The 115,343-nt window shown below is 58.9% G+C and carries 101 protein-coding genes and 1 pseudogene (1 of these 102 running past the window's edge); 45 read left to right on the top strand and 57 right to left on the bottom strand.

All coding sequences use genetic code 11. From position 1 onward, the window contains the following. From ACWORE_RS00510 to ACWORE_RS00490, 5 genes are all read left to right on the top strand, one after another. Nucleotides 1–969, top strand: the 3' portion of a protein-coding gene (locus tag ACWORE_RS00510) for an ABC transporter ATP-binding protein (protein ID WP_296136449.1). Its footprint begins 885 nt before the window's first position; 969 of the gene's 1,854 nt are visible here — the last part of the coding sequence; the start codon falls outside the window, past its left edge; the stop codon is at nucleotides 967–969. After that, nucleotides 966–2,750 carry an ABC transporter ATP-binding protein gene (locus ACWORE_RS00505; protein WP_296136451.1) on the top strand — a complete coding sequence of 595 codons (1,785 nt, stop codon included), beginning with the start codon at nucleotides 966–968 and terminating at the stop codon, nucleotides 2,748–2,750. The genes ACWORE_RS00510 and ACWORE_RS00505 overlap by 4 nt, the downstream gene beginning before the upstream one ends. Continuing rightward, entirely contained in the window at nucleotides 2,747–3,394 is a 648-nt protein-coding gene (locus ACWORE_RS00500) for a TetR/AcrR family transcriptional regulator (protein ID WP_221923077.1), read from the top strand. Before ACWORE_RS00505 ends, ACWORE_RS00500 begins: the two co-directional genes overlap by 4 nt. Nucleotides 3,395–3,487: 93 nt before the next feature. Further along, complete coding sequence (locus ACWORE_RS00495) at nucleotides 3,488–3,955, top strand: DUF3151 domain-containing protein (RefSeq protein ID WP_296136454.1); 468 nt, start codon at nucleotides 3,488–3,490, stop codon at nucleotides 3,953–3,955. Nucleotides 3,956–3,991: 36 nt separating this feature from the next. Beyond that, on the top strand, nucleotides 3,992–4,606 hold the full coding sequence (locus tag ACWORE_RS00490; protein ID WP_455302007.1) for a hypothetical protein: 615 nt from the start codon (nucleotides 3,992–3,994) through the stop codon (nucleotides 4,604–4,606). 109 nt (nucleotides 4,607–4,715) lie between these two features. On the opposite strand, the gene ACWORE_RS00485 is transcribed toward ACWORE_RS00490, so the two are convergent. Continuing rightward, entirely contained in the window at nucleotides 4,716–5,780 is a 1,065-nt protein-coding gene (locus tag ACWORE_RS00485; RefSeq protein ID WP_455302005.1) for a Cj0069 family protein, read from the bottom strand. Between the two features lie 355 nt (nucleotides 5,781–6,135). On the opposite strand from ACWORE_RS00485, the gene ACWORE_RS00480 reads away from it, so the two are divergent. From ACWORE_RS00480 to ACWORE_RS00460, 5 genes are all read left to right on the top strand, one after another. Then, nucleotides 6,136–7,011, top strand: coding sequence for a sulfurtransferase (locus ACWORE_RS00480; RefSeq protein ID WP_296136460.1), 876 nt, complete (start codon nucleotides 6,136–6,138; stop codon nucleotides 7,009–7,011). Nucleotides 7,012–7,399: 388 nt separating this feature from the next. After that, the gene (locus ACWORE_RS00475) at nucleotides 7,400–9,193 is read left to right on the top strand and encodes an ATP-binding protein (RefSeq protein ID WP_455302003.1); all 1,794 of its coding nucleotides are present in this window, start codon (nucleotides 7,400–7,402) and stop codon (nucleotides 9,191–9,193) included. A 77-nt stretch (nucleotides 9,194–9,270) separates the two neighbouring features. Continuing rightward, on the top strand, nucleotides 9,271–10,743 hold the full coding sequence (locus ACWORE_RS00470) for a nucleobase:cation symporter-2 family protein (RefSeq protein ID WP_455302001.1): 1,473 nt from the start codon (nucleotides 9,271–9,273) through the stop codon (nucleotides 10,741–10,743). A gap of 108 nt (nucleotides 10,744–10,851) precedes the next feature. Then, nucleotides 10,852–11,493: a DUF1707 domain-containing protein gene (locus tag ACWORE_RS00465; RefSeq protein ID WP_296136468.1), complete on the top strand. Its 642-nt coding sequence runs from the start codon at nucleotides 10,852–10,854 to the stop codon at nucleotides 11,491–11,493. Between the two features lie 106 nt (nucleotides 11,494–11,599). Then, nucleotides 11,600–12,124 (top strand): hypothetical protein, encoded by a 525-nt coding sequence (locus ACWORE_RS00460; RefSeq protein ID WP_406604960.1) that lies wholly within the window; start codon nucleotides 11,600–11,602, stop codon nucleotides 12,122–12,124. A 93-nt stretch (nucleotides 12,125–12,217) separates the two neighbouring features. Here the strand turns inward: ACWORE_RS00460 and ACWORE_RS00455 are convergent, their stop codons facing one another. Then, on the bottom strand, nucleotides 12,218–13,624 hold the full coding sequence (locus ACWORE_RS00455; protein WP_406604961.1) for an NAD(P)H-quinone dehydrogenase: 1,407 nt from the start codon (nucleotides 13,622–13,624) through the stop codon (nucleotides 12,218–12,220). Nucleotides 13,625–13,865: 241 nt separating this feature from the next. Continuing rightward, the gene (upp, locus tag ACWORE_RS00450; protein ID WP_455301999.1) at nucleotides 13,866–14,504 is read right to left on the bottom strand and encodes a uracil phosphoribosyltransferase; all 639 of its coding nucleotides are present in this window, start codon (nucleotides 14,502–14,504) and stop codon (nucleotides 13,866–13,868) included. A 141-nt stretch (nucleotides 14,505–14,645) separates the two neighbouring features. On the opposite strand from upp, the gene ACWORE_RS00445 reads away from it, so the two are divergent. From ACWORE_RS00445 to ACWORE_RS00435, 3 genes are all read left to right on the top strand, one after another. Then, the gene (locus ACWORE_RS00445) at nucleotides 14,646–15,002 is read left to right on the top strand and encodes a hypothetical protein (RefSeq protein ID WP_406604963.1); all 357 of its coding nucleotides are present in this window, start codon (nucleotides 14,646–14,648) and stop codon (nucleotides 15,000–15,002) included. Nucleotides 15,003–15,005: 3 nt separating this feature from the next. Further along, nucleotides 15,006–16,196 (top strand): C40 family peptidase, encoded by a 1,191-nt coding sequence (locus ACWORE_RS00440; protein ID WP_455301998.1) that lies wholly within the window; start codon nucleotides 15,006–15,008, stop codon nucleotides 16,194–16,196. 63 nt (nucleotides 16,197–16,259) lie between these two features. Beyond that, complete coding sequence (locus ACWORE_RS00435) at nucleotides 16,260–17,690, top strand: hypothetical protein (protein ID WP_455301996.1); 1,431 nt, start codon at nucleotides 16,260–16,262, stop codon at nucleotides 17,688–17,690. Nucleotides 17,691–17,716: 26 nt separating this feature from the next. Here the strand turns inward: ACWORE_RS00435 and ACWORE_RS00430 are convergent, their stop codons facing one another. The 5 genes from ACWORE_RS00430 to ACWORE_RS00410 all read right to left on the bottom strand — a co-directional run bounded on the left by ACWORE_RS00430 (nucleotide 17,717) and on the right by ACWORE_RS00410 (nucleotide 22,763). Beyond that, on the bottom strand, nucleotides 17,717–18,553 hold the full coding sequence (locus tag ACWORE_RS00430) for an ATP-binding cassette domain-containing protein (RefSeq protein WP_296136481.1): 837 nt from the start codon (nucleotides 18,551–18,553) through the stop codon (nucleotides 17,717–17,719). Further along, a complete protein-coding gene (locus ACWORE_RS00425) occupies nucleotides 18,550–19,614 on the bottom strand; it encodes an ABC transporter permease (RefSeq protein WP_455301994.1) in 1,065 nt (354 codons plus the stop codon). Before ACWORE_RS00425 ends, ACWORE_RS00430 begins: the two co-directional genes overlap by 4 nt. Further along, nucleotides 19,611–20,564 carry a substrate-binding domain-containing protein gene (locus ACWORE_RS00420; protein WP_296136698.1) on the bottom strand — a complete coding sequence of 318 codons (954 nt, stop codon included), beginning with the start codon at nucleotides 20,562–20,564 and terminating at the stop codon, nucleotides 19,611–19,613. Before ACWORE_RS00420 ends, ACWORE_RS00425 begins: the two co-directional genes overlap by 4 nt. A 309-nt stretch (nucleotides 20,565–20,873) precedes the next feature. After that, the gene (locus ACWORE_RS00415; protein WP_406604968.1) at nucleotides 20,874–22,292 is read right to left on the bottom strand and encodes an adenosine deaminase; all 1,419 of its coding nucleotides are present in this window, start codon (nucleotides 22,290–22,292) and stop codon (nucleotides 20,874–20,876) included. A 147-nt stretch (nucleotides 22,293–22,439) separates the two neighbouring features. After that, the gene (locus ACWORE_RS00410) at nucleotides 22,440–22,763 is read right to left on the bottom strand and encodes a hypothetical protein (RefSeq protein ID WP_406604969.1); all 324 of its coding nucleotides are present in this window, start codon (nucleotides 22,761–22,763) and stop codon (nucleotides 22,440–22,442) included. A 59-nt stretch (nucleotides 22,764–22,822) separates the two neighbouring features. Between ACWORE_RS00410 and ACWORE_RS00405 the strand changes: the two genes are divergently transcribed. Together ACWORE_RS00405 and ACWORE_RS00400 are read left to right on the top strand one after the other, a co-directional pair. After that, on the top strand, nucleotides 22,823–23,815 hold the full coding sequence (locus ACWORE_RS00405; RefSeq protein WP_455302564.1) for a D-alanyl-D-alanine carboxypeptidase family protein: 993 nt from the start codon (nucleotides 22,823–22,825) through the stop codon (nucleotides 23,813–23,815). Between the two features lie 127 nt (nucleotides 23,816–23,942). Continuing rightward, entirely contained in the window at nucleotides 23,943–24,869 is a 927-nt protein-coding gene (locus ACWORE_RS00400) for a hypothetical protein (RefSeq protein WP_406604971.1), read from the top strand. 204 nt (nucleotides 24,870–25,073) lie between these two features. Here ACWORE_RS00400 and ACWORE_RS00395 read toward each other — a convergent pair whose 3' ends face one another. The 4 genes from ACWORE_RS00395 to ACWORE_RS00380 form a co-directional block, all read right to left on the bottom strand. Beyond that, nucleotides 25,074–26,192 carry a YhjD/YihY/BrkB family envelope integrity protein gene (locus ACWORE_RS00395; RefSeq protein ID WP_455301991.1) on the bottom strand — a complete coding sequence of 373 codons (1,119 nt, stop codon included), beginning with the start codon at nucleotides 26,190–26,192 and terminating at the stop codon, nucleotides 25,074–25,076. Nucleotides 26,193–26,283: 91 nt separating this feature from the next. Next, nucleotides 26,284–27,330 (bottom strand): tryptophan--tRNA ligase, encoded by a 1,047-nt coding sequence (gene trpS, locus ACWORE_RS00390; protein WP_455301989.1) that lies wholly within the window; start codon nucleotides 27,328–27,330, stop codon nucleotides 26,284–26,286. 84 nt (nucleotides 27,331–27,414) lie between these two features. After that, nucleotides 27,415–28,500 carry an exodeoxyribonuclease III gene (locus tag ACWORE_RS00385; protein ID WP_455302562.1) on the bottom strand — a complete coding sequence of 362 codons (1,086 nt, stop codon included), beginning with the start codon at nucleotides 28,498–28,500 and terminating at the stop codon, nucleotides 27,415–27,417. A gap of 132 nt (nucleotides 28,501–28,632) precedes the next feature. Beyond that, complete coding sequence (locus ACWORE_RS00380; RefSeq protein ID WP_455301987.1) at nucleotides 28,633–30,402, bottom strand: MFS transporter; 1,770 nt, start codon at nucleotides 30,400–30,402, stop codon at nucleotides 28,633–28,635. Between the two features lie 221 nt (nucleotides 30,403–30,623). Between ACWORE_RS00380 and ACWORE_RS00375 the strand changes: the two are divergent. Beyond that, nucleotides 30,624–31,925: pseudogene (locus ACWORE_RS00375) on the top strand (low temperature requirement protein A). Nucleotides 31,926–32,118: 193 nt separating this feature from the next. Continuing rightward, complete coding sequence (locus ACWORE_RS00370; RefSeq protein ID WP_406604974.1) at nucleotides 32,119–32,805, top strand: DNA-3-methyladenine glycosylase; 687 nt, start codon at nucleotides 32,119–32,121, stop codon at nucleotides 32,803–32,805. On the opposite strand, the gene ACWORE_RS00365 is transcribed toward ACWORE_RS00370, so the two are convergent. Continuing rightward, on the bottom strand, nucleotides 32,749–33,558 hold the full coding sequence (locus ACWORE_RS00365) for a hypothetical protein (protein WP_455301985.1): 810 nt from the start codon (nucleotides 33,556–33,558) through the stop codon (nucleotides 32,749–32,751). The genes ACWORE_RS00370 and ACWORE_RS00365 overlap by 57 nt on opposite strands. Further along, the gene (locus tag ACWORE_RS00360) at nucleotides 33,555–33,875 is read right to left on the bottom strand and encodes a hypothetical protein (protein WP_406604976.1); all 321 of its coding nucleotides are present in this window, start codon (nucleotides 33,873–33,875) and stop codon (nucleotides 33,555–33,557) included. Before ACWORE_RS00360 ends, ACWORE_RS00365 begins: the two co-directional genes overlap by 4 nt. A 297-nt stretch (nucleotides 33,876–34,172) precedes the next feature. Between ACWORE_RS00360 and ACWORE_RS00355 the strand changes: the two genes are divergently transcribed. Both ACWORE_RS00355 and ACWORE_RS00350 read left to right on the top strand, forming a co-directional pair. Beyond that, nucleotides 34,173–34,739, top strand: a complete 567-nt coding sequence (locus tag ACWORE_RS00355) for a TetR/AcrR family transcriptional regulator (protein WP_406604977.1) — start codon at nucleotides 34,173–34,175, stop codon at nucleotides 34,737–34,739. A gap of 386 nt (nucleotides 34,740–35,125) precedes the next feature. Further along, complete coding sequence (locus tag ACWORE_RS00350) at nucleotides 35,126–37,342, top strand: NADP-dependent isocitrate dehydrogenase (RefSeq protein WP_455301982.1); 2,217 nt, start codon at nucleotides 35,126–35,128, stop codon at nucleotides 37,340–37,342. A 180-nt stretch (nucleotides 37,343–37,522) separates the two neighbouring features. Here ACWORE_RS00350 and aspA read toward each other — a convergent pair whose 3' ends face one another. Then, on the bottom strand, nucleotides 37,523–39,013 hold the full coding sequence (gene aspA, locus ACWORE_RS00345) for an aspartate ammonia-lyase (protein ID WP_406606116.1): 1,491 nt from the start codon (nucleotides 39,011–39,013) through the stop codon (nucleotides 37,523–37,525). Nucleotides 39,014–39,747: 734 nt separating this feature from the next. Then, a complete protein-coding gene (locus tag ACWORE_RS00340; RefSeq protein WP_406604979.1) occupies nucleotides 39,748–40,059 on the bottom strand; it encodes a hypothetical protein in 312 nt (103 codons plus the stop codon). A gap of 529 nt (nucleotides 40,060–40,588) precedes the next feature. On the opposite strand from ACWORE_RS00340, the gene ACWORE_RS00335 reads away from it, so the two are divergent. After that, nucleotides 40,589–41,905, top strand: a complete 1,317-nt coding sequence (locus tag ACWORE_RS00335) for an O-acetylhomoserine/O-acetylserine sulfhydrylase (RefSeq protein WP_455301980.1) — start codon at nucleotides 40,589–40,591, stop codon at nucleotides 41,903–41,905. A 143-nt stretch (nucleotides 41,906–42,048) separates the two neighbouring features. Continuing rightward, nucleotides 42,049–43,329, top strand: a complete 1,281-nt coding sequence (gene metX / locus ACWORE_RS00330) for a homoserine O-acetyltransferase MetX (protein ID WP_455301978.1) — start codon at nucleotides 42,049–42,051, stop codon at nucleotides 43,327–43,329. A 494-nt stretch (nucleotides 43,330–43,823) separates the two neighbouring features. On the opposite strand, the gene ACWORE_RS00325 is transcribed toward metX, so the two are convergent. Further along, nucleotides 43,824–44,687, bottom strand: coding sequence for a YsnF/AvaK domain-containing protein (locus ACWORE_RS00325; RefSeq protein ID WP_455301976.1), 864 nt, complete (start codon nucleotides 44,685–44,687; stop codon nucleotides 43,824–43,826). A gap of 362 nt (nucleotides 44,688–45,049) precedes the next feature. Further along, nucleotides 45,050–45,796, bottom strand: coding sequence for a metal-dependent transcriptional regulator (locus ACWORE_RS00320; protein WP_296136508.1), 747 nt, complete (start codon nucleotides 45,794–45,796; stop codon nucleotides 45,050–45,052). Nucleotides 45,797–46,100: 304 nt separating this feature from the next. Here ACWORE_RS00320 and ACWORE_RS00315 point away from each other — a divergent pair, with 304 nt between their 5' ends. The 3 genes from ACWORE_RS00315 to ACWORE_RS00305 are packed head-to-tail and all read left to right on the top strand — an operon-like array spanning nucleotide 46,101 to nucleotide 48,762. After that, nucleotides 46,101–47,081 (top strand): metal ABC transporter substrate-binding protein, encoded by a 981-nt coding sequence (locus tag ACWORE_RS00315; protein ID WP_455301974.1) that lies wholly within the window; start codon nucleotides 46,101–46,103, stop codon nucleotides 47,079–47,081. Continuing rightward, complete coding sequence (locus ACWORE_RS00310) at nucleotides 47,081–47,812, top strand: metal ABC transporter ATP-binding protein (RefSeq protein ID WP_406604982.1); 732 nt, start codon at nucleotides 47,081–47,083, stop codon at nucleotides 47,810–47,812. Before ACWORE_RS00315 ends, ACWORE_RS00310 begins: the two co-directional genes overlap by 1 nt. Continuing rightward, nucleotides 47,809–48,762, top strand: coding sequence for a metal ABC transporter permease (locus ACWORE_RS00305; protein ID WP_455301972.1), 954 nt, complete (start codon nucleotides 47,809–47,811; stop codon nucleotides 48,760–48,762). The genes ACWORE_RS00310 and ACWORE_RS00305 overlap by 4 nt, the downstream gene beginning before the upstream one ends. A 6-nt stretch (nucleotides 48,763–48,768) precedes the next feature. Here ACWORE_RS00305 and ACWORE_RS00300 read toward each other — a convergent pair whose 3' ends face one another. Both ACWORE_RS00300 and ACWORE_RS00295 read right to left on the bottom strand, forming a co-directional pair. Beyond that, a complete protein-coding gene (locus ACWORE_RS00300) occupies nucleotides 48,769–50,136 on the bottom strand; it encodes a glutaminase (RefSeq protein WP_455301970.1) in 1,368 nt (455 codons plus the stop codon). A 15-nt stretch (nucleotides 50,137–50,151) separates the two neighbouring features. Then, nucleotides 50,152–50,703, bottom strand: coding sequence for an N-acetyltransferase family protein (locus ACWORE_RS00295; RefSeq protein ID WP_455301968.1), 552 nt, complete (start codon nucleotides 50,701–50,703; stop codon nucleotides 50,152–50,154). Nucleotides 50,704–50,857: 154 nt separating this feature from the next. On the opposite strand from ACWORE_RS00295, the gene ACWORE_RS00290 reads away from it, so the two are divergent. Both ACWORE_RS00290 and ACWORE_RS00285 read left to right on the top strand, forming a co-directional pair. Continuing rightward, nucleotides 50,858–52,090, top strand: coding sequence for a glycoside hydrolase family 5 protein (locus ACWORE_RS00290; RefSeq protein WP_455301966.1), 1,233 nt, complete (start codon nucleotides 50,858–50,860; stop codon nucleotides 52,088–52,090). Next, nucleotides 52,065–52,247, top strand: a complete 183-nt coding sequence (locus ACWORE_RS00285) for a hypothetical protein (RefSeq protein ID WP_455301964.1) — start codon at nucleotides 52,065–52,067, stop codon at nucleotides 52,245–52,247. Before ACWORE_RS00290 ends, ACWORE_RS00285 begins: the two co-directional genes overlap by 26 nt. A gap of 47 nt (nucleotides 52,248–52,294) precedes the next feature. Here the strand turns inward: ACWORE_RS00285 and ACWORE_RS00280 are convergent, their stop codons facing one another. From ACWORE_RS00280 to ftsH, 14 genes are all read right to left on the bottom strand, one after another. Then, the gene (locus ACWORE_RS00280; protein ID WP_406604987.1) at nucleotides 52,295–52,687 is read right to left on the bottom strand and encodes a DUF3017 domain-containing protein; all 393 of its coding nucleotides are present in this window, start codon (nucleotides 52,685–52,687) and stop codon (nucleotides 52,295–52,297) included. Next, on the bottom strand, nucleotides 52,684–53,541 hold the full coding sequence (locus tag ACWORE_RS00275) for a bifunctional methylenetetrahydrofolate dehydrogenase/methenyltetrahydrofolate cyclohydrolase (RefSeq protein WP_455301962.1): 858 nt from the start codon (nucleotides 53,539–53,541) through the stop codon (nucleotides 52,684–52,686). Before ACWORE_RS00275 ends, ACWORE_RS00280 begins: the two co-directional genes overlap by 4 nt. Before the next feature lie 159 nt (nucleotides 53,542–53,700). Beyond that, on the bottom strand, nucleotides 53,701–54,087 hold the full coding sequence (locus tag ACWORE_RS00270) for a DUF1304 domain-containing protein (protein ID WP_406604989.1): 387 nt from the start codon (nucleotides 54,085–54,087) through the stop codon (nucleotides 53,701–53,703). 200 nt (nucleotides 54,088–54,287) lie between these two features. Continuing rightward, nucleotides 54,288–54,920, bottom strand: coding sequence for a hypothetical protein (locus ACWORE_RS00265; RefSeq protein ID WP_455301960.1), 633 nt, complete (start codon nucleotides 54,918–54,920; stop codon nucleotides 54,288–54,290). A gap of 178 nt (nucleotides 54,921–55,098) precedes the next feature. Then, the gene (locus ACWORE_RS00260; protein WP_296136530.1) at nucleotides 55,099–56,307 is read right to left on the bottom strand and encodes an acyl-CoA dehydrogenase family protein; all 1,209 of its coding nucleotides are present in this window, start codon (nucleotides 56,305–56,307) and stop codon (nucleotides 55,099–55,101) included. A 127-nt stretch (nucleotides 56,308–56,434) separates the two neighbouring features. Beyond that, nucleotides 56,435–57,949 carry an acyl-CoA dehydrogenase family protein gene (locus tag ACWORE_RS00255; protein WP_455301958.1) on the bottom strand — a complete coding sequence of 505 codons (1,515 nt, stop codon included), beginning with the start codon at nucleotides 57,947–57,949 and terminating at the stop codon, nucleotides 56,435–56,437. A 260-nt stretch (nucleotides 57,950–58,209) separates the two neighbouring features. Then, on the bottom strand, nucleotides 58,210–59,820 hold the full coding sequence (lysS, locus tag ACWORE_RS00250; RefSeq protein ID WP_448234387.1) for a lysine--tRNA ligase: 1,611 nt from the start codon (nucleotides 59,818–59,820) through the stop codon (nucleotides 58,210–58,212). Nucleotides 59,821–59,869: 49 nt separating this feature from the next. Continuing rightward, a complete protein-coding gene (panC, locus tag ACWORE_RS00245) occupies nucleotides 59,870–60,802 on the bottom strand; it encodes a pantoate--beta-alanine ligase (RefSeq protein WP_296136536.1) in 933 nt (310 codons plus the stop codon). A 9-nt stretch (nucleotides 60,803–60,811) separates the two neighbouring features. Next, the gene (locus tag ACWORE_RS00240; protein ID WP_455301956.1) at nucleotides 60,812–62,518 is read right to left on the bottom strand and encodes a DUF6779 domain-containing protein; all 1,707 of its coding nucleotides are present in this window, start codon (nucleotides 62,516–62,518) and stop codon (nucleotides 60,812–60,814) included. Further along, nucleotides 62,515–63,003 carry a DUF3180 domain-containing protein gene (locus ACWORE_RS00235; protein ID WP_455301954.1) on the bottom strand — a complete coding sequence of 163 codons (489 nt, stop codon included), beginning with the start codon at nucleotides 63,001–63,003 and terminating at the stop codon, nucleotides 62,515–62,517. The genes ACWORE_RS00240 and ACWORE_RS00235 overlap by 4 nt, the downstream gene beginning before the upstream one ends. After that, nucleotides 63,000–63,869 (bottom strand): dihydroneopterin aldolase, encoded by an 870-nt coding sequence (gene folB / locus ACWORE_RS00230; RefSeq protein WP_455301952.1) that lies wholly within the window; start codon nucleotides 63,867–63,869, stop codon nucleotides 63,000–63,002. The genes ACWORE_RS00235 and folB overlap by 4 nt, the downstream gene beginning before the upstream one ends. Then, nucleotides 63,862–64,767 (bottom strand): dihydropteroate synthase, encoded by a 906-nt coding sequence (gene folP / locus ACWORE_RS00225; protein WP_406604995.1) that lies wholly within the window; start codon nucleotides 64,765–64,767, stop codon nucleotides 63,862–63,864. Before folP ends, folB begins: the two co-directional genes overlap by 8 nt. A 56-nt stretch (nucleotides 64,768–64,823) precedes the next feature. Continuing rightward, the gene (gene folE / locus ACWORE_RS00220; RefSeq protein ID WP_303734247.1) at nucleotides 64,824–65,390 is read right to left on the bottom strand and encodes a GTP cyclohydrolase I FolE; all 567 of its coding nucleotides are present in this window, start codon (nucleotides 65,388–65,390) and stop codon (nucleotides 64,824–64,826) included. Continuing rightward, entirely contained in the window at nucleotides 65,390–68,110 is a 2,721-nt protein-coding gene (ftsH, locus tag ACWORE_RS00215) for an ATP-dependent zinc metalloprotease FtsH (RefSeq protein ID WP_448235617.1), read from the bottom strand. Before ftsH ends, folE begins: the two co-directional genes overlap by 1 nt. Before the next feature lie 22 nt (nucleotides 68,111–68,132). On the opposite strand from ftsH, the gene ACWORE_RS00210 reads away from it, so the two are divergent. Continuing rightward, entirely contained in the window at nucleotides 68,133–68,351 is a 219-nt protein-coding gene (locus tag ACWORE_RS00210; RefSeq protein ID WP_406604997.1) for a hypothetical protein, read from the top strand. Here ACWORE_RS00210 and hpt read toward each other — a convergent pair. The 3 genes from hpt to dacB all read right to left on the bottom strand — a co-directional run bounded on the left by hpt (nucleotide 68,339) and on the right by dacB (nucleotide 71,738). Beyond that, the gene (gene hpt / locus ACWORE_RS00205) at nucleotides 68,339–68,923 is read right to left on the bottom strand and encodes a hypoxanthine phosphoribosyltransferase (protein WP_406606117.1); all 585 of its coding nucleotides are present in this window, start codon (nucleotides 68,921–68,923) and stop codon (nucleotides 68,339–68,341) included. The genes ACWORE_RS00210 and hpt overlap by 13 nt on opposite strands. Nucleotides 68,924–69,014: 91 nt before the next feature. After that, complete coding sequence (tilS, locus tag ACWORE_RS00200) at nucleotides 69,015–70,175, bottom strand: tRNA lysidine(34) synthetase TilS (RefSeq protein ID WP_296136544.1); 1,161 nt, start codon at nucleotides 70,173–70,175, stop codon at nucleotides 69,015–69,017. Between the two features lie 9 nt (nucleotides 70,176–70,184). Continuing rightward, nucleotides 70,185–71,738 carry a D-alanyl-D-alanine carboxypeptidase/D-alanyl-D-alanine endopeptidase gene (gene dacB / locus ACWORE_RS00195; protein WP_455301948.1) on the bottom strand — a complete coding sequence of 518 codons (1,554 nt, stop codon included), beginning with the start codon at nucleotides 71,736–71,738 and terminating at the stop codon, nucleotides 70,185–70,187. A 155-nt stretch (nucleotides 71,739–71,893) separates the two neighbouring features. Here dacB and ACWORE_RS00190 point away from each other — a divergent pair, with 155 nt between their 5' ends. Then, on the top strand, nucleotides 71,894–72,370 hold the full coding sequence (locus ACWORE_RS00190; RefSeq protein WP_221924321.1) for an inorganic diphosphatase: 477 nt from the start codon (nucleotides 71,894–71,896) through the stop codon (nucleotides 72,368–72,370). 65 nt (nucleotides 72,371–72,435) lie between these two features. Here ACWORE_RS00190 and ACWORE_RS00185 read toward each other — a convergent pair whose 3' ends face one another. The 4 genes from ACWORE_RS00185 to ACWORE_RS00170 all read right to left on the bottom strand — a co-directional run bounded on the left by ACWORE_RS00185 (nucleotide 72,436) and on the right by ACWORE_RS00170 (nucleotide 76,865). Further along, nucleotides 72,436–73,623, bottom strand: a complete 1,188-nt coding sequence (locus ACWORE_RS00185) for an ABC transporter ATP-binding protein (protein ID WP_455301946.1) — start codon at nucleotides 73,621–73,623, stop codon at nucleotides 72,436–72,438. An 88-nt stretch (nucleotides 73,624–73,711) separates the two neighbouring features. Then, on the bottom strand, nucleotides 73,712–75,058 hold the full coding sequence (locus ACWORE_RS00180; protein ID WP_455301944.1) for an ABC transporter substrate-binding protein: 1,347 nt from the start codon (nucleotides 75,056–75,058) through the stop codon (nucleotides 73,712–73,714). Beyond that, nucleotides 75,058–75,873, bottom strand: a complete 816-nt coding sequence (locus ACWORE_RS00175) for a carbohydrate ABC transporter permease (protein ID WP_046202703.1) — start codon at nucleotides 75,871–75,873, stop codon at nucleotides 75,058–75,060. Before ACWORE_RS00175 ends, ACWORE_RS00180 begins: the two co-directional genes overlap by 1 nt. Nucleotides 75,874–75,944: 71 nt before the next feature. Further along, the gene (locus ACWORE_RS00170) at nucleotides 75,945–76,865 is read right to left on the bottom strand and encodes a carbohydrate ABC transporter permease (protein ID WP_455301942.1); all 921 of its coding nucleotides are present in this window, start codon (nucleotides 76,863–76,865) and stop codon (nucleotides 75,945–75,947) included. A 128-nt stretch (nucleotides 76,866–76,993) separates the two neighbouring features. Here ACWORE_RS00170 and ACWORE_RS00165 point away from each other — a divergent pair, with 128 nt between their 5' ends. From ACWORE_RS00165 to ACWORE_RS00150, 4 genes are all read left to right on the top strand, one after another. After that, complete coding sequence (locus ACWORE_RS00165; RefSeq protein WP_455301941.1) at nucleotides 76,994–78,070, top strand: HtaA protein; 1,077 nt, start codon at nucleotides 76,994–76,996, stop codon at nucleotides 78,068–78,070. A gap of 79 nt (nucleotides 78,071–78,149) precedes the next feature. Beyond that, a complete protein-coding gene (locus ACWORE_RS00160; RefSeq protein ID WP_046202705.1) occupies nucleotides 78,150–78,452 on the top strand; it encodes a rhodanese-like domain-containing protein in 303 nt (100 codons plus the stop codon). A 261-nt stretch (nucleotides 78,453–78,713) separates the two neighbouring features. After that, nucleotides 78,714–79,256, top strand: a complete 543-nt coding sequence (locus ACWORE_RS00155; protein ID WP_296136560.1) for a MarR family winged helix-turn-helix transcriptional regulator — start codon at nucleotides 78,714–78,716, stop codon at nucleotides 79,254–79,256. Then, a complete protein-coding gene (locus ACWORE_RS00150; protein WP_455301938.1) occupies nucleotides 79,253–81,070 on the top strand; it encodes an AMP-binding protein in 1,818 nt (605 codons plus the stop codon). The genes ACWORE_RS00155 and ACWORE_RS00150 overlap by 4 nt, the downstream gene beginning before the upstream one ends. A 24-nt stretch (nucleotides 81,071–81,094) precedes the next feature. On the opposite strand, the gene ppk2 is transcribed toward ACWORE_RS00150, so the two are convergent. Both ppk2 and groL read right to left on the bottom strand, forming a co-directional pair. Beyond that, nucleotides 81,095–82,054, bottom strand: a complete 960-nt coding sequence (gene ppk2, locus ACWORE_RS00145) for a polyphosphate kinase 2 (RefSeq protein ID WP_455301936.1) — start codon at nucleotides 82,052–82,054, stop codon at nucleotides 81,095–81,097. A gap of 267 nt (nucleotides 82,055–82,321) precedes the next feature. Then, nucleotides 82,322–83,965: a chaperonin GroEL gene (gene groL, locus ACWORE_RS00140; protein WP_296136565.1), complete on the bottom strand. Its 1,644-nt coding sequence runs from the start codon at nucleotides 83,963–83,965 to the stop codon at nucleotides 82,322–82,324. Nucleotides 83,966–84,271: 306 nt separating this feature from the next. Here groL and ACWORE_RS00135 point away from each other — a divergent pair, with 306 nt between their 5' ends. From ACWORE_RS00135 to ACWORE_RS00125, 3 genes are all read left to right on the top strand, one after another. After that, a complete protein-coding gene (locus tag ACWORE_RS00135; protein ID WP_455301934.1) occupies nucleotides 84,272–85,714 on the top strand; it encodes a M20/M25/M40 family metallo-hydrolase in 1,443 nt (480 codons plus the stop codon). Nucleotides 85,715–85,911: 197 nt separating this feature from the next. After that, nucleotides 85,912–86,064 carry a hypothetical protein gene (locus ACWORE_RS00130; RefSeq protein WP_296136569.1) on the top strand — a complete coding sequence of 51 codons (153 nt, stop codon included), beginning with the start codon at nucleotides 85,912–85,914 and terminating at the stop codon, nucleotides 86,062–86,064. Nucleotides 86,065–86,383: 319 nt separating this feature from the next. Continuing rightward, nucleotides 86,384–86,965, top strand: a complete 582-nt coding sequence (locus ACWORE_RS00125; RefSeq protein WP_406606118.1) for a 2-isopropylmalate synthase — start codon at nucleotides 86,384–86,386, stop codon at nucleotides 86,963–86,965. Nucleotides 86,966–87,001: 36 nt separating this feature from the next. On the opposite strand, the gene ACWORE_RS00120 is transcribed toward ACWORE_RS00125, so the two are convergent. The 3 genes from ACWORE_RS00120 to ACWORE_RS00110 form a co-directional block, all read right to left on the bottom strand. Continuing rightward, a complete protein-coding gene (locus ACWORE_RS00120; protein ID WP_406605009.1) occupies nucleotides 87,002–88,222 on the bottom strand; it encodes a glutamate--cysteine ligase in 1,221 nt (406 codons plus the stop codon). Between the two features lie 98 nt (nucleotides 88,223–88,320). Further along, the gene (locus ACWORE_RS00115; RefSeq protein ID WP_455301931.1) at nucleotides 88,321–89,580 is read right to left on the bottom strand and encodes a LytR C-terminal domain-containing protein; all 1,260 of its coding nucleotides are present in this window, start codon (nucleotides 89,578–89,580) and stop codon (nucleotides 88,321–88,323) included. A 159-nt stretch (nucleotides 89,581–89,739) separates the two neighbouring features. Next, nucleotides 89,740–90,099 carry a DUF3263 domain-containing protein gene (locus ACWORE_RS00110; protein WP_406605011.1) on the bottom strand — a complete coding sequence of 120 codons (360 nt, stop codon included), beginning with the start codon at nucleotides 90,097–90,099 and terminating at the stop codon, nucleotides 89,740–89,742. 178 nt (nucleotides 90,100–90,277) lie between these two features. Between ACWORE_RS00110 and ACWORE_RS00105 the strand changes: the two genes are divergently transcribed. Genes ACWORE_RS00105 through ACWORE_RS00090 form a run of 4 tightly spaced genes read left to right on the top strand, consistent with a single transcriptional unit; the run spans nucleotide 90,278 to nucleotide 93,539 of the window. Further along, the gene (locus ACWORE_RS00105) at nucleotides 90,278–90,910 is read left to right on the top strand and encodes a peptide deformylase (protein ID WP_455301929.1); all 633 of its coding nucleotides are present in this window, start codon (nucleotides 90,278–90,280) and stop codon (nucleotides 90,908–90,910) included. Nucleotides 90,911–90,941: 31 nt separating this feature from the next. Beyond that, the gene (locus tag ACWORE_RS00100; protein ID WP_455301927.1) at nucleotides 90,942–92,282 is read left to right on the top strand and encodes an N-acetylglutamate synthase, CG3035 family; all 1,341 of its coding nucleotides are present in this window, start codon (nucleotides 90,942–90,944) and stop codon (nucleotides 92,280–92,282) included. Further along, a complete protein-coding gene (locus tag ACWORE_RS00095; RefSeq protein ID WP_455302560.1) occupies nucleotides 92,171–92,908 on the top strand; it encodes an exodeoxyribonuclease III in 738 nt (245 codons plus the stop codon). Before ACWORE_RS00100 ends, ACWORE_RS00095 begins: the two co-directional genes overlap by 112 nt. A gap of 31 nt (nucleotides 92,909–92,939) precedes the next feature. Beyond that, nucleotides 92,940–93,539 (top strand): MarR family winged helix-turn-helix transcriptional regulator, encoded by a 600-nt coding sequence (locus ACWORE_RS00090; protein ID WP_455301925.1) that lies wholly within the window; start codon nucleotides 92,940–92,942, stop codon nucleotides 93,537–93,539. 71 nt (nucleotides 93,540–93,610) lie between these two features. Here the strand turns inward: ACWORE_RS00090 and ACWORE_RS00085 are convergent, their stop codons facing one another. Next, nucleotides 93,611–94,390: an ABC transporter permease gene (locus tag ACWORE_RS00085; protein ID WP_455301923.1), complete on the bottom strand. Its 780-nt coding sequence runs from the start codon at nucleotides 94,388–94,390 to the stop codon at nucleotides 93,611–93,613. Beyond that, nucleotides 94,390–95,325: an ABC transporter ATP-binding protein gene (locus ACWORE_RS00080; RefSeq protein WP_406605017.1), complete on the bottom strand. Its 936-nt coding sequence runs from the start codon at nucleotides 95,323–95,325 to the stop codon at nucleotides 94,390–94,392. Before ACWORE_RS00080 ends, ACWORE_RS00085 begins: the two co-directional genes overlap by 1 nt. Nucleotides 95,326–95,529: 204 nt before the next feature. On the opposite strand from ACWORE_RS00080, the gene ACWORE_RS00075 reads away from it, so the two are divergent. The 5 genes from ACWORE_RS00075 to ACWORE_RS00055 all read left to right on the top strand — a co-directional run bounded on the left by ACWORE_RS00075 (nucleotide 95,530) and on the right by ACWORE_RS00055 (nucleotide 101,886). Continuing rightward, nucleotides 95,530–96,933 carry a hypothetical protein gene (locus ACWORE_RS00075; RefSeq protein WP_296136594.1) on the top strand — a complete coding sequence of 468 codons (1,404 nt, stop codon included), beginning with the start codon at nucleotides 95,530–95,532 and terminating at the stop codon, nucleotides 96,931–96,933. Then, nucleotides 96,930–98,048 (top strand): glutamate ABC transporter substrate-binding protein, encoded by a 1,119-nt coding sequence (locus tag ACWORE_RS00070; RefSeq protein ID WP_455301921.1) that lies wholly within the window; start codon nucleotides 96,930–96,932, stop codon nucleotides 98,046–98,048. Before ACWORE_RS00075 ends, ACWORE_RS00070 begins: the two co-directional genes overlap by 4 nt. Next, the gene (locus tag ACWORE_RS00065; protein WP_455301919.1) at nucleotides 98,045–100,522 is read left to right on the top strand and encodes a tetratricopeptide repeat protein; all 2,478 of its coding nucleotides are present in this window, start codon (nucleotides 98,045–98,047) and stop codon (nucleotides 100,520–100,522) included. The genes ACWORE_RS00070 and ACWORE_RS00065 overlap by 4 nt, the downstream gene beginning before the upstream one ends. A gap of 149 nt (nucleotides 100,523–100,671) precedes the next feature. Beyond that, the gene (locus tag ACWORE_RS00060) at nucleotides 100,672–101,490 is read left to right on the top strand and encodes a L,D-transpeptidase (RefSeq protein ID WP_406605020.1); all 819 of its coding nucleotides are present in this window, start codon (nucleotides 100,672–100,674) and stop codon (nucleotides 101,488–101,490) included. Between the two features lie 183 nt (nucleotides 101,491–101,673). Beyond that, a complete protein-coding gene (locus ACWORE_RS00055; protein ID WP_296136600.1) occupies nucleotides 101,674–101,886 on the top strand; it encodes a hypothetical protein in 213 nt (70 codons plus the stop codon). A 44-nt stretch (nucleotides 101,887–101,930) separates the two neighbouring features. Here ACWORE_RS00055 and ACWORE_RS00050 read toward each other — a convergent pair whose 3' ends face one another. Together ACWORE_RS00050 and pta are read right to left on the bottom strand one after the other, a co-directional pair. Further along, nucleotides 101,931–103,214, bottom strand: coding sequence for an acetate kinase (locus tag ACWORE_RS00050; protein WP_455301917.1), 1,284 nt, complete (start codon nucleotides 103,212–103,214; stop codon nucleotides 101,931–101,933). 27 nt (nucleotides 103,215–103,241) lie between these two features. Continuing rightward, complete coding sequence (gene pta, locus ACWORE_RS00045; protein ID WP_455302558.1) at nucleotides 103,242–104,669, bottom strand: phosphate acetyltransferase; 1,428 nt, start codon at nucleotides 104,667–104,669, stop codon at nucleotides 103,242–103,244. 541 nt (nucleotides 104,670–105,210) lie between these two features. Between pta and ACWORE_RS00040 the strand changes: the two genes are divergently transcribed. Continuing rightward, nucleotides 105,211–106,581, top strand: a complete 1,371-nt coding sequence (locus ACWORE_RS00040) for an FAD-dependent oxidoreductase (protein ID WP_455301915.1) — start codon at nucleotides 105,211–105,213, stop codon at nucleotides 106,579–106,581. 91 nt (nucleotides 106,582–106,672) lie between these two features. Here the strand turns inward: ACWORE_RS00040 and ACWORE_RS00035 are convergent, their stop codons facing one another. The 7 genes from ACWORE_RS00035 to ACWORE_RS00005 all read right to left on the bottom strand — a co-directional run bounded on the left by ACWORE_RS00035 (nucleotide 106,673) and on the right by ACWORE_RS00005 (nucleotide 114,944). Then, a complete protein-coding gene (locus ACWORE_RS00035; protein WP_455301913.1) occupies nucleotides 106,673–107,725 on the bottom strand; it encodes a sirohydrochlorin chelatase in 1,053 nt (350 codons plus the stop codon). A gap of 61 nt (nucleotides 107,726–107,786) precedes the next feature. Continuing rightward, nucleotides 107,787–109,202 carry a sulfate adenylyltransferase subunit 1 gene (locus tag ACWORE_RS00030; protein WP_455301911.1) on the bottom strand — a complete coding sequence of 472 codons (1,416 nt, stop codon included), beginning with the start codon at nucleotides 109,200–109,202 and terminating at the stop codon, nucleotides 107,787–107,789. Next, nucleotides 109,202–110,128 carry a sulfate adenylyltransferase subunit CysD gene (gene cysD / locus ACWORE_RS00025; RefSeq protein ID WP_455301909.1) on the bottom strand — a complete coding sequence of 309 codons (927 nt, stop codon included), beginning with the start codon at nucleotides 110,126–110,128 and terminating at the stop codon, nucleotides 109,202–109,204. Before cysD ends, ACWORE_RS00030 begins: the two co-directional genes overlap by 1 nt. 128 nt (nucleotides 110,129–110,256) lie before the next feature. Continuing rightward, nucleotides 110,257–111,150, bottom strand: coding sequence for a phosphoadenylyl-sulfate reductase (locus ACWORE_RS00020; protein WP_455301907.1), 894 nt, complete (start codon nucleotides 111,148–111,150; stop codon nucleotides 110,257–110,259). A gap of 96 nt (nucleotides 111,151–111,246) precedes the next feature. Next, the gene (locus tag ACWORE_RS00015) at nucleotides 111,247–111,555 is read right to left on the bottom strand and encodes a hypothetical protein (protein ID WP_239091334.1); all 309 of its coding nucleotides are present in this window, start codon (nucleotides 111,553–111,555) and stop codon (nucleotides 111,247–111,249) included. Continuing rightward, nucleotides 111,552–113,459: a nitrite/sulfite reductase gene (locus ACWORE_RS00010; RefSeq protein ID WP_406605026.1), complete on the bottom strand. Its 1,908-nt coding sequence runs from the start codon at nucleotides 113,457–113,459 to the stop codon at nucleotides 111,552–111,554. The genes ACWORE_RS00015 and ACWORE_RS00010 overlap by 4 nt, the downstream gene beginning before the upstream one ends. Nucleotides 113,460–113,903: 444 nt before the next feature. Continuing rightward, nucleotides 113,904–114,944 (bottom strand): sulfite exporter TauE/SafE family protein, encoded by a 1,041-nt coding sequence (locus ACWORE_RS00005; protein WP_455301905.1) that lies wholly within the window; start codon nucleotides 114,942–114,944, stop codon nucleotides 113,904–113,906. Nucleotides 114,945–115,343 lie beyond the last annotated feature (399 nt).

Here is a 115,343-nt window from a genome sequence, read left to right as displayed (position 1 = left end):
ATGGCGAGCACCGGATGGGTCACAGTCCCCGAGGTTCTCACCTGCTCGCTGATCGCGCTGATTATCCCTCGGACGATTGAGGTTCTGGGATCGACTGCGTGGGCATATCAGCAGGCAGGCAATGCAGCGCTCCGTCTCAAGGGAGTGCTGGATACGGAACAGATTCCTTATCCCGAGGAGCGCAATCCCGAGGACAATGCTTCATCCAGCGCTGGCATTCAGGCCAGCGGCACGAACGGCAACCAGGACATCGTTTTCTCCGACGTGTCCTTTGCCTACTCCACTGCCGACGGCAAAGTCGACGCCCTGCGCGATATCAATCTCCGGCTTCGCCCCAACACGGTGACTGCCCTCGTCGGACCATCGGGTTCCGGAAAATCGACTCTCGCAACAATGCTCGCACGCTTCCGTGATCCCGATTCCGGAACAATCACCATTGGCGGCACGCCATTAACAGAGCTGACCGAACGGGAGCTCTATTCCACAGTGTCGTTCGTCCTGCAAAACCCCTATTTGCAGGACTTACCGCTGCGCGACATCATCTCCCTACCTCGCCCCGACGCGTCCGACGAAGCAATACGCGAGGCCGCACGTCAGGCAAACATTCTCGATGACATCGAAGCGCTCCCCCACGGTTTTGATACCACCCTCGGCGGGCAAACGGACTTCTCCGGCGGCCAGAAGCAACGGCTAGCCATCGCCCGCGCTCTCCTTGCTGACGCCCCCGTCCTCGTCCTCGATGAAGCCACCACCGCTACCGACCCGGATTGTGAGGCGGACATCCAACGCGCACTCGCCCAACTTGCACGCGGCCGGACGGTCCTCGCCATCGGACACCATGCCGAATCCGTCGCCGGTGCTGACCATATTTGCGTCATGGAGCACGGCCGCATCGTCGCCCAAGGCACCGCCGATGAACTGGCCGAGCAACCCTTCTGGAAGCACCTCACACAAGGAGTCGCACAATGAGCTCTGAATCTCAATCCACCCTTGCGTGGGCACGTAACCTCCTTCTCATCAAAGACTTCCGGCACATCCTCACCGCCGAGGGCTACAGAAGGTTTATCCGCAGCCTGTGGTTCGCCGTCGTCCTCGGCATTATCGAAGGCGTAGGCATCTTCGCGGTAATCCCCGCCATCACCGCCTACAGCAATGGCGGCACCTCCATGGGGCTCACATGGCCACAATGGATCCTGGTGCTCGTTGTTCTCGCGGTCGCCGGGGCCATCATGACCTACGCCCAACAAACAACCGGGTATATGGCGGCCATGGACCTGCTGCGCCATTGCACTATTAACGTCGGCAATAAAGTAGCCCGGCTACCACTGGGCTGGTTCGACCGCACGGTGTCGTCGCGGTTATCCATCCTCCTCACTCAGTCCCTCATGCAGATCGGTGAGGGCGCGGCGCACTTCCTCGGCCCACTCGTTCGTGGCTTGACCACCATGATTGTGATGACCATCCTGGCCTGGTTCTGGGCATGGCAACTTGGGCTCGTCTTCTTGATCGCCATTCCGGTCATACTTTTATTAACGACGGCGACCCGCGCTCTGAAACGGGCCGGGGAACGGATGACTATTCCGACCGAAATCGACTTCGCCAGCCGCGTGGTGGAATTCGCGCACACGCAGCCGTCGCTTCGTGCCTCCGGGCGGGCACAATCGTATGAGCCGCTCGACCGCGCACGGTCGGACAACTACCGCAGCCATGCTAAAGACCTGTGGGTGGGCCTGGCCGGCAATGTGATCTCAGGGATCGGCGCGCAAGCTATCACCGTGGCGCTCATTATCGTGGCCGTGGTGTTGGGCACAAGCGGCACGTTGACCCCCATTGCAACGGTGGCGTTCATTGGTGTGTCGCTCCGGTTCTCCAAAATCCTTGAGGAAATCGTCGGCAATACGCTGGCCATTGAAGTTGCGCGTCAACCCATTGGGCAGGTCGACGAGATCATGTCCGCACCGGAATTACCGACGCCCGCCGAGCGTATGTCCCTCCCCGAACCGGGCACAGTGGCGATGAAGTCAGCCACGTTCGGGTACCACAGCGGTAACCCCGTCATTCACGACGTCTCCTTCACTGCACCTCAACACGGACTCACGGCGATCGTCGGCCCGTCGGGAAGCGGAAAGACCACGCTCTTCCGCCTCATAGCCCGCTTCTGGGATGTCGACTCGGGCAGCGTCAGCGTCGGTGGCGTCGATGTCAAGGACCAGCCCACTGATCAGCTGATGGAGCAGATTGCCATGGTGTTCCAGGATGTTTATCTTTACGACACCACCCTGTTCGAGAACATCAAAGTCGGGAACGACGATGCCACCGAGGATGACGTGTACCACGCCGGAGCCCTCGCCGGCGTCCATGAAATCGCAGAACGGCTCCCCGGCGGGTGGCACTCCACCGTGGGTGAAGGCGGAAACCGCCTCTCTGGTGGCGAGCGTCAACGCGTTTCCATCGCCCGTGCTCTGCTCAAACGGGCGCCGATCGTGCTCTTCGATGAGGCGACGTCGGCGTTGGACCCCGATAATGAGGCGCACATCGAGCAGGCCATCAATGACCTTCGTGATCGCTCAACGGTGCTGGTTATTGCGCATAAGCTCAACACGATCCGCAATGCTGACAAGATCGTTGTGCTCGGTGAGGATGGTAACGTTGTACAGGTCGGCACCCACGATGAACTCATCGCATCGAGCGGAATGTATCAACACCTTTGGAGTGCCCGCGAAGCTGCACAAGGATGGTCATTAATTTGAGTCCCGGGCCCGGTCGCAAACCCGTCTTCGATAAAGAACAAGCCATACAAGCCGCACTCGAGGAAGGCGTCGCTACTTTTAGTCTCCGGGGTGTTGCCGACAGACTCGGGATCAAGCCCCCGGCGCTGTATCGGATGTTTTCCTCCCGGGACGAGCTACAAGCAGCCGCGATGCAAAAGCTTGGCCAGCACGTCAATGACCCGGCTGTGGCCACGACGTGGCAGGACGCGCTGAGGCTGTTTAGCTCCCGATCGTGGGACCTGTTTTCGCGTTACCCCGAGGCACCCACGGTCATTATGACCAAACCCGAGGCGATTATCGGTGTGCTGCCTGGCTTCAGGAGGCTCATTGACCGGCTTGTTCGCCTCAATATTCCCGGCGGATTCCCGTGCGCATCGTTCGCCGTGGACTTCATTGGTGACATCACCATCACAACATTTATTCAGATGCGGTCCTTCACAACAACCGACGACGCTGGAGAAACCCCGCTTGACCGGTACACCACCTCGGCCGACAATAACGACGATGTCTTTGGTATGAAGGACATGCCGGGAACAGGTTTTCTGGACAGCAAAGTGGAATTCATCATTGCCGGTATTGAGCACGGAATCGGCCCGGGGAATAGCGAGCCTGAAGCTAGTTAGCCGACGACGGGGCCGCGGGCGCGTCGAAGGTTGCGCGAAGGGCAGGCAATCCAGTCCCTAGCATTGTTATGTAGGCGCATTTAAACTGGGCTTATGAGTGAGCACCGTGATTTCCTAGCCCCCGCACCCGTCGAACTACCCGCCGATCCCGCAAAAGCGATGATCGACGAAGGAAAGAACCTCAACGACGTCGTCGTCGCTGTGCCCACCAGTTCACTCGCATGGGCAGAGCTTGCCGAAGATGCATTGCCTTCCGTCGACATGACCGCTGCTCACAGTTCCGACGATCGCCGCCGCGCGGCCGTTGCCGCCTACGCGTATGCGCGGACCGGTTATCACCGTGGCCTTGACGCTTTGCGTGCGAATGGGTGGAAAGGATGGGGTTCGGTGCCGTGGTCGCATGAGCCGAACCGTGGGGTTCTCCGGGCCATTGCTGCTCTGGCCCTTGCTGCGCGAGCTATCGGGGAAGATAACGAATACGACCGCTGCCGGAAACTCCTCGAGGACTCTGACCCATCATGTGTCTCTGCGCTGATCGACGATCAGCTCGGCGCTAACTAATCCGCGCAGAATAGACGACATAAGGAGTGACAGCCGATGTCAGTTCTACTAGGTGTCTTATTCTTCTTCGGACTTCCGCTGATGGTGTGGTACGTCATCATCCGCGCAACCTACCGGATTGAAACAGCGGGTCGATCGGCTCACAGACGCGGAGCACCGGATACCCAATCCGGCACCCAGGCGGCACAGGACGACGAAGCAAATAGAGCCCCTAATGGCGTCCCCGCCACGCGTGAGTTCACCATTTTCCTATGGTCAATCGTGGCATCCCTCGTCTCTGCCGGTGTGTGTTTAACCTGGTCACCGACAACAATGCCGACCTGGCCTCCCCCGACGGACACTACGCCGTACCAAATCGTTGCCTTCATGATTCTCTTGGTGATATCCGCTTCGGCACTGTCCTGCCTCACACCACGCGCCTATACGGGTGCGTACACCGCCGCGGCAGGAATTTACGCCGGGTTCGCCATCCCGTTCGTCTACCTCGCGTACCAGGACCCGACCGGCCAAAGTGGGATCGGCGTCGTTATTCTCGACGTCTTTGGCAACATTGCCCTCGTCATCGTCCTATCCATTTTCGGCGCCATTCGCGTGTGGTGGTTACGTCGCAAAGGTCGTCGTCAGGCCCGCCGCACAACAACACAGGAATAACGGCGCATAAAGCGCCATACAAACGCCACACACCAATTACCCCCACCGATCACAGATCGATGGGGGCAGATTGTTATAACAACCGGGTTATAACAACCAGCCAGAGCTGTTAGGCGTTGGCTTCCTCAACGCGGCGGATTGCTTCGTCGGCAACCATTTCCTGGATGCCCATGTCCAGCTCAGAGGTGAAGCCCACGCACGAGCAGTTGATCTCGCCCAGGACGTAGGTGTCCTCGCCGTTCTCCCCGTCGTCAAGCATGAAGTCAGCGGTCCAGATCAGCGGCACGTTCCCGTCGCCACCCAGCTTGTCGGCAATAACAGGGCGGACAGCGGCGAATTCGTCGATCAGGTCCTGCCACTCTTCCGGCTTGTCGTAGGTGTACTGCGCGCCAGAGAACAGGGTGGCCGAGAAGTTTTCACCACCGGCGGCTGGCTTCTTGTGAACAACGAAGACCGGCTTGTCGCCGACGAGGAGGATGCGGATTTCGCCTTCCACGATGCGGGGCATGAAGCGCATGTCCACGAGCATGCCGTTATCGCCGACGATGTACTGGTCACAGAAGTCCATGAACTCGCCGAGCTTCTTGTGCTCGGTGTGGTTGTCGACGGCTTCCGTGCAGACCAGCATGGTGTCGAGCGGAAGAGCAGTGCCCGGCTCAACGGAGTCAGCGAGTTCCTTGTCCTCGATGCGAACACGCCAGATGCCGGAACCCGTGGATCCGCGGTTCTGCTTGAGCACGCGCTCGCCGTAGGAGAGCGACTTCGGGAAGGTTTCGTGGAAGCTCTCGACGTCGTAGTACGCTGCCGTGTCCGAGGGCACCAGCGACGTGTCGTTGAGCTTCACCAGCGCATCTTTCGCGCCGTAGTCCATCATCTTTTCGGGGCTCGACATGCCGACGAGGCCAGCGTCGCTCAAACGGGTGAGCAACTCGAAGTAGCCCTTTTCACCACCGGGAATGTTGCCGGGGTTCACGCGAGAAATGTAGCCGCCTGAGGACTTGGATACTTTCTCGAAGATGTCGTCGGCCTTGGTGTTGTCGTAGTAGATGACCTCTGAATCCCAGCCGTCGTGAGCTTTAATTGCGTTAACGATGGGCATCGTGTCTTTGCGGTGACCATCGTGTCCCTTGTCGTTTCCACCTTCAACTTCGAACACAACGATGTTCTTCTGCACTGGCTATTCTCCTCGGTATTGCCGTCGGTTGGTGTTATCGACGTAAATCCGGCTCTCCACTGTGGGATATAGGGTGAACGCTGTCTACGTCTCGCACCCCCATGTGGTGTGGGTGCAGGTCACTACCATCTTCAGAGTCCTCTAATCCCTACTGCACAAGCCCTGAATTAATGGATTTACCAGCTAAAACACTAATAGACCTCCCCTGGTCACGCTGGATATTGAGCTGTGGGATATAACACCACCCGTTTTCACCCCCGAGTGCGGTGATATTGCACCGCTGTTACTTGCGCAGAAGGGATCGCTCCCCACTGACCCCTTCCCCCACCCCATGTTTCTTATAGGATTGGGAACCATGGCCGCGCCACTTGACCCCCACCCCTTACTTCAGGACTACGCCCACCCGGAAAAAGTTGTTACCTCACAATGGTTGGGGGCAAAACTGGGCACCCCCGACGTTCGCGTCGTCGAATCGGACGAAGACAGTTTGCTCTACGATCTCGGCCACATTCCCACGGCCATTCGCATTGATTGGCGACGGGACCTCTCCGATCCGATCACCAGAAACGTCATCTCCCCCGAAGCGTTTGCGCAATTGATGCGCGAGAAGGGGATTCGCCGGGAGGACACCGTCGTTATCTATGGCGACCACTCCAACTGGTGGGCGGCCTTCGCGTTCTGGGTTTTCACGCTGTACGGGCACCCCGATGTCCGTCTGCTCAACGGTGGCCGGGATGCCTGGATTCGCGCTGAGCGGGAGACAACATTTGCCGTTCCCGAGAGCCCCGAGTCCACGTATCCAGTGCCCGAGGTCTCTACCACCGGGCTCATTTCTGTCGACGACTTACGCACGTCCTACAAATCATCGCAGCTTATCGACGTTCGTACGCCCGAGGAATACCGCGGCGGAACTCCCGACAACGCTTCCTCCTCGGTGAAGTCGACCTTGCGGACGGGCCATATTCCCGGCGCGGTGAACATTCCGTGGGATTCAACGGTGTATCCGAACAGCAATTTCCGCAGTATGGACGAATTGCGCGAGATTTTCGGTGCGCTGGATTCTTCGAACCCGACGGTGACTTATTGCGTGACAGGTGAGCGTAGTGCTCATACGTGGTTCGTGTTGCGTTATTTATTGGGATGGAATGACGTGAAGAGTTATTACGGGTCGTGGGCCGAGTGGGGAAACATGGTGGGGATGCCTATTACGCGTGGCGATCGTCCGCTCTGATGTAGTCCGTGCACCCCGCCACCCGTTCGCCCTATCACCCCCACATTTACCCCTTATTGAATTTCATAGTGAACTCTGCTTGTTAACCCGTGGCGACACCGCCGCGGATTATTTCATATTCAGCCCCCCTATTGAGGGCGATACGCTCGCCAAAGTTCACGGCTTAGCCGCACCACTGTGCCACAATTAAAGCTGTCCAATAAACATGTGCATCTGGACACGATTACAGCGAGTTCGTCGCCGCTTGGCCGGACAGCGAGCGCCCTTGATCCCTGATGATGGGGTGTTGACGTTGATTAACCAGCCATTAACCAGCTCAGGCCTGCCCGCGTGACCGACTAGTGATGCACACCAGCCGAGAGTTGCACAGCGAATACAGGAGGGTTTCGTGTCCGCCGACAGTAAGACAATCGAGACCAAAAAAATCACTAAAGTTCTCGTCGCCAACCGTGGTGAGATCGCGGTTCGTGTGATCCGCGCCGCGAAGGACGCCGGGATCCCCAGCGTTGCGGTCTATGCCGAGCCCGATGCCGAGGCACCGTTCGTCCACCTTGCCGACGAAGCCTTCGCACTGGGTGGCCAAACATCTGCGGATTCGTACTTGAATTTCGACAAGATTCTGGACGCGGCGAAGAAGTCGGGCGCTAACGCGATTCACCCCGGCTACGGCTTCTTGTCCGAGAACGGTGACTTCGCTGAGGCCGTCGAAAATGCTGGGTTGATTTGGATTGGCCCGTCTCCTGATTCGATTCGGAAGCTGGGAGACAAGGTGACGGCCCGTCATATTGCTCTTGCCGCGAATGCTCCTATGGCACCGGGAACGAAGGAACCCGTCAAGGATGCGGATGAGGTCGTCGAGTTCGCTAAGGAACATGGGCTTCCGATTGCGATTAAGGCGGCGTTCGGTGGTGGTGGTGGCCGTGGTATGAAGGTCGCTCACAGCCTGGATGAGGTCCGTGACCTCTACGATTCCGCTGTTCGTGAGTCCATGGCAGCGTTCGGTCGGTCGGAGTGCTTCGTCGAGCGGTACCTGGATAAGGCTCGCCACGTGGAGTGCCAGGTGGTGGCGGACATGCATGGCAACTACGTGGTGGTCTCTACCCGTGACTGTTCCTTGCAGCGTCGTTTCCAGAAGCTCGTGGAGGAGGCACCCGCCCCCTTCCTGACGGATGAGCAGAACGAGCGTCTGCACCAATCCGCGAAGGATATTTGCCGTGAGGCCGGATACTACGGCGCTGGAACCGTCGAATATATGGTTGCCGACGATGGCCTGATTTCCTTCCTTGAGGTGAACACCCGTCTGCAGGTGGAGCACCCCGTGTCGGAAGAAGTGACCGGGTGGGACCTGGTGCGAGAGCAGTTCCGCATCGCTGAGGGCAAGGAGTTGTCGCGCAAGGAAGACCCGATCCCGAATGGCCACGCCATTGAGTTCCGTATCAATGGCGAGGATCCGGGCAGCAACTTCATGCCAGCCCCCGGCACGGTGACGAAGTACGTTGAGCCCTCTGGCCCGGGTGTTCGTATGGACTCCGGTATTAATGAGGGCGAGGTCATTGGTGGCCAGTTCGACTCCATGCTGGCCAAGCTGATCGTGTGGGGTAAGGATCGCGATCAGGCGCTCGCCCGCTCAGCCCGTGCCCTGGACGAGTACCAGGTTGAGGGCTTGGCGACGGTGATCCCGTTCGACCGCCGCATCGTGAAGAACCCCGCCTTCGTGGGCGACGGCTCCTCCTTCGACGTCTACACGAAGTGGATTGAGCAGGAGTGGATGGAGACCAACCCGATCGAGCCGTACGCGGGTGACACCGATGCGGATGAGGACACCACCCCGTCGCAAAAGGTTGTTGTCGAGATCGACGGCCGACGGGTTGAGGTTGCGCTGCCGGGCGATCTGGCGCTGGGTGGCGGCAATGGTGGCGCCAAGAAGAAGAAGTCCAAGAAGCGTCGCGGTGGCGGCAAGGCGGTGTCGGGCGATGCCGTTGTGGCCCCGATGCAGGGCACCATCATCAAGGTCAATGTTGAGGAAGGCCAGGAAGTTCAGGAAGGCGAGACCGTCGTCGTCCTGGAGGCCATGAAGATGGAGAACCCGGTGAAGGCCACGAAGTCCGGTACTGTGACCGGCCTGGATGTGGAAGAGGGCAAGGGTGTTTCCAAGGGAGATCCGCTGATGGACCTCAAGTAGGGGTTACGGGCCGCAGTGTTCTAGCGGCCCCGAGGTGGTGAACGTCGGCAGGCAGTCCGTGACTAACCTAAGTACTCGTGAGCTCCCCTGCTACATCCACATCACCCTCGAGCCCTACCCCGTCCCCCTCCGGCCAGGCGATCGCCGTTGACGCCTGGCCTGGCACAGTCAAAGCGCTGATTCTCGGCTTCCAGCACGTGCTGGCGGCCTACGCAGGCGCGGTGGCTGTGCCCCTTTTTGTTGGCTATGCGTTAGTTGACGCTGGCCGGATGTCCTCGTCGGACATTCCACACCTCATTGCCGCCGACCTCTTCGTGGCGGGCATTGCGACCATCGTGCAGTCTGTCGGCCTGTGGCGTTTCGGTGTGCGTCTGCCCCTGATCCAAGGCTGTACCTTCTCTGCAGCAATCCCCATGGTGAGCATCGGATCGCATTATGGTGTGCCCGCCATTTACGGATCGGTCATTGCGTCCGGCCTGTTCATGATCATCTTCGCGCCGCTATTTTCTAGTTTGTTGCGGCTTTTCCCGCCGCTGGTCACGGGCACGGTGCTGCTGATCATTGGGTCGACTCTCATGCCCGTGGCTGCCGACTGGATTGGTGGCGGGTCCGAGGCAAAAGGCACCCACGAGTTCGGCACGGGGAAAAATCTACTGATCGCGACTTTCGTCTTGGTGCTGATACTCGTCATTGAGCGCTGGGGCCCGGCGTGGCTCGCCCGCATTTCCGTACTGGTCGGAATGCTCTCAGGCCTAGTGGCGTGCATTCCGTTGGGGATGGTAAACTGGGATTCCACGGCGTCCGCGCGGTGGATCGGGGCCACGCACCCGTTCTACTTCGGCGCGCCGCATTTTATCCCGTCGGCCATCGGCGCCATGTGCATCGTGTCCCTCGTCACCATGGTGGAAGCCACGGGTGACATCGTCGCTATCGGGGAAATCACCGAGTCCCACATCGATGACAAGAGAATTGCCGACGGCCTACGCGCCGACGGGGCTGCCACCGTGCTGGGCGGTGTCTTCAACACCTTCCAGTACACGGCGTTTGCGCAGAATATTGGGGTGCTGTCGATTACCGGCGTGCGCTCGCGATGGGTGACGTCCGTGGCCGGCGGGATGCTGATCGTGCTCGGTTTGATCCCGAAGACCGCCTCCGTGGTGGCCGCAATTCCTGCACCAGTCTTGGGCGGCGCTGGTATTGCACTGTTCGGCATGGTGGCAGCGTCGGGCGTACGGACCTTATCCACGGTGCGGTTTAATTCGTCGAACATCATGGTCGTCGCCATTCCGTTGGCGTTGGCGCTCCTACCAGCGACGTCCCCAACCCTGTTTGCCCAGATGCCGACGTGGGCCCAGACGTTCTTGGGATCCGGGATTTGCATCGGGTCGGTTGCTGCCATTGTGCTGAACCTGATGTTTAACACTGGTACGCGAGCTCCCGCGTCGCACAAAGATGGTACGACGACTCATGACACGCCTCGCGGGTCGTCGTATGGTCTCGCCGACGCTGACCATGACGGTTTTGGAGATCGTCCCGCTGCGCGATCCTGAGGTGTACCGCTATTCTGGGAGATAAAGGGATGTCCGGCACGTGAACTCCGGGTTCCCAACCAGTTTCCCGGCCAGCGACGACGCCGATGACATCAAGGAGCGCTTCGGATGCCTACGAACACGGGTCCTTTCCCTTCGGGTACCTACCGAGTAAGCGATGAGGACCGCCAGCATGCCATTGAGTTATTGGGCATTCACTTCTCACAGGGCCGTCTCACCATTGACGAATACGACCAGCGGGTATCGGTGGCGTCTGCCGCGCAGAATAACAATGACCTCAACGCCCTGTTCACGGACTTGCCGGATCTTCCGTCCGCCACCCTTACGAAGGGCTCTCAATCGCTGGTGACGATGTCCGATGGCACTGTTCTTCCTCCGGCGTCATATGGGCGCAATATCCGTTTGGGGTTGCTGCTGGGGTCGTCCACTCTTCTGGCTATGCCCGTCGCGTTTAATGATGCGCTCGCACCCATTTTGTTTTTGATTCCCCTGATTTTCATTCTGCTCTATATCATGAAGGTCGGGCCGGAATCGTGGCATACCGCGTCGCGGATCCGCCAAGCGAAACGTCTGCAGCGTGATCAGCTGCGGATGGACAAGGAAAAGCTGGAGTTGGAGCGGCGGAAGCTGCAGTTGGAGCAGAAGCAACGTCGTCGGGAAATCCAACAAGAAGCGATGGGGTCCGCCATGGATTTTGCCCACACCGTGATGAATTCTGCGAAAGGAATCTCTGCCCGCCGGCACCGGTAGGGTTCAGCCGCTGAAACTCTGCGGTTGTGGTGTGGTTGTGGTGTGCGCTCAATGTCACTCCACGACGCTACGCTGGGCCTCACTCTGGCTCCTAAAATTGGGTCTTATGGAACCCATGCAATTAAACGGTGGCCGCTTTTATTTGCGTCCTTTATCCGCCGATGACCGCATTAACGACGTCCCCGCTCTGAGGCTAGCTGCCGACTGGGCGGATCATTCCAGTGATAAATCGGCACAAAGTAGCAGTTCGAACAGCGCGATTGATGAGAGCTTCATCGAGCTTCGTCGGAATCAATGGTTGACGGGAACGGCGCTGTCCTGGGCTGTGTGTGAACAAACACAGGTTGAGATGCTCGCAGAGGCCATTCTTTTCTCCGACGACGGCGTCATCGTGAATCCGGCAGAGGACAACGAAGCCTCAAGCAATGATGCGCAGAGCGATGATGCGCACAGTGCCCCCAAGGCCACACACGCGACTCTTTCCATTCGCCCCGCGGGCGATCCGACTCGCGTCGTTCCTAATGAACCGGACGCAGAGAAGAAAACCGTCGGCGATGCCGTTGAGGAAGCCGAGGGAACAATTAAGCGATGGGCCGAGGGCTATCTCGGGCTCACCGTTACCCTCATTTAACAGGGCTACATGTGGCACGGGCTCGCCTAACTCGGCCCCTTTTTAGCGGGAGCCCGCCCACAGTCACTGGGGCCAAAGCCCAGTACTCCATCGTTAATCCAGGTCGTCGTGAGCGACCAAGTGGCGGGCGGCCTCTGTCACCGAACCCGATAGCGACGGGTATACAGAGAACGTCCGGCTCAAATCTTCCACGGTCAACCGGTTCGTTACGGCAATAGCGATCGGCAAGATCAACTCCGACGCTGACGGAGCTACCACCACACCACCAATGACGATGCCGGAATTCTTACGGCAGAAAACCTTGACAAAACCGTGGTTAAGGGACCGCATCTTGGCACGCGGATTGCCCTTCAGCGAATACGTCTCAATTCGCGCGGACACTTCGCCAGATTCGATCTGCTTCTGTGAAACCCCCACGGTGGCCAGCTCCGGGCGGGTAAACACTGCCGACGCCACCGTCCGCAACCGGATCGGGGTCACCCCTTCACCCAAGGCGTGATACATGGCAATACGCCCCTGCATCGCGGCCACCGACGCCAGCGGGAACAAATCAGTACAATCCCCCGCCGCATAAATGCCGGGCACAGACGTCCGTGAAACACGGTCGACCTTGATGTGGCCCGAACGTGTCAGATCAACCCCCACCTTGTCGAGGCCCAGATCACGCGTATTCGGCACAGAGCCAACGGTCATCAACGCGTGAGAGCCCTCCACCTCGCGTCCGTCGTTGAGGATGACCTTAATCCCGTTATCGGTGTACTCCACAGCCTTACACCGTCCACGCTTAACCAGGTGAACTCCGCGCTCATCCAGCACATTTTCCAGCACGCGGGCAGCGTCGGAATCCTCATGCGGAAGAATCTGGTCCCCCGAGGCCACCATCGTGACCTCCACCCCCAACTCGGTGAACGCCGACACGAACTCCGCGCCCGTCACACCGGACCCAACGACAATGAGGTGCTCCGGCACCTCCTCCAGGTCGTAAATCTGGCGCCACGTCAGGATGCGATTGCCGTCGGGCTTGGCGCCGGGGAGGATACGAGGCGTGGCCCCCGTCGCCAAGAGAACAAGGTCACATTCAATTGTTTCTTCTGAACCATCAGCTTGTTCCACCAAAACGCGGTGAATGGTGCGGCCCGGCTCATAATCGTTCAATCTGGCGGTCCCCGGAATCAGGCGAATTTCCGAGGCAATCATTTGCCGCTGCACATCGTCCGACTGAGTCTTTGCCAGATGCTTGACGCGCTTGTTCACTTCCGCGTACGGCAGCCGTTTGCCGTCGTAACCTGCGTGGAACCCCATTGCATCTGCTCGGCGCATATCGGTGCGAATACCCGTGGCGGCAATAAAGCTCTTCGACGGTACGCAGTCATGCAGGACGCACGATCCCCCCATGCCCTGATCCTCAACGACCGTGACCTCCGCCCCGTACTTCGCGCCTGCTAATGCGGCTTCATAGCCCGCCGGGCCTCCGCCGATAATCACGATCCGTTTAGCCACCAGTTCGCTCCTCGATGTGGTGATGTTTCAGGGGCATACTCAGCGCCCAGAGACAAGGACCGAACCCGGCACACGGTCACATGCGCGAGGCTCACTACGGCCGTCGTCAAGGCGCAGCTCGTCTCTTTCAGAATAAACTAAACCCCACACATAACCCTGGTTCGGGCTAAAAGCAGACACCCCCGACGCCACAAAGAGGGGTAGACCGTCGAGGCTGAGTGTCTACACATCGTGCCTGTAGCTAAAGATCGATATTGCGGGGACCATACAGACGGTCGCCTGCGTCCCCTAGACCAGGAACAATGTAGGCATCCTCATTCAACGACGGATCGATCGTCGCCGTGACCAACCGCGTGACCGGAAGATCGGCATCCTTCAACGCCTGCACCCCCGGTTCGGCGGCCACCATGCAGATGCAGGTGATGTCGTCCGCACCCCGGCTGGCCAGCAGACGGATCGCATGGAGCAGCGAGCCGCCCGTCGCCAACATGGGGTCGACGAGGAAAACCGCGCGGCCGGCGAGGTCATCCGGCAGCGCCTCCAAATAGGGCACAGGCTTGTGCGTCGTCTCATCGCGAGCCAAGCCGATAAAGCCCACTTGGGCGTCGGGAATCATGGACAATGCGGGGTCCACCATGCCAAGCCCGGCGCGAATAATCGGGACGATAATGGGGGGCTCGGTCAGGCGGAATCCATCAGCCTGGTCTACCGGGGTGGACACGGGGAAGGTATCCACTGAAAGATCTCGGCTGGCCTCGTACACCAGCATCGTGCCTAAATCTGACAACGCCGCGCGGAAAACATCATTTGTGCTGCGCTTATCGCGCATGATGGTCAGCCTCGACGACACCAACGGATGATCAACGACCCTAATCTCCATAAAAACCAGCTTACCTGTGGGGAACCATAACGAAACTCGCGCGTCTAACCCCACCGCACGAGAAATGTCACATAGCCCGGCAGGCACGCCTGGCGCACCTCGCACGTCTCTGGCTCGACCGATACACAGGAGGACACTGCAATGATGGAGACCGGCTCGATTACCGCCCAACCTGACGCTTTACGCACCGCCGCCGATCAACTGGCCGAGTGTGCAGATACTGTCAGCCGCCTGCGCGATGGTCATGAGGCCAATCCCCCAGGCTTTGCCAAGTGTTCCCCTCATATACCCACTCTTCAGCGCGCTATCGAGTTGTTGGGACAGAACCATGACCGCCTCAGACACGAACTCGGACGGTTCAACGAATCGTTGTTATCAATCTCGCAGGGTACGCGGACCCTGGCCGATGCCGTCGATCATTCTGACACGGTGGCTGCCGTGCGGATGAAATCGCTGACCAGCACGATTCCGGGTAACCGCGAGGGAGGGCAACGATAACTCATGCCTTCGTTTATTGGTTCACCTGTATCATCTGAGGCCGCAGCGCTCATTGAAGATACCGTTCACTACATCACGTCCCTACTCCCAATCACCCCGGAGACGCCACTGCCAGATTTCACTCACCATTACCCGCTTTTCGACGCCACGCGACGCGAACTCGGCGCGATGCTATCCGGGCCGTGGAAAGAGAGCACGTCAACTGTTGATAGTGCCCTGGTTGGTGAGGCGGGAAACGAGTGGCACGACGGACTGGATCGTGCTACCAAGGGCGCGGAATCGCTCCGATGCTCGGGTGAGGAAGCGTCGCACGCGAGTATCCACATAGCCAGCACCATTATCAAAGGTGCGCTCGATATCTCCGGTATTGCTAACCGATATCTCACGACCGCGACGTCACTGCTCACTGGAAGTATGAGCATCCCTATTCTCTTGGGCCCGATCCCTGTCAAGCCCGGGACCGGGATCATGCCGGCGTTGAAAAAGGCCTCTGCAGAAGCACGACACGAGGCCGATAACGCAGCGGAGCGCATTAACACGGAACTCGAAGGCGATGTTGCAGTGCTTCAGCGGTTGTTGGAGGAACCGTCGCCTGCCTTCCAGCAGTGCGAGGTGGACATCCCGCCCGATCCGCCGTCGACATCCGAGACAGCCCCTGCCGTAGCCTCACCAGTGCTCAACTCCGCGAACGATGCTGCGGCAGCGTCACCGGAGGCTGCAGCGTCCGCATCGACACCTGCGCTGACTCCCGCGCCAGGCGATCACCCGCCGGTCGCTCAGCCACCAGCCACCCAGGCACCACCTGCTGAACCACCGCCACCATCACATGCGTCGGCCAGCGGAGCCTCACCCCAAGCACTACAAGCGGTAGAAGCCGCGCGCAGTGCCATCGGAACACCGTACCAATGGGGAGGAAACACCCCCGGCGTCGGTCTTGACTGCTCAGGGCTCACACATTGGGCGTATGCCCAAGCAGGAGTCGACATTCCGCGGCTCGCTGAGGCGCAAACCGTCGGCACACAGGTCACCCAAGACCAACTTCTCCCCGGTGATCTTGTGGTGTGGGATGGGCACGTCGCGATGTACGTCGGCGACGGCATGATGATAGAAGCAGGTGATCCCGTCCAAACCTCGCCGCTACGGACCACCAACATGGGGATGAACTTCCTCGGCTTCTACCGGCCCACGGGGTAACTGCCGGCGCTAACGCACCCGACCTGTTAGCACTAACGATAAGGCACGCTACGATGAGGGGTCATGGCCACCGAGAGCATAATCCCAGTCCAACTGGAACTGACCAGCGGAACGTACTACACCCTATGGGCACCGTCCTGGAAAGAAAACGGTGAAGAATGGCAGGCGTTTCTCGGGTCAGACGATAGCCTCTACTTCTTCACCTCGCCCGCCGAACTCTTGGCGTATATCAACTCCGGCGCACCCATCGACCTCGCCGAGCACCCCAAGTGGCGCGCGTTTCTACATAAGGACGCGGAATCACAGGCTGTCCCCACGCCCCGCCACGTCTACGACCTGGTCGCCGTTCCCGCCATGCTGGCAGAAAAACCCAGCTACGCCTCCGTCGACAAAGTCGAGCGAAACCTAGCTATGGCACGCTCCCTCGGGCGAGTATGCGGCATCGACCGCATCAACGGCTTCTTCAACAGCTACTCGCTGCTCTCCAACCTCAGCCGCGGAGCTGAGCACTTCACTGGCGACGACGGCAATGGCGAATGGTCTGCCATCGGCCAAACGATTCTTTCCAACTGGGGCCCTGTCCTCGACGCCCTCGACAACGAAGCCGTGAACAACGGTGGCTTCGACGACGGGGCCGTCAACGACGACACCGCTGGCGCGTCCGGCGATGCTGCGAACGTCTCGTCTACCAGAACAAGCGTCCCCGTCGGCGCTTCGACCGGCGACACGGCAGGCAATGCTGGCGCGATTACACGGCGTACCGCTCCCGTCTTCGTCACTCCCGCCATCCCCGGGAACAACCCCACCGATTCCATCAACAATGCCCAGCGCAGCATCGACGACGCTATTGCTGCACGCGAGGACCACGAAAAAGAGGTGGCCGCGGAGCGAGCATCACGGGCCGAGAACGATGAGGCCAGCTCCACGCCGGCCACCGACCCCTATGACTCCACCATTTGGGCGTCCGTCGGTATTGATCCGATCACTATCGTGATGCATGGGCGCACTCTCTACGCCCTTCGGTGCTACATCAACGACCGCCCGGTGTTCCTCGGCAAGTTCGGCCAGATTTACACGTTCACGTCCGGGCGCGCTCTCAGCCGCTGGATCGTCGATCATAAAGACCACGACCTGGCGACGTTTTCCACCTGGGGAGAACTTGTCGACAAAGCCAACGTCGGTGAGCTCAAGGTAGAGACTCACCCCACGAACAACTACGTCTTCACTAACTTGGCGGAATCCATCGCCAAAGGGCCCAACGCCGTCGACACCGACCAGCTCGGCCAGGCCTACGAGGTCATTGCCGACGCTTCCGACTGGGCAGAGGACGACGCCGTGAACTCCGTGCTCCTCGCGGTGCCCGAGCTGCAAGAATACATCTCGTACATGCTGGGGACGTCGTCGAATTACCTCCCCTCGGCGCCGTATGACACCGAGGCCGACGGATGGCGTCGTCTGGAGGAAACACTGAGCGAGCGGTTCAGCAAGTCCTAGGCACGAGCCTAAAACCCACGCGCGGACTAGGCGCGGACCTGCCCAAGCTCGTGGGATAGGGATTCGAGCTCCTCACCGCCAGCCATTTGCGCGGTGAGCTGCTCCAACGTGATGTCCTGACGGCCCGCATCTAACTGCATGCGGCCGTGCCCCAACAGCACAAAGTGGTCCCCCACCAAATAGGCGTGGTGAGGATTGTGGGTGATCAAGATAACGCCGAGTCCCCGTTCCTTCGCCTGCTGAACAAATCGCAGAACCATGCCCGATTGCTTGACGCCCAGCGCGGCAGTCGGCTCATCCAGAATGATCGCGCGCGCCCCAAAGTGAACCGCTCGGGCAATTGCCACAACTTGGCGCTGCCCACCGGACAACGTCGAAATCGGGACCGTCACGTCGGGTAGATCAATGCCCATCGACTTCAGCGCAGTGTCGGTGGTTTTTTTCATGTGTTCCGCGTCCAAGGGAGCAACCATGCCCAGCCAATTCGGCCCACGAACCACCTCGTGTCCGAGGTAGAAATTGCGCCACACCGGCATATCCGGCACCACCGCCAAATCCTGGAAGACGGTGGAAATGCCGCGGGCAATCGCGTCCTTCGGGGACTTCAGAGCAACGGTCTCGCCGTCGATAAGAACACGCCCCTCGGTGGGTTTGTGCAGGCCCGATAGCGTCTTAATCAGCGTTGACTTGCCAGCACCATTGTCACCTAACACACAAGTCACCTCGCCGGCATAGACCGACAGCGTCATATGTGAGAGGGCTACATGCGTCCCATATACCTTGGTGACATCGTCAAGTGCGAGAATCGGGGTCCGTGACTCGGTCGACGGGGTTGCGGATGGTGGCATATGGGTATCAGTCATCGTGTGCTGTTCCTTTTCTCCATGGCCCGGTTCGACAGCACCGCCAGCAGCAGCATGGCCCCGAGGAAAAACTTAAACCAGTCGGGATTCCAGCCCGCGTACACGATGCCCTGGTTGATCATGCCGAAAATGAACGCGCCGATAGCCGTGCCGATCGCGGTTCCTTTCCCGCCCTTCATCGACACCCCACCGATGACGGCGCCGATAATGTACAAAAACTCATTGCCGACGCCCTGCCCCGCCTGGACGGAGTCAAAGGCGAAAAGCGTGTGCATACCGACAAACCACGCGGCGACCGATACCCCGATGAAGAGGAGCACTTTGACCCGAGTCACGGGGATGCCCTGCGCGCGGGCCGAGTCGTGGTCACCGCCGACGGCAAAAATCCAATTGCCGAAACGAGTGGAGTACAGGACGTAAGTCGCGATGGCGACAAAGACGAGCCACCACAGCACCGTGATCTTCACCGACACCGAGCCGATGGTGATGGACGACGCAAACACGTCTTTGGCGCTGCCGAAGCCCTGCATGTCCGAGATCGACGGCGTCGAGACCGCGTTGGTGACCCACTTCGTGATCGCCAAATTGAGGCCCTGAAGCATGAGAAAACTAGCCAGGGTGATGAGGAAGCTGTCCAGCCCCGTCTTCATCACCAAGACACCGTTGAAGGTGCCCACCACCACGGCGAACAGCAGTGACAGCACGGCACCGGTCCATGAATTGAGGTGCCAGTTGTAGTTCATCATGGTGGCGGCGAGCGCGCCCGTGGTGACGGCCACGCCGGAGGATAAGTCAAACTCGCCGCCGATCATGAGCAAGCCCACGGCCAACGACATGATGCCGATGGTCGACGACGCATAGAGCACCGTCGAGAATGCTGCGAAGGAGCGGAATGACGGTGCGACCGCCATGAATAAGGCGAAGACAATGACAGCACCCAAGATGGAGGCTGCTTCCGGCCTCATGAGGGTTCGCTGCCATAGGGGCCGACGCGTCGGTACGGACGATTCAGACGTCGGTGCGGATTCAGTGGCCGGCACAGATTCAGACGCTGTCGTCATCGCAGACCCTCCTTAGCAGCATCCGCAATGGAATCCACGTTGGAGGAGTCAACGAAGGATGGTCCCGAGTACACCGGACGGCCGCCTCCGATCGATGTCCCGTTGCGTTTGTGCAGCCACAACGAGTCCACGGCCATGTATCCCTGCAAATACGGTTGCTGGTCCACGGCGAATTGAACGTTGCCCGATTTAATGGCGTTGACTAGTTCCGCATTGGTGTCAAAGGTGGCGATTTTGGCCTGCGACCCTGCGTCGCGAGCTGCATCCACCGCGCGGAGGGCGACCGGCGCAACCAGCCCCATCACCCAGTCAATGCTGTGATCCTGCGCGAGTTTCGATTCGATGGTGGCCTGCGCCGAGGGCAAATCTTGCCCGTTGACGTAGAGGATCTCCGTACTCACTTTGTCTTTAATGCCACCGCAGCGGGCTTCCTGGCTGGAATTGCCTTGCTCGTGAATGACGCACAAGGTGTGCCGGGCGCCTTGTTCTTTCAGCTTGTCGCCCACAGCTTCCCCGGCGACTTTCTCGTCCTGGCCGAAGAACCCCTTGAGCCCGTACTTCTGCCAGACGTCCATCCCGGCGTTCAACCCGACTGCCGGAATCTTCGCATCGTCGGCCTTCTTGGCGACGGGCCCGATGGCCTCTGGGTTCGGCATGGTGACAGCGATCCCATCCACCTTGGAGTCGATCGCGTTCTGTACCAGGTTGGCCTGGTTCGGCGCTTGAGGGTCGGACGAATACCGGAAGTCAACGTTATTTTTTTTCGCGGCGTCCTCGGCACCTTTTCGCACGAGGTCCCAAAAGGTATCCCCGGGCGCACCGTGGGTGACCATCGCCACCGTCATACGGGGAGTATCGACGGTTCCTCCCCCGCCGGAACTCCCGGAACTCCGGGGCGCTCCGCCGGTGGACGAGCATGCCGCGCCCGCAACAGCTACGGCCCCAACCACGAGGGCGACGGCACACCGTCGAACGGTGTAAGAGACACGGTGGTGCACAGGTATCCCGATCCTTATGAGTGTCACTGGTTAGATCCCGTCACCCGCGGCTGCGAATAACGGACATGTCTGATCAATCTCGCTATTTCACCCTCCTCAGTGAGGGTGGTCAAATCTGTTTCTGCTGGTGTTGAACGATTCAGATAATCTGAACAGGGATAGCTGTGACCAGTTAGCGTCACTTTTTACCCCCTTTTGCCCCCACGCCCTGTAGCTCGCTTCGGCTTCGTTATTCCCGCGTGTTATTCGCGTTTGTCACGATTACTCGCGCTTATCTGAACCGAGATCGCCTAAATCCAATCCGTCCAGACCGGCGAGTCCGTCAATGTCATCAAGGCCTAAATCACCCAGATCGATATTCAATATGCCCGCGCCCGAGTGGTTATGCTCGTGGGCTCCATGAGCGTGGTCATGCGAGTGCCCCTCAGGATCGTGCTCGTCAGCACCATCGTCGTGTTGGCTGGAGCCGTCGTTTCGGCTAGTGCCCCTCATATCAGGATCACCAACCAGTTCCTCATACGCCGGAATGATCAGATCTCTAGCCAGGCGCTGCCGATCCGGCAGGGGGAGGAATGCTGCATCCATCGCGTTCAGGGTCAGATGCAGCAGCTCGTCGTAACCGAAGTCAAAATACTCGCCGAGCAGCAGCATCTCGTCGGTCATCGTCGTGCCGGACACTGTCCGGTTATCTGTGTTCACGGTGCAGGTAAAACCCAGCTCATACAAAAGCGACAAGGGGTGATCCTCCATCGAGTCGACCAGTCCGGTCTGACGGTTCGACGTCGGGCACAGTTCCAAGGCAACAGTGCGGTCACGAACTCGAGCAGCCACAGGGCCCAATTCGATCCCGTCGAGGGAAGCGCCGAAATCTTCGTAAATGCGAGCACCATGTCCGATACGCGACGCACCCAGGGCTAATGCGTCCTTCATCGACCCCACTCCGTCTGCTTCGCCCGCGTGGATCGTGAACGGAACGAGGTTTTCACGAAGCAGCTCCAATGCTTCAGCATGCTCACGGACCGAGAACCCTTCTTCCGGGCCTGCCAAATCAAAGCCGACAACATATCCGGACCCATCACCCGCATTATCGACGACGAGGCGCGCGATCTCCGTGGACCGATTGTTATTCCTCATCGCGCACAGAATGAGCCGCGCGACGATCGGATTACCCTCCGCGGCAGCACTCTGTTCACCAGCCCGAACACCGGCGATCGCGGCGTCGACAATATAATGAAGATCTAACCCCTGCTCCTGGTGCTGTTCCGGCGCGAAACGGAGTTCCGCATACACAACGCCATCGCGGGCAAGGTCTTCGACGGCTTCGCGGGTCACGCGCTCGATAGCGTCGGCCGTTTGCATGACGGCGGTGGTGTGGGCGAATAATTGCAGGTACGAGGGGAGATCCCCCGATTCGGCGGACGTGCGGAACCACTCCTCTAATGCGTCAGCGCGCGCGTCCTCGGGCTGAGACATGATGCTGTCGGGTAACCCGGAGTAGCCAGACTGCTGAGCAAGGTCGAGTAGCGTGGAAGGCCTCAGACCACCATCGATGTGGTCGTGAAGCTCCACCTTGGGCAGCTGGGCGACCCTGTCGCGATCGAGAGTTTTGTGATCCGGACTAATCGATGGGCGCGGCCCCATGCTGGCGGAATACGGTGATTTCTGCGCGTTCATTGCCATAGGGTTCAGGCTAGCCGATGGGTAGGACATGCCGTCGAGGCCGCAACATTGCCGCAAACTGGCTGCACTCCGAAGTGTCATATATATTCAGGGCCTAGTTTTCCTAAGATGCTAGATTATGGCTTCCCAGCGCTTTGCTCCCCATCCTCAACGGTCCGCACAATCGCCGACCACTCTCCGGCGAACCATCGTGGCCAGCACGGTGAGCATCGCGCTGGGCTTCACCTCGTTTATGCCGGGGACGGGATTGGCCACACCGCCAGCAGCGGCAACCCCGGCTGCGGCGTCGGCCCCCTCGGTGTCGATGTTAGCCCAGGATGAGACGACCCCAACTCGTCCGATTGACCCGAACTGGATCCCCGTCGAAGCACCCCCTGACCAGCCACTACCCGACGATCCGACTCTCCACACCGAGTCTTGTCCCTTCCGGGAGCACACTCCCCGGCCGTCGATGAGTCCGAAACGGTCCAACCCGGTGGCACCAGCCCCACCCCCATGCCGGTCAACACGGACCCCGAGGGCGGCAAAAACTGCAGTCCTGCGGCGTCATTGCCCCGGAGGGGTTTAAGGTTCCTGAGCGACTCACTGTCGGATCATGGCTTATTTACGACGTCGACTCGGGCGATGTTATTGCCGCCAAGGACCCACATGGGCGGTACCGGCCTGCCTCCATTTTTAAAGTGTTGTTAGCTCGCGAAGCCATTGATCGTTTACCGCTGGACAAGGTGCTCAAAACGACGCAAGAGGATGCCAATATGGAGGGCTCTCGCGCTGGAATTGGTTCGGACGGGAAATATACGGTGAGGCAGGCGTTGCAGGGACTGCTCATGCGGTCCGGTAATGACTGTGCTCATCTGCTCATGCGCACCTTGGGTGGGGAGAAAAAAGTCCTGGCTGACTTGCAAAAACGGGCCGAGAGGTTGGGTACGCAGGACACGCTGGTGACGTCGTATTCGGGGCTCGACGCGCCGGGGCTACAAACATCCGCCTACGATTTGGCGCTGCTGTACCGCGAAGCGTTTCACAACAAGACGTTTAACGAAATAGTCAATACGAAACTCGTTGGTTTTCCCGGCTATCCAGATAATCCTGGTTTCCAAATCTCTAACGACAATGAGATGCTCTTTAACTATGAAGGGGCTTTTGGTGGGAAAACCGGGTTTACCGACGACGCCCGCCACACGTATTCCGGTGGCGCAGAGCGTAACGGGCGGAAACTAGCGGTCATCGAGCTGAACGCCACCAACGCTGCCGGAAAAGGGTGGGATCAAGCCACGAGGCTTCTTGACGCGGCGTGGCCCGTTCATGATTCCGTGGGGTATCTAGTCGGCTCCCCTGCTGCCGAGAAAGTGGGGAAGAATGAAAGATTTAGTGGCGATAGTGCGGAGGAGAACCACTCTGCGTCACATGGTGGAAACGAGCTGCGCCGACACCCGAAGGCGTTTGCTATAACGGCTGGAATTGCCGTGCTCGTTATTGCCGGCGCGATCTGGAGTGTTCGGCGCGGGCGCCGTCGGAAGTGATAATTGCGCTCATACCCGGGATTCACACATCGTGAACAAATCGTTATTTTTATTCTTTTTATCACAATTGGTGCATAGTTGAGCATTCTGTTTACGTTAAAACGTCGCAGTGATTAAGTTGTCAGGTATGGATACGAAATCATCGTCCCCCCGTGAAACCGCCACTCTTGGTCATCACGGTGTCTCCACTCGGACGCGTCGCGTAGGGGCTTCGTCAGTAGCCATCATGGCGTCCACAGCCTTGGTGCTGGGTGGCGCTAATGTGGCCACGGCACATCCCACGTCGATGCCTGAGCACCCGGCTGACACGGCACTTGCGTCGGCCATTGACGGTGCTCACCACGATGCTCACCGGCTAGTCAAGGCCGAAGCTGCTAAGGGATCTGCAGCCGCCGCTGCTCAAGCTGCGCAGCAAAATGATCGCATCGACGCCATCCACGGCCAGGCTAAAGAGTTCGTCGGCACCGTTGTCACACCGGTCTACGATTCCCTGACCAGCACCTACGACACGGTGGCTCAGGCCAACGCCGATACCGCTACGCGTATTGCGACCGCGGCTAACTCGGTGCGGGAGCAGTCAGAGGCCCACCACAATCCTGTCGGCACACGTATCGCTGACACTGTCACGCAGGGCACAGCCACTGCTTCCAACAACTTCGCTGGTGCGCAACTCGCCGTCCACAATGCTGCAGGTGCCGCCGTCGACAACGCCGTGTCTGTGGCTAACCAAACAATCGATGGTGTAGCTGACCGTGCGCACGCGTCCGTCGACAACCGTGCTGCACAGAACCAGGCATCTATCGACGCTCGGGCGGCTCAGGCAAACGAAGTCATCCACCACGTCTCTGACGCGGCCCAGGTAGCCGGTAATCAATTCGCGACAGCTGTTGGAACAGTCCAGGATACGGCTCAAGCGGCCCAGGAAACTGCTCAGCTGACACGCCAGGCCGTCGTCGTATCCACGGTCAATCAGTTCGACCAAGTGCTCATCAACACGGGTACACAGCTCGGAGCTCCGAGCGTTGCCCACCAGGCCCCGGCACCAGCACAGTAAAAACACCATGCAGTAGGGCCACCGGCTAACTACTGCAGCCGTATCGCCCGATAATGAGTCCTGCGGGGCGCGATGGTTATATTCATCGCGCCCCGCAGAAGTATATGGAGTTAAAAGGCCTCACCCGACATATCCGACGACGATCGACGCCGCCGACCGGGCCAACGTCGCCGCCGTACCTGTCGTATCCGGCCTACCTTCCCCCTACGCGTCGTTCTTCTTGTTACCGCGCGCTTTCCGCATCGCCGAACCAACTGTTAGAACCCCAACCAGGACACCAATGCCAACCAAACCAGCTTTCTTCGTCGTCGATGAATCTTCATCAACCTCTGCCCCGCGGATCGAAATAACCGCAGGCGGCGGGGTGTGAACGTCGACCACTTTTCGAGATTCTTGAGTCGTGGCGGCCCACGCCGAGCAATAAAGCACAACGCGCCAGATCAGGTAGAAGAGAACCATGATGGCGATAACCGGCCCGAATGCGGCGGCCGCGGGATTGTTCAACGTGGCAGAAATGAATACCGCACCGAACTGCTTAATTAACTCAAACGCCACTGCACCGATAACGGCCGCCTGAAGCACCGATTTCCACGGCACTTTTTCCCTCGGCAGGAATTTCAGCAGCCAAACAAACACAATATAGTTGGCGAGCAAACCAACAATGAATGCAACCAACCACGTCACAAAATGAATCCCCGGTACTGAATCCAGCTCAATGTATTCCAGGAATTTCTTGGTCAGGCTTGATGAGCCAATAGCGGTCACGACGAAGGCCGCCACAAAGGCAACCAACAGCCCGATCAGGCCGATAAGATCTGACAGCTTCCCCTTCACGAAATTGTCCGGGGCGATCTTCACCTTCCACATCTCCGAGACGCCGAGACGAAGGTTGCCCATCCAGCCAAGACCGGTCCAAAGTGCGGTCAAAAGACCAATAACACCGATGGAGCTGCGCCGTTCAACGGCTGTATCCACCAGCGTTTGCAGCGTGTCTTTAAGACCGCTCGTACCCAGCTCCAGGATCTGCTGCTCAACTTTGTCCATGGCAGCGTCGTTCCCCGCCAGAACGAAACCGAAGCCGGCGAAGACGATCAACATAATGGGGATGAGGGAGAGAACGGAAAAATACGTGATCCCCGCCGCAAAGTGGTTGCCGCCTTGTTCGCTATAGCGGTCTTGCATGCACATGAGGTGGTCGAACCACGGGAACCGCAGCCGAGCCTTTTCCATTTTGCTCAGCTCGTCGTCGTGCGAACGTTCCATGCCGGTGTATTCGTCCGCACGCCCGGTATTTTTGTCTGCCGCGTTTTTCGCTGGAGCCACAATAGCCCTTCCTTTATGGTTTCAGCTTGTGATTCAGCCAAAAATGCGGCTGACTCCGCTTCGTATTGTTCTCTCGTATTGTCTCTTAGGGTTATTTGCTTTCTGGCAAAAACCCAATTTTCTTATGCACTTTACGCAAAGTTTTGTGTGCTTCATAGCGGGCACGCTCTGCGCCGTCGGCAAGAATTTTCTCCAATTGCGCCCGATCAGATATGAATTCTTCGTAACGGGCTTTCAGCGGAGTGGTGAAGGCTTCAAGGGCTTCCGCCGTGTCCTTCTTCAATTCGCCATAGCCAACGCCGGACTCTTGGTATTTTGCCGCGAGTTCCTTGGGGTCCTTATCTGTCAGCACCCCCTGGATAACAAGGAGGTTCGAGACACCCGGCTTGTTTTCGCGGTCGTAGCAGATTTCGGAATCATTATCGGTGACAGCCGAACGGATTCGCTTTGCTGACACTTTTGGATCGTCGAGCAAATTAACAATCCCTTTAGGATTCGATCCGGACTTCGACATTTTCGACGTCGGTTCCTGAAGATCGTAAATCTTCGCCGCCCCCTCCGGAATAAAACCGTCGGGAACAACAAACGTTTCACCAAAACGGGAATTGAAGCGCTGCGCCAAGTTTCGGGTGAGTTCCATGTGCTGGCGCTGATCCTCCCCCACAGGAACCAACTCCGGCTTGTACAGCAAAATGTCGGCAGCCATCAACATGGGATACGCGAACAAACCAGCGCTCGTCCGCTCCGTCCCCTGCTTCAACGACTTGTCTTTGAACTGAGTCATGCGGCTGGCCTCACCGAACCCGGTCAGGCATGTCATGATCCACCCGAGTTGCGCATGCTCGGGAACGTGAGACTGCACGAACAGCGTCGACCGGTCGGGATCAATCCCCAAAGCCAACAACTGCGCAACACCCGATAACGTACGCTTGCGCAATTGCTGCGGATCCTGATCCACGGTGATCGCGTGAAGATCCGGGATAAAGTAAAAAGCGTCATAGTTATCCTGCAATTTAATGAATTGCCGGACTGCACCCAGATAATTACCTAAGTGATACGAATCTGACGTCGGTTGCAACCCCGAGACAACGCGAGCCTTATGTTCTTGTGCGCTTTGTTGTTCATTCTCACTATCCATGGAATTTACAGTACTTCTTACCGCACGCGTTTTTGCAACCGACCATCGAACGCCTTCGATATCGGGCGCATGACACACATGTTTCTATTTAAAACCGACGACGACTGGCGAATGGTCCGACCAGCGAAGATCATAAGTATCCGCGACGTCCGTGCGAGCAGCGACCGCCCGGTCAGCCAGACTCCGTGTCGCCGCATGGACGTCGATACGCCATCCAGCGCCCGTGTCAAAAGCCTGCCCGCGCCAGGTGTACCAGCTGTACGGGCCTTCTTCGTTCTCGTGGAATGAGCGTTGAACGTCGATCCATTTCGGATCCCTCGCCGGACCTCGGAGGCTCGCCGCGGACGGCTTGTAGTCCTTCGATGCGAAGAAGTCACCGATTGCTCCGGCGTTGCCCTGTCGTCGGCCATCACTCAACGTCACACCTCTGGGTGCCTCGATGGCGTCGTTGATTTCAGAGACCGTCACACCAGGCCCCGGGCCGAAGATGGAGTCCATGAAAGCGCGCTCATCAGGCAAGAACCCCGCTCTCTTGCGGTTGCCTTTCCAGCTCTTTAGATCTTCGCGCCGGTGACAAATGTTCCAGTCACCGGCGACAAGCATCTTGTCATATTTTTCCGCCCGCTGTTCCAGCACGGGAGCGAGGGAGTCCAAGAACGCGTACTTTTCGTCCTGTTTTTCGTTCCAGCCACCGCTCGGGAGGTACAGAGACGCCAGGCGCACATCGCCTAATCCCTCACCGGCGTGAATCGTTCCCTCGATCCAACGGCCAGCGTCCTCAAAATCGGGGATACCGATCTCGACGTCGTCGACGGGGTACGTCGACAAAATCCCCACCCCGGCGCGGCCACGACTTGCCGCCGGGGCCACGGTGAGCGACCACCCGTCGTCAAGGGCAGGTTCGAGTGCGTTCTCAGCCTGCTTTTCCGACGCCCGCACCTCTTGGAGGAGCACAACATCCACGTTGGCGTTCTTTAACCACTCATGGAAGCCAAGGTTCTCTTCTGACCGGTGCTTGACGGCTGCACGAATACCGTTCACGTTAATCGATGCGACAGTCAGCGACGCATCGGCAAACGATCCAGCGGACGAGGCAAACGAATTGCGGTGCCCGCGGGTGTTGTCATCGTTGGGTTTTATCGGCGCACTGTGGGGAGGCATGTCGGACATCGTAGCGGATGCGCTGGACACGACTACATCTGGGCATCCGACGTCAGAGCAATAAGCCTGGTCAGTGGCCAGCGTCGAGAATTATTGGGACACATCTATGCGCCTTTATTCACGCCATCTTAACTGCCGTTTTTAGCTGGCCGGAACCTTGACATGCTGGACCGAAGCAGTTGATCGCTGACGAACCAGCGCGGTGGGCGCCCACACGATCATGGACAGCAGTGCCATGAGTGCACCGGCCAGTCCACCACTGGAGTAGCCGAACTCGGCGGATACGACCCAGCCGCCGACCATCGCTCCCCCAGCATTCGCGAGGTTCAACGCGGACTGGTTGAGGGCGGACGCGAGGGTCTGCGCCTCACCGGCCGTGTCCATCAGCCGGGACTGCAGGTTCGGGGTGAGTAGCGATCCTGACATTCCGATCAGCGCGAAGTTGATGGTGCCGAGCCACGGGTTGTGGGAGGTGAAGAAGAACGCGGTCAAAATCACCATCATCACGATGAGCGAAAAGAAAATTCCACGCTCCGGGTTGTAGTCCACCAACTTTCCGCTGAACCAGGTGCCGATAATCATGCCGACGCCATAGGACATCAACACGATCCACATGAGGCTTGCCGGCAGACCAGCGACTTCCGTCATCGTCCACGATATGTAGGTGTAGACGGCGAACATGCCGCCGAAACCGACAGTGCCCATGAGCAATGTGAGCAACACCTGCGGTTTAATGAGCGCACTGAGCTCCGTCAACGGGTTCGTCGTCAACATGAGGGTCATGTGCGGCAGCGCGATCCAAATAGAGACCAAGGTCGCGAGTCCGATCAACGACACCATGGCGTACGCATAATGCCAGCTCATGGCCTGGCCAATCGCCTGCGCGAGCGGCACGCCGATCAACGTCGCGATCGGCAACCCCAGGTTCACAATGGCGATTGCTTGACCGCGCTTACCGGGCTTGGACAGCGACACCGCAACCAGAGAGGACACACCGAAGTAAGCACCATGCGGGATACCCGCGATAAACCGCGCTGCTATCAGGAAGGGATAGTTCGGAGCAAAAACACTCAAACCATTGCCGACGGTAAACGCCCCCATCAACAGGAGGAGAAGCCGCCGGCGGGGAATTTTGCCGGTCAGGGCGGTGATCAGTGGCGCTCCGACGACGACCCCCATCGCATAGGCGGTCACGATACGTCCGGCAGCACCGTCGGAAATGCCGTAGTCGGCACCGATGTACTTCAGCAACCCCATGGAGACGAACTCCGTGGTGCCGATACCGAACCCACCGATAGAGAGCGCGATCAGGGCGAACAGAGCACGTCGGGATCCCATTTCGGTTTGTCTCGGGATCGGTTTGCGCTCTGGTATGCGCTCGACGACGACCTGCTTGCTGCTGTTATAGGCGTGGCGGGAGGCCTGTCCAGTTTTCACAGCAGCAGCGCGGGAGGTGTGAGCAGTTTTAGCGACGGCTTTCTTCGACGCCTGCGTGCTCTTTGCGACGGCCGACTTGCTGGCCATGGTGCTGCGGGCGACGACCCCTTTGCGTACCTGGGCGCGGCGGGCTCGGTTATCGCGACGTTGCTGTGCTTTCGCCGCTTTGCGGGCGGCTTTCTCCTGGGGGGAATCGTGCTCGGCACCATGCCCGGCCGCTGTGTGCTCGTCGGCCGGTTCTGCGTCGTCAAGGGAATATCCGTTGCCGTGGACCTGTGGGTGGTCATCAATGTCGATACTCAGCGACTGGTGGACAAGCATCGCGTACGGCTCTTTCGGAGCCTCCATGCCATCTGATGCGTGAGTATCTCCCGTGGCGACGGGTTCGGTCAGTGCGCGTGGCGCAATGATGTAGTTGTCTGCGTCCATATAGTCGCGAAAAATGTCGACGGCTCTACGGATAAGGCTCCCCACAGGCATCACACTTCCTCTTCTCTTGACGTCGGTACGTCATGTACTCGTGATCGTGTGTCGATGAAATTTGTCGGTCTTGCGTCGGTATTAGTTCGGTCAATATCAGGGGGTTGTGCGGGCGCGGAATTGACGGGCGAAGCGACGCATTGTTATGTCTCCGGAGGAATCCTCGTGGTCGCGTTCGAGTTGCCTACATTTGCACATACGTGTGCCATCGTGCAATGCGAAAGCGCATTTTCTCCTGCACAATTCATTACATTCCTGTGCGGATTGTGATTCGTTTTACTTTATCGGCCTTAGAGGCGGGGTATTTCAGCTCTCCTGAGCGATGTATCTCAATTGCAGCTGCGTTGGCCCGCCCGGCTGTGGCCAGAGACTTGTCCGGCTCTGTTCGGATGTGTCCAGTGTTCTTAGGAAAGCCGTGTCCGGTTTTGTCGGGACCGGCAGGTAACTTTGCCCCTGAATGTAGGCACGACATCGCGCCTCAATCACGCTGTCAACCTGCCGCCCTCGGTTTTTTCCTCACCCCAATGCGCCCGCCTGATCCTGAACAACCCCATCGCACTGCGACCGTTCTTGAGCTCTTCCTCGACCTGGTCTTCGTCGTTGATGTATCGACGGTCGGCGTGCAGTTGCACCATGCCCTCACCGAAGGCCACGCGGGCAAGGGCATTGGCCTCTATTTCATGGTGTTTTTCACCATTTGGTGGGCATGGATGAACTTCACCTGGTTTGCCACCAGGGTTAATAGCGATGACTGGCTCTACCGTTTAAGCACGTTCGTGCAGACGGCGGGCGTGCTGGTCCTCACCGCGGGGATCAGCGACGTGTTTGAAGACCGTGATTTCAGCATCATGGTCATTGGCTATGTCATTATGCGTGTGGCCATGGAAGCACAGTGGCTTCGCGCTTCTCGCGCTAAGGGGCGAGACGGCCATTCGGCGTTGACCTACGCCATCGGGATCTTGTCGGCGCAGGTGCTGTGGGTGATCTCGGCGGTGGTCACGTCGGGACGTATTCCCCTGTAGATATTCACTGTGTTCGACATCGTGGAGCTATCGGTTCCCCTGGTTGCCGAGGTCACCGGTGGGACGCCGTGGCACCGGGAGCATATGGCGGAGCGGTACGGCCTGTTCACCATCATTGTTTTAGGTGAGTCGCTACTGGGCTCGGCCAACGCGATTATCGAGGCGCTTGATGGGGGGCGAGCACATTGGTCAGCTGATCGATGTGTCGATTATGACCATCGTGATCAGCACAGCTATTTGTTGGATCTACTTTTATCCGCGGCACACGGAGCGGCTGTCGAACTCATCGATACTGTTGTCCGTCCGGTGGGGCTGATTTTCGCGTCTGCCGGTGCATTCTCGGCGGGTATCGAGGCGCACGTGGACTACGTGACGGGTTCGTCGGAGCTTTCCCATGTCGCTGTGTCGCTGGCAGTGACTGTGCCGGTGGCTGTTTTCATCCTCGCGATTTGGGCGGTCGCGTATCCTGGGACCCGCGAATTGTGCGGACCGTGATTCCGATTGGCGCGGTGGTGACGGTGGCTTCCGCCTGGGTTACAATGCCCGTCGCTGGGGTGGCGGTGGTCGTTGTGTTGGTGTGTAATCCTGTCGACGACGAGGACGACGCGGAACATGAGTATGAATACCGACGAACAAGTGGTCAGTGCCCAAGAGGGCAACGAGGTCCGCAACTGAGGAGGTGTTATCGGTGGGGTTTCCGCCTGACTTGTTTTCCCACCCCGCGGACATTGTCGCGCCGTACGTCTTGGAGTCGACGCTTCGCCGGGGCCCGGTCGCGCTGATGATTACTGAGGTCGAGGCGTACTTGGGAGAGGCCGATCCCGCGTCACATGCCTCTCGGGGTCCGACACCACGCTGCGTGACGATGTTCGGCCCACCGTTGCATCTTTACGTTTATGCCAGCTACGGCATTCACCGCGCAGGCAATGTGGTGTGTTGCCCCGAAGGCGTGGCGTCGGGACTTTTACTGAGGGCCGGACGCGTGATTGATGGTTATGACGTCGTTCGATCTAGACGAGGAAACCGCCCCGAGGACGATGGACTCGCTCGTGGGCCGGGGAATGTGGGATCCGCGCTGGGCCTAGATCTTCACCTCGACGGGACGCCCATCGTCGTGGATGAGAACGGGGGAACGGACCACGATGCGCAGGCGAATACCAACGTCCACGTGGCTGACGTCGACAATCCCGCAGCTCCGGAGCTGCGGCTAAGCCGTGATCGCGCTGAGGACGACATTGTTCCTTATGTCACGGGCCCGCGGATCGGAATTTCGAAGAACAAAGAGTCGCCACTACGGTTCTGGATTCCTGGCGATCGGTCAGTGACTCCGCCCCGAGGCCGTCCACGCAGACCAACCAGCAAGCGCTATTCCTAGCAAAGCCCAGCACACCAGCACTCGACCGTGGATCCCCCACCCAGCGCCGTCGAAAAATCCGACGGATCGTAGCGCTGAGCCGGCAGCACCTAAGGGGAGGAATTGTCCGATGGTGCCCCATGGTGACGGCAGCCATTCGGGGCCTGTTTGCATTCCGGATAGTGGGTTCGACAGGAACATGACGAACACAGCGCCGATGCCCGGTCCTACGTAGCCGAACTTGGACTCCATGCCGAGGAGGCACATCGATACGCCCGCGATGGCCAGGGATAATGCGCCCACGACTTCCCAATAACTTCCGTCGACGACGTCGAAACCGAAGCGCATCACAGCGGCCATGATGAAACCGGCGATGATGGCCAATGCTCCGGAGGCGAGGAATCGACGGGGACGTCTTCCATGGACCTGCGTGGACAAGACGACCGCGGAGATCATGCCGACAAACGCCATCGGGAGCGCCAGAGTAGCGAAGGCGGTTCCGTGTTCGTCGTCGGATGCTGGCGGGGCCACATCAGTGGTGGTGACCTGAGCACCTTGTGCCGTGAGCGCTTGGGGGACCCCATTCATGACCTGGAGATAGGTGGTTCCAGCGCCTGTTGCGGTAATGACCTCGGCAGTGGGAACGGGGGTGCCGTTAGGTCCTGCCGTCGGCTGTCCCAACGCGATGCCTCCGATGGCCTCGCGGTCATGAACGGCCTGTTTGGCGTCGTCAACATGTTTGATCTCAAACACCCCAGGCTGACTGCGCTTCATGTTTTGAGTGAGTTGGTTAACCGCCTGATCCGGCCCACTGACAGCGAGCGGAAGGTTTTCGCGCCGGAATTCACTGCCGGCGGCAAGAAGGACAACAGCATGAGGGTGACGATGGCGGCGAGACCGAGCACAATACCCACTACTTTTCCACTCGAGGTGTGCTCAGTGGTTATGGACGTGTTTTTCGACGTGGTCTCAGGCCCCTGATTCGCGGTGGCGTTCGTGACGTTAGACCCCTGGTTCGTGGCGTTAGTGGTGTGGTCAGTGGCCGGGGTGCTCTTGGTGGTCACCTCCGTGGAAACGCTGTTCATTGCCATAAGGTCCCCTCTTTTTCTGTTTTTCTGATTTGTTTCGCCGTGCAACGTGGCTGGCGTCGTTTTCCGCAATGTTGCGTCGTACAACGTGGCCGTTGACGTGCATAAATATGGCTATCTCGTAGGCATTTGCCCAAAGCTGCTGCCGATAGACACTACCCACATAAACGGACCATTTCGCTCCGAATTAAAAATGGAGCATAGTGTTCCGTTTACGTTGGCACAAACGCACCAGGCATGAAAGAATGTGACCTCATCAATGGTTTCACTCACTGAGGCCACATCACTAGGAGAAACATCGTGCGTGCAGACGCGACAGCCAGCCGTACCGCCATCATCGACGCCGCGTGGCAAGGTTTTGCCACCAATGACCCAGATATTTCACTGCGATCCATCGCCCAGGACGCCAGGGTCGGAATCGCCACTCTCTACCGACACTTCCCCACGCGCGAGGACCTCTTTGTAGGCGTCGGCGAAGAAATGTTGGCCCGGCTGACGTCGGTATGTAATTGCTACGTTGACGCACCGTCCTGGGATGACGACCCGGCTGGCACGTGGTCAGATTTCATTGCCGACGACTATCGGTTACAGATCGGCACACTGGCAGCAAAAGTGGCCGAAAGTATCAATGTGTCTCCCCAGCTTCATCGCAGGATCAGAACTCTCCGCAAAGAGGCATTTTCCCAGGTGGAGCCCATCTTGGAGCGCGCTAAAAACGCGGGGCTGGTTCGCCCGGAGATCACCACAGCACGGTTCCAAATGGGAGTTGGGCTCCTGAGCAGACCACTGCCGGAGATGGCAGACAAACTCGAACCGGGCTTTTCAACATGGTTACTGGACACCTTCGCGAGAGGGATTGCGCCTTAGGGCACTCCAGTCCCGGCCGAGAGAGCCACACCCCTCGCCCTCCCCAGCCCCAACTGCGGGGACCAACCGTCACGGCCCCACCTCTCCGACAAGCGTATCGTCGCCCCGTCTGTGGGGGTGCGCCACATCGTGGAGTCGCATTTGTGGCATCGTCACGTACTCTGGAAAAAGGAAGTATCCACTATGTTGATAGCTTTGCTACCCAGGCCTTGTCTAGGTGACGGCGACACGCTCGAATCCGCAGATCAACGCTGCATAGACACATCATATGCAGATCGCAACATCTGCACACCGTCGGCAATGCTGTAACCCTAACACCGGCCTCGGCACGCACAGCGCGCATAATCCTGAACAATATTTAGCGAGTAAGGGAGTTTTGCCCCACCATGGGAACAATTATCTACACCCGTACCGATGAAGCGCCTTTGATGGCAACGTATTCGTTGAAGCCAGTGGTGGAAGCGTTTGCGTCAACCGCCGGTGTCGACGTCGAAACCCGGGATATTTCATTGGCGGCGCGCACCTTGGCGGCGTTCAATGATGTGCTGCCGGAAGACCAGCGGGTCAACGATGCGCTGGCCGAACTGGGTGCGCTGGCAAAGACCCCGGACGCAAATATTGTGAAGCTACCGAACATTTCGGCGTCGGTACCCCAGTTGAAGGCGACGATTAAGGAGCTTCAGGCCGCTGGATACGAGCTCCCGGATTACCACGAGGAGCCGTCGACGGACGAGGAACGCGATGCCCGCGCCCGCTACGACTCGGTCAAGGGCTCTGCCGTTAACCCCGTTTTGCGTGAGGGCAACTCGGACCGTCGCGCGCCGAAGGCCGTGAAGAATTTCGCTCGCAAGCACCCGCACACGATGGGCGAATGGAGCAAAGACTCCAAGACCAATGTGTCGACGATGGAGTCGGACGATTTCCGTCACAACGAGCAGTCCGTGGTTCTTGACAACGACGACGAGCTGCGGATTCAGCTGGTCGCCCCGAATGGTGAAACCACTGTTCTTAAGGAATCCCTCCCCGTTCTCAAGGGCGAGATTGTCGACGGCACCGTGCTGAGTGCGAAGGCGCTGGATACGTTCCTCCGCGCCCAGGTCAGCCGGGCGAAAGCAGAGGGCGTGCTGTTCTCCGTCCACCTGAAGGCAACCATGATGAAAGTGTCGGATCCCGTGATCTTCGGTCACGTGGTCCGCGCCTACTTCCACGACGTGTTCGACAAGTACGGCGAGGAACTGCTGGCCGCCGGGCTCAATGGCGAAAACGGTTTAGGCGCCATTCTCGAGGGCCTGTCGGAACTCGACAATGAGGCCGAGATCAAGGACGAGTTTGACCAGGCCTTGAAGGACAACGCTGCTCTGGCGATGGTGAACTCCCACAAGGGCTTCACGAACCTCCACGTCCCGTCGGACGTCATTATCGACGCGTCCATGCCCGCGATGATCCGCACCTCGGGTCACATGTGGAACGCCGATGACAAAGAGCAAGACACCTTGGCGGTCATTCCGGATTCGTCATATGCCGGTGTTTACCAGGCGGTTATCGACGATTGCCGCGAGAATGGCGCTTTCGATCCGACGACGATGGGCACTGTGCCGAACGTCGGCCTGATGGCTCAGAAGGCGGAAGAATACGGTTCTCACGACAAAACGTTCGTGATGCCGAGCGACGGCAAAGTGCAGGTCGTCGACAAGTCCGGCACCGTACTCATGGAGCACGACGTCGAGGCCAACGACATTTGGCGCGCCTGCCAGACGAAAGACATCCCGGTGCGCAACTGGGTCGGCCTGGCTGTTGAACGCGCACGCCTGTCGGGAATGCCGGCCGTGTTCTGGCTCGACCCGAAGCGCGCACACGACAACAACGTCCGTGCGAAGGTCGAGGAATACCTGAACGACGAGGACACCGATGGCCTGGACATTCAGATCATGGACCCCGTGGCCGCCACGAAGTACTCAATCGATCGCATCCGGAAGGGCGAGGACACCATCTCGGTCACCGGCAACGTGCTGCGTGATTACCTGACCGACCTCTTTCCCATCATGGAACTGGGCACGTCGGCAAAGATGCTGTCTGTGGTTCCGTTGATCGCTGGTGGCGGACTCTTCGAGACCGGTGCGGGCGGATCTGCCCCGAAGCACGTGCAGCAGCTGCAGGAGGAGAACCACCTGCGCTGGGACTCGCTGGGTGAGTTCCTTGCTCTGGCAGAGTCGTTCCGTTTCTTCGCGCGTAAGGACGGGAACGATCGCGCCGGGATTCTTGCCGATGCGCTGGATAAAGCCACCGAGAGTGTGCTGGAAGAGGGGCATTCGCCGTCGCGTAAGGTCAACGAGATCGACAACCGCGGCTCGCACTTCTACCTCGCGTTGGGGTGGGCGCAGGCTTTGGCTCAGCAGACCGACGATGACGATTTGGCTGCGGCTTTCAAGCCTATTGCCGACGCTCTCAACGAGAAGAAAGATCAGATCGCGGAGGAGCTGCTCTCTGTGCAGGGCTCCGAGGTCGACTTGGGCGGCTACTACTGGCCGTCGGACGACAAGGTGAACGCTGTGATGCGGCCGTCGAAGACGTTCAACACGATCATCGACGATTTGCACCAGTAGGGGTTTACCTGCGTTGAAGGTACCTAGTTGAGTCTGCCGCCACTGGCGGCCCGCGCTAGGTGACTCGGGGGACAGGTGCGACGGGGGGCACCAAACTGATTCGTGTGACCCCGCTTTCAACGTGCGCCCCGCCCTGAGCGCGCGTCGTAAGTTTTTGGCGCACCTATCCCGAGCGCACCGTTAGTCTTCCTCGACCCCGTTGTATAGTTTTCCATGGAAGCTGGGGTTCAGTAGGTTGTGATGGCTGAGGACATCGTCAAGCGTATCTCTATCCAGCAACCCTTTCTCCAGAACGAGGTCGCGCACGGATCGGCCGGTCTGAGCCGCTTCTTTCCCAATCACATCGCCCCAGTGGTGGCCGATCAGCGGGTTCAGATACGTGATGATTCCGATCGAATTGTCGACATAACGGCCGCAAACGGCCTCGTTAGCGGTGATTCCGATGACGCAGCGGGTGCGCAGCGTCGTGCAGGCTCGCACGAGGAACCGCACCGATTCGAACGCACATTGCGCGATCACCGGTTCCATCACGTTCAACTGCAATTGTCCGGCTTCCGCAGCCATCGCAACGGTGACGTCGTTTCCAAAGACTTTGAAACAAATTTGATTAACGACTTCCGGAATAACCGGGTTAACCTTCGCCGGCATAATCGACGAGCCCGCCTGGCGTTCGGGAAGATTAATTTCGTTTAACCCGGTGCGCGGCCCCGACGACAGAAGACGCAAATCATTGCAAATCTTCGATAGTTTCATTGCCAGACGTTTGACGGCCGAATGCGCGTTGACATACGCGCCCGTGTCGCTGGTTGCCTCGATGAGGTCACGTGCGGGCTTAATGTCCAGGCCAGATACCGCGCTTAGTGCACGGATTACCGCTGCTTGATACCCCGCGGGGGTGTTGAGGCCGGTGCCGATGGCCGTCGCGCCCATGTTCATTTCACGTAGTTGACTCTGAGCACGTTCGAGCTGACTCCGCTCTTCCGCCAAATTGTTTCCAAACGCGCGGAATTCTTGTCCTAATGACATGGGGACAGCATCTTGTAATTGTGTCCGACCCATTTTCATGACGTCATTGAATTCGTTTCCCTTGGCCAGGAATGCGCGTTCCAGAGCGTCGACATGGTTTGCCAATTGTTCAATCGCGAAATGTAAACCTAAACGGAAACCGGTTGGGTAAGCGTCATTCGTCGATTGGGACATATTGACGTCGTCGTTTGGATTAATAACGTCGTAATTGCCCTTCGGCTCCCCCAGATATTCGAGCGCGAAATTCGCGATGACTTCATTCGTGTTCATGTTCACGGACGTGCCCGCCCCGCCCTGGAACACGTCGATAGGAAACTGATCCATCCCGCGGTGTTTGTCGAGAATCTGATCGCAAGCCCAGATAATCGCCTCCGCCTTTTTGGCTGGTAGCGCGTGGACTTCGCGGTTCGCGATGGCGGCGGCTTTCTTGACCATCACCATGCCGCGAATGAGCTCCGGTACGTGATTGATGTTCGTCCGCGAAATCTGGAAATTCTCGACCGCGCGCAGCGTGTGCACACCGTAGTAGGCGTCGGCGGGGACCTGCAGAGTGCCCAGCAAATCGGTTTCCTCACGAAAACTCTGCGCGCTCTTCGCCCGCTGCGAGTGCGTTTCGGCCGACGTAATAATGTCCGTCGAGGTCATGACGACCCCGATTCTTTCCGACGACGACCCCGGCGCGGCTACTGGGACGTCCCAGGCTTCGGACGACGAAGTGTAGTGGTCGGCGGATTCCGATGAGTCCGCCGTCGGAAATACCTCGTTGTATTGATCAGTTGGTTCGTTGCCCTGATTGTCAGAGGGTCGAGATGCGGATTGCTCGGACACGGTAAACCTCGATCTGTCATCGGTGTAACAACATGCTGCATGGGTGGGCAGCGCGTTGACCTGGCTTATTCCCCCTCGATGCGGAAGCTCTCCCCCGAGTGCCGACAATCCATTCGCGCACCCTCGCATTACTGATCAGTTACTGATCACTTGCGTGAGTGCCATCAGGCTACCTTTGCCTCGAGCGAATGTTCACTTGAGACACGTCGAAGATGATCTACTTCAACGACGGGTTATTACCCCACTTTGTAGCAGGGTGTTTATTACAACCCCACGGTTGGAGGGGCCGATGCCTCAACCCCGCGGGTAGTAGGGCCGGCATCATAAACAAGTTTCCGCCGACATAAGGCCACTTCATCGACCCCTTTTCCTAGTGGGGTACCGCCTTGTTTCACTGCCTTGCCAGCGGGAACTTGCTCGGCAACTAAGAGTAGTCGCTCCCCACAGCCAGCGGGAAGAGATATTTGATTCCGTGCCCAAACGGGGGTGGATGCCTCGCATCGCGAGTTTCGAGCGTGGTGTTTCCCTGGTGTTTACTCTGGCGTCGGAGGTCAATTCACAGGTATACCGCACCCACGGACGTCCGGTTGACCTCCGCCCGAACAGACCCCAGCAACGTCGGCAACCTGAACCGCTCTCACGATTCCCAGTGGCAGGCCGGGAATGGGCCGGGTCGGCCACCACACAGCCCCGCGAAATGCCAATGCCACGGCGGTCACCAGCGTGAGCTCCAGATTCAGCAGGCGCAGGCCCGGCGTGACGTCGTCGAAAAGAACTGTCTCGATTGACGCAGGATCGAAGCGCGCCGATAGACTGACTGACAAACCACGACCCACCGACGCATCAAAACCCACCGACGACACCTGGAGCGGAGTCCTCGCCCGCCTGCGCTCGGCCCGAACCACAAACGTGTCCGCCTCGTCGACGAAATAGCGACACCCGTACAGTTTTCACAACCGACCCTGATATACCCCCACAGTTTTCCAGCGCGCGGGCGCAAAGCCCGCGCGACAACATCTCGCTAGCCGAATCGGTCAACGAGTGAGTATCACCAACGTAAGATTCCCATCCCACTGACCGTGAACAACAAAGGTCGTACAGCACACAATCTACATACCGCTTAGTCTAGATTTTTTCATAGTGCCGACCTGCCCATATGTGCGAGAAATAGACAGAGCGGTTTGCACTAGACCGAGCGGTACATTAATCTCGTTTTACGAGTTCGAAAGAGCTCACCGCCGGGCACGGGCGCACCGTTTTCCACAAGCGGTTACGCCGCCTCGGAAGGCAGGAAAACGTTTGGGGCAAACGCCCAGAGAACAGAGGGCCACACAAGCTCGCCGCAATAAAACCACCACACGAAACCAACACAACGAATTTCGAGGAAACACCATGACAACCAAGTACGACAACAGCAACGCCGACCAGTGGGGCTTCGAGACCCGCGCCATCCACGCCGGCCAACTCGTCGATAGTGAGACAAGCTCACGAAACCTCCCGATTTACCTCACATCCTCATACGTTTTCGACTCCGCCGAGCACGCTCAACAGCGCTTCGGCCTGGAGGACGAAGGCCCGATTTACTCGCGCCTGACAAATCCGACGGTGGCCGCCGTCGAAAATAGGTTAGCTTCCCTTGAGGGTGGAACGCATGCGGTGCTCTTCGCGTCCGGCCAGGCGGCGGAGACGGCGGCGTTCCTGAATATCGCGAGGTCGGGGTCGCATATCGTGTCGTCACCGCGCTTGTATGGCGGCACGGAGACGCTGTTGGCACACACGTTCCGTCGGCTCGGGATTGAGGTCACGTTCGTGGAGGATCCGGACGATCCGCAGTCGTGGGACGCGGCCGCGAAGGACAACACGGTGGCGTTTTATGGCGAGACGTTCGCCAACCCGCAGGCCGATATCCTGGACATTCCGGCGATCGCGGAGGTTGCTCATGAGCATTCCGTACCCTTGATCGTCGACAATACTGTGGCGACGGCGGCTGCTGTGCGTCCTTTGGAGCTGGGTGCCGACGTTGTTGTGGCGTCGTTGACGAAGTTTTACACTGGCAACGGGTCCGGCCTTGGTGGTGTGTTGATCGATGGCGGGAAGTTCGATTGGACGGTGGAGCGCGACGGCAAGCCGCTGTTCCCCGATTTTGTCGAGCCAGATCCCGCGTACCACGGGTTGAAGTACGCGGACCTAGGGAATGTGGCGTTCGGGTTGAAGGCTCGCGCGGGGTTGCTCCGCGATACGGGTGCGACGCCATCGCCGTTTAACGCGTGGGTCACTGCCCAAGGTCTGGATACCTTATCTCTTCGCATCGCAAAACATAACGAAAATGCGCAGAAAGTCGCTGAATATCTGGAAAGCAATCCGAAGGTCACGAAGGTTAACTTCCCTGGGCTGAAGAGTTCGCCATGGTATTCGGTCAAAGAGAAGCTGGGGCTGAAGTACCCAGGCTCGGTGTTCTCATTCGACATCGATGGCGGGCGCGACACGGCGTGGAAGTTCATTGACGCCCTGAAGCTGCACTCAGATCTGGCCAATGTTGGCGACGTGCGGTCGCTGGTTGTTCACCCGGCCTCGACCACGCACTCCCAGTCCGATGAACCGGCGCTGCGTGCCGCGGGAATCAACGAGTCGACCATCCGACTCTCTGTCGGAATCGAGGACATCGACGACATCATCAACGACCTCAAACAGGCCTTTGAGCAAGTTTAATCTTCTAAGTTAATTTCCTTTGGGGTTAATTTTCTAAGGGTTAATCTTCTTGCCGACGAGGGGCTGGCCGCGCAACGATGGCCGGCCCTTTGGCCGTGTGTTGTGCGACGTGGGGTGTGCCAGGCCATAAGGAGGGGTCAGCAGTGACCAAACAGGTAACGCTTCCGCCCAACGGGCAGTATGTCGACGTGCCTTTCTCACCGGCCGACGACCCATGGGTGACGGAGGCGGGGGTGCCCCTACCTGGTGCGTCGCTTCGCATATACGCGTTTTACACCACGCCCGAGATAACATCGGGCGATGCCACGCCTGACACCACTGCTGCAGCCGAAAGCGCCGACCTAACGCCGGACGCCACCACCCCTCCCACGTCGTCGCACACTCCCCCCTCAAACCCCCTCGACCGGCCAATCATCCTCATCGAGCACGCTCTCACGGGCGATGGCAACGCCGCCGAGTGGTGGCAAGGACTCATTGGTAACGGTCTTGGCTTCGATACAGACCGTTACCTCATCCTGTGCGCGAATGTCCTTGGAGGTTGCGATGGAAGCACGGGCCCATCGTCGATCAGCCCTGATGGAACACCGTGGGGGTCCCGGTTCCCAGCCTTGTCGATGCGGGACATGGTCGACGCCGAACACTGCGCGTTAGAGCAATTCGGCATCGGCCGGCTACACGCCATCGTCGGCGCATCCATGGGCGGGGCGCGGACCCTAGAATGGTGCATCATGTTCCCGGACGTTGTCGCGTCGGCACTGGTTATCGCGGTTTCCGCCCGAGCAAGCGCGTGGCAAATTGGCATCCAGTCTGCGCAAATCCGGTTTATCGAGGCTGACCCCGATTGGCAGGGCGGTGATTATTACGGCACCGGGCGCGCGCCCACTAACGGGATCGGGCAAGCGCGCCGCATTGCACACCTAACTTATCGCGGCGAACTCGAGCTCGACGAGCGGTTCAGCGCCGACCCTCAGCACAACGAAGACCCATACGGCCCCTACCGATCCCGTGACCAGCGATTTTCCATTGAAAGTTACCTGGATTCGCAGGCCTCGAAGCTCGCTGCTCGGTTCGACGCCGGAAGCTACGTGATCCTCACCGACGCGCTCAACCGTCACGACATCGGACGCGGGCGCGGTGGCATGAACGCTGTCCTCGGCGAATGCACCGTCCCGATTATGGTTGCCGGCGTCGACTCCGACATCCTCTACCCGTTTCACCAGCAGGAACACCTGTCGCGCAACCTCGGCAACTTCATTGGGCTGTCAAAAATTACGACGCCAACCGGGCACGACGGCTTCCTCACCGAGACGCTGCAGACCCGGCGGATCGTCGAAAAGTTCCTAAACAAGATTGTCGACGACGGGGGCCGCGGTGAGATTCGCGATGACGAGGACCATGGGAAACCGCGATGTGAATCGCGATGACAACCGTGGGTAACGGTGATCGAGACAAGTTGGCGAGGAATGTCTAGAGGTTTCTGCGCCTGAGCTCGAAAACTGCGGGGGGATATGCGCCCCAAATAAAAGTGCGGGGGTATATGGGCGCAAAACCGCCAAAAATTGACCATATACCCTCGCAGTTTTCACAACCGACCCCGATACACCCCCGCAGTTTTTCCAGAGCGCGTGCACAAACCCCGCAAACTCCGCGCAGAAGCCACACACTCAAATCAGAAGCCCCCGCGCACGGGCCACATGGGAGCTGCACGGCAGCCACGCGCGCCCCCGAACCCCAGACACCATCGCAAAGCAGGATTAAAGCCCCTCGGACACAACAAAAGGGGCGCCTACCACCCTGGTAAGCACGCCGTTTGTCTAACTATGAAGGAGAACTAACCCTCCGAACACCGTGAACTTACGCCCCTTGAGACCTCATGAAATCACGGGCCCATAGCTCGCGGACTAATAACCCACTTGGACTACTTCTTGCCGTCCTTAGTCTCATCCTGGAACTCGACGCGTTCCTTCTTGAGGTCCTCGGACACCTTCTCCTTGTCGGTGACTGTCTCCTTGTTCAGGTTGACCTTCTCCACCGGCACGGTTTCCTTGTCAACGTTGACCTGCTCTTCGTGGAGCACAACGTCAGCGTTTTCTTCGCCAATGCGGGTGTTGCCCAGCTTCTTAGCTTCCTCAGGCGAGAGCTTCTCGCGCTCGACCTTAACCTCTTCGCGGCTTACCGGAACCTCAACGGTTTCGGTGTCCTCGACGACGTACTTGCGCAGCCGAGCACGACCGGAGGCAACCTTCTCCTTGTTAACGTTGAGCTGCTCTTCGGAACGGATCACGGAGCCGTCGTCGGAGGTAACAGGCTTCTTGCCAGTGTCAGCGGAAGTCTTCTTGGTCTCAGCGGAGGTCTTCGCAGTTTCCTCACGACGACCCGTCGTTCCAGCAGCGGTACCAGCGGCAGCGCCGGTGCCAGCCTGAGCAGCGTTTCCGCGGTCAGAGGTCTGAGTCTGAGCGGAGTCCTGCGTCGTCAAGCCGTAGTGCTTGTACAGGCGCTCTTCTTCCTCGGGCTCCAGACCTTCGTCGGTGTCCGAGATGTTCGGAGCGTCCGAGATCTCATCCTTGGTGTGAGCAACATGGAGTTCCTCGTTGTTCAGCTTGGCGCCAGCCAGCGGGACGAGGGAACTATTACGACCAAACAGTCCGGTGTTCACGGCTACGAACGTCGGCTCACCGCTATTGCTGTCGACGAAAAGCTGGCCAATTTTGCCAACCTTGTCGCCATTCTTGTCGAAAGCGGTGGACTCGAGCACGGCCTGAATGAACTTCTGATCAGCCACGTAAATCTCCTTTACTGATAGTTACGCAATATATCTAATAAAACTGTTAAAACAACGCAGTGGGCGTGCTACAAAAACCGAAACCGCAATGGGAGCACCCCCAGGGAGTAGCACGTCAATCTACGTTAGGTTGCCTGAACGCTTTCGCATCCCGAACACAATTCACACTAGCTGGCTTATCTCAGCTCCGCTACTATATCGCGACAAAGAGGGCTATTTTTGCTACCACTCTGCAGCCCCCAACCTAATGCTACAAAGCTTCAAACTGCGATTATAAGGACTACATAACGATCAAGTAACAATTAACTGATTTTCCTGTACCCCCGAAAGAATGCTTGCCGACGGGGGCTGCACCTCGTCACCTATTTGACCCTGATATCCCTTGCCGACGCTGCGCTAATGCTTGCTATACCAACCCCGTTCTCGGTACTCGATGGCGCAGGGGTGGTCACCGCGTGGTCTTTGACGTCGGGAGCGTCAGAAGCGCCCTCCCTTTTTGCCACCAGCTGAATGTTCATCATCCCGCCGTAAGGGCGTGGCAAAACAGCAACATTGACCCCCGGCACGATTCCCTTCGTTGCTAAATAACGCAAAAGACCCGAGTCACGGTCAGCAATGCGCACAATCCGCACCACGTCACCTTCCTGCGCGGTATCCAGCGGCAAGCCAGGATCGGTTTCGGCGACGTTCCCCTCCTTGTCCGGGATGGGATCGCCATGCGGATCGCGCGTGGGATTGCCCATAAGAGCAGCGATGCGCTCGACAAACGTGTCCGACACGGCATGCTCAAGGTGCTCGGCCTCGTCATGAACTTCATCCCAGCTATAGCCAACGCACTCGCACAGGTACATCTCCAACAAGCGGTGCCGACGAACCATTTGCAAAGCCAACGGTCGCCCGGTTGAGGAGAGCTCGATGGGCTTATACGCCTCATGAACAATGAGCCCCTGCTGCACCAGCCGCTTCAACGCCTCTGACACCGTCGACGCTTTCTGCCCTAGGACTTCGCCGATCCGCGTCGACGTGACCGGGCCCGCGTTCCACTCGCCCAGGTCATAAATCACCTTCAGGTAGTCCTGGGTGCGGTCCGGCAATTCAGAAACGTGCATGCCCCTCATCGTATTAGGTGACCAGCACATCAAGCTAGGGGTCGCCACACGGAGCTATCAAACTAGGGCCACCGAACCAAGGCCCTTGACAGCCTCGGCGGGTGGACATAAGGTTCCCCCAGTTTGAAAATACATTGCATTGAACTTTTATAATAAACACGATGAATTTTTTATTCAGGGGGTTGGTATTTCCGGGAGACATCTTCCGCTAAATCCCCGATAAACGGGCATATCCATCGCGTCTCCGGTCCCCAGGAACCGACAACCGAAAACTAAGAACTAACACCCGAACGTAAGGATTTACATGGCTCCCTCACTCTGCCCTTCCTCCCCGACGCATAATCCGCGCTCACGATCCACCGCATCCAAACACCCCCGTCGACACGCAAAAATCCTGCCCGCCATCGCGACCGCGCTCGTTGTCGGGCTCACCGCCAGCGGCTGCAGCGCCCTCTCCGACGATGACAACGGGAAGAAAGACGTCTTGGCAGCGTTCACGGTCCTCGCAGACATCGCCCGGAACGTCGCCGGCGAACACGTCAACGTCAACTCCCTCACCAAGCCCGGCACCGAAATCCATGGCTACGACCCCACCCCGTCGGACCTCAAATCGGCAGCAAAAGCGGACCTCATCATCTCGAATGGCCTCGGTCTCGAGCACTGGTTGGACAAGCTCACAAGCAATTCCGACGCCAAACGCGTCGTCGCCACTGATGGGATTGAGCCGCTCCCCATCACCGACGGTGAAGCCAGCGGCGAGGACAACCCGCACGCGTGGATGAGCCCTACCAACGTGAAGAAGTACGCGACCACCATTGCGAAGGCCCTCGGGGACATCGACCCTGACCACAAAGACGACTACAACGACAACGCGAAGAAGTACTCCGCCAAGCTGGACACCATCGGTAACGACCTCCGTGCCGACCTCGAGACCGTTCCCAAGGACAAGCGCGCGCTCGTGACCTGCGAAGGAGCGTTCTCCTACCTGGCCAAAGACGCGGAGCTCACCGAGCACTACATTTGGCCCGTCAACGCGGAAACCGAAGCCACACCTCAACGCATGAAGGAGACCGAGGAGTTCGTGCGCGAGCACCAGGTCCCCGCTGTGTTCTGCGAATCCACCGTGGACTCCGGCCCCCGCGAACAAATCGTCCGCGCCACCGGGGCAAAAGACGGCGGCATCCTCTACGTCGACTCGCTGTCCGACCACGACGGCCCCGTCCCCACCTACCTGGACCTCATCCGGTACGACGCCGACGCCATCAGCAAAGGACTCACCAGCTAATGCAGGCCGAAACACCGAGAAAACCCCTGGTCAGCGTCGATAATCTCGGAGTAACCTACACGCACAACTCCGGCGAACCTGTGACCGCATTGCGCGACGTGACCGCGTCGTTCTTCCCCGGAACCATGACCGCGATCATCGGGGCGAACGGCGCCGGCAAATCAACGCTATTCAACGCCATCACCGGCCAACTGCGCCCCACCACCGGCACCCTGACCGTGGACGGCCGCATCACCTACATGCCGCAAACCGAGGCCGTGAACTGGGACTTCCCCATGACCGTGCGCGACGTTGTCCTCACCGCATTCCGGCACCCCACTCGCGACGACAAAACTACTGCCGACGAGGCGCTGGCCAGCGTAGGAATGACCGCTTACGCCACCCGCTCGATCCGGCAGCTCTCCGGAGGGCAGAAGAAGCGCGTTTTCATCGCTCGCGCACTCGCCACGCAGGCGCCGATCCTCATCTTGGACGAGCCCTTCGCCGGCGTTGATCAGGACACCGAAGAAGTGCTGTTCCGCGTCCTCACCGCCCGGCGCGATCGCGGCGCCCTCATTCTGCTCTCGACGCACCACCTGGGCACGCTCCGCTCAATGGATCGGATCGTTGTCCTACAAAAAACAATTATTAGCGACGGGGCACCGGATGACACGCTGTTCGCCGCCTCACCCAGCGTTCTATTGGGAACCGCGCTGATGGAGGACATGAGGAAGGACGGCGACGCAGAATGAACCCCTTTGCGTTAACCGGCGCGTTCCCTGGCGCACCGATCCACGCATCACTTGCATCAGCGTTTATCGAACCCTTCACCTATAGCTTTATGCAGCGCGCTGTCATCGTCACCTCTGTGACGGCACTGTGCACCGGACTTCTCTCCGCCTGGGTAATCCTGCTCGGATGGTCGCTCCTCGGCGACGCGATCTCGCACGCCGTCCTCCCCGGCGTCGTTATCTCCTATATCCTGGGCATCCCGTTCTCCATCGGCGCGCTGATCGCCGCACTGCTCACCGTCGGCCTCATCGGGACCATCCGCGGAAAAACGAACCTCAAGGACGACACCGCCATCGGCATCGTCTTCACCACATTTTTCGCATTCGGCCTGGTACTCATCTCCATGACGCCGTCGACAACCGACCTACACTCCATTCTCTTCGGAAATCTCCTGGGTGTGCGGCAATCCGCCCTCATCCAAGTTGTCGTCATCGCGCTACTCGCGTCGGCACTTGTGCTGATCAAACGGCGGGACATTACTCTCTGGAGTTTCGACGCGATCAACGCCCGGTCGCTCGGCATCAATCCCACACTCATGCGCGGGTTCATGCTCACCATGCTCGCGCTCGTCATTGTGGCGTCGATGCAGGCAGTGGGCGTGATCCTTGTGGTCGCCATGCTGATCACACCCGGCGCGATCAGCCTTCTCATCTTCGCCCGGATGCGCAGCACGCTTATCTGGACGCCGGTCATCAGTTGGGTGACGGCCATGACCGGCCTGCTGATCAGCTACTGGACCGACGTGTCCAGCGGAGGCATGATCGTCGTCGTGCAGGGCTGCACATTCATGGTCGTATTTGCGACGAAACACTGGGTGTCGCGTGTGCGGCACCGGGCTCATCAGGGCACGCCACGGGAGGAGAAGAAGCCGCACGAGGAGGGCGCGCAACAACGAGCCGCACAGACCTAACGTCGGCTATTTCTTCTTCCCTTTCTTAGCGGCCTTCCCCTTCTTCCCCTTCTTACGCTTCTCCGGCTGGTGGGCCCTGAGCTCCGCGCGGTCCTGGACCACAATGACCTGCCCACCATCACCGGAGTCAGGCCTCGGAATAACATCGGCCGGGTCGATCAGATATACGCGCTTACCGTCCAGAGTTAACCGTCGCGCGACCTCCAGGATCATGCGCCGCGCGACCCCATCCAACGCGTGAACATCAGTCAGGTCCAGGGCCACCGCCGGCTCTTTAATCGTCGTGCTTGAGAACTCGCGGACGATCTTCTCCGCACCGGCGAAACGCAAACTCCCCTGGATCGAATAGACCTTGATCTTCTGCGGCTTCACTCCCTGCGCCTTTTCGTCGTCAGTCAGGTCCTGGACCAGCACCGTCGTGTTCCGGATCACCGTCTGCACCGACGGAGGAACCTCCATGAGGTGGATCCCCATGTCCCGGGACATCCGCTCAAAAAGACGCACACCGCGCACACTATTGCCATGTTCGTCCAGCCGAGGCGAGAACGTCGCCACCCCAATCTGACCAGGCAACGCGCCAATCAAACCACCCGCGACGCCCGACTTAGCCGGGATGCCAACCTGGGTCACCCAGTCGCCCGCAGCGTCATACATGCCGCACGTCGTCATGACGCTCAGAACCTGGCGGACCACGCGACCCGACACCACTTTCTCGCCGGTGATCGGGTTAATGCCCTTGTTCGCCAAGGTCGCGGCCATGATCGTCAGGTCCCGCGTCGATACCAGAAGAGAGCAGGACCGCGTGTAGCCCTCCACGATCACCCGCGGATCCTGGGGGAATATGTCGTAGCTGCGGAGCATGTGGGCGATGGACAAGTTCCGGTGAGCGTGTTCCAGCTCCGAACCACACACCCGCTCGTCAACCTGCAACCGACGGCCAGCGAAAGCCGACAAACCATCAATGATCCGCTGGAGGCGCTGACCCTGGGTCCAATCGTCGCCGCCCACCAAGGAATGCGTCGTCAGCGCGCCAGCATTAATCATGGGGTTGAGCGGGCGCCCCTCCTCGTCCAGGGACACCTCGTTGAAAGCCTCACCGGACGGTTCCACGCTGACACGCTTCAAGACATCGCGAAAACCACGGTCTTCCAGGGCAAGCGCATACACAAATGGCTTCGCGATCGACTGAATGGTGAACTCAGTCTCCGTATCGCCGGAGCCGTACACCTTGCCGTCGATCGTCGCCAAGCTGACACCGAATCTTTCGGGGTCAACATTGGCCAGTTCCGGAATGTAGCTCGCGGGAGCACCCCGATCACCTGGGCGAACGTCCTCGAGAACCTCGTCCAAATAATCAGTGACCATGGATTTCATAGAGTTTTGCTCCGATCATTCATAGGTGTGAACCATCACCGTGTATGTACTACCCTCAGACTCCCTCGTCGTCACGTAGCGGAAACCAAGTTTCTCATACAAGGCCTGGGCACGGTCATTGCCCTTCTCTACACACAAACTCACTCCCGGGCGCCCATCATCCCGCGCCTGATCCAGAGCCGCCGTCAATAAACGACGGCCGAGACCCCCACCCGTGTGACCTGGTGCCAGAGCGATCGCCACCTCCGGATACTTCTCCTCCACGAAACCGGTCCCCGGATCCTCCGCGGTAAACGTACGCAACCACGCCGCACCAATCGGCTCACCAGCCTGAACCGCAATCACTCCGCCCTGGTCAGGGGTCCACTTGCCGACGTAGTGACGGTCGGATTCGGAAAAGTCCTGCTCCTGGGCAGCGTCCTCATCGCCCCACGTCTCCGTCAAGTGATTCATGCGGATCAGGAAATCCCTATCCTCCTCCTGAGCTCGCCGGATCGTCACATCCTCGTCACAACGGGAAACCGCTGAACCACGTGAAGCACCTGAAACGTGTGAAACCCCTGCCATTCTTCCCTTAACCTCCTCATCGATGAAGCGACGTGCTCGCGGGCCGAACGCCTAAGCACAACGCCCCTACCCTAACGCCCGCTCGCGAGCCCTTCCACTACCCACATTCTGGTGCACCGAACCACATTCTGGTGCACCCAGTACGATAACAACTATGAAAACTCGTTCCCCGGGCGCACTCTCCCGCCCGAGCAGCTCCCCCGCGCCACACCGCGCATCGTTTGCAACACGTACCCGCGGGTTGGCGGCAACACATAGTCGCGCACTCTTCGCCATCGTCGCAGCCGCCGTGCTGGTGGCGTCGGCAATGACTCTGATACCACGCACAGCACTCGCCGGAAGCCAACAGGAACCGGCCTCCATCACCGCACGAGGGCACATCGGGCAAAGTGGAAAATGGTACACCGACGGCAGCGGCCGCGCGGTCCTCACCCAAGGCGTCAACATGGTGTACAAACACCCGCCGTACACTGCCGAAGCAGGTGGCTTCAACGAGGACGACGCCGACTGGCTTGCCAAGGAAGGTTTTGACTCCGTCCGCCTGGGCATCATTTGGAAAGCTGTCGAGCCCGAACCGGGACAGTACGACGACGCATACCTAGACTCCATCGCGAACACCGTCAAGATGCTAAGCAAACGCGGCATCATGACGCTGATCGACGCCCACCAGGACATGTACAACGAGAAGTTCGAAGGCGAATTCGCCCCTGACTGGGCGGTTATCGACGACGGCCTGCCGAGCCTTCTGAAAGTCGGCTTCCCGACTAACCAAGCGGTCAATATCGGCCTGATCCGCGCCTATGACAACTTTTTGACGAACAAGCCCGGCCCCGGGGGCGTTGGCCTGCAAGACCGCTACGCCGCCATGTGGAAGCACGTCGCTGAGAAAATGGGCTCACTACCAGGCATGATGGGGTACGACATCATGAATGAGCCGTGGCCCGGCAGCGCGTACCCCTTGTGCTACCTCGCCCTCGGTGATTGTGGGGCGGCCACCCAGCACCTCGACGCGCTTCACCAAAAAGCCGCAGATTCCATCACCGCCGCGGACCCCCAGGCGATCGTTCACTACGAGCCCTACTCCATGTGGAACATGGGCTTCAACACTCGCCCGACCGCGCCGCGTGTCCCGGCATCTGCGGGAACCGCGCTCAGCTGGCACGTGTACTGCCCGACCAATGCCATCGCCGGCACGTACACCGGATGCACCATCCCCGACGGCATCACCTTCAACAATGCCGACAAGGTGTCCGCTGCTAACAACTCGGCGACGCTGCTCTCCGAATTCGGCGCGACCGACGACGTCGACAAACTGGGATCCGAAGGCAAAAACCTACACGGCCAGCTGGACGACGGACCGCGTGGACGGCAAAGGAACGTTCGATAAGGACATCACCAGCGAGGTTGTCGTTCCTACCGTGAACTACCCCAATGGGTTCAGCATCAATGTTGAAGGTGGAACGGCGAAGGTCGCCAAGGACGGCACGACAGTGCATGTCACGGCGCACGACAAGAACGTGCGGATCACGATCACGCCGAAATAGGTGTTGAAAAGCCGAGGGGCTCGGCCGGTTTAGATGACGCGGCCGGGCTACCCTGCCATCGCGTCCATCGACACGGCTAAGTACAGCGCCACCAGGCCCACTCCGAAACAAAACGCAACATCAAAGCGACGAGAGCGGACGGAGAGAACGCCGAGCGTTTCCGAATCGCACGTCGCCCGGGCGATGGCCAGCCACACCATGCTGGCCCCCATCACGAACGACCCCCGACGCCAGTGCTCGAACGCGACAAAGAGCGCGGCAACAGACATCCCGACTACAAATAGGGCCACCGCGATACGCTGGTACATCAACGGGATGCGAGAGACGAAATCCCCGTCGTGTGGGTTCGACAGCATCGACTTCTGTGACGTGGCCCCCCGCAGATGGTCCCCCCACTTCACGTATGCGTCGGGAATGGGTGTCTTCCCTGCGCCGCTCATTTAGCTATCCCCGCCAAACGCTCACCGCGTTCCACCACGTTCGCCATCAGGAATGAACGCGTCATGGGCCCGACGCCCCCGGGGTTCGGGCTCACCCACGCTGCTTTGTCCCACACATCGGGCGCGACGTCGCCCATCAGCTTGCCGTCGACACGAGAAACACCCACATCCAAGACGGCCGCACCGGGCTTAATCATGTCAGCGGTGAGCATGTGTGGTTTACCGGCTGCGGCAATAACGACGTCGGCCGCGCGAGTCTCGGCCGCCACATCCTTTGTCCCCGTGTGGCACAGGGTCACCGTGCTGTTCTCACTTCGACGGGTCAACATCAACCCGAGCGGTCGGCCGACCGTAATCCCCCTGCCGATGATGACGACTTTCGCGCCATTGAGTTCCACACCGAAACGTCGTAACAAATGAATGCAGCCATTGGGTGTACAGGGCAGCGGGGCCGGCTCATTCAGCACCAGCTTCCCTAAGTTCACCGGATGCAGGCCATCGGCGTCTTTCTCCGGGTCAATCTGCTCCAACACGGCGTTCTCATCCAGATGCTTCGGCAACGGGAGCTGCACAATATAGCCGGTGCAAGCATCGTCGGCATTAAGCTCATCGATAACAGCCGATAGGTCCTCCTGGGAAATATCCGACTGGAGGTCCTTACGAATGGAACGGATGCCGATCTGCTCACAGTCCTTGTGCTTCATGCGGACGTACGCTTGGCTGCCGGGATCATCACCAACCAGCACTGTGCCTAAACCCGGCTGGTAACCCGCATCTTTTAACGCTGCGACACGACGGGTGAGATCCTCGATGATCTCCGAGCGGTACAAACGTCCATCAAGCGAAGAAGCCATGCCGACAGTATAACGAACCCGCTTATTCTCGTTTCCGGGTTCTTTATGGATTTTTCTGGCTTCTTTATGGGATTTTCCGGGTGAAAATTACGAGTACGACGCTGGCACTTTAGTTTTCTGCAGCGCTCACGCGTTGCCCGGAGCGCTACAGCACTTTTGCTACATACAGAGTCCGATGGTGATGAGAATGACGGCGAGCAGAGGGAGTGACCCCTGTTTAACGGCTGCACTGCGCTTGTCGGGCGACCACACCCACAATACAAGCGCCGCAGCAAGCATCGCCCCCACGTCGGCGAGAGCTAAAGCACCGCCGACGGCCGTCGCTCCAGCAACCAAGAAACCAAGAGCTACGAACACCTCGAGGGCGAGAAAGAGATTATAAAAACCCTGGTTAAACGCTAGTTCTTTTGTGGATACTGCTTCGTCTTCACTCATCCCGAATACTGATCGCGCGCGAGAACCAGTCCACGCCACCGACTCTAAATAAAAGATGAACACATGAAGGAGGGCCGCCAGAGCAGCAACAACTGCGCCTAAGAAGATCATGAGTGGATACTCTACTTAAAGTCCCTAGCTAACGTGTCCGCAGATGTGGCAGGACTGTCGTCATACACACCAACAACCCCACTAACACGAACAAGTCTCACGCTGAGCCGCTCACCATAAACACGGTGACCAACTAAGTATGAGGACGCCCTTCTCCGTGACCGTGACGAGGGCCGTTGAAGAAACTAGTCCGAGGGTTGTTACGCGGCTACTAGGTAATTCGCTGCGCGATCTGTCATAGCGCCGGTAGCCTTCATAAAATCGGCAACAGTCGCTGAATCTCTGAGTGGAAGGTTTGCAATTGGCGTCGCGCCCATCGGCTTATCTTCTGCTTCTGTTGTGAAGACCGTCTGCCATTGAATATTGTCTCCAACTGGCATACATAGATAGACACGGTCCGCGGTTCCAATCTGATTGAGAACATCGCTGAGCATATCGTCCGGGAGTGCGACAACAGCGATAATATCCCCTGTTGAGGCGTACCCATTATCGAAAGTATGAACATACTCGGGATGCGTGATTAGTTCATTTTTAACTGCATCGACGATATGGCGACGGGTTAGCATCTTGTTTCCATTGCGGTCTTGTCGCGTGCGTACCCATATGTCTGGATATGCGTCGTCAGCCGCACGCACACAGCGTTCGTGAAACTCTTCAAGCTCAATCGAATCTTGTGAGACGTCGCGCAGCAGCGCAAGAGCGGATTTCACATCATTACGCGCTTCGGCGGGAGTGTTACCCGAACCGTACGCGGACTGGCTAACTCCATAGGCTTCCCACTGCGGATCCTGGTTTTCGTAGCAACGGAAGACAACTGGTTGGATTGTGGTCATTTGTCCCGCACCCCCTTTTTTTAGCTAGTCCCCTCACTGGACTGTCCCGTGATTTTAAGACTAGCCGGCCAGTGGAACATACCTCGTACTGTTCCTGAGTGGGCGTCCCCCGCGCCCACTATCAAGAAGGCACCAGCGTGGTCTGGTCACGTCGTTGCCCACTACTCCGCTTACCTCACTACTTCAGTTCTTTAGAGCTCAGCCCCAGCTCACGGCGGGCAACAACCAACTGCTGGATTTGCTGTGTCCCCTCGAAAATATCCAAGATCTTGGAATCGCGCGACCACTTTTCCAGCAGCTCGCGTTCGGAGTAGCCCCACGGCCCAGCCAATTCCACAGCCTTGAGCGTGACATGAGTACCAACGCGCCCTGCCTTCGCCTTCGCAATCGACGCTTCCTTGGTGTTTGGCTTCTTATTATCCGCCATCCACGCCGCACGCAGCGTCAACAGGTACGCAGCTTCCCAGTCGCTCTCCAAATCGAGGTATTCCGCGACGGCAGCCGACTGAGCATACTTCGGCTTGTCATAATCAATGACCTCACCAGCGTCTTCCAGCACCTCACGGAGCTTTTCCAATGCACCACGGGCACATCCGAGAGCCATCGCCGCAACCAGCGGACGCGTGTTGTCGAACGTCGCCATCGCTCCGGCGAAGCCCTTCTTCGTGCTCACCTCTGGCGAACCCAAGAGGTTTTCCTTCGGAACGCGCACATTATCCAGGCGCAATACCGCCGTGTCCGACGCCTTGATCCCTAGCTTGTGCTCCAACCGTTCCACGGTGAAGCCGTCGGCTGACTTCGGCACGACGAACGACTTGATAGCCGCGCGACCTTTGGACTTATCCACACTCGCCCACACGACGACGTGGTCGGAGCGCTCGCCGGCCGTCACAAAGATCTTTTCACCGTTAATGACGTACTCGTCGCCGTCGAGAGTTGCTGTTGTTGACACGGCAGCGGAGTCCGAACCAAAACCAGGCTCGGTGATGGCCATCGACGCCCACACCTTGCCGATGCGCTCCAACTGCTCATCGGTCGCGACGGCCGCGATGGCGGAGTTTCCGAGGCCCTGGTACGGGATGGATAGCGTGAGGGCCACATCGCCCCAGCACAGCTCCAGCACGTTCAGTACCGCGGCCATATTTCCGCCATTGCGGATGCCATCGGACTTTTTCTTCTTATCGCCGCGACCGCCCGACGCGCCTGCCATTCCGCGGCCAGCGTCGGCCATACCTTCCACCATGCTGGCCATGGTGTCGAGTTCCACCGGGCGCTCGTGCTCGGCGAGGTCGTACTTACGGGAAATGGGTCGGAAGATTTCGGCGGCCGCCTGATGGCCAGGGTTCGCACCCTTCTTCAAGAAGCCAGGAAGTTCTAGGTTAATCATGATTGTGTCCCTCCGGGGTCACATAAAAGCGTTCAACGCTGCGGGTTTTATTCGGTTAACAACATCGTGTTCATGTGTGCGCACATCGCGGGCCAAGTGCCAGCTCACGCCGGATCTGGTTGGCCGTTTACAAAACAATCGTTCCTTCAGCGACGCCGATTGCACGCAGATCCCTGTACCACCGCTCCACGGGATGCTCCTTGGTATAACCATGACCCCCCAGCAACTGGACTCCGTCTGAACCGATCGCCATGCCCTTCTCGGCCGCCAAGTCACGGGCCAAGGCTGCCTCGCGGTGGAACGTGAGCCCCTGGTCCGCGCGGGAACAACCACGCAGCGCGACCAAACGCGTACCATCGAGTTCGATGCGGATATTCGCCACCGCGAAAGCCACCGCCTGGCGGTAAGAAATCGGCTCACCAAACGCCTGACGCTCGTTGACGTAGGGCTTCACATAGTCCAGCACCGCCGAACATGCCCCCACAGCCAACGCGGCCCAGCCCAACCGGGACCGTCGAATAATGTTCCGGTAGTCGTTTTCCCTATCCTCGGCAGAGCGATCCGCCCCACCAAGAATGTTCGACGCCGGGACGCGCACGTCGTTCAAAAGCAGCCGTCCCAGTCCTGCCGCGCGCAATCCCATGCTCGGATCGGGCTCAATCACGACGCCATCAGCATCGGATTCGACAATGACCAGCGTCGGAGCGTCTTCAAGCGTGGTGGCGACGACGAACAGTTCGCAATTGCCAGCGTCGGGAACTAAGGCCTTAACGCCCTCGATCACAACGTCATCGCCCTCGCGGCGGGCAGTCGTCGACAAGGAAAAAGGATCGAACAGCGGCTGAGGTTCGGCGACGGACACGGCGGAGATTGGAATGTCCTCGCCCGCGAACGCTGGCAAATACGTGCGCTGCTGCTCATCCGAGCCGTACGCGGTCAAGGTCGCGGCGACACCGGCCGGGGCCATCACGGAGAGGGCAATTCCCGGATCGGCGTGGGCCAGCGCCTCCGTGACGAGGAAATTCGTCGTGAGATTGGACCCGGTGGCGATCCCCTCGAACTCCTCCGGAACGTTCACCATCGAAATACCCAGGCCTAGCGCCTCTTTGCGGAGGTCCTCGGACACAGCCGCAGCTTCGTCGGCGTCGTGGGCCGCGGGGCTAATGCGCTTCTCGGCGAAATCCTTGATCGTCTCGACGATCATCTCCTGGTCCTCATCAGGCGTGAGGTCCCACACGATCTTCTTGGATTCCGCAGCCTTTTCCTCGGCCTCGGCGTCGGGTTTTTCGTCGCCAATCTTCTTATCGTCGCCCAGCCCGAGGAAGGGGAGGCGGATCGGAGACTGCCCGCTGGTGACCCGCTTAAATTCGCGGGTTGCCGTGCCGAGAGACTTCATGCCTGTCTTCGTCGACTCATAGGCAATGCGGTCAATGCGTTCATTGAGGCCATACTTCGCGGCGAAATCGGAGCCGGTCACTCGCGTCAACAGACGCATCGCCGTGCCCATCGCGTCCCGCTTAATGCTATTTTTCCCGACGGTTGAATCGTTGCCGTCAGAGTTCTTGCCGCGGGATTTCGCAGCGTTGTCGCGGGCGCCTGCCGCGGAGCCAGAGCCATTGTCGCGTTCATTCGTTGAGGACATTAAAGGCCTTTCGGTCGTTGGTGTCGGCCACGCACCGGTCGACGATGCATTGCCAGGAAGCTTACATAAGCATAACGCACAAGCGCGTGATCGGTATCACAATTACGAAAGAAAACCGACAAAGCCACGACCAGGGCCCCAATGAAAGCGAGCTCACGAGAAAAGCCCCAGGTGAGTACTCACCCAGGGCAACGGCACGCGGATTCCTGCGTACGGTTTACAACGCGAGGTTTGCGGCGTGATACTTACCGCTCCGCCTATTACCGCTCCGGCTTCACCAACGGGAACAACACGGTTTCCCGAATCCCCAACCCGGTTAATGCCATCAGCAAGCGGTCAATGCCCATTCCGGTTCCCGCCGTCGGAGGCATGCCCTGCTCCATCGCCTGGAGGAAGTCCTCATCCAGGACCATGGCTTCGTCATCGCCGCCAGCAGCTAAACGGGCCTGATCCTCAAAGCGCTGACGCTGGATAACGGGATCAATCAACTCGGAGTAGCCCGTCGCCAATTCGAAACCTCGGACATACAGATCCCACTTCTCGGTCACACCGGGCTTCGACCGGTGATCACGCGTCAACGGCGACGTCTCGACCGGGAAGTTACGGACGAACACCGGCCCATCCAGTTGGTCAGCGCACAGCTCTTCCCAGATTTCCTCGACGAATTTCCCGTGGCCCCATCCGGTGCCGGGTTCCACACCAATCGTGTCCGCGATCGCCTTTAATTCATCGATGCTCGAATAAATGGTTACCTCGGGCTGGCCGGGGAACTTGCGCTGCAAAGCCTCGTTCAAGCTGTCGTACATGTCCAGCTTCGGCCACTCGCCGCCAAAGTCGTAGGTGGTACCGTCGGCAAGAGTGACGACCAGCGAATCCGGGTCCTGCTCCGGGTCCCAGTTGTCGTGCACCAACTTGTTGACGGCGCGCGCACAGTGCTGGATCAGGCCCTGCGTCGAGGCGGCGTTATCGTCATACGTCGCGTAGGCCTGATAGGTTTCCAGCATGGCGAACTCCGGGCTGTGGGAGGAGTCGATGCCCTCGTTCCGGAAATTCCGATTGACCTCGAAGACCTTCTCAATACCGCCGACGACGCAGCGCTTCAGGTAGAGCTCCGGCGCAATGCGCAGGTAGAGGTCCATATCCAGAGCGTTGGAATGCGTCACAAACGGACGCGCAGCCGCACCGCCATGCAACGTCTGCAACATGGGAGTCTCGACCTCGAGGAAACCCAGGCCCTGGAGATACTCACGCACAGCACGCACAACGGTCACGCGGGTGATCATCATGCGGCGGGCATCGTCCCGCATAATTAAATCGGTGTAGCGGTAGCGGATGCGGGTGTCCTCATTCATATCGGCGAAGGACACGGGCAGGGGGCGCAGCGCCTTCGACGCCAATGTCCAGGTCGACGCGAACACCGACAGCTCGCCGCGGCGCGACGACACCACACGGCCACGAATGGACACGAAGTCGCCCATATCGACGTCGGACTTCCAGCGTTTGAGGGCGTCCTCCCCCACCTCTGCGAGCGATAGCATCGCCTGAAGCTGCGTCCCGTCCCCCTCTTGCAGCGTGGCGAAACACAGCTTGCCGGTATTGCGCATGAAAATCACGCGCCCGGCCACGGCCACCTCAGTGTCCGTTTCATCACCGATACCTAAATAACGACGAACGGTGCCGTCGGCACGTTGTTCGGTGGTCCCCGCTTTGTCTTCATCGACGACGAAAGCGTCGCGAATTTGTTTCAACGTGTGGGTGCGCTCAACGTCGACTGGGTACGGCGCAGTTCCCTCGGAGAGCAACCGCTCCCTTTTTGCCTTGCGAACTTTAACTTGCTCTGGGACATCCTGGTTTTTCGTCGCTTTACTCACGCGATAAAGAGTAGCTGACCTTGCCTCACAGGCAACCGGTGGGCCGTCCCTAGTCGGCTTTGTGGGCGATGGTGTCGGTGCTGTCGGATATGTCGGGACTGTCGGCGGGAAGCTCCCCCAACATGACGCCGGTGTTATCGATCAACCGCACGCCACCGACCTTCGCGGCAACGAGCAGTCGCCCCTCCCCGTTCTCGGGAGCCGGCCCCAAGTCTTTCCCGCGGACGACGGCGTAGAGCACATCGATGCCTTCGCCCTCCATAATCCGCCGCGCTTCCGCCTCGACAGCGCGAGCGCCATCTTTTGCTTTGTATAGCGCAGCGGTCATCGCGGCCGAGATCGCCGTCGCGGTGACGCGGGCCTCCGGATCCAGGCGAACATTGCGCGACGAGAGCGCCAGCCCATCATGTTCCCGCACGATCGGCACCCCATGCACCGTGACCTCCATGTTGAGGTCCGTGACCAGCTGCTGGATGATCACCAGCTGCTGATAATCCTTCTCCCCCATCACGATGTCCGTGGCGTGGGACAGATTGAGCAGCTTGGAGACCACCGTGGCCACACCAACAAAGTGACCAGCGCGGTCCCCCTCAAGCCCCTCGGCAACGAGACCAGGGTGAACCATCGTCCGAGTCCCATGAGGGTACATGTCCTCAGCCTTGGGCGTGAACGCGAGGGACACACCTTCCTCGCGGAGGATATCCAGGTCACGCTGGAGTGTCACGGGGTATTTTTCGAAGTCATCGGGGTTATCGAACTGCGCCGGATTCACAAAAATTGACGACGCCACCACGGCCCCGGGAAGCCTGTGCGCTGCTCGGAGGAGAGCGCGGTGCCCCGCGTGCAGGGCCCCCATGGTGGGGACAAGGACAATACGCTTCCCTGTTTTTCGCAACGCCCTCGTCGTTGCCGCGAATGTCTCAGCGGAATCGTGAACGCGCAGCTCGCCGGCCGCAAACCCGGGGTTCATCGGTGTAGACATGGTGGGTTATTACTTCTCGCTATTCTTCTTCAGCTGTTCAAGTAAGGATGCGACGGTGACGTTCTGGTTTGAGTCTCCGTTATCTGCCCGACGCCGACGGCCGCCCGACGATGAATCCTGCGGCCCTTCGTGACGGCCTCGCGGATCGGGGGTGTTCGACGAACTTGCCGACGAGCCATAATTCTGGCTCCCCGTGAACATGCCCTCGTGCGGAGAGCAGCCACTAGCTTGGCTACCGGATGCAGGTGCGGATCCTGAGCTGGGTGATTGCGCCCGGAAACCGCCCGTGGTTGGGGCGTGGGTTCGGTCATAGGACGGTACCGAGGAGCGGCCCGAACCGAACGCAGCGAAAGAACCTGTATCGGGATCTGTGTTCCGACGAGATCCACCCGTGGTGCTGCCGCTGCGTGTGACGCTTCGGTTCTGCGCAGAATTGGCGTTCGGGTTAGGTCCGCGATGAGAACCGACATAGGGCGTCGATTCCGTTCGAGACGACTGTGGCTGCGACGACCCGAATGCAGGCTGAGCCGAGGATGCTGACGAGGAACCCGCGCCGAATGCAAAGAATTGCGAGCTGTCACGGTCTGCGCCGCGGTACACCGCGCTCCCCTGCGGCGCGCTCGACCGCTGGTTGTTCTGGGCCGCACGGTCAAACTGCTGTTGGGTTGCCTGCCGCGTGGGCTGCTGTTGAGCCTGCTGTTGTTGCTGCGGCCGAGACTGCTGGGTCCGCTGCTGTGAAGGCTGAGATGCCCGCTGCTGCGATGCCCCGTACCCGGCCGACCGCTGAGCCTGTGGGTTCGATTTCTTCTCCACAGACGGCAATACGGTGGTCTGATCCGCGGAGTATCCCGAGCCTGAACGGCGCGATGGCTGAGCAGTCCACTTCACTGCATTGAATGAACCCGTGCGCAGGGAATTATCATCCTGCTGTGTGGAGGTCGAATCGGCAGCGCGTGATCGAGACGAGGATTGGTTCGTGCGTCCCGGCTGAGCGGCAGCCGTGTTCCCGGCGCCCGATGCTTTCCCGGCACCCTGCGTTTGCCCAGCTCCACCACGGTTCTGCCCACGCTTACCCGATGGCGCGTGCGACGCCGGCACAGATGATGTCCGTGACGTCGACCCACTCGTGCGCGCTTCCGTCGTCGATGATGAATCTTTGCTGTCGCGTTCCAATTCCAGAATGCGCTGTGCCTCGGCCTTGAGGGCGGTGCGCTCGGTGTCCAGATCGGTGCCCATCATGGCAGACAGGTTTTCCCGGAGCACGGTGAGTTCCGCGCGGATATCGGCGAGCGTGTTCTGCTCTTGTTCCTGCAGCGAGTCATAGTAGTTCTGCTCCAGGATGAGTTCTTGCTCGCGGTGGGTGGCCAGTTCCCGCTCGAGCTCCGCCTGGTGCAGGCGCTCAAGGTTGTCGGTGTCCCGCTGCTGGTTATCCACCTGTTTCCGCAGCCGTGCTACAGCAATACACCCGACGATGGCGGCCCAGAGGGCGCAGAGAACAGCGATTTTTGTCCATGTTTCACTGTCCGTAAAGAGCATGATGATCGTCGCAACAACGGCAAAGACCAGCATGACGACGATGGCCGCGAAGGAAAACTTGCCGCTACCACCTGTGTTGGTGGGCGGGTAATCGTCGCGATAGTCAGGCGACTGGTCGTCATAGTGCCCCTGGTTGTTGGAGCTGTCGTAACCATCGTGGGATTGCTGTGGGCCGGTCATGAACTCCACACTACATTGCTAGACTGCGTATCTTCATCGTTTGGTGGGGGTGCCCCGCAACAACGCTCCAGCCATAAACCCGATGCGGCGACGAGAATGGCGGCAATTAGTCCGACGACGACGGTGGGGGTGTCCTCCCGGGCGGCGATCAGACGGCTGTAATTGATCCAGAGGTAGACGGCGATACCCGCGTACGATCCTGCACAAATGGACCCGAACCAGGCTGTGGACGTTCCCATGACGAAGCATCGGGCGATGGTGAGCGGGTGTATTTGTGATCGATCTTGCCCGACTTCGTTATCGGCGATTCGTTTCCTAATGATGAACCCCGCGATAGTGCAGATGACTGCGAGCACGATCAGGATCACGGGGAGCGTCAGATTGAACCCCGGGATGGAGCCGTAAAAGCGCCAGATCAGCATGAACGCGCCGAGCCCGACGATGAGTGCGGTGGCCACAAGGTAGGTGGGTTTGGTGGAGGTCATTGCAGTTTCACCTCTTCTACCTCGCGGGAATCCAGGCTGTCCAACAGGGACGCAATACTCTGCCGCTCTAACCGAGCATGGGGTTCCACTTCCAACCACGGCTTGAGCACGAAGGCACGTTGGTGCGCCCACGGGTGCGGAAGCGTGAGGTCGTCGGAGTCGTAGTGTTCCTCGGACCCGTTGTTAATGCTGGTAATGAGGTCAATATCGAGGGTCCTGGGCCCCCAGTGGACCTCGCGCGTGCGGTGCGCGTCGCGTTCGAGTTCGTGCGCGTCGTCGAGAACATCGTGGGGTGTTTTCATGGTTTCGACGACGGCGACGGAGTTCATGAAGTCGTCCTGCTCGACGCCGCCCCAGGCTGGTGTCGCGTACAGCGAGGACGTGACGATGACGCGGTAGTCCGCGCTGCTCTCAAACCAGCGCATGGCGCGTTCGACCCGTTGGCCTGGGGTGATCCCGTCGGCGGTGATGTTGGAGCCGAAGGAAAGCACCACGTGGCGGAGGTCTTTTCGGCTTCGACGTGCGACGACGGCAACGTCGGCGAACGGGTGCGGGATGGGCGCGTCGGGTTTATGAATGGTGACTTCGACGGCGTGGACACGGTTGTTGAGGATGAGGGTGTCGGCGATCTCGCTGGCAACGGTTTCGATGAGGTCGCGACTGGGCCCGCCGACGGTGGCGTGGATGAGGTCGGCGATGTCGGCGTAGCTGATCGTGTGCGTGAGGTCATCGGTGGCGGCGGCCTGTCGGAAGTCAGTCCACACGGTGACGTCGGTGAGGAATCGCTGGCCATCGCGTTTTTCGTGCGGGAATACCCCGTGGTGTCCATATACCTCGACGCCTGTGAGTTCTATTCGGTCAGCCACGTCGTGCTCTCCATCCTTGGGGTACGTCGGGTCCGTGCGCGGTGCCCCAGGCGTGGGCGACTTTGACGGCGTCCACGTTGGGGCGCACGTTGTGTACGCGGACGGCCCATGCCCCGTGGCTGGCGGCCAGTGCGCTGACGGCTGCGGTGGCTGCGTCGGCGTCGGCGGGAGCGGTGGGGATGCCGTCGGATCCGGCGATGAGGCTGGTCAGGAAACGTTTTCGGGAAACTCCGATGAGGACAGGGTATCCGAGCTCGGTGAGTTGGTCGAGGCCGTGCAGCAGCGACCAGTTGCCGAGCGCTGATTTGGCGAACCCAATTCCGGGGTCGATGATGATTCTTCCCTTGTCGACGCCATGCTCGCTGGCATACGTGGCGCGTTGACGGAGAAAATCGACGACGCGGCGGACGAACTGCGGCCCATGGTCGAGGCCCTGGTCTGCTCCGGCTGCGCCGTGGGAGTCGGCGTCCCCGAAGCGGTCCGTTTCCCAGTGCATGAGGCACAGGTATGCGCCGGTGTCTGCAGCAACGCGGATCATGTCCGGGTCGGCCAGCCCTCCGGATACGTCGTTGATGAGCGTCGCCCCGGCTTGGACGGCTTGTCGAGCGACGGCGGCGCGCATGGTGTCGACGGAGAGCATAACGTCGTCGTTCGCGAGGGCTTCGACGACGGGGATCACGCGCTGGAGTTCGGTCTGTCCGGTGACGCGGACGGCACCGGGCCGGGTGGATTCGCCGCCGATGTCAATGATGGTGGCTCCGTCGCGGATCATGTCGCGTGCGTGGGTGACGGCGATGTCGGGGCGCGTGAGGTCGGTGGGAAGCCATTGGCCGCCGTCGGAGAAGGAGTCGTCGGTGATGTTAAGGACACCCATCACGTGTGTGCGCAGTGCATCCATGATGTTTGTTTGGCTCCTTCCGCCTGTTGTGGTGCGTGTGCTCCGACGCTGACGAGTTATCCGCGGATGAGACTGAGCACTTCGGCGCGGCTAGCGGGGTTCGTCTGGAACCCGCCGCGGACTGTGGACGTGGTGGTTGTCGCCCCCGGTTTGCGGATACCTCGCATCGCCATGCAGAGGTGCTCACATTCGATAACGACGATGACCGCCTGCGGTTGAAGGCGCTTCACCATGGCGTCCGCGACCTGTTTGGTCAGGCGTTCTTGCACTTGTGGTCGTTTGGCGTAGAGGTCAACCAGCCGGGCCAATTTGGAAAGCCCGGTGACTTTCCCCGATTTCCCCGGGATGTACCCGATGTGGGCTTTCCCGTAGAACGGGACCAGGTGGTGTTCACAGGTGGAGTACACGGGAATGTCTCGGACGAGCACGAGTTCGCGGTGATCTTCGTTGAAGGTCTTGGTGAGAACTTCCGACGGGTCTTGGTGGAGGCCGGCGAAGATTTCTTCATAGGCTCGCGCGACGCGCTCGGGGGTGTCAACGAGCCCTTCCCGATCGGGGTCTTCCCCCACGGCGATTAACAGGTCGCGGACGGCTGCCCGCGCCCGTTCATGGTCGACGGCCATTAGTGGTCACCGTCTTCACGGCGGTTGCCTTGCTCGGACGAACCGTTGTAATCGGACCATTTGTAGCCAGAGGCGTCGTGGTTGTGCCCGTTTTCGCTCGAGTTCTGTTCCCCGGTGCTGTGGCGTCCATCGTCCAACGGGTGGTCTGGGCGTTCATTCTCCGGGAATCGGAAACCGTGGAGCCCATTATCAGCGGGTTCACTTGGTTGGCCGACGCCGTAGTTCTGCATTCCTGGGTGCTGACCCGGTTGTCCTGCTGTGGTGCCTCGGTTCTCGGCAGAGTGTCGAGCACCTGCCTGATGAGCACCAGGGGTCTGGGACTCACCTGATTCCGAGTACCGGGGGGCGCGATCCGACGGCGGCCATCCTGGGGCGGTCCATCCGGCGGGCGGTGGGGTTCCACCGTAGACGGGCGTGCCGTCGTCATTGGTCGAACCCGGTGTCTGCTGGTTCGTTGGCGTTCCGGCTGGGTAGCTACCGTAATTCGACGATCCACTATTGCGAGGTATGACCGTCGTTTGGCCTTCATATCCAGCGTTGGAGTTACCGTTCGCACCAGTCGAGCCATCGTTCGCCGACCAACCACGAGTGTCGGAGCCCTGCGCGCCAGGTCCCTGCTGTACCGAGCCCTGCTGTACCGAGCCTTGTTGGCCAGCACCCACGATGTTATTAGTGCCGCCAGCATTTACCGACTGAACGTTCGCCTGGTTTGCAGCGGATTCGCGTTCACGCCGTGCCTGCCGAGAGGCCTCCAAGAAATCGTGCCGCTTAGGTGGCTCTTCGCCACGTTCACGAGCTAATTCCACCGGGGTCTTGACGGGATCCTTGTCATCCTTCGGGTGGAGGACGTCTTCATTCGTGAAGATTTCCAGCCGCTCACGCGGTTTCACATTCGTAAAGATGGCTTCGAGGTCAGGGCGTCGCAGAGTTTCTTTCTCCAGCAACTTCTGGGCCAAGAGGTCGAAGGTTTCACGGTTTTCTTTCAGAATCGCGTAGGCCTCGTCGTGGGCTTTTTCAATGAGGTAGCGCACCTGTTTGTCAATGGTAGCCGCGACATCGTCGGAGTACTCCAACTTTCCGCCACTTCCCCGCCCGGAGAAGGGGTCGCCTTGTTCCTCGCCGTATTTCACGGCTCCGAGGTCGGGGCTCATGCCGTATTCGGTCACCATGGCGCGGGCGATTTTCGTGGCCTGCTCGATATCCGCAGAGGCCCCCGTCGTCGGGTTACCGAAAATCAGCTCTTCACCGGACCTGCCGCCCATGGCGAAGACCAACCGGGCGAAAAGCTCTGCTCGGTTGTACATTTCCTTGTCATCTTCGCTGGCGGTCATGGCATGGCCACCTGTACGCCCGCGGGCCAGAATGGTCACCTTATACACGCGTTCGATATCCTTCATCGCCCATGCGGCAAGGGTGTGCCCACCTTCGTGATAGGCGGTAACTTTCTTCTCGTGCTCGGAGATGATCTTCGAGCTTCGACGTGGCCCACCGACAACGCGGTCGGTCGCTTCTTCGAGTGCGTCGGCGGTGATGATGTTGCCGTTCACACGCGCGGTAAGGAGCGCTGCTTCGTTGAGCACGTTGGCCAGGTCTGCACCGGACATGCCGGCGGTTCGCTTAGCCAACGAGTTGAGGTCCACGTCCGGACCCAGGGGCTTGTTATTGGCGTGAACGCGAAGAATCTGCTCACGGCCTGCAAGATCAGGGTTAGTCACCGGAATCTGCCGGTCAAAACGCCCTGGGCGCAGCAGCGCGGGGTCCAGAATGTCCGGCCGGTTCGTTGCAGCGATCAGGATGACACCTTGGCGGTCACCGAAGCCATCCATTTCGACCAGCAACTGGTTCAGCGTTTGCTCGCGCTCATCGTGGCCACCGCCCATTCCCGAGCCGCGCTGACGCCCGACGGCGTCGATCTCGTCGATAAAGATGATGCATGGCGAATTTTCTTTGGCCTGTGTGAACAGATCACGCACGCGGGATGCACCCACACCGACGAACATTTCAACGAAGTCCGAACCAGAGATGGAATAGAAAGGTACGCCGGCTTCACCTGCGACTGCGCGCGCCAGCAGGGTTTTACCAGTACCGGGAGGTCCATAGAGCAGAACGCCACGCGGGATTTTCGCGCCGAGGCGTTCGTATCGTTCCGGCCCTTGGAGGAAGTCACGAATTTCGGTGAGCTCCTCGACGGCTTCTTCTTCACCGGCGACGTCACCGAAGTTGGTTTTCGGCATGTCTTTGGTCAGTTCTTTGGCCTTGGATTTACCGAAGCCGAACATGCCGCCCATGCCGGATCCGCCCTGCATGCGGGAGAAGAAGAACATGATCAGCAGGAAGAAGAGGATCATCGGGCCGAGGACGGCGAACATCTGGCCCAGCCATGAATCCTGCGTGACCTTGGTTGTGTAGCTCTCAGGATTGGATTTTTGAACCGCGTCGAAAACCTGGTCCGACGTCCTGGCCGGGTATTTCGCTATGACTTTGTCGACGTCCTTGTGGTCGCCCTCGTCAATTTTCTTCTTCAGGTCTAGCTGGAGCTGTTGCTCCCTGTCGTTAATCTGGGCTTTTTTGACGTTGCCGTCTTTGAGCTGCTTCAGGGCGACGGAGGTATCGACATCTTGATACCCGCGCGTCGAGCTAGAGAACACCGAGAAAGCGAAAATTCCGAGCATGATGATAGCGATGACCGTCGCTATGCGCATGACTTTCTTGCGGTCCATGGAACCTCTCATTGGGAAAAATATGAGTACCTGTCGTCGCAGGTACGGTGTCGATTGCTACCAGGGTAGTCGAACCCTCGGACACGTCGGCCAGACAGGCGTTCGCTGTGCGCGAACAGTGCGGATTCGTCCGCCGCTTGCCCGTTCCGACCTCAACGTCCTTCCGGATTACGCGTCCTCCGGCGTCGACATCGTCGTGTTCAGTTGTCCGTGTGTGTTTGTCCTGGGCTATTTTTCGTAGACCTGGGATTTCAACGTCCCTACCCACGGGATGTCACGATAGCGCTCGGCATAATCCAACCCATATCCGACGACGAACTCGTTGGGGATATCAAAGCCGACGTCGAAGAGATCAATGTCCACCTTGATGGCCTCGGGCTTGCGGAGGAGCGTCACAATCCGCAGCGAGTTAGGCTTCCGACTCTTCAAGTTCTTGATGAGCCAGTGCAACGTCAATCCGGAGTCAATGACGTCCTCAATGATGACGACGTTCCGGCCATGGATATCACGGTCGAGATCTTTCAGAATGCGTACGACGCCTGATGAACTGGTGGCATTGCCGTAGGACGAGACGGCCATAAACTCGAGCTGCGTCGGGATGCTCATCTGCCGGGAAATGTCGGTGATGAAGTACACCGCGCCTTTGAGCACACACACCAGGATGAGGTCGTCGTCCTCATTGGCGTAGGTTTCGGAGAGGCGATCGGCCATCTCTGCGATGCGGTTATGGAGTTGTTCTTCGGTGATGAGGACGTGGTCAACATCGTCGCCATAGCCGTGTTCGGGGACGGGGACGGGTTGATGGGATTGCATCATTAGCTCTCGATCATGTGGCGTTGTTGTCTGTGTGGTCCGTAAATATATGGTCGCTTATAGGCGCCCGTCTGGCAATTTTCGCTGAACATTAACGGTCATGCGTACCCTCCGCGGTCAGCTGTAGTTCATCGTGACGACGAACGACGAGCAAGCGTCCAGGCGGGGCGGGCGTGCGCGCCCAAGGAATGGCGACTCCCCCCTGCCCATGCCATTGCGTGGCCAGCGCATCGATCGCGGTGACGTGTGCCCTGGTCAGTGGCCCGGCGCGATGATGAAGCCACTGCTTAATAATCCTTCCGCGCAACGCCAGAGGTTGACGTAGATATGCGGCGATGGCCAGGCCGGTACTGCCGCAACTGCCGAGGTTATCTATAGAGGAACCGTGGCACTCACATTCTTTGAGGACGTCGGCGGCCTGCTGCGCCAGGTAGTCGTCGTCAGTGCGGGTCATGGCCGCGGTGGCAATTGCATTATCGACGGCGGCCTCCCCCAGAACGGAGCGGATCTGCGGAATAAGCTGCGTGCGGACCCGCGATCGGAGGTTATCCCCGGACATATTGGTGGGATCGTGCCACGGTGTGATGCCTAGTTCGGCGCACGCTCCGATGGTGTTCTCCCGCCGAACAGAAAGCAATGGGCGTCCGAGTGCTGTGGCTCCGGCGTCGACGGCGGGATGATGGAAGAGAATTGGCGGCATTCCGGCGATGCTTCCTAGTCCGGCACCTCGCGCCAGCCCAATGAGTAGGGATTCTGCCTGGTCATCGCCAGTGTGCGCCACGAGGACGGGGAGGCCACCATGCTCTTGTGCTACCTGACCTAAGGCGCGGTAGCGCTCTTCTCTCGCAGCTGCTTCGGTGGCCTCACATGGGTACACCTTTATTACCTCAGCAGTCGCCCCTAAAGCCTGGCAAACGTGCGCGGCTCGCGTCGCGACGCCGGCTGAACCCGCTTGGAGTCCGTGATCGATAACTACGGCGTGGACTCTCCAGCCTTGTTTGAGTGCACAGCCCACTAAAGATAAGGAATCGGCCCCACCCGAACATCCGATGATGCACGAAAAGCCCAGTTCATCAGCCTCAGATTGCTCCGTCGTTGTCAGCCGGGAACTCCACGTCGCGTGCCACGCTTCGAGCGCATGGCGGATGAGCAACACATGGGGCCCGGGTTTGGTTGAGGGTGGCATATAGGACGGCGTGGGTTCGCAACTCTGATTCACGCTGTGGTTCGAGTTCATGGCGGTATTAGTCACGGCCGTTTCCTATGACGACATCCTCAAAGCGGACGCAAGGTCATCCAAGGCGGAACGGGCAGGCTCAATATCCGAGCCATTCGACATAAACGCGAACGCCAAGACGCGACCTTGCTGGTTCATCACCGTTCCGACCAGCGCAGATACGCCATCCAGGGTTCCTGTCTTCGCGCGAACCCATCCTGCTCCGGGCCCCGACGATGATCCGGGAGTGAATCGGCCGGCCAGTGTCCCGTTACCGCCGGCGACCGGCAGGCCGTCGAGAATGGGCCGGAGATCGTGGCTTTGGCTATCTGCCGAGGACGAATCGGAATCGCCCTCGTTGGTCACCGGAGATGAGGCTGTGACCATGATGCGGTCGAGAAGACGTGAGGTAATGCGGTTATCCGGGCTCATTCCCGAATTGTCTTTGAGGACCACGCTCTCGAGGGGGAAACCGTGCTGGGAAAGGACCTCTTTCGTCGCCGACGTCGCGCCCTCGAACGTCAAGGGCTTGCCTTCTTTCTTCGCGATTTCTCGACCGATCGCCTCCGCCTCCATATTGTCGGAATTCACGAGCATGTCGTGGATCCTGATGTCTAGCGGGGCCGATTCCACAGCGCCGAGTTCGCCATCCTCGGTATCCACGGATTTCTTAGACACGGACACCCCCTGGGAGTTGTTGTCTCCCCCGCCCGAGTTGCCGGACTCATCATCGACTTCACCGGAGTCGCCGGATTCGCCACCATTGTCGGCACCGTTACCGTCGCCGGAACTGCTGCTAGAGAGCCCCACGCCATTCGCCAGTGCTTGTCCGGCAACCAACGCAGGATTGTCCGTTCGCGGGGAATCGGCGTCGCTCGGATCCTGCCGACCCCCGTTGAGCATGACAGAGTCCACGGAGGTCACGTTGCCGCCAGAGATATCCCCGCGGCTCCACGTCGAATTAAAGGTATCGCCCTGGCCAGCGCGCGAATTATCGACGACCACGCTCGTCACTGACTGACCGCCCATGTTTTTCTTCACTTGGCTCGCCAAGTCCTGAATCGTGGGGGCGTTCGTGTAAAACGCGCTGTCTTTCGACGCGGCGAGCGTCACGTCACCGCCACCAACCAGCACGATCTGCCCGGGCTTCGTGCCGCGTTTCACCACCGTGCGAACTCGATCCTTCGGGCCAAGAGTTAACAGCGCAGCCGCCGTCGTCATCATTTTTGTTGACGACGCCGGAACCATCGCGGTGGACGAATTCTTCTCCCACAACGTCTTCCCGGTGGACGCGTCGGTAACCTGGCCAGCCAACTGGCCCAAAGCACCATTGGACGCCGGCCCCTGGAGGGCTTTCGTGATGTCGGGAATAGGGGCATCCGCGTTCGGCCCAGACACGGAGACTCCACTATCGGCTGGCCCCGCTGGGTTAGCCGATGTGTATGCGTTGCGCTGCTGGTACATAACCACAGCCCCAACGATCACCGCCGCCACCACGATGATGGTGAGCACGGTGAGGACAGAAGAGACAGCGGAACGTCGAAAAGAGCCAGTGCGAACGGCCGTCGACCCACCAGAGTTCTTCTTACCTTTTTTCACGGTGGTGAGTTTAGCGGAGACCCCGGACACGACGCGGAACACTTCACCTTCGAGCCTGATGCGCGGCGAAAGAAAAGTAGAAGGAAAGGCAGAAATAGCGCGGGTTCTCCAGCGTGGCACCCCCGGTTGCGCGGCGGTTCAGTACAGTAGGACTTATGAGTATTGAAGTTACGATCGAAATCCCGAAGGGTTCACGCAACAAGTACGAAGTCGATCACGAAACGGGCAAGGTCTACCTGGACCGGTACCTCTTCACCCCCATGGCTTACCCCGCCGACTACGGCTTTATTGACCACACGCTCGGTGAGGATGGCGATCCGCTCGATGCGCTGGTCATTCTTCCTGAGCCGGTATTCCCCGGCGTGATCGTCGAGGCCCGCCCGGTCGGTGTGTTCAAGATGACCGACGAAGCAGGTGGCGACGACAAGCTGCTCTGTGTCATCGACGATGTCCGCTACGAGCGGTACCAAGACATCAACGACGTCGAGGATCACATTAAGGACGAGGTGGAGCACTTCTTCGTCCACTACAAGGACCTGGAGCCGAACAAGGAAGTCAGCGGCTCTGGCTGGGGCGATAAGGAAGAAGCTGAGCGCATCCTGCAGGAAGCTAAGGATCGCTACGAGGACTAATAGCGTCCTTTCGCATCGGGGGGCTTCTTTGGGGGATTAGTAAACCGGGCTTCGTTGGGAGCTTATTAACCTTCAGAGCCAGCGGCGGGATTAATTCGACTGCCAGTTTCCGGGTCGAAGTAGTGGGTTCGTGTTGCGCGGACAGTGATCACGGACCCGACGGCTACATCGGTAGCCGTGACCTGACCGTTGTTATGAACGATGTCCGACGTGACGTGGCTCCGGCCACTCCCCGCGACACTATCTCGTGGGAGGAGCACGGCGAGGGCGTCCCGACCCGTCATGGGGTTGATCTGGACGCCACCTTCGGACCCTCGTGAGCCCGTCGGCGTGCCATAGGCAAATGATTGCGCACCGAGCTCCTCGATGTGCGTGACAGTGAGGTCGAGCACCGGCGCATCACTTCCCGCACCCGCATTCTGCGCGGCGGCCTCCCCCGTCGTCGGTTCTCTGTCGTCCCCGGATGTCACCGATAGAACCTCCCAGTCCTCCGGGCGCACACCCATAACCGGCCCACCATCAGTCGTGAAAAGGCCCATCGTTGGCGATCCAATAAACGACGCCACAAACGTGTTTGCCGGATTCTGATAAACATCGCGGGGCGAGTCAACCTGCTGCAGCACCCCGTCCTTCAGCACGGCCACGCGGTCGCCCATGGTCATCGCCTCAACCTGGTCGTGCGTCACATACACGGTGGTTGTCCGCAGCTTTTTCTGCAGAGAAAGGATCTGTGACCGCGTCGAGACCCGAAGCTTCGCATCAAGGTTGGATAGTGGTTCATCCATGCAGAACACCGCGGGGTCACGGACGATCGCCCTCCCCATCGCGACGCGTTGCCGCTGCCCACCCGACAACGCTGCAGGCTTGCGGTCCAGTAGATCAGTAAGCTCCAGCATCGCCGCAGCCTCGTGGACACGCCGCCGTGTCTCCTTCTTCCCCATCCCACGGTTGCGGAGAGCAAAGCTCATATTCCCCTCAACTGTCATGTTAGGGTACAGCGCGTAATTCTGAAACACCATAGCCACGTCGCGCTCGCGCGGGGGCACCCCCGTCGCGTCCCTGTCGCCAATAAAAATTGACCCCTCATCAGCAGGTTCCAGGCCCGCGAGCATCCGCAGACTCGTCGACTTGCCGCAGCCGGACGGCCCGACGACAACTAAGAATTCACCATCGGCGATATCTAAGTTCAGATTATCGACGGCTTTACGGTCACCATAGATCCGGGAGACATTATTAAAACGTATCGACGCCATTCTTGTGCTCTTTCTTTCTGCAGTTACGTTCTGTGAACAATTACGTGGTCAACAGCGTGATGACCGAAAACGATGCTATGAAAACCCATCACGACGGCATTTTCGGTTTAATTTGCGTCTCATAGGCCCGGCTGATTTCCTTATCAACCTTTTTCATCGTGGACCGTATATCAGCGTTATTCGTGAGGATCGATTCGAAAGCACCCCCAATAACCTGGTCTGCGCCAGGAACGAAGACGCGCGCCGGATCTTGAATACGCGTATGTGGGAGCTGATCAATCGCGGTCTGATAATTGGGGTGTTCATCCAAGAATGTCTTCATTTCCGGATCGGCCGACGCATCTTTTCGAACCGGCATATACCCCACTTCCCTCGACCAGAAGCATGTATTAGCCGTGTTCGTGATGTAGTTGATAAACGTTGCCGCGTTTTTCTTCCTCTTGTCGGAAATGATGGCCGGGATAGCTAGCCCTGCCCCGCCCGTTGGACATCCACCTGTTCCCCGAGGATTAGGCAATGCTGCCGTCCCTACCGGGAATGAAGCGTTAGATACAATCCCGTTCAAATCTCCTGTCGACGCAATCACCGAAGCATATAATCCGGCCGAGAAATCATTGGCCAGCGATTGAGAAATAGCAGCGTACCCATCACTCGACACGGTACGTTTGAGCCATTCCACCGCGGCGATTGTTTCGTCGGATGTGAAAGTAAAATCCCATTCTTTAGAGTACGCTCCGCCTTTTGTCCACAACGGGCCCTCAAACGTCCATGACAAATAATCGACGGCGTTGCCCCACCCGTGCCCTTTCTGCCGATCTGTCTGTAAGCGCGGCCCCCATTCATCCATTTCATCCCATGATTCGGGCCCACGGTCGGGAAGGCCCGCTCTTTTCCACGCGTCTTTGTTGTAAAAGAAGAGCGGCGTCGAACGAGCAAAGGGAAGCGCGAAATGCTTACCGTTGAATGCATAGTCCTCATAAAGAGACGTCACATATGTCGACGTATCCAGCCCCACTTCGGACGCCACATCTTCAATCGGCGTGATCTGCTCATTCAGTGCAAAGTTGAACCACCACACATCCGAGAGCATGACGATATCGGGAACGGTTCGACCCGTCAGCGCCGCGTTAAACTTCTGAGCGCATTCTTCATAATTCTTCCCCGCGTCAATGAGATTGACCGTGAGGTCCGGATGATCCTTTTCAAATCGGCGGATTAATTCTTGTTCCGCCGGCTTTGACTGTCCCGGGTGCGACGACCACCACGTGATCGTGTTGTCATCCTGGTGCGCCTGGCCTCCCGGGGAGAATCGTGTCCCCGCACATCCACTCAGCGCCGTTGCTGCCAACGCGGTGCCCGCGAGCCCCAAGAAAGAACGACGCGATATGCCCGCACGCTGTGAATCCGAGCGTTGTCCCCAATCCGAAATGTTCATTAGCCTTTCACTGCCCCCGTCGTTAAGCCTTTAATCATGTATTTCTGTAGGAAAATGAAGAGGAGCAATATCGGAACCATGGTGAGCAGAGTTGCAGCCATCACGGGACCCCAGTTCGTCACCCCATCTGAGTTTTGGAGTAATGCCAGGCCGACGGGCAGTGGCGCCACTTTGTCGGTATCTGCCATGACATAGGGCCACAAGTATTGATTCCATTCGTTGACCACGGTGATCATGGCGAAAGCCACCAATGTGGGGCCTGACACCGGGAGGAGCACTCGGAAGAGCAATTGCATCGGGCCGGCACCATCCATCCGTGCCGCCTCAATGAGCTCTTTTGGCAGGCTCATGAAGTGATTACGCATTAAGAACGTTCCAAAGGCGATTCCGGCGAGCGGGATAATGATGCCTTGGAAAGTGTTTCTCCATCCCAATCCAGCAACCAATGCATAGTTAGAAATCACGGTGATTTCACTGGGAACCATGAGCGCAGAAATGATGATGATAAAAATCAGGTTGCGTCCGGGGAACCGGAGAATAGCGAGTGCATACGCGCTCAGGACCCCCAGCGTAATTTTTACTGTGCACAGAATGACCGTGATGATGAGCGAGTTTCGCAGGTAATGCCAAAAGGGCACCCGCTGTGTTGCTTCATCATAATTTTGTGGGTGCATCTGGTGGGGATACCACGTCACCGGGTTGGTGTAGATCTCTGGATGCGTTTTCAATGACCCGCTGAGAGTCCAATATAAGGGCAGCCCGATAAGCAGAAGGATAAAAATCATTCCGGCATAGCCCACGGCTTTCTTTCCCATGTCACCTCTTCCTGTCTTGTTATGTCTCTTGTTATGGCCAGATGTATGGCTTTCCTTTACAGTCACCGTCTTTATCTCCCGTTATCCATCTGCCGGTCCATATAGCGAACCTGAACAAGAGTGAGGCACAACAGGATGAGGAAAAGGATGGTGGCGACGGTGGCTCCGTACCCCGCCCGGAAATTCGTGAATGTTTCCTGGTAGACCTGGTACACCAACGTGGTCGTGCCGGTTGTTTGCGGGCCACCCCGGGTCATTACTGAAATAATGTCGAAGACTTGGACAGAGTTGAGCGTCACGGTGATCGATAAGAAAAAGGTGCTCGGCCGCAACTGAGGAAGAATGACCTTCCATAATCTCGTCCAGGGGCCGGCACCGTCGATGGCCGCTGCTTCATCAAGTTCTTTATTCACGCCCTGCAATGCGGCGAGATAAATGACGAATGTGTATCCCAGGTTCTTCCAAATAAAGGTGAAGGTCACCATAAAAAGGGCCCATGCTGGCTCCGAGTAGAAGTTAGGCACGGGGATGTGAAAACGGCTGAGAATGTCCTGGATCAGCCCAAAGTGAGGGTCGAAAATGAACTGAAATGCGACCCCGATGGCAGCCCCTGATAATGCGAAGGGAGCAAAAGCAATAGATCGGACAGCATTACGACCAAACAACTTTTGATCCAATATCAAAGCAAGAATAAGGCCTAAGGCCATGGAGCCGATCACGGCAAAACCGGTAAACACAAGGGTGTTGAGAACAATGGTTCGGGTGTCATCCCGAGTGAGCCATTCCTTGTAGTTATCGAGCCCCACAAATGTCGCCGAAGGCGACGAAATATTCCACCGAAAGAATGACAAACGGATGTTGTCTATTAATGGCCGATACGTGAACACGGTCAGCAGCAGGAGATTAGGAAAAAGCAGCGCTGCAGCTAGCAGCGCTGCTTTCCGTTGAGCCCGCTTGGTGTCTGGTGCGTGAGTTGATTGACTATCGAGCACCCACGCAGGCTAGCTCTCCTAACAAATCTTCCCGTGACCTTAGGGTAAATCATCGAGAACATTTAGGTGAACAAACAGAAAACACCCACGCTCTTCCGCTTAGGGGAGGCTAGGTTTAAGATTTAAGTATGTTCTCTCGTTCACGCTCCCCACTAGTACTTATTGCCAGTTCTACCGCCCTCACCGCGGCTCTCGCAGTGGGTGTGCCAGCACTAACGGCACCGGCGCCCGCAACAGCGGCACCGAGCATCCCGGATAATCTCTCCGTCTTCCCTCTGGTTCAGGAGAATCCATCCATCACTGTCACTTTTGAAGATGGAACTCCCGCCGAAGGTGCAACCGTGCACCGTGGTGATGTCCTCCTGGTCCACGGTTCCGGGTTCTCCCCGCAGGCCAACAAGGGCGGCTTCCCACTTCCGGTACCCCCGGGCACGTCCAACGGCGTATTCGTTCTCTACAGCGGGTTCCCCGATCAGTGGAAGCCCAGTGAAAACGCCGATTCCTCCACCCGCAAGCACCCCCACGACCGGATGGCGTGGGACATGCCCAAGGGCACACTGGACGCAATTCCGCAGCAGCCGATTGACATGCACCGTTCCATCGCCCGCCAGGCTCAACCCATGAACGACGACGGCACCTTCACCGCTCGCCTCGTCGTCGATCCCCCTGAGCAAACACCCGGTACCAACTTCGGCGTGTACACCTACGCCGGTGGCGGATCCGTCAACCCAGCCGAGGAACTCTACGTTCCTATCAACTACTCGCCCGAGCCTGGCCCGAACCCTCCGCCAGCACCCACGGAGGACCTCGTCGTTAAGGCAAACGAGCTTTTCACGGCGACCAAACTGGCACAGGGTGGAGTCAACCCCAAGGATGGGGCGGCCAAGCAGGACGATGCCCAGACTGTGTCGTTTAGCCGCGACCGTGCCGCCGAAGAAGCTGCAAACGATGGCATCCGTCGTTACAAAGGTTCCGTTACGGGGTCCGCACGGTTCAATGTTGTCGAGCTGACCGTCGCTAATCCGTGGATCATTACGCTGCCCAATGGCACCGAAATCCTGACTGCGGAGACATCGGACGGTAACGTGGGCCCAGACTCGTTGACTCGACGGCCCATCGGTATCTTGTCGCCCGCCAATGAGAATGGTGCAAAGACCTATGGCATCGGGCCATTGCAGTACGGCGAATTGACCGAGCAGCAGTAAGACCGCGCCGGTGGTTGCATCGGCAGGTACACCGAGTACGCCGAGATCGAACGTCAAACAACCCACAAGGAGCAGATTTATGGAAAGTGTGACAGTCCACGACATTCCCGACGGTGCACAATTCGTCGACGTGCGCGAGGCAGATGAATATGCCGACGGCCATGCCGCGGGTGCTATCAACATTCCACTCAGCGAATTAATGGGTCGTTACCAAGAACTGGACTTCGATCAACCGGCGTACATTATCTGCCTCTCCGGAGGACGGTCTACCCGGGCCTGCCAGTTCCTGGAGCAAAACGGCCTCGACGTCATCAACGTGAAGGACGGCACCTTGGCCTGGCGCGAAGCTGATCTCCCCATGGAAACGGGATCCGGCGACTAAGCTCCGGCGACGGCTAAGTCCAGCGGCTAGGCCCGGGCAACTCGGCTCGGGCACCTCTCATAGACCCCGGTTGAGCACGACAAACTCAGTGGAGTTATGCTCAGCGCCGGGGTTTTCGTCGTCAATAATCGTCATTGAATAACTACGCTGCCGTAACCAATACACATAGTCAATACACAATGGTCGAAGACGATAACGACATCATTTTTGTGGGAAATATCAATTGTTTTTAATACCCCACTTTAGGCTAAGATCAGCAATATGGCGAAGTCGAGCAAGAAAAAGAAATCTGGTCATAAGCCAGATAAATCAAACAAGGATGAGAATAAGGCTGCCCAAGGTGCAACCGATGGCACCGAAACCGCGCCAGCTACCCTCACCTCGGAAGTCGAAGACTCGCTTTTTTACCAGGTGTACCAGCTGAACAAAATGTTCAGAGAAGTCGCCGATAACACCCTCAATGAATTCGAACTCTCGCAACGCGCGTACTGGCTTCTCGAATGCGTCCGACGCGACAAGGGCTATTCCCAAAGTGAGCTCGGAGAACTCCTCGGCGTTGACCGTTCCGACATGGTCCGCCTCATCGATTCATTAGAGGAAGACAACCTTCTCCAGCGGGTACGCTCGACAGAAGATCGTCGAAAACAACTTATTACGATTACGCCAGACGGTATTACTGTTCGGCACAAGATTCGTCACGCGCTAACCGACGCCGAAAATGATCTGCTCGACGAACTCAACGACAAGCAAAGTAACCGCCTACGGAAATACACCAGCAAGCTAACCACGGGAGTGTCATTGTGAATTCGCGGAGAGTGTTGGGGAACCATTCGCTCGCTTCACAACCCCACACTCTCACACGGATTTTTGCTGATCAGGCCGACACCACCCCCGATGCCCTCGCCATCGACACGAGCACCCAAACCATCACATACGCTCGCCTCTCGCAGCGGTATCACGAAATTGCCGACGAACTACGCACTGTCGCCGGACGTGGTGACCGCGTCGGCATCGCCATTGCCGACCCCATCGAGTATTACGCTGCGCTCCTTGCGACCATGTCTATCGGAGCAGCGTACGTCCCTGTGTCGGCGGCCTCGACACACGGTCGCGACGCAGCTCAAGGCCACGCTGAGCCATCTTCGGACCACCCTGGAAACAACGGAAGACACCAATCCCAGGCGCGCGGCGGAACGGTCCCCTACTCAGCGTTGACCTCGCGCCCGCGCGCCATCCCTCGGTCACCCGAACCAGCCTCCGGATATTCACTCGACGAGGTGAGCGCCGGACTCCGACTCACCGCCGCTGTGACAGACTCGGGCGTCCAATCCCTGCGGCCGGCCACGCGCCAGGCCCACAAGCCATCACCCTCCGACGCCGCCGCTGTGTTCTTCGGCAGCCGATCATTGGTTCTCCCCCATCGTTGCGCCACCGCCGGGATCAGCGCGGAAACACACCTTTTTATTCCCGACGACCCCATCGGCGCTGGCGACCGCGTCGGCGCGATAGCGTCCCACTCGGATCCACGCAGCGTCGAAGAAATGTGGCTGGCCTGGTCCACGGGCGCGTGCCTCGTGCCCTACACGAATGACGCTGCACACGAATCTACTGCCCCGACGACCATTGACCGCTGGATCGCAGACCGCAGCATCTCTGTCATCTCAACGACGCCGAGCGACGTGTTGTCCTGGCACACCGACCCCACCGCGTTACGCCTCCTCATCCTGGGCGGCGAGCCCTGCCCTGCCGACATCACGCGCGTCATGGCCGGACGCGAAGTGTGGAATACGTACCGCACTGAAGCGACCGGGGTCACGTCGGCAGCCAAAATAACCCCGGAGACTCCTCTGTCGTTGATGGGGCAACCGCTGGCCGGGTGGGAAGCAACCGTCATTGACGAAGTGGGGCACCCCGTCGAGCCAGGGCGGGCCGGCGAACTAGTCATCAGCGGTGTTGGGCTCGCCCACTACTTCGATCTCATCCACGACGCGGAGACCTTCGCGCCCGTCTCGCAATTCGGGTGGAACCGCGCGTACAGGACCGGCGACCTCGTCACTGTCGGCGAGGACGGTCTGCATTTCGTGCGGCATATCGACGAGCAGGCGCGCATCAGCGGGCACCGCGTGGATCTCATCCATGTCGACGCTGTTCTCCACGACCTGCCAGGTGCCGACGACACTACCGCGGCGCTCACGACGTCGACGCACGGGCCGAAACTGCTGGGTTACGTCCAGAGTAAGAGTCTGACCGAAAAATCGGCGCAAACGTATCTGGCCCGGCGCGTGCCGCGGGCGCTGATGCCATCTATTCACGTTGTGAATGCGCTGCCCCACCAGCCGGAGACCTCTCATCAGCCGACGTCATCTGAGCAAACGTCTTCTGTGCATGAGTCGCAGAGCTCCAGCCATAAGGCCGTCGATACGAAGACACATGATGCTGCGACGACAACTCCGTCGACACGCGATACGTCGACACCAGCTACAACGCCTCCGCGGGAAAGCTCCACTACTGCGATCGTGCCGGCTACACAGGGCTCGTCGTCGCAACGAAAAATGAGCTTCCGCGGTGGTTGGCGGAAGCTCATGGCAACGATCGGTCGCTGGTTCAGAGGGAACTAATCACCAGAAACTCATCACCGGGGACTAGTCACCGATTTGGTCGCGGCCGCGCTTGACAATCTTCGGATCGGGCTGGCCGACAATGTCGTAGTCCTTATCCGTGTACTCGAACTTTGAGAGCACATAGCGCATCGCGTTAATACGTGCGCGCTTCTTGTCATTGGATTTAATCGTAATCCACGGCGACTCGTTGGTGTCCGTGTAGCGGAACTGCTCTTCCTTGGCCCGCGTGTAATCGTCCCACTTATCCAGGGACGCCAAGTCCATCGGGGAGAGCTTCCACTGGCGCACGGGGTCAACCTGGCGGATGGCGAAGCGGGTGCGCTGCTCTTTCTGTGTCACCGAGAACCACAGTTTGGTCAAGCTAATTCCGGACCCCATAATCATGTTTTCCAGCATGGGGACCTCACGCAAGAACTCGGCGTGCTGCGATTCTGTGCAGAACCCCATCACGCGCTCGACGCCGGACCTGTTGTACCAGGAGCGGTCGAAGAACACGATTTCGCCCGCCGCTGGATAGTGCTCGATGTAGCGCTGGAAGTACCAGGACGTGGATTCACGCGGCGATGGCTTTTCCAAAGCGACGGTCCGCGCACCACGGGGATTCAAGTGCTCATTGAAGCGCTTAATCGTGCCACCCTTACCCGCAGCATCGCGCCCTTCGAAGAGAATGATGTGCTTCTGGCCCGTATCCTTCGTCCAGTTCTGCCATTTGAGCAGCTCGATCTGAAGGGCACGCTTAATATGCTCGTATTCCTTACGAGTCATGCGCTCGTCGTAGGGGTAGTTTTCACGCCATGTATCTACACGATGCCCATCGGGGGTAATGAGTACTGGGTCATCTTCATCGGAGTCATCGACGATATAGCCTTCGGTATCAGCAAGGTCGACGACGTGGAACTCCTCATCGTTCGAGGTTTTTCCCTCCTTAGCACTGTCCTCGGCGCTAGTGGTGTCCTTTTTCCGATCGTCTTCATCAGCCATATTCAAAGTCTATGACGAACGGGCGTTGAACCGGGCATCAACTAGGCAGGTCGGGGGGTTAATGTGGGGGTTATCTCCCCCACACCGTCTTTGCCCGAAAAGAATCCCACGGTAAAGCGATAAAACAAAACAGACCGCTCCGAACTCGGAACAGTCTGTCAGTCCTTGTCAGGTTGGGCTGATCACGACCCAAGGATACGGATCATTAGATCACCGGGCCTGGGCAGTGATCAGCTAGCCATTGACGTGGCCGTAATGTGGTTCTAATTAGAAGCCACCCATGCCGGCCATCTCATCGGCACCCGGTGCAGCTGGAGCAGCAGGCTCAGGCTTGTCCGCAACGACGGCCTCCGTCGTCAAGAACAGGGATGCGATGGAGGATGCGTTCTGCAGTGCGGAACGCGTCACCTTCACCGGATCGTTAATACCAGCGTCCATCAGGTTGACGTACTCGCCGGTGGCTGCGTTCAAGCCGAAGCCTTCGTCGAGGTTAGCAACCTTGTCTGCAACGACGCCGGGCTCGAAGCCAGCGTTGACAGCGATCTGCTTCAACGGAGCTTCCAGCGCAGCACGGAGGATGCGGACACCGATGGCTTCGTCGCCAGCAAATCCGAGGTCATCATCCAAAACGGAGGCTGCCTGCAGCAGTGCGGATCCACCACCAGCAACGATGCCTTCCTCAGCGGCGGCCTTAGCGTTACGCACGGCATCCTCGATGCGGTGCTTACGCTCCTTCAGCTCAACCTCGGTGGCGGCGCCGACCTTCAGGACAGCGACGCCACCAGCCAGCTTGGCCAAACGCTCCTGAAGCTTCTCACGGTCGTAGTCCGAGTCGGAGTTCTCGATCTCTGCGCGGATCTGCTTGACGCGGCCTTCGATCTGCTCGGAGGAGCCAGCTCCCTCAACGATGGTGGTCTCGTCCTTCGTGACGACGACCTTGCGGGCACGGCCCAGCATCGGGAGGTCAGCGTTCTCCAAGGTGAGGCCAACCTCTTCGGAGATAACCTGGCCACCGGTCAGAATTGCCATATCCTGCAGCTGAGCCTTGCGGCGGTCACCGAAGCCCGGAGCCTTCACAGCAACGGACTTGAAGGTTCCACGAATCTTGTTCACAACGAGGGTGGACAGAGCCTCACCCTCGACGTCCTCAGCGACGATCAGCAACGGCTTGCCGGACTGCATGACCTTTTCAAGCAGCGGGAGGAGGTCTTTCACATTCCCGATCTTGGAGGACACGAGCAGGATGTAGGGGTCCTCAAGAACGGCTTCCTGGCGCTCCATGTCGGTAGCGAAGTAGCCGGAGATGTAGCCCTTGTCGAAGCGCATACCTTCGGTGACTTCGAGGTCAACGCCAAAGGTGTTGGACTCTTCAACGGTGATCACGCCGTCTTTGTTGAGCTTGCCGTCGCCCACCTTGTACATGGCCTTGGCGATCAGCTCACCAATGGTCTGGTCGGCGGCAGAAATACCAGCCGTTGCGGCGATTTCTTCCTCAGTTTCGATGTCCTTCGCGGAATCCAGCAGCTGCTTGGTCACAGCCTTGGTAGCAGCCTGAATACCGCGCTTAATGCCCATCGGGTTGGAGCCCGCAGCGACGTTGCGCAGGCCCTCACGGACGAGCGACTGCGCCAGAACGGTCGCTGTCGTGGTTCCGTCGCCAGCGACGTCGTCGGTCTTCTTCGCAACCTCTTTAACGAGCTCCGCACCGATCTTTTCGTACGGATCCTCAAGTTCGATTTCGCGGGCGATAGTCACACCATCGTTGGTGATCGTGGGAGCGCCCCACTTCTTTTCCAGGACGACGTTGCGACCCTTTGGCCCCAACGTCACCTTGACTGCATCAGCAAGGGAGTTGAGTCCCTTTTCCAATCCGCGGCGAGCTTCCTCGTCGAAAGCAATGATCTTGGCCATGAGGCTTTCCGATCCTCCGTTTATGTTGACGACACACGATCCGACAGTGGCGCCCGCGACGGCACGAGAAATATGTGTCTTCTATTTCTCTCACCACAGCCGGTGAACATTTGTTGTAAATCTCTGGCACTCACAGTCCCGGAGTGCTAACTCTTGTTTAGCAGTCTCGGGCTTAGAGTGCAAGGTTTCTTATTGAAACGGTTGAAATGGTGCTCCACGGTTCATACCGACGCTAACCGCGCGGTTACCACTTCGCGGTAACACTCCCACGCTACCCCTCCACTCGAGGGCGCTACTCTAGGGGACATGACTCACGACGCTGCAGACAGCAAAGACACACACTCGACGGACACGGCGAGCATCTATTCCCCAGAGGAAGCCACCCGCTACGTCACCTCACGAATGGATGACGTTCGCTCGTGGTTAACCGAGCTCGTGGGCTGCGCTTCTGTCCACGACTTCGCCGGACTCGAAGAGGAGACAACCCGCGCCGCTAACTGGGTGGTCGACGCGTTTACGGCCGCCGGCATCCCCGTCGAAAAGCACCAGACTGCCGACGGTTCCACTGCCGTGATTGGGTTGCGCCAGCCCAGCGACGGTATGCCGACCGTCATGCTGTACTCGCATTATGATGTCCAGCCGGCCACGGATACGGACGCGTGGGATTCCGACCCGTGGACGCTCACCGAGCGCAATGGGCGGTGGTACGGGCGCGGCACCGCGGATTGCAAGGGTAATGTTGTGATGCACCTCGCCGCCTTGCACGGACTCAAGGAGTGGGAGGAACTGCACCCGGAGGCGCCGAAGCTCGGCATCCGCGTTGTTGTCGAAGGCTCCGAAGAGCGCGGCGGTGCCGGATTAGACGCACTATTAGAGGAGCGCCCCGAGCTTTTTGCTGCCGACGACATCCTGATCGCTGATTCCGGTTCCGATCGTGTTGGCGAACCCGCGCTGTGCACGTCGTTACGCGGTAGCGCAGGGGTAAAAGTCACCTTGCAGACGCTGGAAGGGCCGGTTCACTCGGGACAATTCGGCGGGGCTGCTCCCGATGCCCTTCTGGCGATGATCCACCTCCTCGGCACGTTGCACGATGAGAATGGGTTGCTCACTGTCGACGGTTTGGATACCTCAGGTCATTGGGATGGTAACCAAGCCGATCCAGAGAATTTCCGTAAAGACGCGTCGGTGCTGGATGGCGTTGAGCTTTACGGAGCGGCCGGCACCACGCATGGCGACGGCCCCAGCGTGACTGACCTCACCGTCGCGAAGCCGGCCATTACGGTCACGGCTCTGGACGCTGTTCCCACCAAGGACGTCATCAATGCGGTGCCGGCAAGCTGTGCGGCCGTGTTGAACCTGCGTGTGCCCTCGACCATGGATCCCGTCGAGGCGCAAGACACACTCGTTAAGCACCTGGAGAACCACGTGCCGTGGGGCACTCACATCAGCATCGAGCGCGAGTCGATCGGCGAGCCTTTCCGTGCCGACACCTCCGAGCCACTTCACGCCGCTCTCGGCCAAGCCATGACCGACGCGTTCCAGACGGACGTCGTGTACAACGCGTCTGGCGGATCGATCCCCCTCTGCGCGGGCTTGCTCAAGGCCAATCCCAACGCTGAAATCGCACTCTTCGGCGTCGAGGAACCCGAAGCGCGGATCCACAGCGCTAATGAGTCGGTTGATCCGTCCGAGATCAAGCACTTCGCCATCGCGGAACTACTCTTCCTCGCACGGTTCGGAAGGAACTAGTCGCACCCCTTCCAGTGCCCCCGCTATAACCCCCTCAAGCAGATATTCCACATTGCGAGAATCTGCATGTTCAGGGGGTATTTTTATGCTCTATTTGTTCAGCCACAGCTTAAGCGTGCCGTCGTTTTACCCCCGATCTACAACCGTGTATCCGAACCATGTTGCGTGGGTCACACGACGTCGATACAGTTGCCACCATGCTTAAGGCGAACCTTAAGGGACTTCGCAACCTCAAGCACTCGGCTCCGGCCACCTCGAACACCCTCGAGGTCACCGCAGCGCAGGCCCTCATCGCGGCCCCCGCGCTACGAGTACTTAAGGCTAGCGACCTCGGCGGCGAGCAGGACTGACCTCGTCCGCCCAGGATTGAGCCCAGAACCCCAGGCTCCGTCAGTCCGCCCGCCCGTGATGGCCACCGCGCTATCACCCCGGCTACAACTGACGATGGCACCGTCCGATCACGACGGATCCGCTCGATCCTGATGGCCCAACCACACGGCCCCTGATCATACGGAGCGACCACCACGACGACTGGCCAACAATCTTCCAGCGTCATCACAACACCATCGCGGTCTCGTCGGCACAGGACAATGTCACAACAGGACAGTGCCAACACAGGACAACGCTGTAACCAGGGTGAAGCGCCAAAGAAATAAGGATTCCGCCCCCGTGTTTATCTATACCCCCAGCCGACGCCGCACACACTCATTCACCCGGGACACCACCAGAGCTTTCTCCACGCCTAACCAGGGCACGAACTTCGAGGCGCAGCCCACCCGTCGCACTTTTGCCGACGACCCCTTCCGCGCCCGATTCGGCCACCGACTGCCCCGCGGATTGCGGGAACAAGCCCACGGCATGGCCTGGCGGACGTTCACGGAGACATTTTGCGCTCCTGGCGGTGCGCTGAGCTTACAATCGCTGAACCACGAACAGCTGCGCGCCGGACGTCGTCGCTACACCATCACTCTTGCTGACAGCTCGCAGCCGTCCTCCCAGCGCATCTCCACCCACACCATCACATCGATGGGGGCTATCAGCGCCATGACCCACATCCTGGCTGATGGTGGGCGTCGCGTCGAGATCCTGGAATTCCACCAGTTCACGATCTTCGAAGCAACCGTCACCATGATCTATGCGGCCCATGATCGTCGGAAAGTCTGGACCGTCGGTTTCGGTTCCAATCCCGATATCTCCGCTGCGAATTCCCTGGTCAACGCGGCTAATCGCCTGTACCCGACCGTTAAATAAGCCGGGCACCACCGGCCGATCACCACCGGCCGGCAATTACCTCTCGTCGGGGAAATTCTCTTTCAGCTCTTTGATCGACGCGCGCACGGCAGCTTTCCACGCGTCCGGCGTCGCAAATCCATCTAGCGCCCCGGCTTCGCCAGCCAACCGAACGCCGGGTTCGCGGGCAGCACCTGCCGCACGAGCTATGCGCCGCTGACGCTCATAGGACGCCCCTTCTTTCACAATCGTCAGGACATCCTCCAACTCACGTCGGCACGATAAGTCGTCGGCAACCGGCCGGAGCCGCTCAACCCACTCGCGAATATCGTCGCGCACATCTTTTTCATTGGTGTCACGATCCACAATGACGATCGCATCCAGGCCATACCGCGCCGCACGCCACTTATTTTCGACGATGTGCCACTGCTGCAGGCTCGGCAAGTCCTCCCCGCGGTCGTAGGCGCGGTCGAAATACACCACCGCGCAATGAACAAAAGCAACGATCGCGCTGAGATCGCGCATGTTGGTGGTGGCGTCGGCAAAACGGACCTCAATCGTTCCCCATTTACCGGCCGGGTGAATATCCAAATGCATGGCGTCGGGCTTGTCGATCACCCCGCTGCGCAACTGGTCGCGGGTGAATTCCTCCCACTCGGCCCAGGTTTTCATGGGGTACGGGAGGCCAGCCGTCGGCAATTGTTGGTACAGGAGTGTCCTATTGCTGGCGTAACCGGTGTCCATTCCCTCCCACGCGGGCGAGGAGGCGGACATTGCCAAGATGTGCGGATATAGGGTCAGCATCGCGTTGATGATCGGCCATACCCGATCCTTCGAGCGGATCCCCACATGCACATGGATTCCCCAGATCAGCATCTGGCGGCCCCACCACTGGGTGCGCTCAATGATTTGCTGATAGTTCGTCTTATCCGAGAGTTCCTGATCACCCCAGTGAGCAAAAGGGTGGGTGCCGACGGAGAGCAGTTCGACGCCGATATCGTCCGCGGCCCGGAGCGCGAGGTCAAGGGATTCCCGCAGGTCGTCTTCAACATCGGCCACCGTTTTGCACACTGCCGTGACGAATTCAATCGTGTTCGAGAGGAATTCGCGGACGACGCGGTGGTTCGGATCCATCGTGGACATCACGTGCAGCAATTCACCTGCACGCGGAGTGAGGTCCAGGGTCGTGGGATCCACCAGGGCCAGTTCCCATTCCACGCCCAACGTCGGCGCGGGGGACGCGTTAAATGCGACAGTGGGAGGTTGTTCCGATGTCACTATGGTCTACCTTCCGGGCGTAAGACGACGACGCCGGGCCTTTCAGCCAAGCGTCGTAATGTTCATAAGTCGTGCGGTAGAACCGATCGGTCAGCCCGCTACTGGTTCATATCAGCCGTCGTCACAACAACAACAGAGCCCGGGTGCTGGCCGGAAATCATTTCCGCATTGGCCAATTGCTGGTTAGTTTGGTCAGTTTCCGGCTGTGCTTTGAGCCCCAACGTCGTGGCTACCTCAGTTGCAGCAGCTTTGCTTTCTGCGTTGTCGTCATACAGAACGACAGAACCGGGGAAAGCCGCAGCTCCGTCGGCAGGCAGGTTACCGAAAGAGGTGTTGGTCCAGCTATCGGCGTTCAGGTTTTTGGAAACCTTCTCTGCCAAACCTTGAACTCTCGAGTTGTTCAGAACGGTGACCTGAACTTTACTCTTATCCACCTTTTTATCGGTACTAGTGCCGTTGCTTCCGCTGTTTCCGTCCTGTGCAGCCGCGCCATTATCGGTGGTGTTCTGCGTGCCTTGGTTGCCGGCCGTGTTCTGCCCCTGGTCGGCGGTGCTGTCCGGATTATTGGCGTTATCGCCCGGCTGTTGCTGACCTGTGTCAGCCCCAGCCCCTGGCGCACCGGTATTCCCCGGGTTCACGGGGGCCGACGACGACGTCGAACTTGCTGCTGAGTTGTCACCGTCCTTATCACCGCTCACCAGGTGGTAGATGCCAAAAGCGATCAGCGCGACGGCCACGACTAACAAGATCACGCCGATCGTGCGCAGCGGAACTTTGGACTTCTGAGTCTTCTTAGGCTGATCCTCTGCCGACGCTGCACGTGCGGGCTCTGATGCGCCGAGGTCCGACGCTAGAGGCGCCGCTGCCTCGTCATAGTTAGTGGGTTCGTCGTATTCCGCGCGGTCGTCATAGTCGAACGGTTCGGCGGGCTCATTGGGTTCGACGGGTTCCGACGCGGCCGCGCGCGACGTTGATGCCCCTCTACTGACGGAGCCATCGTGTGGGGTGGCGTGGCCATCGCGGGCTGCTGCCACGGACGCAGCCTCGGGGCTGGCACTTTCGTGATGATGCGGGGTCTCGTCGTACGAACCGTAGCCGGCGAAACCGGTGTACCCACCTTGAACAGCACTTTCACCTGCGGCATAATCGCCCGATTCTGTCGGGGAATATCCGGATTCCTTCTGATCAGCGAAGGATCGGTCGTTAAAGGCGTCATCCTCGTAGACGCCATCGCGCGCGCCGTCGGTGTGCACGTCCTCGTCGAATAAATCATCGTTATCGCGATGATTATCGGCGCGACCATGAGAGCGGTCGCGATGGTTGCGGGGCGATTGTCCAGGTTCGTTATCGAAATTCACAAAACAATAATAACTTATTTCTCATTAGTCACTTTTATTTCATTCCCTGTGTCGGCAATACCACGCACATCCGCTGCATCGCATTGGTGATTACAGCCCCGCATCGCTTTTGACAGCCGGTCTATGGAGCCAATCAGCACGGACTCCCGTGACGGACGATCAGTACGGACGGTCGGAATTAGCGATACGCAACAACCGGGACACCGTCGTCGGGAATTCCTCAAGAGCTTCTCTGCGCTGAATTAACCGGAAAAGACGCTGGTAGTAGCGGATCGGGCTCAGATTGAAGCGACGGCGAATCAACTCGTCTTTCGCGGAATCTCTCCTCCACACACGCCGCTCAAATTCCAACATGCGTCGCTCGTCGTCAGTGAGTCCACGCCGTGTCTTGTCCTCATTGCGGGAATCATTATGGGCACCACTAGTGGCGTCGTCCACATCATGCGCGGTAGCGGAATCATGTGCGCTGCCGGAAGCTTCGCGATCGCCATGAGCAGATCCCGTGTCATTCGTCGTCACCCTATTGTTCACCCCACAATCACTAAATCAGTCCACTAAGTCCGTCGTACCCGCAGACGATACCCCGCGACCGATATCCGCAGATCACCGCCGCTGAGCTCGGCACAGAGGGCGCGCGCCTTCCCTATCTGACCGTCCGTATCTGACCGTGTCAGGAACTGCCACTACTCTATACCCCATGACTGTGCGCCCAATTGTTATCGCTGGTGATCCCGTCCTCCATAACCCCACCCAGCCTGTGACCGAGTCACCCGAGGAAATCGCGGAGCTCGTTGCGGATATGTACGAAACCCTCGAGTTCTCCCGCGGGGTCGGCCTTGCTGCCAACCAAATCGGAGTGGCCAAGCGCCTTTTCGTGTACGACTGCCCCGATATCGAAGGACCCGACGGGGACTCCAAGTCTGAGGAAGAACTCAAAGCTCAAGGCGGGCCGCGGCGGAAAGGCTGCGTCGTCAACCCGGTTTTGGAAACCTCCGAGATCCCCGAGACAATGCCAGCCACCGACGGATCCGACGCGGAAGGCTGCCTGTCCATCCCCGGCTTGGACTTCCCCACAGGACGCGCACACTGGGCTCGCGTCACCGGAACCGACGAGCACGGGGAGCCCGTGAGCATCGAGGGCTACGGATTCTTCGCGCGGTGCCTGCAGCATGAGGTCGGCCACCTGGACGGCTACCTCTACACCGACATGCTCATCGGCCGTTGGGCACGCATCGCGAAGAAGAAAATTAAGCGCAACGGATGGACCGTTCCCGGAAATACCTGGACACCGGGGGTTGATCCCGATCCCTTCGGCGAAGACGATGAGTAAAACGATCAAGACGATTAAAGAGTGACCGCCCATGGCTGACTCCACACCGGCACATCTCCCGATCTCCCGCTGGTCCGACCCTGCCTCACTCGTCGTCGGAGCGCGCGTTGTCATCCGACGACGACTGACCGACGCCAGCCCTCACGGGGACCACTTCACCGACGTCATCGGGACGCTCTTCTCACTCAACCCGCTGGTGGTTCGTCGGCACAACACCGGGATCCCCGGCGAAGAGATCACCATCGACCCACAACTTATCGACGTTATTAAACCCCTGCCCGCGAAACCTGTGCGCAACAGTGATATTCGGGCCGTGGAATACGCCTACGCGCTCGCGTTCCCCGGTGTGATTCACCACGAGTGGGTAAACGGGTGGCTGGTTCGCGTCGGCGATGGAGTGACCGAGAGGTCAAACAGCGCTGTCCCCTTGGAACCTCACACGGCGTTTGACGACGTTCCTGTTGACGCGATCCGCGACATATATAAGAAGTATGGGTTGCCGACGCTGATTGCCGCGCCGGATCGCATCGCGCGGCCCGCTTTCCGCATGCCCGGCGCGTGGACCCGTGGGCCCGAGATCATCACGATGACTAAGGATCTGGAGGCCGCGCCGCCGTCGGAGGACGCGGCTGCGGAGGACGACTCTGCGGAAGAGGGCTCTGCGATCAGGAATATCGCCGCGAGGACTGTGTCCGATGACCTTCTCTCGCGGAACATCACGTGGGAGGTTGGCGAGCAACCAAATGATGACTGGCTATCCCTCTACCACTTCCGCGGCCAACCTCTGCCGGAATCAGCTCTGCGGCAACTGTCGCACGAAATCGACGGACTCCTCGGCTTCGGACGCATCGTTATTGATGGAGAGACCGTCGCTATCACCAGGGGAACCATCACTCACTCACCCGACGGCCGCGCCTGGTTGGGATACTCCGCCGTGGAAGTAGCCGAGCACTATCGTCGGCAAGGGTTGGGCACGCTCATGGGTGCCATCATGATGGATTGGGGCCGTCGGCACGGCGCGGACACCGCATACCTGCACGTCATCGAATCGAACACTCCCGGACGCAATCTGTATCACAAGCTGGGCTTCGGCGAACATCATCGCCACCGCTACCTGGCGGATGCGTCCACCGCGCGCACGGAAGGTGTAGGCACGACCGCGCGCCACCACCCACCCGGATACGTCACACACGAAGTAGGCTCACCCGTATGCGATTGGCCACCTGGAACGTCAACTCCGTCCGCACCCGACTCCCACGGATCATCGATGTCCTCAACCGACATGACATCGACGTCCTCGCCATGCAAGAAACAAAATGCAGCGAGGACCAGTTCCCCCGCGACGCCTTCACCGACGCTGGATATGAGGTAGCCGTCAGCGGAACGAACCAGTGGAATGGGGTCGCGATCGCGTCACGTGTCGGACTTAGAGACGTCCACACGCTCCCCGATCAACCCGGGTTCTCCAAGGACCTCACCGCGGAGCAACCGGTCGAACCCCGATCGATCGCCGCGACCTGCGGGGACATCACCGTCATGAGCCTCTACGTCCCCAACGGTCGGGAAATCAGTGACATCCACTTCACCTACAAACTCCGGTTCCTCGACGCGGTCCGCAACTACGCTGCCACGGCCGTCGATAATGACCCCGAACTACGCCTGGCCCTCGTCGGAGATTGGAATATCGCTCCCCATGACACCGATGTATGGGATCCTCAATTCTTCATTGGGCACACCCACGTCACACAACGTGAGCGCAACGCACTCACCGCACTCGGGGATGAAGGCTTCACCGACGTCACCCACGATTCGGGCTACACCTACTGGGACTACACAGCTGGGCGTTTCGGTCGAAACCAAGGCATGCGCATCGACATGCAATGGGCTTCCCCCGCGCTGGCGGAACACGCTGGGGAAGTCAACGTCGATAAGGATGAACGTGCTGCGAAAGGCAGCAGCGACCATGCACCGCTCATTGTCGACTATGACGGTATTTAACCAGTCCCATTACTTTTCTAAGATGAAAATTGTGACTTCCGACAGCATAACCGCAGCCGCTCCGAGCGCATCACAATCCCATGCCGCCCACCACGACGGACACGACGAAGAAACGAGCCATAACCAGGGCACGAACACCGACGGCGAATACCCTCCACCGCTCAGTAGAGCAGAAACTCATGTGCTCTCCGCCGCGATGTACAACTTCCTTTCGGCCACTCGACGCCTAGTGGAACAACCCTTGCACACCATGGAAGTCAACCAGTCAGAAATCGAAGTCCTCTACTTCGTGCACAACCACCCCGGCGTCGGAGTATCCGACGTAGCACGCATGCGGTTTCTGCGAGTATCTAATTTCTCTACAACAGTTCGCGCGCTCATCGCCAATGGGCTTCTAAACCGAGCATCCAACCCCGACGATAAACGCGTTCAAATGCTCCAGGTGACCGACGAAGGGACCCGAATCCTGGACGATATCGCAGAACGATGGGCCACATTAATAAACAAAATCACCAACGAAATGAACCCTGACAGCGTCCGAATACTTCACGAAGCGTCTGAACGACTCAACGAAGCAGCTTTCGCTACCGAGCATGTCATTGACGACATGCAAACCCGGACAGGGAACTAAACGAAAAACACAACGGGGACGCCATATGGGTCCCCGTGCTGTCAGAAAGAGCGGTATGAAATTTTGTGTCGCTATGCGTCCCGTTTCACAAACACGGCCACCCCGATAGCGAAGAGCACAACTGCCCACAGGGCGAAGTAGATTATGCTCCCCGTCGATCCCCACGGCGCGCCATCGAGTTTCGCATCGCTCACCCATGCACTGAGGTTAGCGAAAGGCCGATAGCCTTTAATGTGATTCCCCACCTTCGGGATCAAGGTAATTAAGTCCTCAAGGACGAGCTTCCACAGCAGCATGATCGCGATTGCACCCGCAGTCTGTCGGACAAGGAACGCTACGCCAATTGCCATCACGACGACCAGCAGCGCTTCCACTGCCGTCGTCACATATACTCGGCCCGAGGAGCTAGAAAACACTTTCATCTCGGCGCCATAGTCGCCGGCCAACCACTTAAAGATCAGGACGCTAGTGATCGTCGAAAAGAAAGACAAAACTACAGCGACCAGGCCATAGACGATCGTTTTCGATATCGCAATGATCGGCCGCTTCGGAGTCATCATGATCGTCTCATTGATGGTCTTGAAGCGGTACTCCGTTGTCACCAGAAGGGTGGCCATGATGATAATCACCATGACACCGAATAGCTCAAACCCCTGAACAGCTGTGATCGCACCTATTGTCGGCACATCCGTCATGTCCTCCGGATCCATCGAATCCAAGGCAGTTTTCGAACCCCAGCCCATCAGAGCGGCGAACGCCCAGCTCAGGGCGACAATTAAGATCGATGTCCACGCAAACGATTTTGTCGACGCTAGCTTCGTCCACTCAGCACGAATTGAGTTAACCATCATCAGTTCTGTCCTCCCTGAGCTGCCGCGCCCTGATATTCGACGTCGTCACCTGTGAGTTGCAAAAATGCGTCTTCCAATGATCCGTGATGTTCTTCCAACTGGAAGACAGGAATCCCGTAAGAGTAGGCCACCTTGCCGACGTCATCAGTCGTTACTCCGGAGACGACGAAAACCTCACGGCCAACGTCATCGCGGTCCATTGTGAAGGTGATGTTTTCCTGCTTTAAAGCCTCCGCCATGTGCTCGTGGTCCCCCACGCGCAATCGTGTGGAACTACCTCCCCGCGACGACGTGAATTCCTTAACCGTCGTCTCGGCGACAAGTTTGCCCCGGCCGATGACGACCAAGTTATCCGCCGTCAACGCCATTTCCGACAGCATGTGGGAGCTAACAAACACTGTGCGTCCCTCGGCGGCAAGGTTCTTGAGAAAGGTACGCACCCAGCGGATACCTTCCGGGTCTAAGCCGTTGACCGGCTCATCCAGGATCAACGTTTCGGGATCGCCTAAAAGAGCTCCGGCCAGTCCCAGCCGCTGGCTCATGCCCAGAGAGAATCCCCCCGCTTTTTTAGAGGCCACATCAGTTAACCCCACCAAGCGCAGAACTTCGTCGACACGATTAGTAGAGATACCACTGGCCTGCGCCATCCACTTGAGATGAGTACGCGCCGACCGATTCGGATGAACCCATTTGGCCTCTAACAGCGCCCCCACTTCCTTGGCGGGCGCAGGAAACGACTGATAATTCTTTCCGTTCACCGTTGCGGTGCCCTTTGTCGGGCGATCCAGCCCAGTAATCATCCGCATCGTGGTCGATTTACCAGCCCCATTCGGACCAAGAAAACCAGTAACGACACCTGGCTTCACCGTGAAGTCGAGCGAATCTACCGCTACCTTGTCCCCATACCTCTTTGTGAGGCCATGTATTTCGATCATAGAAACCAGTTTGGCATATTTTCGGCAACGAAGACAGGCTTCAATCACACTGCCACCCATGTAACGCTTAGACTAGAGAGACAGATGTGACAATTGTGCGACAGGCGCAACACGTAGGGGGCCCGTATGGCACGAGAACGAGGAACAAGGCGCAACCGCGGTCCCTCACATTCCTCCGATGCCAGCCACATTCGGCTCAGCGCTATGGACGATTCACTCGAGCCAGAGGACGCCGATGCACGACCCGGTCGCTGGCAGTTCCTTCACGATGTCCTCGCCCCCGCATTGAAAGCTCCTGGTCGAATCTGGGCATATCTCCGAACATCGCCAGGTCGGCTGACAACAATGACAACCATCCTGGTCGTAGCCATTGTTGCCGCCGGTGGCGCACTGACCTACACCTCATCAACCCGACAAGACCAATTAGACAACTTGGTCAAGAACACCGAGCCGCTCTCCAACGCCGCGCAACGGCTTTATGGGTCACTATCCGTGGCAGACTCCACCGCCACCATCGGATTCCTTGAAGGCGGTGTGGGTTCTCAATCGGAAGACGAACGCTACACCACCGCTATCCAGACAGCCTCAACCGCGCTCGTCGAAGCAGGTGCCGGCGCAAACTCGGATGACCACGAGGTTCTCCAACTCCTTGCAGTGGTCAACCAGCGGCTTCCCATCTACACGGGGCTTATCGCTCAGGCACGCACAAACAACCGGGAAGGGAACCCGATTGGCGCCTCCTACCTCACCGAGGCCAGCGCCATCATGCAGAATTCCATCATTCCCGCAGCATCGCGTCTATACACCATTACCTCCGACCGCGTCCGTCACCAAGCCAGATCGCTCACGCGACCCATGTGGTTCCCCGCGTCAGGACTCCTTGCAGCCATCATTCTGTTAGTGATCGCGCAACTATGGCTCGCTGCACTCACCAACCGACGCCTCAACGGAGGTCTGCTCTTCGCCACCATCGCCATGACTATCGCACTGTTCTGGCTGGCAATTTCGTCGATCGTCATCGTTGCGGTGGGGAATGCGGACTTTAACCGGGCATCCGACCCCCTCCACGAGCTGACCGCCTCCCGCATCAGTGCACAAAAAGCACGAACCGATGAAGCACTCATGCTGGTGCGGCGAAGCGCAGATCAATCCTCAGCGGATTTCTCCACCACGGTGAGCGACGTCCAAAAAACACTGACACAACTGAAAGATAACGACACACTCGACAACGCGGATGACAACCAAAACGCTGATACGTCGTCGGCCACGAAACCAGCAGATACCCTTGACGACGCCATCGCCGCCGCAAACTCCTGGAAAGTGTCACATCAGGAACTCGCGAACCGCATTGGCCGCGGGGACTACACCGGAGCCGTCAATATCGCCGTCGGTCGCGATGAATCCACCTTAAACTCGGAGAAGCAATTCATTCAGCTCGACCACTCGCTGCGGACGCTGATCCAAGACACCCGCAGCAATTTACGAACCTATCTGGAAAATAGTCAAGACACGTCGCAAAACATCACCCGCGCGGTGCTCATCTTGTCCGTCCTGTCTGTGGTTGGTGTCCTCGTCGGTGTTCGCCCCCGTATGCAGGAGTACACATGATTCGTCTGCCTCATACCTCACTCCGATTTCGACAGCGAGCGCACACCTCAGCCCGCCCCCAACTCCAACCCCAACCCCACACGCGACGCAACTATCGCTCCTCGATCGCGACGGCTATCATTCCTCTCGCGATCTTCCCCCTTGCGGCATGTTCCGGAATCAGCAACCCACACCGCGAACACAACGGTATCGATATCTCCGTCGCTCCGTTCACCCCTACTCCCGACGGGGCAACCTACGCCAATCCGCCGGACGAAGCGTCGGCAAGCCAAGCCCCAAGACCAGACACCACGACCGATACCGACGCGTACGCCCCCCTCGCGCCCGACAACTCCACCCCCGAGGAGCGCATTCCGGATATCGTCCGACGCGGGCGCATCATCGTCGGGGTGTCGTCGTCACTGAATTTTCTCGGATTCCAGGACCCCAGTAGCGGCAATCTTGAAGGCTTCGACGTCTCCCTCGCCCGCGAAATTGCGCGCGACATTTTCGGCGATCCCGAGCGCATCGACTTCCGTTTCCTGTCTTCGGCCGAACGCGTTGATGCACTTCAGCACGGCAATGTCGACATTGTCGTCCGCACCATGACCATCGACCGCGAACGCCGAGCCAAAGTGGCCTTCTCCGCGCCATATCTGCACGCCCAAGCGCGGATTTTGGCGTCGACAAGCTCCTCTATTCAATCCGCCGACGATCTGCGGGACGCCACGGTCTGCGTGACCAAGGACTCGACCTTCCAGCACAATGCGCAGGTTATCGCGCCGCACTCGCGGTTCCTCATTACCAACGACTGGTCCGACTGCTTGGTGGCTATGCAGCAACACCAGGTTCAAGCCATTATTTCCGACGATTCCATCCTCTCTGGGTTGGCGGCGCAGGACTCCAACACACACTTGGTTGGCCAACCGTACGGGTCCAGCGATTACGCCGTTGGCATCGCGAAATCCACGCCGGGGAAGAACACCGACGGGCTCGTCCGGCAGGCCAATTCCACCCTGATGCGCATCCGATCCGACGGGACATGGCAACGTCTCTATGACAAGTGGCTAGGCAAATATCTCGGGGATTCCGGTGTTCCACCCGAACCCACCTACGTCCAGGAGGAACCACAATGAGCGATTCCGAACCGCATGCCCGCGACGAGAAGGTGGATGCCGACAATGGACGCCCCGATGGCAACGGCCACCCCACCGAAGACCACCCCACCGAAGCTGCCACGGTCATGGGAACACGGGCTGTCCCCTTTGACCCGTTCGCCGATGATGACGATGACGACGAGATCGATATCGACATCAACGACATTGGTTCACTCCTGCAGTCCGACAATCCTGGGAATACCCCGTCGAGTAATGGCGTAACGGGCCCGGGCCCTGGGAGCGCCAAAACCGTGGCCCGCCCACGTGGAGCCGACGGTGCCAGCCATGACCCCAGCCAGACCTCCCGGGAGCGTGCGCTCTCCACGTTCCGCGAGCGCAGGGCAGCTTCCCGGCGCGGAAAAGTGGTTGCCGATGGCATGGTGTCGTTGCCGTTCATCGTGCCCACGGATCCGCGGGAATCCGTCATGGATTCCGACACGATCAAGGAAACGGATGCCAAGGCGCCGTCGCTCCATAAGGGGGACATGGTGGCGGGCCAGTATGAGGTGGTCGGGGCGCTGGCCAACGGTGGCGTCGGGTGGATTTACCTGGCCATTGACCACAATGTTTCCGACCGGTGGGTTGTCCTCAAGGGGATGAAGGCGACGGCCAATGAGCAGGATCGGGCGGTGGCCGGGGCCGAGCGCGCGTTCCTGGCGGATATTACACACACGGGCATCGTCAAGATTTACAACTTCGTCGATGATGACCGCTCCCCCGGTGGGTTCATTGTGATGGAGTACGTTGGTGGGCCGTCGCTGCGTTCGCAGCGGAAGAAACAGCGGAACAGTCTTTTCGCGGTCGACGTCGCCATTGGCTACATGCTTGAGGTTCTAGAGGCGCTGGATTATCTGCACTCGCGCAGCGTCGTTTATAACGATCTCAAGCCGGACAACATCATCATCACGGAGGAGCAGGTCAAGCTCATCGACCTGGGGGCGGTCACGGGGATCGGCGCGTTCGGACACATTTACGGGACGCCGGGTTTCCAAGCCCCCGAGATCACGGAGACCGGCCCGACAGTGCGCAGTGACATTTATACGGTTGGCCGCACGTTAGCGTCCCTTATTGTTCATTTGCCGACGGTTGACGGGCGGTATAAGGACGGTTTGCCTACTCCGACTAACGAGCCGGTGTTTCGCCGCTACTTGTCGCTGTATCGTCTGCTGCTGCGGGCGACTGATCCGGATCCGGAGAAGCGGTTTGCGTCGGCGTCGTCGATGGCGAATCAGTTAACGGGTGTGTTGCGTGAAATTCGTGCGGTGCGTGACCAAGTGCATTTCCCGCATTTGCATTCACAGTTTGCCCCCCAAAGGACAACGTATGGAACGAAGCACTTGGTTTTCCGTACCGATCAATTAGTCGATGGTATCGAAAGGTCCATCGAGATTACGGCCCCGGAGGTGGTGGCAGCGCTGCCGGTTCCCATGGTGGACGCCACGGATCCGGGTGCGTATATCCTCTCAACGATCAGCTATGCCGAGCCCTCTGAGGCTATTGATTCGCTGTACGCGAAGATGAAAATGCCTGAGTATGCGGAGAGTGTGGAAATTCCGCTGTCTATTGTGAGGGCAATGCTTGATCTCGGGCTTGTTGACGAAGCTCATAATTATCTATCGACATTCGAATCGTCTTTTACTCGAGATTGGCGATACGAATGGTATTCCGGAATCACTGCTTTGCTGCTCAACGATTACGAACAGGCGCAGCGACATTTTGAGAAGGTCATCTTCATTCTTCCCGGGGAGCCCGCGGCCAAGCTTGCCATCGCCGCGACGTCGGAATTGTGGCTTCAGGCCAAAGGTTTGTCAATGACCTCAGTGCTGGACAGGCAGACCGCCGTGGCGGCGGCTACCTTAGGGCACGCGTCCGCATTGCCCTCGGATAGCGCTCTAGAAGCCATGGGCGATCGGTGGGACCCTGTTGGCGACGACCCCGTTGCCCTGCGTTTTCACGCCACGCGGTTGTACGGCCTGGTGTGGGCGACCAACCCGACCACGGTGTCGTCGGCCTTCGGTTTGTCCCGACAGTTCATCGCAGAGGGTGATGTCTCGCGGGCTGTTGAGGCATTGGACCAGGTTCCGCAGGCGTCCCGTCACCACCGTTTGGCCCGCTTGACGACGGTCCTTCACCTCATTTCTGGCCCGCCGAAGGATTTGACTGAAGAGCGCATTATCGACGCCGCGCAGCGCCTGGATGAGATCCCGACGAATGAGCCGCGGATGGCGCAAGTGCGCGTGGCCGTCATGTCCGCTGGGCTCAACTGGCTGCGTGAGACGAATCGGACCCACGCTACCGTGCCAACATTGTTCGGCCAGCCCTTTGAGGTGCGCGGTTTGCGGCTCGGGGTGGAGGCGGATCTGCGCCGGATGGCGCGGAGTGTTCAGTACCCTAGCCACAGGTATCACCTGGTGGATATGGCGAATGCGATTCGGCCGCGTACGTGGTGGTAGGGCATAGGTTCTGCGTCACATTTTGTGTTTTCCGGGAACCGATCGCCGTCGACAACGGGTGGTTTTTCAGGTGTAATTTTGGTAGAGAGTATGCTAGAAAATGCGTTTCAAGTAGGAAAACCCTGTCAAACAGTTTAAAGTAAGGCACTATGTCTAAAGCTCATCGCCGAATTTCCACCCGTATCGGCGTCTCCGCAGCCGCGTCGCTCACCGCCATCGCAGCTCTCGCGGGCGGCGCCACAGTTGCTAACCCTGCTCCCGCTCGTGCGGACGACTTGCCGGCTATCTCGTCGACGAACCCGCAGGATTTCCTCAACCAGGCGCGGGATCAGTTCAATGAGTTCGCCCGCACTGCGTCGGACCGCGGCAGGACCATCGCCCTGGATTGGCGCAACAGCGTCTACCAGAACACTGAGCAGCTAGACCCGAACGCTGCTAACTGGATCCGCACGACCGTCGACGGCTGGATCAACGCCATCTGGCCGAACGCAATTGCTGACCAGGAAGCTCAGCAGGCTGCTGCACGCGACGCCGCTGCCCGTGCTGCCGAGGAGCAGGCACGCCAGGCTGCTGAAGCAGAGGCCGCTCAGCGCGCTGCTGAACAGAACGCAGTGACTGCACCCTGTGAGGATGGCGCAGAAGCGTGCGTGAACCTCGGTGCTCGTCGCTCTTGGTTGACAGATGGTCACATGGCCGTCACGTATGGCCCGGTTCCCATCACGGCTGGTGCCCCGGGACAGGAAACTACTCCGGGCTGGCACAAGGTTCTCCGTAAGGTGAAGGACGAGGTGAGCCACGAGTTCAACAACGCCCCGATGCCTTACTCGGTGTACTTCACGAACTCCGGCATGGCCTTCCACGAGGGTTCCCTGAACCGTGAGTCTGCAGGCTGCATCCACCTCTCCCACCAGGATGCTGAGCACTACTTCAACACCCTGCAGGTTGGCGACGACGTCTTCATCTTCTAAACAGCGTCGTTGCTAATGCCTTGGTGTCGGCTTGTGCATCGACGATGAGCGCAGCCGAGCCTGCCACCTCTAATGTGTTTCCATTGGACACCCAGGTGGTTGGTGTAGCACCATATAGTCCCCGTTACGACGGGGACTTTTTGATAACCCCAGACGACGAGAACTGGACGGTGGAATGTGACGATGCGGTATAACGACAAAGTCTTCGCAGCCGTGATGTTCTTCGCTGGTGCCCTGTTACTGATCGTTCGCGCACAGGGTTACATCGACGAGTCGTGGACTAACCGACTTTTCGCGGCGCTCATCATCGCAGCGTCCGTCTTCCAATTCATCCGCTGGTCACTTAACCGACGGGCTGCTCGGCCGGACACGGCGGACACGCCGCCACAGGCGTAGCGCCACCACCACACGCCAAGGCAGAGCGCAGCAGCCCATCGTCGCTAGTGGTGGGCGAAGCCCGCGGCATACCGCGCGATGGCTAATTCCTCATTCGTCGGGATAACAAATACTTTCACGCGGCATTCGTCGGAAGAAATGAGCCGCGCTTCGCGGGATGGCGAGTTGTTTCGCTCGTCGTCGATGAGGATACCGAAATTCTCCAGGCCAGACATGGTGTCACGACGAATTCCGGCGTGGTTCTCGCCCACCCCCGCCGTGAAGGTGATGGCATCGAGGCGACCGAGGATAAGCATGTACGCGCCCACGAAACGCCGGATAGAGTGCACATACATGTTGTAGGCGCTCCAAGCGTCCTGGTCCTCGCGGTCAATCTTTTCCTGAAGGGCGCGGAAGTCATTCACGCCACTCATGCCTTTGAGGCCAGACCGTCGGTTGAGTAGATCGTCGATCTCGTCGATGGTCATGCCGTTGCGGGCGAGGTGGAAGACAATGCCCGGGTCGATGTCGCCGGAACGGGTGCCCATCATGATGCCCGCCAATGGGGTCATTCCCATCGAGGTGTCGACGGCGTGGCCACCACGGATGGCGGCGACCGAAGCACCGTTCCCCAGGTGCAGCGTAATTTGGTTCACCTCATGAGGTGCTTTGCCCAGGAGATCAGGCACGTGCTGGGACACGTACTCGTGGCTCGTGCCGTGGAACCCATACCGCCGGATGGCGTAGTTCATCGCCGTTTCGGCGTCGATGGGGTACAGAGCGGCCGCGGGCGGGAGCGAGTGGAAAAAGGCGGTGTCGAAGATCGCGACATGGGGGATGTCAGGCAGGATTTTCCGCGCAACCGTGATGCCGTCCAGGTTGGCCGGGTTGTGCAGCGGGGCCAGCGGAATAAGGTCCCTAATCAGGCCGACAACCTCGTCGTCGATAAGGACGGGGCTGCTAAACAAGCGCCCGCCGTGGACCACGCGGTGCCCGCACGCCACCAGGTTCAGCGTGGACAGCCCGACGCCGAGCGAGTCCAGAAAGTTCAGCGCTTCATCGAGCCCCTCTGTGTGGTTGAGAATGGGCAGCTCGCGGGTGCGCTTCTCCCCCGCGTACTTAATGGTGACGTGCCCAGTTTCCTCACCGATCTGCTCCACGAGCCCAGAGACAAAGGGGGCATCCGTGGCGTGGTTAGCTGGGTTGACCAGCTGGAATTTGATCGACGACGAGCCCGAGTTGAGTACCAGGACGAGTTCGTCGTTCTCGTGTCCTGATGTTTCGGGGGCGGTCGGTGCGGCGGCCGCGGAGGTATCTGCCGGAGTCGGTGTGTCGCTTGTCTTCATCATGTCACTTCTCTCTGTGGCAGGTCAGGACTATGCGGAATCGCGGGTGCTAGTCTGTGCGGCCACTTGCACTGCTGTGACGGCCACTGTGTTGATGATGTCCGGCACAGTGGCTCCGCGGGAGAGATCATTGACTGGCTTGTTCAGGCCCTGGAGTACCGGCCCCACAGCCAACGCGTTCGCGGTGCGCTGGACCGCCTTGTACCCGATATTTCCTGCGTCGAGAGTCGGGAAGACGAAGACCGTGGCCTGCCCAGCAACGTCGGAGTCGGGCATTTTCTTCTTGCTGACGGAGGGCTCGACGGCTGCGTCGAACTGGATTGGCCCGTCGATAGCGATGGGGCTGCCGTTCCGTGGCGCGTCGGCGGCCTTGCGCTGAGCCAGCTCGACCGCGCGGGCGACTCTATTGACGTCATCGCCCGCTCCGGAGGATCCCGTCGAGTAGGACAAGAGGGCAACGCGGGGATCAATCCCAAAGCTGGCGGCGGTGTCCGCGGAAGTAACGGCTATTTCTGCCAGCTGCTCGGAGGTGGGGTTGGGATTCACGGCGCAATCCCCGAACGCCCAGAGTTTACCGCGCATGACCATGAGGAAGATGGAGGAGACGACGGAGGATCCCGGCGCGGTTTTGATAATTTGTAGCGCTGGCCTGATGGTGTGCGCGGTGGTGTGCGCGGCGCCGGATACCATACCGTCAGCTTGGCCGTCGTAGATCATCATGGTGGCGTAGTAGGAGATATCCTTCACTGTCTCCCGGGCGTCGTCGAGGGTGATACCTTTCTTTTTCCGCAGCTCAGCGAAGGTGGCGGCAAATTTTTCGGCCTGCTCGACGGAGTCGTCGTCGGTGCCTTGGGGGTCAGCGATGGTGGCGTCGCTAAGGTTGAGGCCGAGTTCTTTGGACCGCGCGGAGATGTCGTCGGGGTTGCCGAGGATGGTGAGATCGCAGACATGGTGTTCGAGGAGCCAGTCAGCGGCGCGGAGGATGCGGTCGTCGTCGCCTTCGGGGAGGACAATGCGCGCTCCGGAGGCGCATGCTTGGTCAATGAGGTTGTGTTGGAACACTTCTGGGCCGACGACCGGTTCGAGGCGCCCGCTCTCCCCTACTGCCGACGACACCGCGGAGTCGAGCGCGGCCTCGTCGGATGCTGCGATGACGGAGATGCTGGTCGGGATACCGTCGATGGAGTGCCCATCGCGGGTGACGATGGCCGCGATCTTCGCCCCTTCGCCCTCGGCTGTGGAGATGCTCAGTGAAACGCGAGGTGCGTCGGGGGCGGCGTCGGCAAGGAAAAGGAGGACAACCGGGACGCCGATGCTGGCTGCAATGCGCGAATCGACGGTGATGTCTCCGGTGGCAACGAGTGCGCCCTGCAATTCGTCGGATGGGGAGGCCTTCTCTACTGCCTCGGCAACAAGCGCTGAGGGGTCAGCGGGTGATCCTGGCTCCCCGGAAATCATTCGGGTGACATTTCCCTGAAGGGGCGCTGGTAGGGCGTCGCCTGCCGACGGTCCGAAAGCTCCTCCGACGTCGATGTATAGGGCACACGGCATGTGATTAAACCTCCACAATTACTCAGCGTTACGTGATGATGACGCAGTCTGGTTACTCGGCTTACTCGCTGTTCCGGCGCACGTGTGCTGAACCACCGATGATTCACCTTTGTGGGGTTTGGCACATATGCGGATATGCCCTTCATTATTCCGTTTGTGTGTGTCTTTCGCGACTATTTGCCACTTTCGCGGGGATTGACGCGGCATTAATTTGCAGTAACGTACCAACGGGCAGCAGGTGGGGCACCCGACCCCACGACAAAAGTAGACAGAGTGGTATAGTTTCGGATTCGTGGAGTTCAGTCGTCGTCAAGCGGCGGTTCACGATTCCGCGAATTACATAAACGCAACGTCGATGCTCCCCGGCTCGTCGTCGGAAAGAATCCGGATACAAGCGCATCGCAATAAAAAGAGAAATTACATCGCAATAAAAGGAGAACCTCAGTCCATGGATCGACCTCTACGTGTGGCCGTCATTGGCTCCGGACCAGCTGGTATTTACGCCTCAGATGCCCTCATGAAGAAATATAACGGTGACGTCGCCATTGATCTTTTTGAAAAAATGCCAGCCCCCTTTGGCCTTATCCGGTATGGCGTTGCGCCCGACCACCCGCGTATCAAGGGAATTATTAAGTCACTCCACAAGGTGATGAACAAACCTGAGCTCCGTTTGATCGGGAATGTGGAATACGGCAAAGACATCACTCTTTCCGAACTTCAATCGCTTTACGACGCGGTCATCTTCGCGACGGGGGCCACCGGTGATCGTGCGCTCAACGTTCCTGGTGAGGGTGCCGACGGTTCCTGGGGCGCGGGAGAATTCGTCGGTTTTTATGATGGCAACCCCCTTTTCCAGCGCGATTGGGATTTGCACGCGGAGAAAGTCGGAGTGGTTGGTGTCGGTAACGTCGCCGTCGATATCGCGCGTGTGTTGGCAAAAACTGCCGACGAACTGCACGTCACTGAGATTCCCGACAATGTGTACGAGGCGCTGAAGAAGAATAAAGCGACGGAAGTCCACATGTTTGGGCGTCGTGGGCCTGCGCAAGCGAAGTTCACGCCGATGGAGCTCAAGGAGCTGGACAAGTCCCCCACTATCCAGGTCATCGTGGATCCCGAGGATATTCAATACGACGAGGCCTCTGAGGCGACTCGTCGGAGTTCCAAGATCCAGGACATGGTGTGCAGCATCCTGGAGCAGTACGCGATCCGCGAGATCGAAGACCGCCCCCACAAGCTGTATATCCATTTCTTCGAGTCGCCGGTTGAGATTTTGACCGACAACGGCAAGGTCACCGGGCTGCGCACCGAGCGCACCGAGCTTGATGGCAACGGTGGGATCCGCGGTACCGGGAAATACAAGGATTGGGAGCTGGGGGCTGTTTATCACGCCGTCGGGTACCGATCTGACCCCGCCGAGGAGATCCCCTTCGACGACAAACACCACGTGATTCCCAACATCGCTGGTCGCATTGTGCGCGGGGCCGGGTCGGAGGAAACCCTCGACGGGCTGTACACCACGGGCTGGGTTAAGCGCGGACCTGTCGGCTTGATCGGAAACACGAAGGGCGACGCGAACGAAACCGTCGACTGCCTGCTGGAAGACCTTGACAATGGCGTGCTGACCGAACCAGAGACGACGGATCCCGACGCGGTGCTGGGGTTGCTTCGCGATAAGGGCGTCGAGGTGACCTCATGGGAGGGTTACCACGCGCTCGAGGCGTACGAACATGAGCTCGGTGAAAAGGAAGATCGCGAGCGGAAGAAGGTTGTCGAGTGGGACGACATGGTGGTTCACTCACGGGTGAGTGAGAAGTGATGGTGAGCTCCCGGGCTTCGTAGATGACGAAGTACCGGGGGCAAGTTGCGTTTCGGGGGCCAGTTCAGGGTTGGGGGGTTTCGGGGAATTATTACGCTGAGCACGCCCGATCTGCGATCATGGGCGCTAAATCGACTCCAAGTGGGGATCCGCATCGGAACCTGACATCGGGAACGTCGGGTGTCTCATATGAATACCCAAGCGTCTGAGGAATATCACCTCGTCTGGAGGTGAGGCGCTCGCGCAAGGGTTGTGCTTCGACCGACTGGGATTGACTCTGTCTGTGGCCTAGTTCCTTGGTTGCCATAGCCCACAATTTTCCAGGCGCTACAAACAAGGGCTGGACAACGACCAAAGGGGCAACGGACGGCTCGCCTGATTCCGTGGCGACCTGATATTTCTTTCGTTTTCCCTGGTCTAGGCCACCGTGGCTGGCGTTCCTGTGGTGGGCAACGATGTGGTCAATGGCGGCGACACCTTTCGGATGCTCACCCGTTGCGGCAACGGACGTTGCGCCAATACTCGCAGCTAGACGGCTGACGGCATCGTTGGCCGCGGGATCGGAACTGCCCACAGAGTAAAGGACGCGGATCACCGGGGCAGGTGTATTACCTGGACCGAGCGTGGTCTCGGGCGTCCGCGCTGAGGTGCCATCGACCAGTGCAGAAGCCTCACCGTTAGTCTCACTACCAGCATTGTTTCCACTCCCCGAGCTCGACGTCTCAGGGACCAATCGGCTGAAACGCTGTTCCAACACTGCAGCAAGATCGTCGCCGGTCCCCAACCCACGCGCAATCGACATCGCCAGTCCGGAGGCATCCTGCGCTTCCTTCACCTGCGCCGGAACGTCGACACGCGAGTGGAAAGCGTCGGTAAACAGAAGTGGCACGACAACAGCGTGATCGTAATCACGCTCGGCCAATCGGGCGCTCACCTGCACGAGGTCGGGCTCGGTGTGATCCAAAAACGCCATGTGAACCCCGAAGCGCCCGGCGATGCGGGATTCGCGGGCCACGGCGTCGGTAATGTCGCGAAGCGCGTGCGTCACATGGTTATGCCGACTGCCGTGGGCGAACAAAATCAATGCGGAGCGCATGGAACCCGGGCACGCCGATCCCGAGCGCTTCGATGCAGAGTGGTTCACTGTGCCCCCTTTTCCTAACGATCGCGGCCGATCAGCGCCTCTACCAGCACGTTCATAACTCTCACGCTGTCGCGCTATCCGTCTGCTGACCTTCCCGCGGAAGGACCAAGCCGGCGGCCACGGTATCGCCCGTCTGATCGTCGATAAGCAGGAAAGACCCGATCTTGCCGCCCGGTTGATAGGGCTCAAATGGGATGGCGTCCCGCGTTTTGATCGTGACGCGCGCGAGTTCGTTGGATTCCAGCGTCGTCACGGGTTCGTCGTTGAATTCGCTAGGGTGCGTAGGGAGCAGTTTGCCGGAATCGACGTCGATAATGCCTTGAATATCTGACAATTGGGCTTTGGTGGTGTGTGCACCGTAGCGGAGTAATAACCGACGACGGACGACGAGCGGGCGCTGGCTGGTGTGGACGATGGTGGCCTCGACGGTGTTGGTGGTGTCGGGGTGCGATGTTCCCGCGATCAGCGCGCCGCGCGACAAGTCGATGTCCGTATCCAGCTCGACGCTCACGGAGCTGCCGGCGACCGCACGGACCGGCGTCTCGACCGGATCACCAGCAATGCTGAGCGTTGTGATTCGGGCGGTGCGGCCGCCGGTGACCGTCACTTCGTCACCGACGCCGACGGAACCTGCCGCGATCCGGCCGGCGAAGCCTCGGTATTCGGAGTCGTGGTCGCGGATCACATAGTCCACCGGCAGACGAAGAGCCTGGTCAGCGGCATCCTCGACGCTAGTGACGTCGTCAATGCTTTCTAATATTTCGACGATGCTGGGGCCGGTGTACCACGGCGTTCGGGCGGACGTTTCGACGACGTTGTCGCCCTTGAGCGAGGAGATCGGGACGACGCGAACGTCGTTGAGGTGCGCGCGGTCGGCCAACGCTGCGACCTGGTCCTCGATGGTGCGAAAGGTGGCTTCGTCGTAACCCACCAGGTCGATTTTGTTGACGGCGACGACGACATGCGGGACGCCGAGGAGGCCCGCGACGGTCGCGTGTCGGTTAGTTTGGCGGACCACCCCGTTGCGCACGTCGATAAGCAAAATAACGACATCCGCGGTGGACATCCCAGTGACGGTGTTGCGCGTGTACTGCTCGTGGCCGGGGCAGTCCGCCAGGATGAATTTGCGCTGGTCAGTGGCGAAATAGCGGTATGCGACGTCGATGGTGATGCCTTGCTCGCGCTCGGCGCGAAGGCCGTCGACCAGGAGCGACAGGTCCGCCTCCGCCAGGCCCCGGGCTTCCGACGAGCGCTGAACCGCTTCGTATTGGTCACTGAGGATCGATTTCGTGTCGTGAAGCAGGCGGCCGACGAACGTGGACTTGTCATCGTCGACGGAACCTGCGGTGCAGAGCCGGACGGTAGGGAGTTCGTTATTGGCTGGGGTGGGGGTGGAGCGGGTGTCGGCGGACGTGGTGGTCGTCGCGCGGGTGTCGTCGGCAACGGTGTCGAGCGTAACGGTTGTGCTGTGAGACATCAGAAGTACCCATCTTTCTTCCTATCCTCCATGGAGGATTCGGACAATTTGTCATCTGCGCGGGTGGCGCCGCGTTCGGTCGTGGTTGAGCGGCGGATTTCGTCGATAATGTCGGCGTTGGTGCGGGCTTCCGACTCGACCGCTCCCGTACATGACATGTCACCGACGGTGCGGTAGCGGACGGTCTTCGTGACGATTTCTTCGCCGTCGCGCGGGCCACCCCACTCGCCCGGTGAGAGCCACATCCCGTTGCGGTTGAACACTTTGCGCTGGTGGGCGTAATAAATGGGAGCGAGTTCGAGGTGGCGCGCGTCGATGTAGTCCCAGACGTCGGCCTCGGTCCAGTTGGAGATGGGGAAAACGCGGACATTCTCGCCGGGCTGCACTTTTGCGTTGTATATGCCCCACAGTTCGGGGCGCTGCCGGCGTGGATCCCATCCGCCGAACGAATCGCGGACGGAAAACACGCGTTCTTTCGCGCGGGCTTTTTCCTCGTCGCGACGTGCTCCACCAAGGACGACGTCGTAACCCTGGTTTTCAATCGTCTCGACGAGGGGGACGGTCTGCAACGGGTTGCGTGTGCCGTCGGGACGCTCGTGGAGTTCGCCGCTGTCGATCCAATCTTGAACCTTAGCGACTCGAAGAGTGACGCCGGGGCGGGCGGCGATCGCGTCACGGAACGCGAGGACCTCGGGAAAGTTGTGGCCGGTGTCGACGTGGAGAAGTTCGAAGAGGATCGACGCGGGAGCGAATGCGCGGCGGGCGAGTTCGAGGACGACGACGGAGTCTTTGCCGCCGGAGAACAAAATGGCGCCGCGGTCGGCCTGGCCGGCGGCTTGCCGGATGATGTCGATGCCTTCCGCTTCAAGTAGAGCTAAATGTGCAGGTAAAGAGGACGCGATGCGCGTCGGGGCGGCTGTTGTCATGAGGTTTTCCTAACTGTGGTGTGGGGTGTGGGGGTGAAGGGTGGTGAGTTAGCAGGCGTGGAGTGGCGTCGGTCGGATGGTGACGCGAGAGTTTCACACGACCATCGGGAGTGACATGTCAGAGCGGGCTAAACATGCAGGCCGCACTCGGTTTTTTCCTTGCCTTGCCAGCGCCCGGACCGCGGATCCTCCCCCGCTTGCACCCGCGCCGTGCACGTTTCGCACCCGATGGACGGGTACCCCTGCGTCGTTAAGGGGTGCCGGATCAAATCGTGCTCAACGATGTAGTTCTCGACGTCGTCGTCGGTCCAGGTGATGATGGGGTTGATTTTCAGCCGCCCGGCCTTGTCGATTTCGAGGACGGGAGTATGCGCGCGGGACGGCGCGTCGACACGCTTGAGTCCCGTCACCCACGCGGGGTAGCCGGCCAGCGTTTCCTGGAGCGGCACGACTTTCCGCATGTGGCAGCAGAGGGTGGGATCCGTCGCGTAGAGATCCTTGCCGTAGCGTTGGTCCTGCTCACGGCGAGTGAGATGAGGAACAACCCGAAGCAGCCGGTTCGAATACCGCCTCTCCACGGCATCCGCGACATCCAGCGTTTCGGCAAAGTGGTAGCCGGTGTCTAAAAAAACGAGGTCGGCGGCGGGCGCGTACTTCTCCGCGAGATCAGCCAAAACGGTGTCTTGCATGGATAGCGTGACTGCCAGCTTCGGGACATGATCATGCGCCCATTCCATGATCTCCTCCGCGCTGGCGTTTTCCAGTTCCGCGGAGTAATCGAGAGCCAAATTCAGCATCTCAGCCCGATAATCATTGTCGACGTCAGGTGCGTTTCTCTCTGACGTATTTCCGTCCCGCGCCTCGACGACGGGGTCTTCGATACCACGGGTGTGCCGGACGATCGACGTCTGCGCGGCCTTCTCTGGCCTCCGGGCGTGGGGCGCATTCTCCGCTGCACTGCTGGACTCAGGCGCATCCGTCGTCGATAAATGTTCGGCGTGATCCGTTGTCGGGGTGGGCATGGAGAGTCACTCCTTAGTATTCACCGGTATTCACCGCGACGGGGCTCATCTCAATTGGTGTCCTGATGAACACCGCCGGGCGCGTGGCGGTTACTGCTAGTTTTGTTTGTTTACGTTTCTGGGTAGATATCCATGGAATTTCACGCTGAAAACATGGCAACATTCCCGACATTCCCAGGCGTATTCGGTTTGCGTATCAGGGAAGAGCAATTCCGAACCACAGTAGGGACAGTTATTGACAACGGCCCGGTTCGGATTCGAATGACCTTTCTTTCCGGGAACATCGCGATGAAGTTTCGGCGCCTTATCTTCCTCTGGAATATCCGTATTGGCCGTATAAGAATTCCTTTGCGAGCCCGTATCGGAATGGTGGCGGACGTCGTTATTGATTGCTGCTGTGCTCATTGCAAATCCTCGTCTGGCGCACGAAGGACCCATTCGCGAAACTGTTCACCTTTGTTTCGATCGGCTTTATATTTAGTGACAAGTCTTTCGACGTAATCGGCGAGCCCCGCACTCGTGACTTTGTGGCCACGAAGTTTTCGTCCGAAATCGGGGTGGAATCCGAGGGCGCCGCCTAAGTGCACTTGAAATCCTTCAACGCGGTTGCCGTCTTGGTCGGTCACGATTTGTCCTTTGAGCCCGATGTCCGCCAATTGCGTCCGAGCGCACGAATTGGGGCAGCCGTTCAGACTGATCTTTAAGGGAACGTCGAGATCCCCTAAGCGTTCTTCGAGTTCGTCGGCTAACCGAATTGCGCGCTGTTTTGTCACAACGAGGGCAAGTTTGCAGAATTCCAAACCCGTGCATGAAATGATGTCGCGCCGAAAACTCGATGGCTTTGCAGAAAGCCCCTCATTATCGAGGGCATGAAGCAGATGAGGTACACGTCCTGGTTTTACGTCGAGAAATAAAAGTTCTTTATTCGGAGTGGTTCGAATTCGACCTGATCCGAATTTATCGGCGAGCTCAGCCAAGCGAATCAGCTGACGCCCCTCAGTGTGCCCCACCGTCGGTTTGACGCCCACATACTTCAGCCCGTCCTGCTGGTCGTGAACACCGATATGATCCCGATAACCTGGCGCAACCGGAGGCTCGACACCGTCACGGAGCGGATGACCCAGATAGTCGTTTTCCAGAACCGAACGCAGCTTTTCGACGCCCCAATCAGCGACCAAGAACTTCAGCCGCGCACGGTTACGTAAACGCCGATAACCGTAATCACGGAAAATCGAGACGATTCCCTCCCACACGTCAGGAATTTCGTCGAGGGAGACGAAGACGCCGAGACGCTGCGCGAGCATGGGGTTCGTCGATAAGCCACCGCCTACCCATACATCGAAACCGGGCCCATGCTCAGGATGCCTAACACCGATAAACGAGAGGTCTTGAATTTCATGAGTGACATCTTGACGGGAGTTTCCCGAAATTGCAGTCTTAAATTTCCTTGGGAGATTTGAATACTCCGGCTTAGGAAGACGATTGGTTTTAATCTCTTCAATCGCCGGTGTTGCATCAATAATTTCATCTGCAGCGACACCGGCCACTGGTGATCCCAGAATGACGCGCGGAACATCACCGCAACCAAAATTCGTGGACAACCCCACGCTGTTCAGGCGATCCCAAATCTCCGGAACATCCTCGATCCGAATCCAGTGCAGCTGCACATTCTGACGATCCGTAAAATCGGCAGTTCCGCGAGCGAAATCGCGAGAAATTTCACCGATCACCGCTAACTGCTCCGAATTAACGACGCCGCCGTCTAAACGGACCCTCATCATGAAGTAATGGTCCTGGAGTTCAGCATTGCTTTTGATGCTTGTTTGTTCTCCATCCATATCCTGGCGGCGCTGAGTGTAAAGACCGATCCATTTAAAACGTGGAGCGAGGTCATTCGCCGAAATGGAATCAAAACCCTGGAGAGCGTAAATATCTCGGACGCGCTGAGCGACAGCAACGCCAGCGTCTTCGGCCTTGATCTTTTCGTCGTCGTTGAGGGCTTCGCGACCATCTACAGCCCACTGTCCTTGGGGTTTCGGTTTGCGACGAGGCCGAGAGCGCCCACCGGCAGCGCGCCCACCCCCTGTGCGGCTACCTGTGCGTCCGCCAGCCCTCTGGGTGCGGGAAGCGCGACCCTCCGCAGCGCCTTGACTGGTTCTCTGAGAGCCAGGCGAATCAGTGGTTCGTGCTGCAGACGTATTTTCCGACCGAGCGTGAGTAGCGTCTCTCGTGCGATACTGGGCGGAATCATCAACGCCGGTAGCAGAGGAATCGGTCTGAGTTGTTTCGTTACGGGTAGGGGTTGTCATCGTTTTATCCTTCGTTGGGTTGTGGCGAGAAGCCGGATTAATTGGGTTGCGTTGAGGACTCGGGGTTTCACATCACGGGGCTAACAAATCGCATGCCGTTAGCTGGTCGTCTGGCTGGACGGCAATTGGTGGGGCCACCGTCGGCGAGGAAGGCAGGTGAGCATCGGTTCGTCGTCACTTCCTCGTCGATCGGAATGGCGCATTGTGTACTCCACCGTCCGCGGCAGGGGGATTGTTTCAGTTTCCCCATGAAAGGACGATCACAACTCTTCGCTTACGAAGCAGTTATTATGTGCCTTACGAGAGCCTGTTTCACCTGATGAATGAGGTTTTAGCCAATCAGCACACTGCCTAACTTCGGAGTCCCAAACGATTCCCTAGCGATAGACCAAGCTGTTTTGATTATGTTCAAATTATAGACCGCCCTGTCTGTTTCCTCAACTTTTAGAGACATCGTGCCCCTGACACTGAACTAGATGCCTGCTCAGCTGCGACCTCAGGACCGCCCGTCTTGATCACTTCTGCACCGCGCACATCTGCACGCTTGCCTGGCTGGAGATAACGCGAGGACGAGTCCCTGCGCAGACCACCGTCGTCATACGTCGAAAGCAGGTCTGAACTGCGCTTTTCCTCTCGGGACTGGGCGTATTGCCGAGCCCAATTGCCTGCAATCATCCCAAAACCAGCAGCCAGGACGACCGCTCCCCACTGAGATGCGTGACTGACGCCGAGTGCGTCGAATAAAACCTTGACATTCAGCCCAACGAGCAGTACGCCGACCGCGCCACCGAGAACCGACGCATTGACTTTTCCGGCGAGCCACGCGGCGAACGGAGCGGTAATAATTCCGCCGATGAACAGGCCTAATGCCGGCGCAGCATGATGTTCAACTTCCCTACTCAGCACGGGAATGAAGCCCAGCGTTGCCGCAGTTGCGACGAGGAATTGCGCGGCCAGGACCGTGCCAACTATCCGCCTCGGCTCCCGTTTCCCGGCCGCCATCAGCGTCGATGTGGTCATTGTTCCCCAGCCACCGCCGCCCGTGGCGTCGAGACCTCCGACTACCAAACCAAGGATACCGAGGCGCTTTGGCCCCCACACTGTCTTCGCTTGAATCGTGACGAGCCCGATAAATCGCAAAACGATGAAAGTCCCCAAAGCGACGAGAATCGCGGCGGTCAGGGGACGTGCTGCTGACGCGCTGGCCTGGCCCAGAACACGTGCGCCGATAAACGCCCCGAACGCGCCCGGAGCACTCAGCGATAAAGCCAATTTCCAGTCGACATTTCCCATTTTCCCGTGGCTAAGCCCCAGCGCAAGGGTAGTGCCCACCTCGACGAGGTGAACGATTGCCGACGCCGTCGCGGCCTGCACGCCAGTAAACACCAGCAGTGTTGTTGAGGTAACCACGTAGGCCATCCCCATGCTCCCCTTGACCAGCTGCGCACCGACGCCGATCAGGAGAAAAATAATTATCGCTTCCATGGGTTCGCCTTCGCACTAGATTGTCTAAGGACTGATCGTCTAAAATAGACCGAGCGGTCTAGGTATTGAAAGCGAAACTACCCCTCCCCGTGCACGACGTCAACATTTCTGCGACACAGTGTCCCCCCCCGGTCGATTTTGCCTGGATGTACCGACCTGCGCGCGAAACCGAGAAGTCTAAGCGCGACTTGGGCGCCAACGCCTGCCCTGGATGCCTTCTATATCCCCAATGCCCCAAATCCGCACCGCAGTTTCTACGCCTTGCAGTTGATACCGCGAAGTTAATCCTGCAATAGCGATAGTGATGCCGGGATACCCATCCCCGTCGATTCCCATTCACACGAATAGACTGCCGAAATCCTAAAAGTGCTGGGGTATATACGGTGCTCATCAGAAAAA

The organism is Corynebacterium sp. c7Ub_26 (assembly GCF_053760365.1).
The sequence above is the reverse complement of the archived record's forward strand: the minus strand, read 5'-3'. Positions and strand labels throughout refer to the sequence as shown.

Excerpts from the sequence above, each read along its gene's own strand:
- ACWORE_RS00505 (WP_296136451.1), top strand. The coding sequence starts at position 966 with ATGAGCTCTGAATCTCAATCCACCCTTGCGTGGGCACGTAACCTCCTT.
- ACWORE_RS00495 (WP_296136454.1), top strand. The coding sequence starts at position 3,488 with ATGAGTGAGCACCGTGATTTCCTAGCCCCCGCACCCGTCGAACTACCC.
- ACWORE_RS00490 (WP_455302007.1), top strand. The coding sequence starts at position 3,992 with ATGTCAGTTCTACTAGGTGTCTTATTCTTCTTCGGACTTCCGCTGATG.
- ACWORE_RS00480 (WP_296136460.1), top strand. The coding sequence starts at position 6,136 with ATGGCCGCGCCACTTGACCCCCACCCCTTACTTCAGGACTACGCCCAC.
- ACWORE_RS00465 (WP_296136468.1), top strand. The coding sequence starts at position 10,852 with ATGCCTACGAACACGGGTCCTTTCCCTTCGGGTACCTACCGAGTAAGC.
- ACWORE_RS00460 (WP_406604960.1), top strand. The coding sequence starts at position 11,600 with ATGGAACCCATGCAATTAAACGGTGGCCGCTTTTATTTGCGTCCTTTA.
- upp (WP_455301999.1), bottom strand. The coding sequence starts at position 14,504 with ATGGAGATTAGGGTCGTTGATCATCCGTTGGTGTCGTCGAGGCTGACC.
- ACWORE_RS00445 (WP_406604963.1), top strand. The coding sequence starts at position 14,646 with ATGATGGAGACCGGCTCGATTACCGCCCAACCTGACGCTTTACGCACC.
- ACWORE_RS00440 (WP_455301998.1), top strand. The coding sequence starts at position 15,006 with ATGCCTTCGTTTATTGGTTCACCTGTATCATCTGAGGCCGCAGCGCTC.
- ACWORE_RS00435 (WP_455301996.1), top strand. The coding sequence starts at position 16,260 with ATGGCCACCGAGAGCATAATCCCAGTCCAACTGGAACTGACCAGCGGA.
- ACWORE_RS00430 (WP_296136481.1), bottom strand. The coding sequence starts at position 18,553 with ATGACTGATACCCATATGCCACCATCCGCAACCCCGTCGACCGAGTCA.
- ACWORE_RS00425 (WP_455301994.1), bottom strand. The coding sequence starts at position 19,614 with ATGACGACAGCGTCTGAATCTGTGCCGGCCACTGAATCCGCACCGACG.
- ACWORE_RS00415 (WP_406604968.1), bottom strand. The coding sequence starts at position 22,292 with ATGGCAATGAACGCGCAGAAATCACCGTATTCCGCCAGCATGGGGCCG.
- ACWORE_RS00400 (WP_406604971.1), top strand. The coding sequence starts at position 23,943 with ATGGATACGAAATCATCGTCCCCCCGTGAAACCGCCACTCTTGGTCAT.
- trpS (WP_455301989.1), bottom strand. The coding sequence starts at position 27,330 with ATGGATAGTGAGAATGAACAACAAAGCGCACAAGAACATAAGGCTCGC.
- ACWORE_RS00385 (WP_455302562.1), bottom strand. The coding sequence starts at position 28,500 with ATGTCCGACATGCCTCCCCACAGTGCGCCGATAAAACCCAACGATGAC.
- ACWORE_RS00365 (WP_455301985.1), bottom strand. The coding sequence starts at position 33,558 with ATGAAGCGCAGTCAGCCTGGGGTGTTTGAGATCAAACATGTTGACGAC.
- ACWORE_RS00360 (WP_406604976.1), bottom strand. The coding sequence starts at position 33,875 with ATGGCAATGAACAGCGTTTCCACGGAGGTGACCACCAAGAGCACCCCG.
- ACWORE_RS00350 (WP_455301982.1), top strand. The coding sequence starts at position 35,126 with ATGGGAACAATTATCTACACCCGTACCGATGAAGCGCCTTTGATGGCA.
- aspA (WP_406606116.1), bottom strand. The coding sequence starts at position 39,013 with ATGACCTCGACGGACATTATTACGTCGGCCGAAACGCACTCGCAGCGG.
- ACWORE_RS00335 (WP_455301980.1), top strand. The coding sequence starts at position 40,589 with ATGACAACCAAGTACGACAACAGCAACGCCGACCAGTGGGGCTTCGAG.
- ACWORE_RS00320 (WP_296136508.1), bottom strand. The coding sequence starts at position 45,796 with ATGCACGTTTCTGAATTGCCGGACCGCACCCAGGACTACCTGAAGGTG.
- ACWORE_RS00315 (WP_455301974.1), top strand. The coding sequence starts at position 46,101 with ATGGCTCCCTCACTCTGCCCTTCCTCCCCGACGCATAATCCGCGCTCA.
- ACWORE_RS00310 (WP_406604982.1), top strand. The coding sequence starts at position 47,081 with ATGCAGGCCGAAACACCGAGAAAACCCCTGGTCAGCGTCGATAATCTC.
- ACWORE_RS00305 (WP_455301972.1), top strand. The coding sequence starts at position 47,809 with ATGAACCCCTTTGCGTTAACCGGCGCGTTCCCTGGCGCACCGATCCAC.
- ACWORE_RS00300 (WP_455301970.1), bottom strand. The coding sequence starts at position 50,136 with ATGAAATCCATGGTCACTGATTATTTGGACGAGGTTCTCGAGGACGTT.
- ACWORE_RS00295 (WP_455301968.1), bottom strand. The coding sequence starts at position 50,703 with ATGGCAGGGGTTTCACACGTTTCAGGTGCTTCACGTGGTTCAGCGGTT.
- ACWORE_RS00290 (WP_455301966.1), top strand. The coding sequence starts at position 50,858 with ATGAAAACTCGTTCCCCGGGCGCACTCTCCCGCCCGAGCAGCTCCCCC.
- ACWORE_RS00280 (WP_406604987.1), bottom strand. The coding sequence starts at position 52,687 with ATGAGCGGCGCAGGGAAGACACCCATTCCCGACGCATACGTGAAGTGG.
- ACWORE_RS00275 (WP_455301962.1), bottom strand. The coding sequence starts at position 53,541 with ATGGCTTCTTCGCTTGATGGACGTTTGTACCGCTCGGAGATCATCGAG.
- ACWORE_RS00270 (WP_406604989.1), bottom strand. The coding sequence starts at position 54,087 with ATGATCTTCTTAGGCGCAGTTGTTGCTGCTCTGGCGGCCCTCCTTCAT.
- ACWORE_RS00265 (WP_455301960.1), bottom strand. The coding sequence starts at position 54,920 with ATGACCACAATCCAACCAGTTGTCTTCCGTTGCTACGAAAACCAGGAT.
- ACWORE_RS00260 (WP_296136530.1), bottom strand. The coding sequence starts at position 56,307 with ATGATTAACCTAGAACTTCCTGGCTTCTTGAAGAAGGGTGCGAACCCT.
- ACWORE_RS00255 (WP_455301958.1), bottom strand. The coding sequence starts at position 57,949 with ATGTCCTCAACGAATGAACGCGACAATGGCTCTGGCTCCGCGGCAGGC.
- panC (WP_296136536.1), bottom strand. The coding sequence starts at position 60,802 with ATGTCTACACCGATGAACCCCGGGTTTGCGGCCGGCGAGCTGCGCGTT.
- ACWORE_RS00240 (WP_455301956.1), bottom strand. The coding sequence starts at position 62,518 with ATGACCGGCCCACAGCAATCCCACGATGGTTACGACAGCTCCAACAAC.
- ACWORE_RS00235 (WP_455301954.1), bottom strand. The coding sequence starts at position 63,003 with ATGACCTCCACCAAACCCACCTACCTTGTGGCCACCGCACTCATCGTC.
- folP (WP_406604995.1), bottom strand. The coding sequence starts at position 64,767 with ATGGATGCACTGCGCACACACGTGATGGGTGTCCTTAACATCACCGAC.
- folE (WP_303734247.1), bottom strand. The coding sequence starts at position 65,390 with ATGGCCGTCGACCATGAACGGGCGCGGGCAGCCGTCCGCGACCTGTTA.
- ftsH (WP_448235617.1), bottom strand. The coding sequence starts at position 68,110 with ATGGACCGCAAGAAAGTCATGCGCATAGCGACGGTCATCGCTATCATC.
- ACWORE_RS00210 (WP_406604997.1), top strand. The coding sequence starts at position 68,133 with ATGAGTACCTGTCGTCGCAGGTACGGTGTCGATTGCTACCAGGGTAGT.
- hpt (WP_406606117.1), bottom strand. The coding sequence starts at position 68,923 with ATGCAATCCCATCAACCCGTCCCCGTCCCCGAACACGGCTATGGCGAC.
- ACWORE_RS00190 (WP_221924321.1), top strand. The coding sequence starts at position 71,894 with ATGAGTATTGAAGTTACGATCGAAATCCCGAAGGGTTCACGCAACAAG.
- ACWORE_RS00185 (WP_455301946.1), bottom strand. The coding sequence starts at position 73,623 with ATGGCGTCGATACGTTTTAATAATGTCTCCCGGATCTATGGTGACCGT.
- ACWORE_RS00180 (WP_455301944.1), bottom strand. The coding sequence starts at position 75,058 with ATGAACATTTCGGATTGGGGACAACGCTCGGATTCACAGCGTGCGGGC.
- ACWORE_RS00175 (WP_046202703.1), bottom strand. The coding sequence starts at position 75,873 with ATGGGAAAGAAAGCCGTGGGCTATGCCGGAATGATTTTTATCCTTCTG.
- ACWORE_RS00165 (WP_455301941.1), top strand. The coding sequence starts at position 76,994 with ATGTTCTCTCGTTCACGCTCCCCACTAGTACTTATTGCCAGTTCTACC.
- ACWORE_RS00160 (WP_046202705.1), top strand. The coding sequence starts at position 78,150 with ATGGAAAGTGTGACAGTCCACGACATTCCCGACGGTGCACAATTCGTC.
- ACWORE_RS00155 (WP_296136560.1), top strand. The coding sequence starts at position 78,714 with ATGGCGAAGTCGAGCAAGAAAAAGAAATCTGGTCATAAGCCAGATAAA.
- ppk2 (WP_455301936.1), bottom strand. The coding sequence starts at position 82,054 with ATGGCTGATGAAGACGATCGGAAAAAGGACACCACTAGCGCCGAGGAC.
- groL (WP_296136565.1), bottom strand. The coding sequence starts at position 83,965 with ATGGCCAAGATCATTGCTTTCGACGAGGAAGCTCGCCGCGGATTGGAA.
- ACWORE_RS00135 (WP_455301934.1), top strand. The coding sequence starts at position 84,272 with ATGACTCACGACGCTGCAGACAGCAAAGACACACACTCGACGGACACG.
- ACWORE_RS00130 (WP_296136569.1), top strand. The coding sequence starts at position 85,912 with ATGCTTAAGGCGAACCTTAAGGGACTTCGCAACCTCAAGCACTCGGCT.
- ACWORE_RS00105 (WP_455301929.1), top strand. The coding sequence starts at position 90,278 with ATGACTGTGCGCCCAATTGTTATCGCTGGTGATCCCGTCCTCCATAAC.
- ACWORE_RS00100 (WP_455301927.1), top strand. The coding sequence starts at position 90,942 with ATGGCTGACTCCACACCGGCACATCTCCCGATCTCCCGCTGGTCCGAC.
- ACWORE_RS00085 (WP_455301923.1), bottom strand. The coding sequence starts at position 94,390 with ATGATGGTTAACTCAATTCGTGCTGAGTGGACGAAGCTAGCGTCGACA.
- ACWORE_RS00080 (WP_406605017.1), bottom strand. The coding sequence starts at position 95,325 with ATGATCGAAATACATGGCCTCACAAAGAGGTATGGGGACAAGGTAGCG.
- ACWORE_RS00075 (WP_296136594.1), top strand. The coding sequence starts at position 95,530 with ATGGACGATTCACTCGAGCCAGAGGACGCCGATGCACGACCCGGTCGC.
- ACWORE_RS00070 (WP_455301921.1), top strand. The coding sequence starts at position 96,930 with ATGATTCGTCTGCCTCATACCTCACTCCGATTTCGACAGCGAGCGCAC.
- ACWORE_RS00065 (WP_455301919.1), top strand. The coding sequence starts at position 98,045 with ATGAGCGATTCCGAACCGCATGCCCGCGACGAGAAGGTGGATGCCGAC.
- ACWORE_RS00060 (WP_406605020.1), top strand. The coding sequence starts at position 100,672 with ATGTCTAAAGCTCATCGCCGAATTTCCACCCGTATCGGCGTCTCCGCA.
- ACWORE_RS00055 (WP_296136600.1), top strand. The coding sequence starts at position 101,674 with ATGCGGTATAACGACAAAGTCTTCGCAGCCGTGATGTTCTTCGCTGGT.
- ACWORE_RS00050 (WP_455301917.1), bottom strand. The coding sequence starts at position 103,214 with ATGATGAAGACAAGCGACACACCGACTCCGGCAGATACCTCCGCGGCC.
- pta (WP_455302558.1), bottom strand. The coding sequence starts at position 104,669 with ATGATTTCCGGGGAGCCAGGATCACCCGCTGACCCCTCAGCGCTTGTT.
- ACWORE_RS00040 (WP_455301915.1), top strand. The coding sequence starts at position 105,211 with ATGGATCGACCTCTACGTGTGGCCGTCATTGGCTCCGGACCAGCTGGT.
- ACWORE_RS00030 (WP_455301911.1), bottom strand. The coding sequence starts at position 109,202 with ATGTCTCACAGCACAACCGTTACGCTCGACACCGTTGCCGACGACACC.
- cysD (WP_455301909.1), bottom strand. The coding sequence starts at position 110,128 with ATGACAACAGCCGCCCCGACGCGCATCGCGTCCTCTTTACCTGCACAT.
- ACWORE_RS00020 (WP_455301907.1), bottom strand. The coding sequence starts at position 111,150 with ATGCCCACCCCGACAACGGATCACGCCGAACATTTATCGACGACGGAT.
- ACWORE_RS00015 (WP_239091334.1), bottom strand. The coding sequence starts at position 111,555 with ATGAGCACAGCAGCAATCAATAACGACGTCCGCCACCATTCCGATACG.
- ACWORE_RS00010 (WP_406605026.1), bottom strand. The coding sequence starts at position 113,459 with ATGACAACCCCTACCCGTAACGAAACAACTCAGACCGATTCCTCTGCT.
- ACWORE_RS00005 (WP_455301905.1), bottom strand. The coding sequence starts at position 114,944 with ATGGAAGCGATAATTATTTTTCTCCTGATCGGCGTCGGTGCGCAGCTG.